The organism is Acinetobacter sp. YH12112 (assembly GCF_013418945.1).
Classification (GTDB): domain Bacteria; phylum Pseudomonadota; class Gammaproteobacteria; order Pseudomonadales; family Moraxellaceae; genus Acinetobacter; species Acinetobacter indicus.
Map to the genome: position 1 here is coordinate 1 of NZ_VPBA01000005.1, position 115343 is coordinate 115343.

114 protein-coding genes, 3 tRNA genes, 1 rRNA gene and 1 pseudogene (1 of these 119 running past the window's edge) are annotated in these 115343 nt (G+C 47.8%); 51 read left to right on the forward strand and 68 right to left on the reverse strand.

Translation table 11 applies throughout. The features are described 5' to 3' along the window. The 4 genes from FTU50_RS02765 to FTU50_RS02780 form a co-directional block, all read right to left on the reverse strand. Positions 1-119: ribosomal RNA gene (locus tag FTU50_RS02765) — 16S ribosomal RNA — on the reverse strand; the annotation flags it as partial. Between the two features lie 440 nt (positions 120-559). Next, on the reverse strand, positions 560-1648 hold the full coding sequence (locus tag FTU50_RS02770; RefSeq protein WP_005182214.1) for a DUF6670 family protein: 1089 nt from the start codon (positions 1646-1648) through the stop codon (positions 560-562). A 24-nt stretch (positions 1649-1672) separates the two neighbouring features. After that, positions 1673-2497: a CDP-diacylglycerol--serine O-phosphatidyltransferase gene (gene pssA, locus FTU50_RS02775; protein ID WP_075168287.1), complete on the reverse strand. Its 825-nt coding sequence runs from the start codon at positions 2495-2497 to the stop codon at positions 1673-1675. A gap of 46 nt (positions 2498-2543) precedes the next feature. Further along, the gene (locus FTU50_RS02780; protein WP_005182209.1) at positions 2544-3401 is read right to left on the reverse strand and encodes a 23S rRNA (adenine(2030)-N(6))-methyltransferase RlmJ; all 858 of its coding nucleotides are present in this window, start codon (positions 3399-3401) and stop codon (positions 2544-2546) included. A 116-nt stretch (positions 3402-3517) separates the two neighbouring features. On the opposite strand from FTU50_RS02780, the gene FTU50_RS02785 reads away from it, so the two are divergent. Further along, positions 3518-4120 carry a 2OG-Fe(II) oxygenase gene (locus FTU50_RS02785; protein ID WP_005182206.1) on the forward strand — a complete coding sequence of 201 codons (603 nt, stop codon included), beginning with the start codon at positions 3518-3520 and terminating at the stop codon, positions 4118-4120. 60 nt (positions 4121-4180) lie between these two features. Next, complete coding sequence (locus FTU50_RS02790; protein WP_005182203.1) at positions 4181-4708, forward strand: hypothetical protein; 528 nt, start codon at positions 4181-4183, stop codon at positions 4706-4708. Between the two features lie 94 nt (positions 4709-4802). On the opposite strand, the gene FTU50_RS02795 is transcribed toward FTU50_RS02790, so the two are convergent. The 6 genes from FTU50_RS02795 to FTU50_RS02820 form a co-directional block, all read right to left on the reverse strand. Then, on the reverse strand, positions 4803-5060 hold the full coding sequence (locus FTU50_RS02795) for a DUF2789 family protein (RefSeq protein ID WP_005182199.1): 258 nt from the start codon (positions 5058-5060) through the stop codon (positions 4803-4805). A 110-nt stretch (positions 5061-5170) separates the two neighbouring features. Next, entirely contained in the window at positions 5171-5431 is a 261-nt protein-coding gene (locus tag FTU50_RS02800) for a DUF2789 family protein (RefSeq protein ID WP_005182196.1), read from the reverse strand. Between the two features lie 145 nt (positions 5432-5576). Further along, positions 5577-5831 carry a DUF2789 family protein gene (locus tag FTU50_RS02805; protein ID WP_005182193.1) on the reverse strand — a complete coding sequence of 85 codons (255 nt, stop codon included), beginning with the start codon at positions 5829-5831 and terminating at the stop codon, positions 5577-5579. Positions 5832-6024: 193 nt separating this feature from the next. After that, the gene (locus FTU50_RS02810) at positions 6025-7011 is read right to left on the reverse strand and encodes a malate dehydrogenase (protein WP_005182191.1); all 987 of its coding nucleotides are present in this window, start codon (positions 7009-7011) and stop codon (positions 6025-6027) included. Positions 7012-7189: 178 nt separating this feature from the next. Beyond that, positions 7190-7843, reverse strand: coding sequence for a ribonuclease I (locus FTU50_RS02815; RefSeq protein WP_168408491.1), 654 nt, complete (start codon positions 7841-7843; stop codon positions 7190-7192). Positions 7844-7918: 75 nt separating this feature from the next. Further along, a complete protein-coding gene (locus FTU50_RS02820) occupies positions 7919-9895 on the reverse strand; it encodes a transglycosylase SLT domain-containing protein (RefSeq protein ID WP_373685464.1) in 1977 nt (658 codons plus the stop codon). A gap of 260 nt (positions 9896-10155) precedes the next feature. Here FTU50_RS02820 and miaB point away from each other — a divergent pair, with 260 nt between their 5' ends. The 4 genes and pseudogenes from miaB to FTU50_RS15490 all read left to right on the forward strand — a co-directional run bounded on the left by miaB (position 10156) and on the right by FTU50_RS15490 (position 13608). Beyond that, positions 10156-11610 (forward strand): tRNA (N6-isopentenyl adenosine(37)-C2)-methylthiotransferase MiaB, encoded by a 1455-nt coding sequence (gene miaB, locus FTU50_RS02825; protein ID WP_005182171.1) that lies wholly within the window; start codon positions 10156-10158, stop codon positions 11608-11610. Between the two features lie 41 nt (positions 11611-11651). Next, the gene (locus FTU50_RS02830) at positions 11652-12725 is read left to right on the forward strand and encodes a PhoH family protein (protein ID WP_016659561.1); all 1074 of its coding nucleotides are present in this window, start codon (positions 11652-11654) and stop codon (positions 12723-12725) included. A 19-nt stretch (positions 12726-12744) separates the two neighbouring features. Further along, entirely contained in the window at positions 12745-13227 is a 483-nt protein-coding gene (gene ybeY, locus FTU50_RS02835; RefSeq protein WP_005182166.1) for an rRNA maturation RNase YbeY, read from the forward strand. Positions 13228-13316: 89 nt separating this feature from the next. Then, a pseudogene (locus FTU50_RS15490) lies at positions 13317-13608 on the forward strand (antibiotic biosynthesis monooxygenase). Here FTU50_RS15490 and FTU50_RS02840 read toward each other — a convergent pair. After that, positions 13605-14483, reverse strand: coding sequence for an energy transducer TonB (locus tag FTU50_RS02840; protein WP_180046304.1), 879 nt, complete (start codon positions 14481-14483; stop codon positions 13605-13607). The pseudogene FTU50_RS15490 and the gene FTU50_RS02840 sit on opposite strands and share 4 nt — an antisense overlap. 240 nt (positions 14484-14723) lie before the next feature. Between FTU50_RS02840 and FTU50_RS02845 the strand changes: the two genes are divergently transcribed. The 4 genes from FTU50_RS02845 (at position 14724) to FTU50_RS02860 (ending at position 17535) form a co-directional block, all read left to right on the forward strand. Then, the gene (locus FTU50_RS02845) at positions 14724-15407 is read left to right on the forward strand and encodes a hypothetical protein (RefSeq protein ID WP_127799001.1); all 684 of its coding nucleotides are present in this window, start codon (positions 14724-14726) and stop codon (positions 15405-15407) included. 152 nt (positions 15408-15559) lie between these two features. Then, on the forward strand, positions 15560-16273 hold the full coding sequence (locus FTU50_RS02850; protein WP_045796415.1) for a DUF3108 domain-containing protein: 714 nt from the start codon (positions 15560-15562) through the stop codon (positions 16271-16273). A gap of 89 nt (positions 16274-16362) precedes the next feature. Beyond that, positions 16363-16938 (forward strand): xanthine phosphoribosyltransferase, encoded by a 576-nt coding sequence (locus FTU50_RS02855; protein ID WP_005182137.1) that lies wholly within the window; start codon positions 16363-16365, stop codon positions 16936-16938. A 216-nt stretch (positions 16939-17154) separates the two neighbouring features. Next, positions 17155-17535: a hypothetical protein gene (locus tag FTU50_RS02860; protein ID WP_005182135.1), complete on the forward strand. Its 381-nt coding sequence runs from the start codon at positions 17155-17157 to the stop codon at positions 17533-17535. A gap of 57 nt (positions 17536-17592) precedes the next feature. On the opposite strand, the gene FTU50_RS02865 is transcribed toward FTU50_RS02860, so the two are convergent. Next, positions 17593-17775 carry a hypothetical protein gene (locus tag FTU50_RS02865; protein WP_045796412.1) on the reverse strand — a complete coding sequence of 61 codons (183 nt, stop codon included), beginning with the start codon at positions 17773-17775 and terminating at the stop codon, positions 17593-17595. A gap of 302 nt (positions 17776-18077) precedes the next feature. Then, positions 18078-18674: an NAD(P)H:quinone oxidoreductase gene (gene wrbA / locus FTU50_RS02870; protein WP_075167263.1), complete on the reverse strand. Its 597-nt coding sequence runs from the start codon at positions 18672-18674 to the stop codon at positions 18078-18080. A gap of 111 nt (positions 18675-18785) precedes the next feature. Here wrbA and FTU50_RS02875 point away from each other — a divergent pair, with 111 nt between their 5' ends. Next, a complete protein-coding gene (locus tag FTU50_RS02875; RefSeq protein ID WP_005182132.1) occupies positions 18786-20033 on the forward strand; it encodes a YihY family inner membrane protein in 1248 nt (415 codons plus the stop codon). Positions 20034-20076: 43 nt separating this feature from the next. Here the strand turns inward: FTU50_RS02875 and yddG are convergent, their stop codons facing one another. The 7 genes from yddG to FTU50_RS02910 form a co-directional block, all read right to left on the reverse strand. Continuing rightward, complete coding sequence (yddG, locus tag FTU50_RS02880) at positions 20077-20967, reverse strand: aromatic amino acid DMT transporter YddG (protein WP_180046306.1); 891 nt, start codon at positions 20965-20967, stop codon at positions 20077-20079. Next, a complete protein-coding gene (locus FTU50_RS02885) occupies positions 20967-21881 on the reverse strand; it encodes a DMT family transporter (RefSeq protein WP_127799009.1) in 915 nt (304 codons plus the stop codon). Before FTU50_RS02885 ends, yddG begins: the two co-directional genes overlap by 1 nt. A 158-nt stretch (positions 21882-22039) precedes the next feature. Next, positions 22040-22444, reverse strand: coding sequence for a biopolymer transporter ExbD (locus FTU50_RS02890; protein ID WP_005182129.1), 405 nt, complete (start codon positions 22442-22444; stop codon positions 22040-22042). Continuing rightward, a complete protein-coding gene (locus FTU50_RS02895; protein WP_005182127.1) occupies positions 22444-23067 on the reverse strand; it encodes a MotA/TolQ/ExbB proton channel family protein in 624 nt (207 codons plus the stop codon). The genes FTU50_RS02890 and FTU50_RS02895 overlap by 1 nt, the downstream gene beginning before the upstream one ends. A gap of 20 nt (positions 23068-23087) precedes the next feature. Continuing rightward, positions 23088-23873: an energy transducer TonB gene (locus FTU50_RS02900; RefSeq protein WP_180046310.1), complete on the reverse strand. Its 786-nt coding sequence runs from the start codon at positions 23871-23873 to the stop codon at positions 23088-23090. Between the two features lie 206 nt (positions 23874-24079). Then, complete coding sequence (gene purU / locus FTU50_RS02905; RefSeq protein WP_005182122.1) at positions 24080-24946, reverse strand: formyltetrahydrofolate deformylase; 867 nt, start codon at positions 24944-24946, stop codon at positions 24080-24082. Positions 24947-25016: 70 nt separating this feature from the next. Continuing rightward, a complete protein-coding gene (locus FTU50_RS02910; protein ID WP_005182118.1) occupies positions 25017-25727 on the reverse strand; it encodes a TetR/AcrR family transcriptional regulator in 711 nt (236 codons plus the stop codon). A gap of 115 nt (positions 25728-25842) precedes the next feature. Between FTU50_RS02910 and FTU50_RS02915 the strand changes: the two genes are divergently transcribed. From FTU50_RS02915 to FTU50_RS02930, 4 genes are all read left to right on the forward strand, one after another. Then, on the forward strand, positions 25843-27306 hold the full coding sequence (locus FTU50_RS02915) for a coniferyl aldehyde dehydrogenase (protein ID WP_163169942.1): 1464 nt from the start codon (positions 25843-25845) through the stop codon (positions 27304-27306). Positions 27307-27470: 164 nt separating this feature from the next. Next, positions 27471-27707, forward strand: a complete 237-nt coding sequence (gene rpmB, locus FTU50_RS02920) for a 50S ribosomal protein L28 (RefSeq protein WP_000048256.1) — start codon at positions 27471-27473, stop codon at positions 27705-27707. 16 nt (positions 27708-27723) lie between these two features. Next, on the forward strand, positions 27724-27879 hold the full coding sequence (gene rpmG, locus FTU50_RS02925) for a 50S ribosomal protein L33 (protein ID WP_003654787.1): 156 nt from the start codon (positions 27724-27726) through the stop codon (positions 27877-27879). 147 nt (positions 27880-28026) lie between these two features. Next, the gene (locus FTU50_RS02930) at positions 28027-29745 is read left to right on the forward strand and encodes a cation:proton antiporter (protein ID WP_075167257.1); all 1719 of its coding nucleotides are present in this window, start codon (positions 28027-28029) and stop codon (positions 29743-29745) included. 60 nt (positions 29746-29805) lie between these two features. Here FTU50_RS02930 and FTU50_RS02935 read toward each other — a convergent pair whose 3' ends face one another. The 12 genes from FTU50_RS02935 to FTU50_RS02990 all read right to left on the reverse strand — a co-directional run bounded on the left by FTU50_RS02935 (position 29806) and on the right by FTU50_RS02990 (position 41211). Beyond that, the gene (locus tag FTU50_RS02935) at positions 29806-30084 is read right to left on the reverse strand and encodes a hypothetical protein (protein ID WP_005182110.1); all 279 of its coding nucleotides are present in this window, start codon (positions 30082-30084) and stop codon (positions 29806-29808) included. A 102-nt stretch (positions 30085-30186) separates the two neighbouring features. Beyond that, positions 30187-30690, reverse strand: a complete 504-nt coding sequence (locus FTU50_RS02940) for a DUF6586 family protein (RefSeq protein ID WP_180006785.1) — start codon at positions 30688-30690, stop codon at positions 30187-30189. A gap of 178 nt (positions 30691-30868) precedes the next feature. Next, positions 30869-31120, reverse strand: a complete 252-nt coding sequence (locus FTU50_RS02945; protein WP_005182105.1) for an RNA-binding protein — start codon at positions 31118-31120, stop codon at positions 30869-30871. 92 nt (positions 31121-31212) lie between these two features. After that, entirely contained in the window at positions 31213-33204 is a 1992-nt protein-coding gene (locus tag FTU50_RS02950; protein WP_163169941.1) for an ATP-dependent helicase, read from the reverse strand. Positions 33205-33435: 231 nt separating this feature from the next. Next, positions 33436-33624 (reverse strand): hypothetical protein, encoded by a 189-nt coding sequence (locus FTU50_RS15495; protein WP_228289027.1) that lies wholly within the window; start codon positions 33622-33624, stop codon positions 33436-33438. A gap of 51 nt (positions 33625-33675) precedes the next feature. Beyond that, a complete protein-coding gene (locus tag FTU50_RS02960) occupies positions 33676-34815 on the reverse strand; it encodes a glycerate kinase (RefSeq protein ID WP_168396959.1) in 1140 nt (379 codons plus the stop codon). 56 nt (positions 34816-34871) lie between these two features. Further along, the gene (locus FTU50_RS02965; protein WP_180046314.1) at positions 34872-35630 is read right to left on the reverse strand and encodes a hypothetical protein; all 759 of its coding nucleotides are present in this window, start codon (positions 35628-35630) and stop codon (positions 34872-34874) included. Between the two features lie 4 nt (positions 35631-35634). Further along, on the reverse strand, positions 35635-36438 hold the full coding sequence (locus FTU50_RS02970) for an NYN domain-containing protein (protein WP_163142891.1): 804 nt from the start codon (positions 36436-36438) through the stop codon (positions 35635-35637). Positions 36439-36531: 93 nt separating this feature from the next. Next, positions 36532-39168 (reverse strand): type I DNA topoisomerase, encoded by a 2637-nt coding sequence (gene topA / locus FTU50_RS02975; RefSeq protein WP_005182090.1) that lies wholly within the window; start codon positions 39166-39168, stop codon positions 36532-36534. 33 nt (positions 39169-39201) lie between these two features. Beyond that, positions 39202-39651 (reverse strand): ammonium transporter, encoded by a 450-nt coding sequence (locus FTU50_RS02980; RefSeq protein ID WP_180046316.1) that lies wholly within the window; start codon positions 39649-39651, stop codon positions 39202-39204. A gap of 70 nt (positions 39652-39721) precedes the next feature. Continuing rightward, positions 39722-40744: a hypothetical protein gene (locus tag FTU50_RS02985; protein WP_180046318.1), complete on the reverse strand. Its 1023-nt coding sequence runs from the start codon at positions 40742-40744 to the stop codon at positions 39722-39724. A 221-nt stretch (positions 40745-40965) separates the two neighbouring features. Then, positions 40966-41211 carry a SlyX family protein gene (locus tag FTU50_RS02990; RefSeq protein ID WP_005182087.1) on the reverse strand — a complete coding sequence of 82 codons (246 nt, stop codon included), beginning with the start codon at positions 41209-41211 and terminating at the stop codon, positions 40966-40968. Positions 41212-41246: 35 nt separating this feature from the next. Between FTU50_RS02990 and FTU50_RS02995 the strand changes: the two genes are divergently transcribed. Both FTU50_RS02995 and lpxL read left to right on the forward strand, forming a co-directional pair. Further along, on the forward strand, positions 41247-43157 hold the full coding sequence (locus FTU50_RS02995) for an ATP-binding cassette domain-containing protein (protein ID WP_104487702.1): 1911 nt from the start codon (positions 41247-41249) through the stop codon (positions 43155-43157). Between the two features lie 100 nt (positions 43158-43257). Next, positions 43258-44193, forward strand: coding sequence for an LpxL/LpxP family Kdo(2)-lipid IV(A) lauroyl/palmitoleoyl acyltransferase (lpxL, locus tag FTU50_RS03000; protein ID WP_016659582.1), 936 nt, complete (start codon positions 43258-43260; stop codon positions 44191-44193). Between the two features lie 321 nt (positions 44194-44514). Here lpxL and FTU50_RS03005 read toward each other — a convergent pair whose 3' ends face one another. After that, positions 44515-45642: an endonuclease/exonuclease/phosphatase family protein gene (locus tag FTU50_RS03005; protein WP_180046320.1), complete on the reverse strand. Its 1128-nt coding sequence runs from the start codon at positions 45640-45642 to the stop codon at positions 44515-44517. A gap of 194 nt (positions 45643-45836) precedes the next feature. Between FTU50_RS03005 and asd the strand changes: the two genes are divergently transcribed. The 5 genes from asd (at position 45837) to truA (ending at position 51824) form a co-directional block, all read left to right on the forward strand. Further along, positions 45837-46955: an aspartate-semialdehyde dehydrogenase gene (gene asd, locus FTU50_RS03010; RefSeq protein WP_005182074.1), complete on the forward strand. Its 1119-nt coding sequence runs from the start codon at positions 45837-45839 to the stop codon at positions 46953-46955. 125 nt (positions 46956-47080) lie between these two features. Next, positions 47081-48493, forward strand: coding sequence for a hypothetical protein (locus FTU50_RS03015; RefSeq protein WP_180046322.1), 1413 nt, complete (start codon positions 47081-47083; stop codon positions 48491-48493). A 66-nt stretch (positions 48494-48559) separates the two neighbouring features. Then, positions 48560-49993 (forward strand): fimbrial protein FimV, encoded by a 1434-nt coding sequence (locus FTU50_RS03020; protein ID WP_180046324.1) that lies wholly within the window; start codon positions 48560-48562, stop codon positions 49991-49993. Between the two features lie 46 nt (positions 49994-50039). Continuing rightward, on the forward strand, positions 50040-51008 hold the full coding sequence (locus tag FTU50_RS03025) for an asparaginase domain-containing protein (RefSeq protein WP_180046326.1): 969 nt from the start codon (positions 50040-50042) through the stop codon (positions 51006-51008). An 18-nt stretch (positions 51009-51026) separates the two neighbouring features. Continuing rightward, on the forward strand, positions 51027-51824 hold the full coding sequence (gene truA, locus FTU50_RS03030) for a tRNA pseudouridine(38-40) synthase TruA (protein WP_180046328.1): 798 nt from the start codon (positions 51027-51029) through the stop codon (positions 51822-51824). Between the two features lie 136 nt (positions 51825-51960). Here truA and FTU50_RS03035 read toward each other — a convergent pair whose 3' ends face one another. Beyond that, positions 51961-52968, reverse strand: a complete 1008-nt coding sequence (locus tag FTU50_RS03035) for an AraC family transcriptional regulator (protein ID WP_005182061.1) — start codon at positions 52966-52968, stop codon at positions 51961-51963. 230 nt (positions 52969-53198) lie between these two features. Between FTU50_RS03035 and infA the strand changes: the two genes are divergently transcribed. Together infA and FTU50_RS03045 are read left to right on the forward strand one after the other, a co-directional pair. Then, entirely contained in the window at positions 53199-53420 is a 222-nt protein-coding gene (infA, locus tag FTU50_RS03040; protein ID WP_001284370.1) for a translation initiation factor IF-1, read from the forward strand. 163 nt (positions 53421-53583) lie between these two features. Continuing rightward, positions 53584-53979: a hypothetical protein gene (locus FTU50_RS03045; RefSeq protein ID WP_180046330.1), complete on the forward strand. Its 396-nt coding sequence runs from the start codon at positions 53584-53586 to the stop codon at positions 53977-53979. 80 nt (positions 53980-54059) lie between these two features. Here the strand turns inward: FTU50_RS03045 and leuB are convergent, their stop codons facing one another. The 4 genes from leuB to leuC form a co-directional block, all read right to left on the reverse strand. Next, the gene (gene leuB / locus FTU50_RS03050) at positions 54060-55139 is read right to left on the reverse strand and encodes a 3-isopropylmalate dehydrogenase (protein ID WP_005182055.1); all 1080 of its coding nucleotides are present in this window, start codon (positions 55137-55139) and stop codon (positions 54060-54062) included. Positions 55140-55179: 40 nt separating this feature from the next. Continuing rightward, positions 55180-55743: a hypothetical protein gene (locus FTU50_RS03055; protein WP_016659592.1), complete on the reverse strand. Its 564-nt coding sequence runs from the start codon at positions 55741-55743 to the stop codon at positions 55180-55182. Positions 55744-55844: 101 nt separating this feature from the next. Then, entirely contained in the window at positions 55845-56495 is a 651-nt protein-coding gene (gene leuD, locus FTU50_RS03060) for a 3-isopropylmalate dehydratase small subunit (protein WP_005182049.1), read from the reverse strand. Positions 56496-56570: 75 nt separating this feature from the next. Continuing rightward, entirely contained in the window at positions 56571-58004 is a 1434-nt protein-coding gene (gene leuC / locus FTU50_RS03065; protein WP_005182046.1) for a 3-isopropylmalate dehydratase large subunit, read from the reverse strand. Between the two features lie 257 nt (positions 58005-58261). Here leuC and FTU50_RS03070 point away from each other — a divergent pair, with 257 nt between their 5' ends. From FTU50_RS03070 to ovoA, 3 genes are all read left to right on the forward strand, one after another. Beyond that, positions 58262-58498, forward strand: coding sequence for a DUF2061 domain-containing protein (locus FTU50_RS03070; RefSeq protein ID WP_005182043.1), 237 nt, complete (start codon positions 58262-58264; stop codon positions 58496-58498). Between the two features lie 205 nt (positions 58499-58703). Further along, positions 58704-59570 carry a LysR family transcriptional regulator gene (locus FTU50_RS03075; protein WP_005182039.1) on the forward strand — a complete coding sequence of 289 codons (867 nt, stop codon included), beginning with the start codon at positions 58704-58706 and terminating at the stop codon, positions 59568-59570. A 136-nt stretch (positions 59571-59706) separates the two neighbouring features. Then, positions 59707-61881 carry a 5-histidylcysteine sulfoxide synthase gene (ovoA, locus tag FTU50_RS03080; RefSeq protein ID WP_180069463.1) on the forward strand — a complete coding sequence of 725 codons (2175 nt, stop codon included), beginning with the start codon at positions 59707-59709 and terminating at the stop codon, positions 61879-61881. A 76-nt stretch (positions 61882-61957) separates the two neighbouring features. On the opposite strand, the gene FTU50_RS03085 is transcribed toward ovoA, so the two are convergent. Continuing rightward, positions 61958-62206: a DUF2789 family protein gene (locus FTU50_RS03085; protein ID WP_005182035.1), complete on the reverse strand. Its 249-nt coding sequence runs from the start codon at positions 62204-62206 to the stop codon at positions 61958-61960. A 183-nt stretch (positions 62207-62389) separates the two neighbouring features. After that, positions 62390-63049: an HAD family phosphatase gene (locus FTU50_RS03090; protein WP_005182034.1), complete on the reverse strand. Its 660-nt coding sequence runs from the start codon at positions 63047-63049 to the stop codon at positions 62390-62392. A gap of 183 nt (positions 63050-63232) precedes the next feature. Here FTU50_RS03090 and FTU50_RS03095 point away from each other — a divergent pair, with 183 nt between their 5' ends. Both FTU50_RS03095 and ptsP read left to right on the forward strand, forming a co-directional pair. Next, complete coding sequence (locus FTU50_RS03095) at positions 63233-63715, forward strand: RNA pyrophosphohydrolase (protein ID WP_005182032.1); 483 nt, start codon at positions 63233-63235, stop codon at positions 63713-63715. A gap of 85 nt (positions 63716-63800) precedes the next feature. Then, entirely contained in the window at positions 63801-66098 is a 2298-nt protein-coding gene (ptsP, locus tag FTU50_RS03100) for a phosphoenolpyruvate--protein phosphotransferase (protein ID WP_005182028.1), read from the forward strand. Positions 66099-66111: 13 nt separating this feature from the next. On the opposite strand, the gene FTU50_RS03105 is transcribed toward ptsP, so the two are convergent. Then, positions 66112-66291 carry a hypothetical protein gene (locus FTU50_RS03105; RefSeq protein WP_005182025.1) on the reverse strand — a complete coding sequence of 60 codons (180 nt, stop codon included), beginning with the start codon at positions 66289-66291 and terminating at the stop codon, positions 66112-66114. Between the two features lie 428 nt (positions 66292-66719). On the opposite strand from FTU50_RS03105, the gene FTU50_RS03110 reads away from it, so the two are divergent. Beyond that, entirely contained in the window at positions 66720-67211 is a 492-nt protein-coding gene (locus tag FTU50_RS03110) for a macro domain-containing protein (RefSeq protein WP_016659595.1), read from the forward strand. 151 nt (positions 67212-67362) lie between these two features. Here the strand turns inward: FTU50_RS03110 and FTU50_RS03115 are convergent, their stop codons facing one another. After that, positions 67363-69015, reverse strand: coding sequence for an acyl-CoA dehydrogenase family protein (locus FTU50_RS03115; protein ID WP_180046334.1), 1653 nt, complete (start codon positions 69013-69015; stop codon positions 67363-67365). A gap of 80 nt (positions 69016-69095) precedes the next feature. Between FTU50_RS03115 and FTU50_RS03120 the strand changes: the two genes are divergently transcribed. Continuing rightward, on the forward strand, positions 69096-69737 hold the full coding sequence (locus FTU50_RS03120; RefSeq protein WP_180046336.1) for a TetR/AcrR family transcriptional regulator: 642 nt from the start codon (positions 69096-69098) through the stop codon (positions 69735-69737). Between the two features lie 298 nt (positions 69738-70035). Further along, entirely contained in the window at positions 70036-71556 is a 1521-nt protein-coding gene (locus FTU50_RS03125; protein ID WP_180046338.1) for a catalase, read from the forward strand. A 69-nt stretch (positions 71557-71625) separates the two neighbouring features. Here the strand turns inward: FTU50_RS03125 and FTU50_RS03130 are convergent, their stop codons facing one another. The 8 genes from FTU50_RS03130 to hcaE form a co-directional block, all read right to left on the reverse strand. Next, positions 71626-72675 (reverse strand): MBL fold metallo-hydrolase, encoded by a 1050-nt coding sequence (locus FTU50_RS03130; protein ID WP_005182011.1) that lies wholly within the window; start codon positions 72673-72675, stop codon positions 71626-71628. Positions 72676-72858: 183 nt separating this feature from the next. Beyond that, complete coding sequence (locus tag FTU50_RS03135) at positions 72859-73767, reverse strand: DMT family transporter (RefSeq protein WP_016659599.1); 909 nt, start codon at positions 73765-73767, stop codon at positions 72859-72861. A 310-nt stretch (positions 73768-74077) separates the two neighbouring features. Next, positions 74078-75307: a 3-phenylpropionate/cinnamic acid dioxygenase ferredoxin--NAD(+) reductase subunit gene (gene hcaD / locus FTU50_RS03140; RefSeq protein WP_168396763.1), complete on the reverse strand. Its 1230-nt coding sequence runs from the start codon at positions 75305-75307 to the stop codon at positions 74078-74080. Between the two features lie 4 nt (positions 75308-75311). Next, positions 75312-76277, reverse strand: a complete 966-nt coding sequence (locus tag FTU50_RS03145; RefSeq protein WP_180069466.1) for a 3-carboxyethylcatechol 2,3-dioxygenase — start codon at positions 76275-76277, stop codon at positions 75312-75314. A gap of 67 nt (positions 76278-76344) precedes the next feature. Beyond that, positions 76345-77160 carry a 3-phenylpropionate-dihydrodiol/cinnamic acid-dihydrodiol dehydrogenase gene (hcaB, locus tag FTU50_RS03150; RefSeq protein WP_168408474.1) on the reverse strand — a complete coding sequence of 272 codons (816 nt, stop codon included), beginning with the start codon at positions 77158-77160 and terminating at the stop codon, positions 76345-76347. Positions 77161-77162: 2 nt separating this feature from the next. Next, a complete protein-coding gene (gene hcaC, locus FTU50_RS03155; protein WP_005181999.1) occupies positions 77163-77489 on the reverse strand; it encodes a 3-phenylpropionate/cinnamic acid dioxygenase ferredoxin subunit in 327 nt (108 codons plus the stop codon). Then, a complete protein-coding gene (gene hcaF / locus FTU50_RS03160; RefSeq protein WP_005181997.1) occupies positions 77489-78007 on the reverse strand; it encodes a 3-phenylpropionate/cinnamic acid dioxygenase subunit beta in 519 nt (172 codons plus the stop codon). The genes hcaC and hcaF overlap by 1 nt, the downstream gene beginning before the upstream one ends. Next, the gene (gene hcaE, locus FTU50_RS03165; RefSeq protein WP_180046342.1) at positions 78004-79371 is read right to left on the reverse strand and encodes a 3-phenylpropionate/cinnamic acid dioxygenase subunit alpha; all 1368 of its coding nucleotides are present in this window, start codon (positions 79369-79371) and stop codon (positions 78004-78006) included. Before hcaE ends, hcaF begins: the two co-directional genes overlap by 4 nt. A 281-nt stretch (positions 79372-79652) precedes the next feature. On the opposite strand from hcaE, the gene hcaR reads away from it, so the two are divergent. Both hcaR and FTU50_RS03175 read left to right on the forward strand, forming a co-directional pair. Then, positions 79653-80552: a DNA-binding transcriptional regulator HcaR gene (hcaR, locus tag FTU50_RS03170; RefSeq protein WP_180046344.1), complete on the forward strand. Its 900-nt coding sequence runs from the start codon at positions 79653-79655 to the stop codon at positions 80550-80552. A 306-nt stretch (positions 80553-80858) separates the two neighbouring features. Continuing rightward, a complete protein-coding gene (locus FTU50_RS03175) occupies positions 80859-81536 on the forward strand; it encodes a DUF1345 domain-containing protein (RefSeq protein ID WP_180046346.1) in 678 nt (225 codons plus the stop codon). A 75-nt stretch (positions 81537-81611) separates the two neighbouring features. Here FTU50_RS03175 and FTU50_RS03180 read toward each other — a convergent pair whose 3' ends face one another. The 7 genes from FTU50_RS03180 to FTU50_RS03210 form a co-directional block, all read right to left on the reverse strand. Continuing rightward, the gene (locus FTU50_RS03180; protein WP_005181976.1) at positions 81612-82472 is read right to left on the reverse strand and encodes an alpha/beta fold hydrolase; all 861 of its coding nucleotides are present in this window, start codon (positions 82470-82472) and stop codon (positions 81612-81614) included. Positions 82473-82754: 282 nt separating this feature from the next. Further along, positions 82755-84026 carry an OprD family outer membrane porin gene (locus tag FTU50_RS03185; protein WP_180046348.1) on the reverse strand — a complete coding sequence of 424 codons (1272 nt, stop codon included), beginning with the start codon at positions 84024-84026 and terminating at the stop codon, positions 82755-82757. A 590-nt stretch (positions 84027-84616) separates the two neighbouring features. Beyond that, positions 84617-85636, reverse strand: a complete 1020-nt coding sequence (gene dmpG, locus FTU50_RS03190) for a 4-hydroxy-2-oxovalerate aldolase (RefSeq protein ID WP_005181971.1) — start codon at positions 85634-85636, stop codon at positions 84617-84619. Positions 85637-85647: 11 nt separating this feature from the next. After that, a complete protein-coding gene (locus FTU50_RS03195; RefSeq protein ID WP_005181969.1) occupies positions 85648-86544 on the reverse strand; it encodes an acetaldehyde dehydrogenase (acetylating) in 897 nt (298 codons plus the stop codon). A 36-nt stretch (positions 86545-86580) separates the two neighbouring features. After that, entirely contained in the window at positions 86581-87378 is a 798-nt protein-coding gene (locus tag FTU50_RS03200) for a 2-keto-4-pentenoate hydratase (RefSeq protein WP_005181967.1), read from the reverse strand. A 537-nt stretch (positions 87379-87915) separates the two neighbouring features. Further along, the gene (locus FTU50_RS03205; RefSeq protein ID WP_104470673.1) at positions 87916-88584 is read right to left on the reverse strand and encodes an HAD-IA family hydrolase; all 669 of its coding nucleotides are present in this window, start codon (positions 88582-88584) and stop codon (positions 87916-87918) included. A 382-nt stretch (positions 88585-88966) separates the two neighbouring features. Beyond that, on the reverse strand, positions 88967-89935 hold the full coding sequence (locus tag FTU50_RS03210) for an RluA family pseudouridine synthase (protein WP_180069469.1): 969 nt from the start codon (positions 89933-89935) through the stop codon (positions 88967-88969). A gap of 753 nt (positions 89936-90688) precedes the next feature. Between FTU50_RS03210 and FTU50_RS03215 the strand changes: the two genes are divergently transcribed. The 5 genes from FTU50_RS03215 (at position 90689) to FTU50_RS03235 (ending at position 96551) form a co-directional block, all read left to right on the forward strand. Then, positions 90689-94087: an Rne/Rng family ribonuclease gene (locus FTU50_RS03215; RefSeq protein ID WP_180047360.1), complete on the forward strand. Its 3399-nt coding sequence runs from the start codon at positions 90689-90691 to the stop codon at positions 94085-94087. Positions 94088-94257: 170 nt separating this feature from the next. Continuing rightward, positions 94258-96099 carry a long-chain-acyl-CoA synthetase gene (locus FTU50_RS03220; RefSeq protein WP_171432327.1) on the forward strand — a complete coding sequence of 614 codons (1842 nt, stop codon included), beginning with the start codon at positions 94258-94260 and terminating at the stop codon, positions 96097-96099. 130 nt (positions 96100-96229) lie between these two features. Beyond that, positions 96230-96305: transfer RNA gene (locus FTU50_RS03225), tRNA-Lys, on the forward strand. Between the two features lie 20 nt (positions 96306-96325). Beyond that, positions 96326-96401 (forward strand) — tRNA-Lys (locus tag FTU50_RS03230). 74 nt (positions 96402-96475) lie between these two features. Beyond that, positions 96476-96551 (forward strand) — tRNA-Lys (locus FTU50_RS03235). 125 nt (positions 96552-96676) lie between these two features. On the opposite strand, the gene FTU50_RS03240 is transcribed toward FTU50_RS03235, so the two are convergent. Next, a complete protein-coding gene (locus FTU50_RS03240; protein ID WP_228151213.1) occupies positions 96677-97273 on the reverse strand; it encodes a hypothetical protein in 597 nt (198 codons plus the stop codon). Between the two features lie 288 nt (positions 97274-97561). On the opposite strand from FTU50_RS03240, the gene FTU50_RS03245 reads away from it, so the two are divergent. Further along, positions 97562-97828, forward strand: a complete 267-nt coding sequence (locus tag FTU50_RS03245; protein ID WP_005181954.1) for a PspC domain-containing protein — start codon at positions 97562-97564, stop codon at positions 97826-97828. Positions 97829-97896: 68 nt separating this feature from the next. Here the strand turns inward: FTU50_RS03245 and FTU50_RS03250 are convergent, their stop codons facing one another. Continuing rightward, complete coding sequence (locus tag FTU50_RS03250) at positions 97897-99027, reverse strand: HPP family protein (protein ID WP_005181952.1); 1131 nt, start codon at positions 99025-99027, stop codon at positions 97897-97899. A gap of 480 nt (positions 99028-99507) precedes the next feature. On the opposite strand from FTU50_RS03250, the gene glyQ reads away from it, so the two are divergent. The 7 genes from glyQ (at position 99508) to FTU50_RS03285 (ending at position 105500) form a co-directional block, all read left to right on the forward strand. Continuing rightward, positions 99508-100497, forward strand: coding sequence for a glycine--tRNA ligase subunit alpha (gene glyQ, locus FTU50_RS03255; RefSeq protein WP_127801778.1), 990 nt, complete (start codon positions 99508-99510; stop codon positions 100495-100497). Continuing rightward, complete coding sequence (gene glyS, locus FTU50_RS03260) at positions 100497-102566, forward strand: glycine--tRNA ligase subunit beta (protein ID WP_180069472.1); 2070 nt, start codon at positions 100497-100499, stop codon at positions 102564-102566. Before glyQ ends, glyS begins: the two co-directional genes overlap by 1 nt. Before the next feature lie 2 nt (positions 102567-102568). Further along, positions 102569-103162: a DUF6036 family nucleotidyltransferase gene (locus tag FTU50_RS03265; RefSeq protein WP_034598129.1), complete on the forward strand. Its 594-nt coding sequence runs from the start codon at positions 102569-102571 to the stop codon at positions 103160-103162. A gap of 4 nt (positions 103163-103166) precedes the next feature. Continuing rightward, the gene (locus FTU50_RS03270) at positions 103167-103556 is read left to right on the forward strand and encodes a hypothetical protein (RefSeq protein ID WP_005181943.1); all 390 of its coding nucleotides are present in this window, start codon (positions 103167-103169) and stop codon (positions 103554-103556) included. A 108-nt stretch (positions 103557-103664) separates the two neighbouring features. After that, complete coding sequence (locus tag FTU50_RS03275) at positions 103665-104054, forward strand: hypothetical protein (RefSeq protein WP_005181941.1); 390 nt, start codon at positions 103665-103667, stop codon at positions 104052-104054. A 291-nt stretch (positions 104055-104345) separates the two neighbouring features. Next, on the forward strand, positions 104346-104870 hold the full coding sequence (locus FTU50_RS03280) for a hypothetical protein (protein ID WP_180069474.1): 525 nt from the start codon (positions 104346-104348) through the stop codon (positions 104868-104870). A gap of 168 nt (positions 104871-105038) precedes the next feature. Next, on the forward strand, positions 105039-105500 hold the full coding sequence (locus tag FTU50_RS03285) for a hypothetical protein (protein WP_257223456.1): 462 nt from the start codon (positions 105039-105041) through the stop codon (positions 105498-105500). A 98-nt stretch (positions 105501-105598) separates the two neighbouring features. On the opposite strand, the gene FTU50_RS03290 is transcribed toward FTU50_RS03285, so the two are convergent. The 3 genes from FTU50_RS03290 to FTU50_RS03300 form a co-directional block, all read right to left on the reverse strand. Further along, complete coding sequence (locus FTU50_RS03290; RefSeq protein WP_177155296.1) at positions 105599-106555, reverse strand: 2-hydroxyacid dehydrogenase; 957 nt, start codon at positions 106553-106555, stop codon at positions 105599-105601. A gap of 100 nt (positions 106556-106655) precedes the next feature. Then, on the reverse strand, positions 106656-106853 hold the full coding sequence (locus FTU50_RS03295) for a hypothetical protein (protein WP_005181929.1): 198 nt from the start codon (positions 106851-106853) through the stop codon (positions 106656-106658). 100 nt (positions 106854-106953) lie between these two features. Then, on the reverse strand, positions 106954-108228 hold the full coding sequence (locus tag FTU50_RS03300) for a hypothetical protein (protein WP_016659613.1): 1275 nt from the start codon (positions 108226-108228) through the stop codon (positions 106954-106956). Between the two features lie 121 nt (positions 108229-108349). Between FTU50_RS03300 and FTU50_RS03305 the strand changes: the two genes are divergently transcribed. After that, positions 108350-109132 (forward strand): class I SAM-dependent methyltransferase, encoded by a 783-nt coding sequence (locus FTU50_RS03305; RefSeq protein WP_034598303.1) that lies wholly within the window; start codon positions 108350-108352, stop codon positions 109130-109132. Positions 109133-109145: 13 nt separating this feature from the next. After that, positions 109146-109694, forward strand: coding sequence for a hypothetical protein (locus tag FTU50_RS03310; protein WP_180069480.1), 549 nt, complete (start codon positions 109146-109148; stop codon positions 109692-109694). A gap of 63 nt (positions 109695-109757) precedes the next feature. On the opposite strand, the gene FTU50_RS03315 is transcribed toward FTU50_RS03310, so the two are convergent. Both FTU50_RS03315 and FTU50_RS03320 read right to left on the reverse strand, forming a co-directional pair. Beyond that, a complete protein-coding gene (locus FTU50_RS03315) occupies positions 109758-110960 on the reverse strand; it encodes a TIGR03862 family flavoprotein (RefSeq protein ID WP_180069483.1) in 1203 nt (400 codons plus the stop codon). Positions 110961-110962: 2 nt separating this feature from the next. After that, on the reverse strand, positions 110963-111613 hold the full coding sequence (locus tag FTU50_RS03320) for an SAM-dependent methyltransferase (RefSeq protein WP_171065136.1): 651 nt from the start codon (positions 111611-111613) through the stop codon (positions 110963-110965). A gap of 84 nt (positions 111614-111697) precedes the next feature. Here FTU50_RS03320 and FTU50_RS03325 point away from each other — a divergent pair, with 84 nt between their 5' ends. Both FTU50_RS03325 and FTU50_RS03330 read left to right on the forward strand, forming a co-directional pair. Continuing rightward, a complete protein-coding gene (locus tag FTU50_RS03325; RefSeq protein ID WP_005181919.1) occupies positions 111698-111871 on the forward strand; it encodes a DNA gyrase inhibitor YacG in 174 nt (57 codons plus the stop codon). Between the two features lie 181 nt (positions 111872-112052). Beyond that, a complete protein-coding gene (locus tag FTU50_RS03330) occupies positions 112053-112232 on the forward strand; it encodes a hypothetical protein (RefSeq protein WP_005181916.1) in 180 nt (59 codons plus the stop codon). Positions 112233-112301: 69 nt separating this feature from the next. Here the strand turns inward: FTU50_RS03330 and FTU50_RS03335 are convergent, their stop codons facing one another. The 4 genes from FTU50_RS03335 to murI all read right to left on the reverse strand — a co-directional run. Then, positions 112302-112946: an MBL fold metallo-hydrolase gene (locus FTU50_RS03335; protein WP_180046111.1), complete on the reverse strand. Its 645-nt coding sequence runs from the start codon at positions 112944-112946 to the stop codon at positions 112302-112304. Between the two features lie 3 nt (positions 112947-112949). Further along, positions 112950-113978: a ferrochelatase gene (gene hemH / locus FTU50_RS03340; protein WP_180046113.1), complete on the reverse strand. Its 1029-nt coding sequence runs from the start codon at positions 113976-113978 to the stop codon at positions 112950-112952. A 66-nt stretch (positions 113979-114044) separates the two neighbouring features. Next, positions 114045-115073: a DUF4062 domain-containing protein gene (locus FTU50_RS03345; protein WP_127801785.1), complete on the reverse strand. Its 1029-nt coding sequence runs from the start codon at positions 115071-115073 to the stop codon at positions 114045-114047. 112 nt (positions 115074-115185) lie between these two features. Beyond that, a protein-coding gene (murI, locus tag FTU50_RS03350) for a glutamate racemase (protein WP_127801786.1) crosses the window boundary here: on the reverse strand, positions 115186-115343 show its 3' end. The gene runs 712 nt beyond the window's last position; 158 of the gene's 870 nt are visible here — the last part of the coding sequence; its start codon lies off the right edge, out of view; the stop codon is at positions 115186-115188.

A 115343-nucleotide genomic window follows, 5' to 3' on the forward strand; every position in this document is an offset into this window, starting at 1 on the left:
AAGCATTACTCACCCGTCCGCCGCTAAGCTAAGGTGCAAGCACCCTCGCTCCGCTCGACTTGCATGTGTTAAGCCTGCCGCCAGCGTTCAATCTGAGCCATGATCAAACTCTTCAGTTAAAATCATTTTGTCACTTTATTCGAAGTGACCAAATCTGGCTCATCAATTTTCTGACTTAAATTTCGCTCAAATAAACTTCGAGTAATTTAAACCAATCAATCAATGATAATATTTCGATTAATCAATCAGTAAAAATCCACACAAGTTGTTCTTCATAATCTCTTAATGATCTTCTCGATGCTTCGTCAGCATCAAGCTAGGTCGGCTATATTACTCTCTATTTTTAGAAAGTCAACATGCAATGTTGATTTTATTTCTAAACTTACCACCTAAACCAGAACTCAACCATTTTAGCTAAATCCTTGTTTATCAACAAGTTTTTATCAACATCACCGCCGATGGATGTGCATTATAGAGCAAATAAAACCTGACGCAACCCCTATTTTTAATTATTTTGGGAAATACGACACAACTGTTTATTTATTCAACAAAAATACACTTATTTTTCTTTTTTCACTAAAAATGGGACCGGATTGGCCAAATGATCACCTAATTTTTCTGCCTGATTTTTTTCCTGCCATTTTAAGGCGCGACAATCAATATATTCACAATAGCCGCCTTCGCCCTGTTCTTCGACATCATTTATTTTGACCTGATAATGAAAACTGCCGACATAACCTGCAGCCAAGCCAAATTTAAAATCCCCGCGGCTTTGTGCCTGAATATGGATACGCGTGCCATCTGCACCGCTGTAACACCATTCAAATTCACGCGGCAGATACATGCTTTGCCGGTTTGGAGTCATCACCGCCGGATAAACCCGGTGCACTTTAAAATATACGCCTTCATCAAACAGCTGGCTTTGGCCACCGCTCAGGTCACGCAAATACATCCGCGACTGCAAAATCCGGTTAAAGCGGTCCCGCACTTGGGCCAGTAATAACTGCCGTTGCTGCTGCAGATTAATCACCTGATAGGTAAAAAAGGCTAAAGGTAGATAAGGAAAATTAATGGCTCGCGCATATTCAAAACTGCCGAGTTGCTGGATCTGATAATGTTGCTGTTTATATTGAAGCTGTCCACTGCATTCACACAGCAAAGACCAGTGATCGGCCAGCCCCATGCGTAGCTTGGCAAAATAGGAAATCACCGGGGTAGTACGAATCTTCAGATCAAAACTGAGTTCAGAATCCAGACGTTGGACCCGAAACTCCGGAAAATGTCCTTCCAGCTGCTCCCGACCACCAAACTGAAACAGTGCCGGCTTGAAATAACATTCTTTTTCCACTGAATAACTGCTGAGCTGCCCCACCATATGTGGACTGGAACTGACCAGTACCGTAGCAGTATCCAGCGGATGGGTTTGAATCGCGCTGTCATTACGCAGCATCGGGGCATTTGGCTGCCCAATCAGGCTCAGGAAATTAAGATAATGTAAGGGCGCGGGCAAATTGGGAATCATCAGCCCTTGATGAATGATTTTATATTTCTGGTTCGGGGCGTGAAAAGGCAGCTGCTCAAGCTTGAGTTGATGTGGAGCTTGATTCAGTTGTTTGGATCGATCGAGAAAATCTTGAAACATCTGCATAGCAAGCTCCTGGGTGTCATCTTGTTATGATTCGGCGGTTTTTCTCGCCATATAAGTGGTCACAAAACCTGATAATGCATAGATGATAGAAATCACCAGAATACCGACCGGAATATTATAGGTCATGGCCGCCAGTACAAAAACGGCAATTGGCAGCACAATAAACGGCACCCGCTTACGGTCCAATGTCTTAAAGGAATAATATTTAATATTGGAAATCATCAGCAAGCCAACCGCCACAATAATCACGGCGTTGATGATCTGAATACCAAAGTCCTGAATATTATAAATTTCAGGAAAATCGCGGCCGACCCAGACCAGCGACACCAGCATTAAAGCCGCCAATGGACTGGCCACGCCAATAAAATAGCGTTTATCAACCACGCCAATCTGCACATTAAAACGCGCCAGACGGAAAGCCGCACAGGCGGTATAAACAAAACAGCAGGCCAAGCCAATCCGGCCCAGATCATTCAGGCTCCAGCTATACATTAAAATTGCCGGGGCCACACCAAAGGCCAGCATATCGGACAAGGAGTCAAACTGCTCACCAAACGGACTTTGCGCACCAATGGCACGCGCAACACGACCATCTAAACCATCAAATAAGGCCGCCAGGAAAATGGCATAAATGGCCTGGCTATATTCGCCATTCATGCTGGCAATAATTGAATAAAAGCCCGACAGTAAAGCCGCGGTGGTAATGAGATTAGGCCACAGGTAGATGCCACGGCGTTTGACCTTTTGCCCCTCGCGGGTACGTTCCTCTTCCACCACTTCAAATGTGATTCCATCGTAATCATGTTCACGCGTCACGGAATCACCCTCGGGCTTCGGTGTGTTTATCATTATTTTATTCCTAACTCTAACCTAATCTCTGTTGTGACTGCTTGGCTTATTCGCCAACCAGCCAGCGTACTGCTGCATGTCCACCATTGTCCTGCATGCGTAAATGCGGGAATAACCATTGTAAGGCTTCATCTGCATCTTCAGAGAATTTCCAAGGTGGATTGATCACCAGTAAACCACAGCCATTCAAGCCAACCGGGGTATCATCTGGCCAGACACAGATTTCGCAAACCAGCTGACGGCGAATGCCCGATTTGTACATTTTCTTTTCAAAACGTTCAATCATGGCGCGGTCTTTAATTGGATACCACACCGCAAACACGCCTGTTGGCCATTTTTTATAGGCCGCGACCAGCAGTTCTACCAGCTGCGGGAAGTCTTTACGTTCCAGCTCATAAGGCGGGTCAATCATGACCAGACCGCGTTTTTCTTTCGGTGGAATCACCCCAAGCAGACCTTCGTAAGCATCACGTTCATGCAAGCCAGCACGACGGTCACGGATATTGCTGCGCAATTGCTGAAAAACATCACGCTGCATTTCAAACACCGTGGCTTTATCCATCTCACGCATGCCTTGTAAGGCAAACCATGGTGAACCCGGATAAGCACCCTTGCCATCCGTCTCGCGCATCTGCTCGACCAGATTCAGATACTGCTTCACGCCTTCCGGTGCATTGCGGATAATCGAGTCATCCAGTTTGACCAGACGGTGAATACCATTTAAGAACTCACCCGACTTCTGTGCAGGTGCTAAAGATAAGTCGTATTTGCCTGCACCGCCATGTGTATCAATATAGCGATAAGGTTTATCTTTGGCATTTAAACGTGTCAGTAACTGAAGCAAAAGCACATGCTTCATGACATCGGCAAAGTTGCCTGCATGGAAATGGTGACGGTAATTCATGTTTCTTTAATTCCTGAAATCAACCGGTATTTTAGCATGAAAAAAAGTTTCATTCAGAGGCTTATCTTGCTCTAAAATAGTTCCCCCGCTTTTTTATCCTTGTTCGAGTTTTGCCTATGCAAACACATTCTCTACCACCATCCTGGAATCTGGCACAGATATTCAATGATCTGGATCAATCCGGTTATGCCCTGATTGATGATGCCTATCCACAGGATTATGTACAAGCTTTGGTAGCAGAATGTACCGCACATTTGAATGAGTTTCGTAACGCAGCCATTCAAAACGGTGTGGTCAGCCAGATTCGCAGTGATCATATCTTATGGCTGGATTCAAGCCTGCCGGTTGCCGAGCAGCATACCCAAACCTTAATGGCGCTGGCCGAGCAATTAAATCGTGCCTTTTTTCTGGGCATTAAGGAAGTCGAAGCCCATTTTGCCTGTTATAACGCCGGCGAATTTTATGCCCTGCACCGCGATAATCCGCAAGGTAAAAATGGCCGGATGATTTCCTGCGTCTTTTATCTGCATGAACAGTGGCAGGCCGATTGGGGCGGTGAATTACGCTTGCAGGACAAACAGGGCGAATGGCAGATCATTGCGCCACAGCCCAACCGGATGGCCTTATTCCAAAGTGATTTGCTGCATGAAGTGCTGCTCTCCAAACAGCAGCGCCTTTCGATTACTGCCTGGCTGCGTAGTGATCCACAGTTGTGGTGATCCTTTAAATCCTGGCAAGTGGCCTCATATAAACCGTATTGTGAACTGAGGATTGTGCCGATGCGTGATACCACCCAACCGATTATTCAGCGTATCGGTGAAACTGACCAGCTCTATTTACAGGGCAACACCCCGGAACTGGCGCTGGAACGTGCTTCATTACGCCTAGAACTGGTGATGCTGAGTCAGGTCCGTCAGGAACAGACCTATTTCCTGCAAGAAGCGATTGTGCTGCTGGAGCAAGGCCGGGTTGAATTTGAGGAAATGCCGCTGTCCTTATATTTAAATCTGTCCTTAACCCTGGCCAAGGCCTATATGCTGTATTTTGAAATCAGTCAGGAAACCCGCTTTGCCTTAATTACCCAGCAGATTCTAAAACCGCTGACCAATTATAATCATGGCGATATTTACCTGTTCCTGGCCTATGCCAGCGCAGCGAAAAAAGAAAATGCACTGACTCAGCATTGGCTGACCAAATACCGTAAAACAGCCGAGTTTGATGCCGATGTACTACGTGAACATACTGCCTTTGAACACTGTCATGGTCAAAGCTGGTTTGTGCAGCTGATTCAGCCGCGTTTACACTAAAGCTCAGCACGAAAAAAATATTTAACAACAAAAATGCCTCATTGATTGAGGCATTTTTTATGGACTACAGAAACGCTTGAATCTTCAGGCAGGATTAAGCGGTTTGGGCTTTATAGGCATCCATATGTAATTGTTGATTCAATTCATCGACCCAGATCGCCCAGTCATCATCCTGGACCAGATGACTGATTAATAAAGCACGCTGGGATTTATTCCAGAACGGCGCATCATGCAAAGAAATATGGGAAGGCAGTTGATGGGTACGTACATAAAGTTCAATGGCCGCCGGACTATTGGCTAAACCAAGTTGAGAAAATAATAGAGCTAAGGATGGTGTGTTGTGATTGAGCATCTCGCCCTCCTTATATATCAGATAAATTGTAGTTATTTATCCATCTAACTTATAAGATAAAGCAAAAAAAACCTAGTCTTTGCGACCAGGTTTGTTGTTTCAATTTGTGATTAAAGTTCGCAAGAGCCGGAAAGCTTATGTTCGGTATGTAATTGCTCGTTTAAGACATCAATCACGATGGCCCATTCATCATCACTTTTCCAGTGACTGATAATGAAATCGTGCTGGGCCTTGCTCCAGAATGCGGCTTTATGTAGGGGAATATCGGAAGTTAATTGATGGCTTTCAATAAATTGATCAATGGCTTCTGAACTGGACTCTAGACCCAGCTGCTCAAATAACAGTTCTAATGTGGGTTGCTGATCAAACATGGCGCCCTCCTCAGCATTTTTTTACTGTATTGTAGCTTTACGTTATAAGAATTCTGCACAAAAGCACAGCCTTGTGACTGCGCTTGTTGTATTTTTTTGTACCAAAGCATGTAAGGCGGATGAGCCTGATTGAACTGGCTCCGGCTTATTGCGCCAGCTTGTCGCTTTCAACGTGTAGTAACTGGTTTAATTTGTCGATAATCACAATCCACTCATCATCCTGATGCCAGTGTTCGCGTAAAAAGGCGCTTTGTCCCTCACTCCAGAATCCAGCATCGGGCAAGGTCACTTCTGCCGGCAATTGATGGGCACGCACAAATTGCTCAATAGATGCTTCGTCTGCGGCTAAACCCAGTTGTTCAAATAATAATTCTAAGGTCGGCTGTTGTTCGAGTACCATGGAATGACTCCGTATTTTTCTAGGCGAAGTCCATAAACTAGCAAATCCGGAACAGCATTAGGGCTACAAGCCGATGTATTCTTGTTATGTTTTGTGAGGTTTGTCATGGCGCTGATCAATACAACAATCCATACAGCTGCATAAAAAAAGCACCCCAAATGGAGTGCTTTTTCTAACTTAGTTCAACACTAAATTATTTCACCATGTCAGCAATTGCTGCACGTTCTTCTTCAAGCTCGTTTAGCGTGAAGTTGATACGCTCACGGCTGAATTCGTCGATTTCAAGACCTTGAACGATCTTGTATTCGCCATTTTCGCAAGTTACAGGGAAACCGAACATTACGCCTTCAGGGATACCGTAAGAACCATCAGAAGGAATACCCATGGTTACCCATTCGCCGTTTGTGCCAAGCGCCCAGTCACGCATATGGTCGATTGCAGCGTTTGCAGCAGAAGCAGCAGAAGACAGACCACGCGCTTCGATGATTGCAGCACCACGTTTACCAACAGTTGGAAGGAATACGTCTTTGTTCCATTCAGCATCGTTGATTTTGTCTTTCAAGCTTTCGCCGTTTACGTTCGCAAAACGGTAGTCAGCATACATTGTTGGAGAGTGGTTACCCCAAACTGTCATGTTTTTGATGTCAGAAACTGCAACACCAGCTTTTTGAGCAAGTTGAGTCAACGCACGGTTGTGGTCAAGACGTAACATTGCTGTGAAGTTCTTCGCTGGAAGATCTGGAGCAGATTTCATTGCGATGTAAGCATTCGTGTTCGCAGGGTTACCTACAACAAGAACTTTAACGTCACGGCTCGCAACTTCGTTCAGCGCTTGACCTTGACCGATGAAGATTTCACCGTTGACTTTAAGAAGGTCAGCACGTTCCATACCTGGACCACGTGGACGTGAACCAACTAAAAGTGCATAGTCAGCATCTTTGAATGCAACTTTAGGATCATCAGTACCGATCATGCCAGCCAATAATGGGAAAGCACAGTCGTCAAGTTCCATCATTACGCCTTTCAGCGCTTGTTGAGCTTTCTCAACAGGAATTTCTAATAATTGAAGAATAACTGGTTGGTCTTTACCCAACATTTCACCGCTAGCGATACGGAATAATAGGCTGTAACCAATTTGACCAGCAGCGCCAGTAACGGCAACGCGAACAGGTTGCTTCATGTAATTATCTCCAGTTGAGAGGATAGTTAATGCGATTAAATAGCTGTTCTATCTAATCTTAATAATCATAAACGGCAAAGATTGTACTCCAATCCTTTGTCAGATGCATGTAAAAGGCTATGGATTTCAACAAAAGTCTGATAGGAAATATAAATAAAATGCCGAAAAACGTCGGGTTTTAGTATGAACCTTTAATAATAAAGGCCGATGGACACTGGGTTTCCACGCTACTGCTGCACTGTTTATAGCGCCCATTCGGGCTATAGCAGATTTTCAATTCGGTTAAATAACTTTTGGCCTGATGCGAGGTGCACTGAAAATGAATGCTCTTGGAATGCATGCCCGGATTCAGGCGAATAAACAGCCGGTTCAGTTCATTCTGCTGCACCACGGTAGTTTCCTGACCGGTCAGCACCGCCGGGACTTTCAGCCGGTCGGCATAGTTAATAATGGTACGAAAATACTGGCTGGCATTCATCGGTACGCAGCCACCAATACCCTGCCACAATTGCACCCGGGCATGTTCATCGGGCATGACCCGTGCCACCACTTTGGCCTGAATGGGAGACAGTTTGGCTGAAGAGCTGGTTTCGCAGTCACGACGGGAGGTTTCCGGATACAGCCCGGTAATATTCAGCGAGTAGCCTTGCAGGCATTTCCGCTGCTTGGCGCGGTTGCTGTCAAACATGCACACGGCGGGTGTCATTTGTACATCCATGACATAGCCCTGCACCGTGGCAGCACATGCAGCACTACTGAGCAATACCCCCGTCCCACCCGAAATCAGGATGAGGATTCCCGCTGGCTGCCCCCCGGCTGTCAATTTCTTCATTCTCAAACTTAGCACCTTCTCGTGTCGTTTTGAGTCCCATCCTCCAGCATCCATGCAGGAGACACCCCATCTTGTTTACTGCGTATTGCGCATTGGAATCTGCTGCATACGTTTACTGATTGATTGCGCGCCCTGACCCAGCAATAATCCATAGTGCGTGGCATTGGTCATAACGTGTTTAACGTAATCGCGTGTTTCCAGCAACGGAATGGATTCGGTATATTGATCCGCTGCCATGTTTTGAAATTCAGGCTGCCAGCGACGGGCACGGTTTGGCCCGGCATTATAGCCCGCAGTTGCTAAAACCGAGTTATTACTAAGCTGACCCTGGATGGTCGACAGATAAAACGTGCCATAACGAATATTGGTATTCATATCGGTGAGTGCCGCCGGATTATAGGTTTCTCCCATTTGACGGGCAATTAAACGCGCGGTATCCGGCATAATCTGCATTAAACCACCCGCCCCGACATGCGAACGCGCCGTAGTCACAAAACGGCTTTCCTGACGCATCAAGCCATAGGCCCAGGCCGGATCAATCCCGGCATTCTGGCTGTGGCTGACCACATAATTCTTGTACGGCATGGCATAACGGTACTGATAATTATGCTGCTTGGTGGTGCGGTCTGCCGCATAAATGGCCCGGTCATACCAACCCATATCGGTGGCGCGTTTGGCTGCAGCCAATAACAGACCATCATCATGTTTTAAATAGGCCTGACGCACAGCCCAGTTCCATTCACGGTTAATATAACTGGCCGGTGCATTAATCTGGCGCAAGGCAAAGGCGCGTCTAAAGTGAATATCCTGATTTAAACGCTGCATATCCTGCGAACTTGGCTCACGGCTCACAGGAATCGAAGAATAGCTGTATCCGAGCTGATCTTTGGCCAGCAAATTGTGGTAATCATCACCCTGAGCCAAACGTTTATAAATCGCGTCAGCACTGCGTTTTGAAGTGGCATCGCCACGCTGCTCAGAGGCACGCGCCAGCCAGTACTGCCAGCGGTCTTCCTGCTTTTGCGACACGCTCATGGCATCAATCGCGCGAATTACACTTTCCCAGGCACCAAAACGAATCGCCTGACGGGCATAAATTTCCGCTTCTTCCGGGCTAAATGGCAGTCCATAGCTGGCATCCAGCGCATTCAGTACTTCACGGTTAAAATTGTTCTTCATGACGGTGGTGCCGCCAATATAGCCCACAGCACGATACAAGGCGCGCTGCACCGACTGCGGGGTACCTTCTGCAGCACGTTTCACCGCAGATAGAGCCGAGTTCAGGTCGGTATCGGCCAGGCGGCCCAAGGCATAAATCAGATAAGCCTGATCTTCAGCACTGGCTTTTGGTGCAGACCATAAATAGTTAAGCGGATTGGCCTGAATGCTATTCAGCTGCGGCAGACTCAGGTTTAAACCTAGTCCCTGTGCAGTGGCAAGCGCCTGTCCGGATTGGCCGGCACGCAGCTGCACCCACAAACGCTGCTGTTTATCTTCCTGGGTCATCAGTGGGCTGGATAACATCATCCGGCCCAGACCGGTACAGGATTCCGGCTGCGAATTGGTGGTTAGCCAGACATCTTTAAATTCGGCAAAAACCAGCGGATCACCTGACTGGGCACGCACCTGCGCCACGGCACAGCTTTCGGCACGGTCGGCATTGGTCACATAGGGCAGCACTGATACAGCATTGCTAAAATCGGCCTGTTTGACTTTTTCTTCGACATAGTCAGCGGCCAGTTTTTCTGCCATGGCCGACTGTGGATAACGCTGGGCAAACTGCACAATCGAGGCGGGTGACTGAGTGGCCAGATTGGTATTTAAAATCCAGTATTCCGGATAATAGCCGAGCACATCATTTTGCATGGCACTTTGATATTGCTGCAATAAAGAGAGGTTACTGGCATTGGCTGCCCGCAGCGCATCATTAAACTGCTCTTCGGCTGCGTACAAGGTTGGGAAAATGCTCAGTGATGCCAAACCTAACACAAGCTTTTTGCAAAAAATTCTTTTCTTTTCAGTCCATGTGCGCATGTGCCTATTTTCAGTCATTACTTCGCCCCTCCTCTCTTACCGCAATATACTAAAACAGTTTCATTATTCTCAAACACCTCAATTGTTGTGTTATGTAACCTCATGATTAAACAATATTAATTTTCGAACAATTTTAATTGATAAATCAATCTTCTGCTTCCCTCATTTAGGGCTATAAGTTTATACCCAGTTCCTGTTAAAATACGCGTTTTTCTATCACCTCTGCCGTTCAAACATTTCAGAACGGACGATCTCGATTTTATCCTTCAGGAGCCTACATGACGGTTCAAACCTTCATTCCAAATGGTGCCAAAGCTGCCTCAGAAAACACTGTTACCCAGCCACAGCACACCCCAGCCGACGGTTCAGTGAAAAAGCTGTACATCGAAACGCAAGGGTGTCAGATGAATGAGTATGACAGTCATCGTATGGCAGACCTTTTAGGCGATTCTCACGGCTATGTGCTGACCAGCAATCCGGCCGATGCCGATATCCTGCTGATGAACACCTGTTCCATCCGCGAAAAGGCACAGGAAAAAGTGTTCTCGGAACTGGGCCGCTGGCGCAAACTGAAAGAAAAAAATCCGGATCTGGTGATTGGCGTGGGTGGCTGTGTTGCTTCTCAGGAAGGTGACAATATTCAAAAACGTGCGCCGTATGTCGACATGGTGTTTGGCCCACAAACCTTGCACCGTTTGCCACAAATGCTGGATCAGCATAATGATCAGGTTGAAAAACCGAAAAAAGAAAAAATCAAGCTGGTGGATATTTCCTTCCCGGACATTGAAAAATTCGACTTCCTGCCAGAACCGCGCGTCGAAGGTTTTAAAGCCTTTGTGTCGATTATGGAAGGCTGTTCCAAATACTGTTCTTTCTGCGTGGTGCCCTATACCCGTGGTGAAGAAGTTTCACGTCCACTCGATGACGTACTGGCGGAAATTGCCGGTTTAGCAGAAAAAGGTGTGCGTGAGATTTCACTGCTCGGTCAGAACGTGAATGGTTACCGCGGTGAAACTTTTGACGGCAACATCTGTACCTTTGCTGACCTGTTGCGTTTGGTCGCCGAAATTCCGGGGATTGGCCGTTTACGTTATACCACTTCGCATCCGCTAGAATTTAATGATGACCTGATTCAATGCTACCGCGACTTGCCACAAATGGTGTCGCATTTGCACTTGCCGGTACAAAGTGGCTCCAATGATGTATTACAGGCCATGAAACGTAACCACACCATTGATGTTTACATCGAAAAAATTGCCAAGTTACGTAAAGTACGTCCGGACATGCATTTGTCTTCCGACTTTATTATTGGCTTCCCGGGCGAAACCGACGAGAACTTTGAAGAAACCTATCAGTTTATTCAGGATATGGACTTCGACCATTCGTACAGCTTTGTCTATTCAAAACGTCCGGGCACGCCGGCGTCTGAACTGCCGGACAACACCCCGGAAGATGTCAAAAAAGAACGTCTGGCCAAAGTGCAGCAATGGATTAAACAGTCCAGTATTGACAAAACTGATGCCATGCTCGGCACCGTGCAACGTGTGTTAATTGAGAGCGTGTCGAACAAAGATCCGAATGTACTGGTCGGCACGGCGGACAATACACGTTTGGTAACATTTATTGGTGATCCGGCTTGGGTCGGACGCTTTGCGGAGATTGAGATTACCGAGATTAAAACTTTAAATTTAGTTTATGGTGAACTCTTGAATCTTGAACCAGACGTGGCGTAATGTAAGGGAACAATACGACTACTTCTGAATAAGGAATTCTCTTGACTGCAGCAATTCGACGTACAGTAAATTTTCCTGGCATTTCAATGGAACGTCTCAAAAGCATGCTCGGTGCTTATAACGGCCACTTGAAACAGATTGGACAGCGTCTAGATGTGCAAATTTCTCATCGAGGTGATGCCTTTTTTATTGATGGTGAAATAGATGCAGTTGAGAGAGCCGAGCTCTTGCTTCAGCGTTTATATGAAGAATCGGAAAATTCCAGCCAGATTAGTGCCGACACCTTACACATGATGATTCAGGGCAGCCAGACTGACCGTGAATTGCAGATTGATGAAGAGCAGGAACATACCGGTTTAGATGCGGTCTGGTTACAGACCCGCAAAGGCCGGATTAACCCGCGCGGTGCCAACCAGAAACGTTATGTGCAGCGTATTTTACAAAGCGATATTTCGTTCGGGATTGGCCCAGCAGGAACCGGTAAAACCTACCTGGCGGTAGCTGCAGCCGTCGATATGCTGGAGCGTAATGAAATCCAGCGGATTTTACTGGTTCGCCCTGCGGTTGAAGCCGGTGAAAAACTCGGTTTCCTGCCGGGTGATTTAACCCAGAAAATTGACCCGTATTTGCGCCCGCTGTATGACGCGTTATATGAAATGCTCGGCTTTGAAAAAGTCGCCAAGCTGATTGAACGTCAGGTGATTGAAGTCGCGCCGCTGGCCTATATGCGTGGTCGTACCCTGAACCATTCTTTTGTGATTCTGGATGAAGCGCAGAACACCACACCAGAACAGATGAAAATGTTCCTGACCCGTTTGGGCTTTGGCTCACGTGCCGTAATTACCGGTGACGTGACTCAGGTCGATTTACCGCGTGGTCAGCAGTCTGGTCTGGCGCATGCCCTGCGCGTGCTGGAGCACGTCAAGGAAATTCATATTACCCGTTTCCATTCACGTGATGTGGTGCGTCATCAACTGGTGCAGAAAATTGTTGAAGCCTACGAAGGCTGGGACAGTGAGCAACAACGTCTGAGTGCAGAAGCCCGTGCCGAACGCAAAGCCCGTCAGGAAGCGCTGATTGCAGAAAACGATGCCAAGGCCGATGCGCAGGACTAAACTGATCTAAGGATATATTTTGAAACTGAGTCTTTCTCTACAACAGGATGTTCAAGCCCCTGAACTGGTCTTGAAACGTGGCTATATCAAAAAAGTTGTAGAAACCACCTTGCGACATATTGGCACCCAAAGTGACTGTGAAATCGGGATCGCCTGTGTCGACAATGAAGAAAGCCATAAACTGAATCTGGAATATCGCCAGAAAGACAAACCGACCAACGTGCTGTCTTTCCCAAGTGAACTGCCCGATGAAATGGCCGAATTTCTTGATGCCTTCCCCATTGGGGATTTAGTGATCTGTATTCCGGTGGTGCTACGCGAAGCGAATGAGCAAGGCAAAGCACCGCTAACCCATTTCACCCATATGCTAGTGCATGGCACCTTGCATTTGATGGGTTATGACCATGAAACTTCAGATGAAGATGCTGAAGAAATGGAAGGCATTGAAATTGAAATTCTGGATAAGCTCGGTTTTGAAAACCCGTATCTAGAACGCGATTAAAGTTAAACAATGAAGAAGCGGGCTTAGGCTCGCTTTTTTTATAGGGTTTATTTTATGATGAGATGAATAAAAATAGATAAGCCACAATCATGAAATACGTTGTTATTTTTAAAGCGAAAATTAAAAAACTTGATCCTTCTGTATTTTGCCACAGCACAGCAGTTATGTCAGAAAGCCTTAAGCCAATTCCGCTGCATTCATTTTAAAACATTAACAGAAGGTTTATCTGAAATCGCCCTATCCTATTGGCATGATCTTTCAGATATACACGCTTGGCATTTAGATGCGGAACACCAAGTCGCACAACAACTCGGACATAACACTTGGTATAAAAATTTCAGTGTTGAAATTTGTGAAGTATTACGTCACTACAAACGCTAGCGCACCTCAAACTCCGCCTCAGCCGGGTCAAAACGCCAGGTCCGGATAATGCGTAGCTCGGAAATATCTTTCATCTTGGCATCAAAGGCACCAAAAGGAGCAGCTTTACGCACAGAAGCCTTGGCAGCTTCATCCAGCATGGCATGTCCCGAGCTTTCAATTAAACGAATCGCGCGAATCCCGCCGTTGGCATTTAAAATCACCATTAAACGTACTTCACCGGCCAGCTGTTGCTGCTTGGCCGCTTCCGGATAATAACGATTACCATAAAATTCGACTTTCTGACGGAATTTTTCCAGATAACCGGCCGCGACATCCTGCTTGGCCTGAACTCCATCTACGGTTTTAATTTTCTGCTGACGGCTAAAATTTTGCTGACGCTGTAAATACTGCGCTTCCAGACTGGCCACCATCGCCGCTTTGGCCTGAAACTGGCTGTTTAATTCTTCCAGCGCTTTTTTACGCTGGTTTTCCGCCGCCTGCTTTTGCCAGCTTAAGGTAGTCATTAGCACTTTTTCTTCAAAGCTCAGTTCACGCTGCTGCTGCAAACGCTCCAGACTTTCCAGCTGCTGATCACCGGCACTCTGTTCAATCATTGGTGCGGGCATATCGCTGGACATGCGGTGCGCTTCCCGGAAGGTGCCAGAACCCTGCTGGTCGGCCTGTGCTAAAAAGTCGGCATCCTTAATTTCGGTGGCACTTGGTCTTAAGCTGACTGCAATTTCCTTGACCGCGGCATCGCTTTGCTGTGGCATGACAAATTGCACCGTTAACACAGCCAGATGCGAAAGTGCTGCCAGCGTCAGTACGGTGCCAAATAGTGGATCTTTCCACCACTGCTGCGTCAAAGGTGCAAAATGAAATTTCTTTAACATCACATTAATCCGACAAAATCGCGGATTCCCCAAATCGTATAAAACGAGATAAAATAAGACTGGTTTTTACTTTTAAAAAAAAAGCGAGACACTCGTCAACATGTCGTGTCACGATAAATAAAATCTTGAAAATGGTGCAGTTTATTTTGCTAAACTGCAAGCTTCAATTGGCGTATTTTTAATACAATTCGACAAGATCTCTGCAAAGTTAATAAAGATTAACCCATTGGAATGCCCTGTATGTCCCCTCTTATTTCTCTCATTTCAAAACGTTTACGTCAGATGTATCAGAAGGCGGAAGGATTTATTGAAGATGAACGCGAATTTCCAATGTCTCAGGTTTTTCTGAATGCGACTTTTCAGCGCTTTGTCACCGACAATGTCAAAATGCTGAAAGACTTACATGCCGATTTACATGACGAGTGGCTGCGTCTGTACGCGACCCTGGATTATAACGGGCTGTATATTACCTTGTCGGTAGATTTGAAACTGGTGCAGATGGAACTGAATAAAAATGTCCAGCTGATTGTATTTGAACAGATTAGTGATACCCAGGTGATTGAAGCCAAATATCCAAGTATCCTGCATAAGCTGGGTGTTCGGTTTGCGCTGTTCTTCTATCAGAAAGTGCTGAACAAAGATCCACTCGGCATGATTCTGGAAAAACTGAATGTAATTAAAGTTAAAGATGATCTATTACATTTAGACCTGAACCGCTGGCTGGGTAAGAACCGCTCGATCATTGACACTCTGGGCAAAGTGCATGTCAATCATGCGGTGTTGCGTGAAGCCGAACTGGTGGTCATGGGCAATGTCAACCTAACCGCCCTATTTCGAAAAATTGCTGAAGATCGCGATCGTGAAGAAGCCGAAGAAGCACAAACGGCCACAGAAGTGACGCCCATCAAACAGAAAAAGAGCTAAAAGCTCAGGGAAAGAGATTGCAGATACCTATCAGGATTGCTACACAAGCTTTACATAAAGTGCATATTTGCAAATTTTCTCTTCATCATTCAAGCGCATAATAGAACAAAGCACAATGTGCGCTTATTTACAGCATAGGAAACAATTTACTTATGGCTAAACACGTATTGAAAACGATGGGCATGGCAGCGGGAGTTTCGACTGCACTGTTATTTGCAGGGTTCTCAAGCCAGACTTTTGCCATGAGTCCATTCCAGGCCAGTTATCAGTTCAGCTATAACGGCAAAAACCTTGGCTCTGCGACCCGAACCTTAAGCAAATCCGGCAATCAGTGGAACTATGTTTTTGCCGCCAAAGCCGGCGGGATTGCTTCGGCCACGGAAACCAGCCGCTTCACCTTTGAAAATGGCAAAATTGGTTCTTCCAGCTTTAGCCGCAGCAGCAAAATCCTGATTCATAACAACACCATGAGTATTCACTTTAATCCGGCTGCGAAAAAAATTAATACCAAAAAAGACAAAGAGTCGCGTTCATTTGCCTGGAAAGCCGGTGTACTCGATGAGCTAAATGCCGAATTGCAGATTCGTGAAGACTTAAAAAATGGTTCGCTCAAATCGACCTATTACCTGGCCGATGCCAAGGAGGTCGAAGCACGTAAATTTGTACGCCAAGGCAGTGAAAGCGTAAAAACCAATTATGGCACCTTTGACACCATTAAAGTGGCGATTAAGCATGACAAGCCGGGCCGTGAAACCATTTTCTGGTTAGCGCCAAAACTGGACTACTTACCGGTGAAAGTGACCCATCTGGACAAGAAGAACTCTTATGGCCTGCTGTTAACCGGCTATAAAGGCCCAACAAGTTAATCATTTTCTCGATTTTTGCTTGCATTTTTTCAGGTGCTTTTTAAAATACGCTTTTGCTTTAAAAAGCACCTGCTGTTGAGGATTCTCCCGTGCACGCACTAGAACAGAAAATCTTAGCTGAAGGTATCGTTCTGTCTGAAGAAGTTCTGAAAGTCGATTCTTTCCTAAACCATCAAATTGATCCGGTCATGATGCAGCAAATTGGTCAAGAATTTGCGCGTTTGTTTAAAGATGCCGGCATCACCAAAATTATTACCATTGAAGCGTCAGGTATTGCACCGGCAGTCATGGCAGGTTTAGAGCTGGGCGTTCCCGTGATTTTTGCACGTAAATATCAGTCTTTAACCCTAAAAGATGACCTGTATCGCTCTAAAGTGTTTTCATTCACTAAACAGGTCGAAAGCACCATTGCGATTTCAAACAAGCACATCAGCTCAAGCGACAAAGTACTGGTGATTGATGACTTCCTGGCCAATGGTCAGGCGGCTTTAGGTCTGGCTGACCTGATTCATCAGGCCCAAGCGGAAGTGGTCGGTATTGGTATTGTGATTGAAAAATCCTTCCAGCCAGGTCGTGACCTGCTCCTGGAAAAAGGCTACCGGGTTGAATCTCTGGCGCGTGTCAAGTCACTGGCCAATGGTACGGTTGAATTTGTTCGCGACTAAGACTTCGCCTGCAATTTATATCTAAAAGAGCACTCAGGTGCTCTTTTTTTATGGCGATGTGATTTACAAAATTCTCTACCACGCTCCAGACCGAATGGCTTAGCATAAGCCTAACGGCAAATTCTGAGCGTTTTGACCAAGGTCAGCTAACGCCTTTTGTCCTAAGCTATTGGCTCTTTGGATTGACCCAGCATTTTTAGAAGGCACTCTACACTCATGACACAAGACAATCCGTTGATGGAACACAGTATCGTCTGTCCGAAATGTGGCTCAAATCAGGTTGAAAAGCGCAACCATGAACAAAACTTACAAAAAATTGGCGGAGTATTGCTCGGGTCGGCCGGAACAGCAGCCGGAACTGTCGGCGGGGCCGCCTCCGGTGCCTCTTTAGGCGCTGCCATAGGCACCGTGGCCGGACCGTTAGGGGTGATTATGGGCGGCACCATTGGTACCTTTGTGGGTGCAATTAGTGTCGGCATTACCGGCGGTTTTCTGGGTCATCGCTTTGGTAAAAAAGCCGGGGTCATTGTGGACCAGAATATCTTCCTGGATTTTCAGTGCCTCAACTGCAAACACCGCTTTAAAGAAAAACTCTAACACCTTTGAGGTGAGGTCGATGGAGGGTGCGAGCTCACCAACGGAGCACCGCATACATTACTTCTGTGTCGGGGCGCCTTGTTCAGTCGCCGCTGGCTCTTTTGAGCTGGCCTGATCTTTGGCTTTGGTTTGTGCTTTTTCTTCAGGATAATCCGGATGATGCACCACGCTTGCTACTGCATTGGACAGCACCAGACTTAGACTCAGTACACTGAATCCCATAACGAACCACATTTTCATCTCGTATTCCTCAGTAGTTTGGATTTTTCTCAGTGTGCATGACGGCAAGGTGCTCTTTTCCTCCACAGGAAAGCACCCAACCGATCATGAATAGGGAGAGAACCGTCACAGCATAGGCTGTGTATAGAAAGACTATTAGATAGACGCCGAATTGGGGTGGTCGAAAATCACCAGAAGCAGTCATTTTCACATGAAATTCATTTAAATTAACAATCAAAAAACCAGCATCAACAGCAGAAAGCCATTAACGGATCTGAGCGCTATTTTGGCCTTGCTGCTGCTATTTTTTTTAAAGCTATTTTTTAAGCGCTGTGCAGTTTTTTCACCACGTCTGCTAAACGTAATCCTTGCGCTTCACAAAGTTTCTTTTCATCCTGACTTAAGCTCTGGTCATGACGCGGGCCGCTGACATGCGATGCACCATACGGTGTACCGCCGGTTTTGGTATTGGATAAAGCCGGATGAGCATTGCTGAGTCCCATAATCATCATGCCATGATGGAATAACGGCGGTAGCATGGTCAGCAAGGTACTTTCCTGGCCACCGTGCTGTGAACCGGAAGAAGTAAATACACAGGCCGGTTTATCATGCAAAGCGCCGCTTAGCCACAGACTGGTGGTCTGATCCCAGAAGAATTTCATTTCCGAGGCCATATTGCCAAAACGGGTCGGCGAACCAAGCGCAAGACCAGCGCAGTTGGCCAGGTCATCTAGGCTACAGTAAATATCGCCTTCGGCCGGAATACTCGGCTCGGCAGTTTTGACCACCGGGGCAATATTCGGTACTGTACGTATTTTTACCGCTACGCCTGCTGCTTCTACCCCGTTGGCAATCAGATGGGCCATTTCACGGGTGCTGCCATACTTGCTGTAATACAGAACTAAAACATAGGGTTGCATAATGTTATCTGTAGAGTAAAAAAGAAAACTATACGGTATTTTGCTGTATTTTTGGTTAAGCTGGCACAGGAAAACACAGAAAGATCACTAAAAAATCGAGACTTTAGCCGCATGATTGTTGAGTATTTAAAAAAGCTGCCCTTTTATGACCACCAGTGGTTTCAATTCGTGCTGTTTGTATTACGCCGTTTTGAAGCAGACCGCTGTCGTGAACAGGCCGGCTCGCTCACCTATACCACACTGTTTGCGGTGGTGCCAATGCTGACGGTTTTTCTGGTCATCATCTCCTCGATTAAAGCTTTAGAACCGGCGCGTCAGCAGTTACAGCAGCTGATTTACAGCAACTTTCTGCCCAAAACCACCATCGCCTTTGATAAGGCCCTGAATGCCTTTACCGATAAATCCAGCAATCTCACCATTATCGGGATTCTGTTCCTGTTCATTACCACTGTACTGATGCTGACCAGTATCGAAACTGCCTTTAACCGGATTTGGCGAGTGAAAGAAACCCGCGGCGGGATTATGGGTTTTATGCGCTACTGGACCATTATTTCGCTGGGGCCGATTTTACTTGGCAGCGCCTTTGTGCTGTCATCTACCGTTGCCTCGATGAATGTGCTGAGCAATAACTTTGCCGGTTATGAGGTCAACGGCGCTTTTATTCTGTGGATTATTTCCTTCTCCCTGACCATTGTCGGCTTTTTTATTCTGTACTGGACCATTCCCAACCGCAATGTACCAATTAAAGCCGCGCTGATTGCCGGCGTCTTTAGTGCGGTGGTATTTGAGGCATTAAAAAACCTGTTCGGCTTTATCATGTCGAATTTCACCAGTTATGAAATTGTCTATGGCGCCTTTGCTGCCGTGCCAATTTTCCTGCTGTGGATTTTTCTGTCGTGGAATATTATTTTGCTGGGCGTAGAAATTAGCTTTGCCCTCACCGCTTTTAATTCCGGCAAAGACCAGAAACGCCATCCGATGATTATGCTGCTGGACCTGCTGGAGCTGTTTTATCAAAAGCAGAAAAAAGGCGAAAGCGTGACCGAGCAGGAAGCACTGGAAGTATTGGGCCGCGATGAAATTGGCCGCTTACCAAATTATATCTGGATGCTGGAGCAGCAAAACCTGATTAAACGCACCGATAACGATGAACTGGTGCTGGTACGGAATTTATCGCAGGTCAATTTCTGGAGTTTTTATACCCAGCTGCCTTATCCGCTGCCGCAGCGCAAAGATGTCGGCAATATTCATCCGGATGATGAATGGATGCAGAAACTCGGACCGGCACTGATTGAAGCTGATGACTATTTGGCAGCCAAGCTGTCGATTCCATTGTCGAAAATTTTTGAAGAAAAATAGAGGTAGCACCTGCTGATCTTTAAGGCCGGGAAATAAGCGCCAGCTAAGCGGAAATTTCGCTGGTGCTTTTCCAGCAGATCAGCGCACCCAGACTGACCAGACTACAGCCGAGCCAGAACACCCAGCCAGGCTGTAGCTGCAACAGCCACATCGAGATCAATGAAGACAGCACCGGAATAAAATAGGTGGCCAGAATTAGCAGCTGAATACGGCCAAACTGAATACTCTGGTTCCAGTTATGATAGGCCATCCCAATCAGGGCACCGGCCAGCACAATCCATCCCCATAGCGAAAGGCTTGGCCATTGCCATGGCTCATCCAGTCCTACATGCAGCGCCCACAGCAAACCCGCAGTCACCACAAAAAACAGTGACACTGCATTGCTGCCTTGGGCATAGGCTCGGGTCAGCGCCCCGTAGCAGGGCCATAACAAGGCCGCTAAAAATGCCAGACTATAAGCCAACGGATTTTCCGTCAGTACGCTCCAGAGCTGGGCCAAGTTCCAGATCTCCGGATTGACCACCAGCATCAAGCCCAGTACGGCCAGCACAAAGCCTGGAATTACCGCCCAGTGATAACGTAGCTGTTTGGCTAGAATCGCCAGCACAATACTCAGCGGCGGCCATAGATAATTGATCATGGCAATCATCAGCACCTGTTCGCGCTGTGTCGATAAGGCAATCGACAGCAGGAACAGAATTTCATAGCTAACAAATAGCGCCCCACCACCCCAGAGATAGATTTTCGGCATCTGGCTAAGTTTAGGCCAGCCTTGATGTAACAGAATCACCAGCGCACTGACACTATAAATCAGTGCAAGTGCCAGCACCGGACTGAGCTGTTCACTGATCAGCTTGACCACACCCACCAGACTGGCCCAGATCAGCAGCGAGCTCAAGCCCAGCGCAGTAAAACGTTGTGATTGGCCCAGCATCAGGCCACGCGCCGCTTGAACCAGCCCTGTGCGCTGACCATGACCACGCCCAGCATCACCAGGATAGCCCCCATAATAAAGCTGTGTTCCAGTTGCTCACCCAGCAGCCACACGCCGAACAGCACCCCAAATAATGGGGTTAAAAAAGAAAATACCCCCAAGCGTGAGGCCAGATAGTTTTTCAGTAACCAGAACCAGATTAAATAACTGGCAAAAGAAATCAGAATGGCGTGAAACAACAGACTGCCAATCGCGACCGGACTCCAGTGCACCACCGCCTGTCCGGACCAGTAGGCCAAAGGGAATAGCACGATAAAACCGCCCAGCAGCTGATAGAACAAGGTTTGGGTGGCTGGTGCTTCGGCCAGCGGGGTTAAGCGCACCGCTATGGTAGTGGCCGCCCATAAAATACCGGCACATAAAGCCAGAAAGTCGCCATAGAGCATGGAACTGGTTGCGGCACTGAGCTGACTGTCACGCCCCAAAAAAGTCACTACAATGCCCAGAAAAGCCAGCAGAATACCGCTCCATTGCAGCAGGGAAAGCCGTTCACTGGGCAGCTTCCAGTGCAGGCCTAAAGCTACAAAAATTGGCGCGGTATACAGCAGCACCACGGTATGGGAGGCCGAGGTAAAGCGGATGGCTTCAGCCAGCATAAAAAATTCGGCGGCAAATAGCAGCCCGACCAGCAAGCCCGGATACAAATACGTCGGTGTCCATAAATGCACACCTTGAGCCAGCCGAATTAACGGCCAGACCAGCAGCGCAGAAATCCCGGAACGCAGCGCCATTTGCATTAGCGGTGAAATATCAGGCGCGGCAATTTTCAGCACCACCTGCTGCAGTCCCCAGAAAATACACAGCACAAACATTATGCTGGCTGCTCTGGCATCCAGTGCCTGTCGTTGTTTCACCAAAATTCCTTGAAAATTCTCGTTTTTCCCTAGCCTACCTTAATTGAATTGGCAGGCATTTAAAATATGTGCTGCACGCTTTTCCTGCAATTTGCACATAAACAGCTGCCATAAAAAAACGACCCGTGATGGGTCGTCCTGAGTCTGGCCTGTCACGTTTAGTTATCGCTGACAAAGGCAATATCACTGAGTCCGGCTTCACTCGCACGTGACATTACCTGGGCAACGGTATCATAACGGGCATCTTTGTCGGCACGTAATTGTACCGTTGGCTTACGTTCCTGCTCGCCTGCCGCATTTAAACGGTTTTCCAGCTCATCCAGACTGATGATCTGATCATCCCAGGCCACTTCACCCGAAGCATTAATGCTAACGGTAATCGCCTGTGGTGGTGGATCAATAATTTCTGCCGTGGTTTCTGGCAAGGTTAATGGTATTGATGGGTTGGCAACGGTCGCTGTCACCAGGAAGATGATCATCAAGACCAGCATAATGTCGATGAGCGGAATGAGGTTCATCTCATTCATGCCGCTATCGTTGTCTTCACCCAATTGAAATGCCATTAAGCCTGACCTCCCACTAAACCTTGCTGTGCAGTTTTCACTTCAGCCTGAGCGGTCGCAGAATCCTGCTGTAGCATGGTGTCAATTAACAGGTTGTGTGCATGATCTTGCAGCTCATGTGACAAGGTCCGGTTAAAACGGCTACAGATGTTATAGGCAATAACTGCTGGAATTGCGACAGCCAGACCAAAACCGGTCATGATCAGTGCTTCACCGACAGGCGTCGCCACTTGAGCAAGGCCAGCCTGACCGCTTTTACCCACCGCTACCAGCGCGTGGAAAATCCCCCATACGGTACCAAACAGACCGACAAACGGTGCCAGCGATGCAATAGTTCCGAGTACCGATACGCCTTTTTCTGCAGAGGCTTTTTCTGCCGAAATCTGGCGTAACAGCGCCTGCTCTGCCACGGCCTTGCGCTGTTCAAAACTTAAAGGCGCAAATTTGGCTTTCAGGCTGTTCAGCGCTTGAGCGAGTTGAGCATAGGCTTGCTGTTTAAGTTGGCGGGTGCCCATCAGACGCAGCACAAAAATTGTCCAGGTCGCAATCGACATTGCCAGTAACACGAAATACAGTGTTTTGCTGACTGCATCTGCATGTTGCCAATAAACTGAAAAGTTCATACTCGAACTCCTGATTAAAGTTAGCCGTTAGGATTCAATGTCAATTCAAAGGGTTGCTCGGCACGAATTGGATAAGCAACGCCATTTTCCTTGTACGGTTTGAATTTTGCACTACGCACAGCGCGTAAAATCTTTTCATCTAAAGCAGCAATGCCGCTTGAACGGGTAATCCGCGCACTGGTGATTGAGCCTTTTTCATTGGCTTCAATTAAGACCACCACGCTACGGGTTTCACCCTGTAAATCTCGGTTGGTATACGATGGTTTTGGTGAGCGGCTCCACTGCACGCCCGAACCCCCAATGGATACCGATTTGGTTGCTGGCACAGCCGGTGCAGGCGGCGCTACTGGCGCAGGCTGTACCACCGGTTGCGGTGCCGGTTTCACCACTTTGGTTTCAGAAACCGTGGTGGTAACCGTTGGGGTTGGCTGCGGCGTTGGCTCAACCGGTTTGACCACAGGTTTTGGCGCTTCGGCCTTTTTCACCTGCTGGACTTTTTCCACTTTTTTCGGTGGTGGTGGCAATGCTTTTTCAACCACTTTCACTTCTTTGACTTCTGGTGGCTTAGGCTGTGCCGGTTTTGGTTCTGCTTTTGGTTGTGGCGGTAAAGGTTTTGGTGGTTCCTGAATTTTGACAAAGCGGACTTTTAGCGGCTCCTTGTCAATCGGTTTCAGTTCCGGTGATTCCATCTGGCTAACCGCCCACAACACCCCGATATGGCCAATAACTACGGCCACCAGTGCAGACAGCACTTTCTTTTTCATGGGATGAGGAGATTGCATCATGGGAGTAGAAGATGGACTCATTAAACTCAGTTACCTTAAAGAGGTGATAGCCAGTTTCAGATTTGACCTATCAAGCTCATCGGTTAGCACAATTAAAGTACCGCAATGATAAATGAGAAGTGTTTTCATTTGCAACAATTAATTTGGCTATTTTAATGGCTTTTTCAAATAATCAATAAAAAAGGCATACTAAAAGTATGCCTTTAAATCTGGTGATTCACAACAACTTATTGGAATACCACTGTTTTATTGCCATCAACAATAATCCGGTCTTCCAGATGCCATTTCACTGCACGCGCCAGCACGTTACGCTCCACATCCTGACCCAGTTCACGCAGCTGCTCGACCGTAAAATCGTGGCTAACACGCTCCACATCCTGCTCGATAATCGGGCCCTGGTCTAAATCCGCGGTCACATAGTGCGCAGTTGCCCCAATCAGTTTCACGCCTTTGTCATAGGCTTGCTGATACGGGTTGGCGCCAACGAAAGCTGGCAGGAAGGAATGGTGAATATTGATCACTTTCATTTCCCATTTGCTGACAAATTCTTCATCCAGAATCTGCATATAACGTGCCAGCACCAGTACATCATTGCCCTGCATCAATTCATCAATTTTGGCATAGGCTTCGCGTTTATTTTCCTTGTTAACCGGCACCACTTCAAATGGAATACCAAAGTTCTCAACCGCTTCACGTAAAGTTTCGTGATTCGACACCACTTTGGTGATTTCACACGGCAGACCACCACGCGCATGACGCCATAACAGTTCCAGCAAGGCATGATCGACTTTAGACACTAAAATACCGACCTTTTTCACATCGGCCACCAAGGCCAGACGCCATTGCATTTCATAACGCTCGGCCACATTGCTGGCAAAGGTCTGGATCAGGCTTTCACGACGGCTTTGCAGATGATCCAGCTCGAATTCAACGCGCATGAAATAACGCCCGCCCTGAGCTTCAGTCGCGTATTGATCAAGTGCGGTAATATTTGCTCCCTGATGATACAAAAAGCTCGATACAGCCTGCACGATACCTGGCTTATCCTCACAAGTAATCAGTAAACGTGCAGTATTCGCAGTCGTCATATTCATGTTGGTTTATATCACTAATCAGTTAAATTGAAAAAATAAGCCGGCTATTCTAGCGCGTTTCCTTAACAGACTAAATAGGGGAATCAGTTTCTGTATTCTTGCTTGAAGATAAGCTGGCAAACAGTTCCGATGAACCCAGGGTCTGTAACAGGCCTTCATAGGTTTGACGGCTTTCACCACGCAAATACGCCCCTTCCAGGAATACCATCTGACGCAGCGCCTGCCAGACCCACTTCTCTTCCAGCGTATTCGAGTCGGTAATATGCCCCGACATATACAGGAAGTTGGTCCAGTTGGTCAGCACAATCCACAGGTTAATAATTAAGGCTTCAATTTCCGAGTCGGTCATTTCCATTAAACCGGCTTCTACGAAAGCTTTATAAATTTTTTGTCCCTGCTGCATCACCTGTCCGGCAAAACGCGGATACATTTTGCGGAAATCTTCGTTATTTTCCACCAGATGATAGACATCCCGATGCAAAAAGCGGTAGTTCCATAACTGGCTGCTAAGGACCTGAAAGTAATGAATCTTATCGTTGGCATCCAGCGGACGGTCATCTGGCAAGGCCAGCATGCTCAGGGTTTCGGCCTGATACTGCTCCATCAGCTCTTTAATAATTTCGTTTTTATTGCGGAAATGATAGTACAAATTACCCGGACTCATGCCCAATTCAGCTGCAATATGATTGGTCGTCACGACACGTTCGCCACGTTCATTAAAAAGTTGCAGGCTTAACTGCAAAATACGTTCTTTGGTTTTCACCGTTTTCGAGTGTGACATCCTAAAGTAACCATTCTTTCAAACTGTTAAGAAACTAACAGATAAAGTAACTTGACTATTTAGAGTAAATACTCTAAAAACTAAATTAATTGATTCAATCGAATGGTAACACGCCATGAACAGTCAAACAAAAACAACTTCGATGACCACTCCCGACAGCACGCCCCATAACCTTGATGCACAACGTTTACATGATGTTCTGGCCTTGCAGAAATACGCCTATCAGCGCTATCCGCTGCCAACTGCCAAAGAACGGATTGACCGCCTGGCACGGTTAAAACGGGTGCTGGTGAAATATCAGGATCAGTTTGCCGAAGCAATTAATGAAGACTATGGTAACCGTTCGATGGACGAGACCAAAATTGGCGAATTACTCACCTGCCTTGAACATATCAAATACTACAGCAAAAACCTTAGCGGCTGGATGAAACCGTCCAAGCGACACGTCGGAATTATTCATCAGCCGGCCAAAGCCTGGGTGCAATATCAGCCTTTGGGTGTGGTCGGCATTATTGCACCGTGGAATTATCCGCTGTTACTGTCGGTCGGTCCGTTAATCTGCGCTTTAGCAGCCGGCAACCATGCCATGATTAAAATTTCCAGTGCCTCGATGCATTTTGGCCGCGTGCTGGAAAATGCCATTGCCGAAGCCTTCCCGCAGGAACTGGTGGCGGTCATTACCGGTGGTGGTGCAATTTCCGATACCTTTAGTCATCTGGCCTTCGATAAAATGATTTTTACCGGTTCGACCAATGTCGGTAAAACCGTGATGGCGGCGGCAGCCGAAAATCTGGTGCCGGTGATTTTAGAGCTGGGCGGTAAATCGCCCGTGCTGGTGCATCCATCAAGTGATATGGCTGATGTTGCCGAGCGGATTGCGGTTGGTAAACTCTGGAATGCCGGACAGACCTGCGTGGCACCGGACTATATGTTCCTGCCTAAAGGCAAAACCGCCGAATTCCTGAATCATTATGAACAATATATTAAGCAGATGTATCCAAGTCTGCGCGACAATCAGGATTACACCTCCATTATTAATGACAAGCAGTACAACCGGCTGCAGGGCTATTTAGACAATGCCCGTGAACAGGGCGCCCAACTGATTGAAATCAATCCGCAAAATGAACTGCTGGACGATGTACGCAAAGTCGCTCCGACCGTACTGACCGGGGTCACCACCGAAATGCGCATCATGAAAGAGGAAATTTTCGGACCACTGCTGCCCATCATGGAATATGAACAAATTGATGATGTAATCGAGTTTATTAATAGCCGTCCGCGTCCACTTGCATTATACTACTTCGACTTTGATCAGGCGCGTGCCGACTATGTCGCACAGCGTACCCATTCAGGGCATTTCGGACAAAACATGGTACTGACCCATGTCGCACAGGATGACTTACCATTTGGTGGTGTCGGTGCGTCAGGGATGGGCAAATATCATGGTCCCGAAGGATTCTTCAGTTTGTCGCATGAACGCTCGGTGATGTCTAATCCGAAGCTGTATAGCTTGAAATACATCCTGCCGCCGTTCAATAAGCCGATTCACAGACTAATTTCAAAGATGCTTCTTCGCTAAATGATCAAGGCATGAGCTATTAGCATGGCTCATGCTGCGTTTTCCTGAAAATCGCTTGTCTTTTAAGCGCATTTTTGGTATAAAACGCCCCTTGAATGAATTCATCCGTTTATTTTTGACTGGCCATACAGATTTGCTGTTGGCTAAATCAATGGAGTTACACCATGTCTAAGGTTTGCCAAGTTACCGGCAAGCGTCCAGTCGTTGGTAACAACGTCTCACACGCCAACAACAAAACTAAGCGCCGGTTCGAGCCGAACCTGCACCACCACCGTTTCTGGTTAGAAAGCGAAAAACGTTTTGTACGTCTTCGTTTAACCACTAAAGGTATGCGTATTATCGACAAATTGGGCATTGAAAAGGTTGTTGCTGACCTACGTGCTCAAGGTCAAAAGATCTAAGTAAGGAGTCAGGACAATGCGTGATAAGATTCGCTTAGTTTCTACAGCTGGTACAGGTTATTTCTATACCACGACTAAAAACAAACGTACTATGCCGGAAAAAATGGAAATCAAAAAATTTGATCCAAAAATCCGTCAACACGTAATCTTCAAAGAAGCTAAAATCAAATAATTTTGGCTTTTTGAAAAAAACGACCTCTCTGCAGGTCGTTTTTTTTGCACTTTTTTTCTTCCAGTTGTTAAAATTTCCTGATCTTTTCAATCTGGCACTCTCTGTGCTTGTCTTTTTTACCCTTAACCTTGGCTTAAGGAGTTGTTAGTGCCGCATGATGTAGAACTTATTATCTTATTGGCTGTCGGCTTTGGACTGGCCTTACTGTTCGGCTATATTGCCGCCCGTTTACGTTTACCGCCCCTGATCGGTTATCTGGTGGCCGGTATCCTGATTAGTCCAAATACGCCCGGCGTGGTCGGTGATATTCACCTGGCCAACCAGCTGGCTGAACTGGGTGTGATGTTCCTGATGTTTGGCGTCGGGATGCATTTCTCGCTCAATGACCTGATGCAAGTCAAACGGATTGCCCTGCCCGGTGCCATCCTGCAGATTACTGTCGCCACTTTACTGGGGATTGGAGTCTCGATGATGTGGGGCTGGAGTTTCGGCTCTGCACTGGTGTTCGGTCTTAGCCTGTCCTGTGCCAGTACGGTAGTTCTACTCAAAGCACTGGGGGATCGCGGCCTGCTAGACTCGGTCAACGGCAAGATTGCCGTGGGCTGGCTGCTGGTCGAAGATCTGGTGATGGTACTGGTGCTGGTACTGTTACCGGCTACTGCGGTCCTGTTGGGTGGACAGGCACTTGCCGGTAGTGCAGCTGATGAAAACATCTGGCTGACACTGGGCATTACCCTGTTAAAAGTCACCGGCTTTATTGCCTTTATGCTGATTGTCGGAAAACGATTGGTACCCTGGATTATGCAGGTGGTGGCGCGTCTAGGTTCCCGTGAACTGTTTACCCTGACTGTGGTCGCGGCGGCCGTGTCAATTGCCTTTGGTGCCTATAAAGTCTTTGGTGTGTCGATGGCACTGGGCGCCTTCTTTGCCGGTATGGTGGTGAAAGAGTCTGACTTTAGCCATCGTGCTGAAGAAGAAACCCTGCCGCTACGGGAGATTTTCTCGATCCTGTTCTTCGTGTCGGTGGGGATGCTGTTTGACCCGCGGATTCTGCTGGAAGAACCGCTGCATGTGCTGGCAGTGGTCGGCATTATCATGATTGGTAAAACCATTGCCGCCATGGCCCTGGTCCTGTTCTTCCGCTACCCGATTAACACTGCATTAACGGTGGGTGCTTCACTGGCGCAGATTGGTGAATTCTCCTTTATTCTGGCCACGCTCGGCGTATCGTTACAGCTGCTGTCTCTAGAAGGTCAAAACCTGATTCTGGCCGGTGCCCTGATTTCCATTACCTTAAACACCTTCCTGTTTTCGGCGATTGAACCGGTACAGCGCTGGATTCGCGAGCGTTCACATCTGGCCCGTTTGCTGGAACGCAGTGGCGACCCGCTGGCGATGTTACCCGATGAAGTTTCACAAGATTATCTGCGGGATCAGGTGGTGATTATTGGCCATGGTGAAGTCGGCCGCCGTATTACCAAAAACCTGATGGCGGAAAATATCAAGGTGGTGATTGCCGAAGAAAACCGTGAGATTGTCGAAAACCTGCGGGAAAAAGGCATTGCTGCGGTATCCGGTGTGGCCACTGAGCCTGGAGTACTGATTCAGGCACATATTCAGCATGCCCGTTTACTGGTGATTTCACCGATGGACATTATTGATATTCATAAAATTGTTGATATTGCGACTACTTTGAATCCGCAAATTCAGGTGCTGATCTGCGCGGAAAGCAAAGAAGAAGCCGAAGTCATTCGCCGTGACAATATCGGTGAGGTGTACTTTGCCAAAGAAGAAATGGCCAAGAACATGAGCAATCATATTTTAAACCAGATTGAAATTGCCCATCATCAACCACCCTCACATTAAGCCTCAGGCACAAAAAAGCGCACCTTCAGGTGCGCTTTTGCATTCCAGAGCATGAGCCGACTAGCTCAGATACTTCGGCTGCTCATCAACCACTTCGGCCTGCCATTCATTGACCTGCTTTTCCAGCAGCCCGAATAATGCGGCCTGAATCATGTGCTGGGCGACAATTGGCGTCTGATCTCCCAGCAGGGCTTTGACTTCATCATTAAACTGGATTTTGACCAGAGGTTCCTGTTCTGAACCAGCATTACGCAATGCCAACTCACCACCTTCAAGCTGAACCAATTCCAAAATCGCGTCCTGATTTCCAAATAAGGCTTTTAACTGTTCTATAGACATAATTCCTCCATGTTCAACATGGTGGCAAAGATGGACTCTTTGCATCGCTTAGATAGTTAATATGATGTCAGGTTTTCAGAATTCAAGGGACACTGGTCGGGTTTAGAATTCCACCATTTCATTTCTGAAACCATCAATTAACTGCATCAGCTCACGATGCCATTCACGCAGGATTTTGGTATCTGGCAGCCATGCTTGCGGGGTTTGAGTGACTTTAATAATCAGGTTCGATGAAGTCTCATCTTCCGGTTCCGGTGCGCTTGGCTCCGGCGTATACTGACAAAGACGATAAGCGCGTTTTAATTCAGCAATAAAGCCTTCTTTGGCCAGTTTTTGCAGAATCACCACTTCAGGCGATACCTGACCTTTGGCCGCCATCGCTTCTTCAATTGATTTTAAAGTCGGCTGCAGCTCATTCAGGCGGTAGTAACGCATCAGTTCCTGCAAAAAGGCCAGTACAGCACCATGCAGATGAAACACCGCTGCTTCGCGATGTGCCTGCGCCTGCTGGATATGTTCGGTTTGTTCAGCTTGCTGACATGAAAGACGGGCAAAATACAGTTTTTGATTGGTACGGTCGGCATGAAAGCGAGCAACACGGGACATGAATAGCGTTCCTAAATTTTGGCTTTTATTTCAACATTAAGCTTAAACGCTCTGCGTCCAAATGCCCAATAAAAAATACATATGAGCGCTATCATCAGCACCGATATTTTCTACGATGGGTTTAAATAAAGAAAAATGCAGCGCTAAAAAAGGAGCCACTAAGGACTCCTGTTGATGTTCAAGCTTTCGGCTTGTCTTCCGCAGCTTTAACGCGAATGCCAGCACCTTTGACTTTCAGGGTATTCAGGCCCTTAATCGCTTTGACGGCTTCACGACCATGCGGCATTTCCACAAAGCCAAACCCTTTGGACTTGCCACTGTCAGCCTCTTTAACAATCACCGCAGATTCGACTGTGCCAAACGGCTGAAACAGCGCCAGCAGTTCAGCATCGGTGATAGAACGCTCTAAATTACGTACAAGAATTTTCATTTACTTTTTCCAAATAGGCCAAATCATCCAAAAGCATGCGCCTACTCTACTCTGGAGATTGTGCATCAAGCTGCACAACACATGGCTCTAGTTTAATCGAGATCAATCCCAAAATCTAAACGAATCTTCTGGCGTTCGATCAGTGCACTTTTAACAGTTTGTTCACGGGTTTTATAATGGGTTTCACTTTGACACAGGTTACGGGTCAAATCGTTCAGAAAATAGCTTTCTACAGTACGTCCCTGTTCATCGACCGTATCTCTGGCCCACCAGCTGATGTTCTGCTTGGTCAGAATCAGCTCGTTTTGCGCCCGGGTTAAAGCCACATACAGCACCCGGCGTTCTTCTTCAACTTCGTCAAAATTCCCTTGCGCCCGTGCATGTGGATACTGCCCGGCAGTGACATTGGCCACATAGCAGACCTTCTGCTCGGTGCCTTTGGCCGAGTGGATGGTAATGAGCGTGACCACATCATCATCTGACTGGCGCTCAATTTCACTAATCGAAATCGGATCGAGTACATATTCTTCCAGAAACTCGCTGAGCTGACCGTGTTTGCTGGCCAGCTGCTTGACCAGATCAAAATCTTTAAGCCGTTTTGACCAGTCTTTTTTGGCGTAATTCTGTTCCAGCTGCTCCACCAGTGCCTCAATCGCCAGACTGACACAGACGTCGACTTCCTGTTTCAGTACGGCCATTTGCTTCATAATCAAAATGGTTTTATCCGGAATCCGGCCAAATTTCTCCAGCTTTTCCGCAATCTGCTCCATTTCCGGATTCAACAATAACTGCTGTGCCAATTTACTGGCACCGACATCTCCAACGCCATTCCACAGGGTCAGAAAACGCATCCAGGCAATATCATCGGCCGGATTGGCAATGACCCGCAGCAGACTGAGCAAATCCTTAACGTGTGCCGATTCCAGTAATTTCATGCCGCCAATAAAACGATACGGAACATTGGCCGCAATAAAGGCCGCTTCAATATGCCGCGCGGCAAAGCTGGAACGCACCAGCACCATATGCTCCTGCCATGCTGCCCCCTGGATAAAGTGACGCTCTTTGATATCAATCGCAATCCATTTGGCTTCATCAAACTCATTCGGGAAAATATGCATGCGCGGTTTTAAGCCACTGCCACGATACGCCTCCAGCCGTTTGTCATAGCCGATCGGACTTTGCTCCAGCAACCAGTTCGACAGATCCAAAATTTCCTGGGTTGAACGATAATTACGCTCCAGCTTATAAATCTGGGCACCCGGAACACGTTCTTTAAAGTGATGAATGTTTTCAAAGTCTGCACCACGGAAACCGTAAATCGACTGCGCATCATCACCAACACAGAACAGCTGCACCCGCTCTTTTAACGGCTCTAGTAAGGCCCATTGCAAAGGATTGGTGTCCTGCATTTCATCGACCAGCATGTGCTGGCACAACGACGCGACATAATCGACCAGCCCCTCTGATTGGGCCAGCGCCGAAGCGACAATTGCCAGAATATCATCATAATCCAGAAAATGACGCGCCTGCTTGCGCGCTTCATATTCTTTCATGATCTCGGCAATCTGATCTTTATAATCCAGACATTCCGGCAGCTGCTTTTCCAGGGCAATACTCAGTTTTTGCCGGGTATTGCGGGCAAATGAATACAGGTCACATAGCTGCTGCGGCTTGGGCAAGGCATTTGGATTTTTCTTGTCATCTTTACCACGCAGTAAACGAAACATCATGATCTGGTCATCACGATCAATAATCGAGAACTGTTCCAGCCCAAAGGCTTTTGGAATCCGGCGCAGCAGATACATACAGAAGGTATGGAAGGTCGAAGCACGCAAGCCCTTGGCCTGCTCGCCCAGCGCCAGTTCGACCCGCGCTACAATTTCGGCAGCGGCACGGCGGGTAAAAGTCAGAATCTGAATCTGGTTGGCCGGAACGCCCTGATCAATCAGATACGCCGCACGCGCCACAATGGTTTTGGTTTTGCCACAGCCTGCCCCAGCCAAGACCAAACTGTGCTTTGCTTCAGTGGTGGCTGCATTTTTCTGTTGGGGATTTAACTCGTCGATGAGCTGTGCAAGTGACATACCAAATCATTTCTCGAAAATTCAAAGCGAGATCTTATCATAAGCATCCCATCAACATAAAAACTAGCCTATTTGTAAACCCGGATCGTTTTCGAATTGAGTACTTCGTATTGCAGCCCCAGCTGTCGGGTCGTTACGTCCAAAAATTCAAAAAAGTTCGAATTGCGTAAATGAAGGGGAAATTGATGATTCATGTCGACATCTGAATCCACAATCAGCGTGACCTTCTTTTCAATTGCCAGCAGATTTTAAAACACTCAGATGCACCTCATCAAAATGAAAAGACAGCACTCTCGGCTGTGAGTGCTGCTGCACAGGGTTTTTCTTGAGATAATTTTGCATATTTTCGCGGTAGGCCGGTTTTGCAAAACTGTGTACAGTGATGCAGCTTAATATCAAAACCAAGATGATCTTTTTCATCATTTCCCCATTTAGCATTTTATTTTTAAACCCTATTGGCATCTGGGTTTGTCACGCTTTCTTTAGTGATTGCATGACATTTTCGACGCTGTCGGTTAAATTGTTTTCTGCATTTCGAATCGCATCTTCCACTGAAATATCAGGTGGATTAATACCAATAATCTGTGTAAATCCCGCCTCCAGCAGTGGCTCAATATCTTCACCAATCATTCCTGCAAACGCATAGACCGGTTTATTCAAGCTTTTCGCAACCTGTGCCACGCCAAATGGGGTTTTGCCCATGAAGGTCTGCCGATCAATTTTCCCTTCGCCGGTCAGGACCACATCGGCCTGTGTAATTTTTTCAGTCAACCCGGTTTGCTGAATCAGCAGTTCAACACCTGACTGAATTTTTGCGCGTGCAAAAGCAAGCAAGCCAAAGCCCAGTCCACCCGCTGCACCGGCCCCGGCCTGATGTTGCACATTAACCCCGAGCGTTGTTTCAACCAGATTGGCAAAATAACCCAAGTTCTGATCGAGAATTTTGACCAGCTCCGGTGTGGCACCTTTTTGCGGTCCAAAAATGGCCGAGGCACCATATTCCCCACAGAGCGGATTATTGACATCGCTGGCAATCAGCATCTCGGTGGTTGCCAAACGGGCATCCAAAGCACTAAGGTCAATCTCGCAGATCTGCTTTAAATTGCCGCCACAAGGTTGCACCTCCAGGCCAGCCTGATCTAAAAATTTCACCCCCAACGCTTGCGCCATTCCACTGCCGGCATCATTGGTGACACTGCCGCCCAGTCCAATCACGATTTTAGACACGCCCAGATCCAGCGCCTGGCGGATCATCTCGCCAGTGCCATAAGTAGAAGTAAGCGCCGGATTGCGCTGCGCCAACGGAATAAGATGAATACCATTGGCCTTGGCCATTTCAATGACTGCAGTTTTGCCGTCGTCAATCAGGGCAAAGTAGCTTTCAACCTGTTGCTGCGGCAAAGGGCCGCGTACCCGACACGAAACTTTCTGCCCGGCACATGCATTTAACAGGGCATCGACGGTGCCTTCACCGCCATCGGCCAGCGGTACTAAGCGACAGATTGCATCCGGAAACTGCCGCAAGATTCCGCGCTGCATGGCCTGGGCGGCCTGTACTGCGCTCAGGCTTTCTTTAAAGGAATCTGGTGCAATCACAAAACGAAGTGGCATGTGGTTTATCCCCAGCGTGGGTGTCCATTGTGGATAAGTGTTGACTTATCCGCATATTAGCGTAGCCAGCCAATTTCCGCAGCGGTCAGGTCATTAATGACGGTGTATTGCAGGCTGTCCGGCATTTTGCTGGTGCTGCTACTTAGCGGAATATGCCCGCCCATTAACTCAGCTTTCTGCTGTGGATAGCGTGGCTGTTGCTGCGGGTTGGCATAACCCAGCGGATAAATCGGCAGTCCGGTGGCCAGATCATATTTATCACGGGCGCCAAAAGCATGCAGTAATTCATGTGCCAGTACCACATGATTCTGCTGGTTCTGACGCTCGGCGGCAAACAGGTTAACCGAACCAATCCGGCCTTTTTCCAGCGCGGTAGAATGTTTTAAAGCTTTTTGATGAGCTGGATCATAATAGTTTAAATACAGGGTCACATGCGGTGCGCCATCAACTGACTGATGCTGACGCCAGGCATAAAACCGGAACTTGAGACTCCAGATGATGCTATCGAGTAAAGAAGCCTGTTCCGGTACCTGTGGCGGCAACTGTTTCAGTTCCCGGCCAAGCTGCAGATAAAAATATACCGGTTGCTGGCGATACTGTGCTGCGGCCTGCTGCAAATACTGCTGCACCGTTTGAAAACTGCTGTTAGACAGCTGCTGGATATAAAGCTGCGTGCTGTCATGTCCATCAGCATTCACCGGATGCAAGAGCACCCGCACTGGTTTATTCCAGTCCTGATTCTGGTCACGATAGGCATTTACCGCCACAATGAAAAGAATCAGCAACAGGATCAGGATACGAATCTTTTTCCACATCGGCTTAAGCGCTCTGTTTTTTGAGTTTTCTCAGATACATCTGACTCATTTCAATTTTGGTTTCAAACAGATTCAGAGTTTTAATGAGTCCGGAAAGCTTGGCCCGGCCATAGTTTCTGGAATCAAAATCCGGTTTTACCGCGCTGATATATTGCCCGACCATGCCCAGATTGGCCCAGCCATTTTCATCGGCATTGTCTTTGACTGCTTTATAAATCAGATTCAGTGTGGCGCGATCCATCATCTCCGCAGCCGGGTTTTCTTTCGGCGCAGTGCTGGATTTTAGCTCGGAATTTTTTGCACTTTCTATGTTCTTTTTGTCCTGAACCGGGCTGATTTCATCTTCTTCGGCATTTTTCAGTTCATTTTCAGAGATCAGGTTTTCAATATAAATAAATTTATCACAGGCTTTTTTAAATGCTTCCGGGGTCGATTTTTTGCCAAAACCATAAACACTCAGGCCATTTTCACGAATCCGCGAGGCCAGCGGAGTAAAGTCACTGTCACTGGACACAATACAGAAACCATCCAGCGCTCCGGCATAGAGCAAATCCATGGCATCAATAATCAGGATCATGTCGGTGGCATCTTTGCCTTTGGTATAGGCAAACTGCTGTACCGGGGTAATGGCATGCGGCAACAGCACATCACGCCACTTTTTCAGGGTTTCACTGCTCCAGTCCCCATAGACCCGTTTCACGCTGGCAATGCCATATTTGGCGACTTCTTCAAGCACCGAAGCAATAGCGTGAATCGAAGAGTTATCGGCATCAATTAACACCGCAAATTTTTTTGTTTGGATATCCACCGGTTCCCCAAGCGCTTATTATTCAAATTTATTGTGGAGTTGATTTTGACATAAAAAATGCCGACTGATGTCGGCATTTTTTATTTTTAGCTTTTAGGCTTCAACCCATTTGCCATCCTGATATACCAGACTCCATTTGGTCTGCTTGCCTTCAGGGGTTTCAGAGCCAATATATTGCGCCTGATTTTTACGGCTGAATTTCACCAGAGTCGGGTTGCCTTCTGGGTCTACATCGGGTGCTTGCAAAATGAATTGATATTTTGGATCAAGCTGGTCAGCAACCGTACGCAGTTCCGCCACCTTCGGTGCACGGGTTTCACGCACTTTCGGGAACTTGCTGGCCGCCAGGAATAGACCGGCAGCGCCATCACGCAGGACAAAGAAGTCATCGTGCTTGGTCGAGCGTAAATGTTCCATCTTGATGGGGTCGACACGCGGCGGCGCAGGCTGACCGTTTTTCAAGACTTTACGGGTATTGTCACAGCTGGTGCAGGCAAAATACGGACCAAAACGGCCAGTTTTCAGCTGCATTTCGCCATCACATTTATCGCATGGAATGGTCGGGCCATCATAGCCTTTAATCTTGAACTCGCCTTCTTCCAGCTCAAAACCGGCACAGTCCGGGTTATTACCGCAAATATGCAATTTACGGCCACCATCAATCACGTAGCTATCCATGGCAGTTTCACAGATCGGGCAGCGTTTTTTCGACATCAGGTCGGCGGTTTCAGCACTGTCATCATCTGACAGGGCCGCCAGAGATTCAACTGGCGTTAAATTCAAAGTGCCTTTACAGCGTTCTTTTGGCGGCAGGTTATAACCGGAACAGCCCAGGAATACCCCGGTGGTACCGGTACGAATCTGCATTGGACGTTCGCATTCCGGACAATGCACGGCATCCACTTCCACCGGCAGATTACGGCGCATGCCCTGTTCGCCCTGTGCATTGGTCAAACGGGTTTTAAAATCGCCATAGAAGCTGTCGAGCAGATCTTTCCAGTTGCGTTCACCATCGGCCACTTTATCCAGCTGACCTTCTAAGTCCGCGGTAAAGTCGTAGTTCATCAGGTTGTTAAAGCTTTCATCCAAACGGTCGGTGACAATCTCACCCATCTTTTCCGCAAACAGACGACGGTTTTCCAGCTTGACATAACCACGGTCCTGAATGGTGGAAATAATCGCCGCATAGGTCGATGGACGGCCAATGCCACGTTTTTCCAGTTCTTTCACCAGCGAGGCTTCGGTAAAACGTGCCGGCGGCTTGGTAAAGTGTTGTGATGGGTCCAGCTTTTGCAGTTTCAGCACTTCGCCGACTTTCACTGCAGGCAGCAATACATCATCATCAGACTTGTTCTGACCACGCACTTTGGTAAAACCATCAAAGACCAGGGTACGGCCTTTGGCTTTCAGTTCTACCCCGTTAGCATTGACCAGAATGGTCGATGATAAATACTCGGCCGGAGTCATCTGACAGGCCACAAACTGACGCCAGATTAAATCGTATAAACGCTGGGCATCACGCTCGACACCGGCCAGGCTGTCGCCTTTCAGACCAACATTGGATGGACGAATCGCTTCGTGAGCCTCTTGCGCGCCGGCTTTGTTGCCGTAACGGTTTGGCTTGGCCGGTAAATATTTCTGGCCGTACTCAGATTCAATATGCGTACGCACCATATTCACGGCGTCATCACTCAGGAACGTCGAGTCGGTACGCATATAGGTAATAAAACCGGCTTCATACAGACGCTGTGCCAGCATCATGGTTTTCTTGACCGAGAAACCTAAGCGGGTACTGGCCGCCTGTTGCAGCGTTGAGGTGATATACGGCGCACTCGGATTCACCTTGGTCGGCTTGTCTTCACGTGCAGCCACCGTATAGTCTGCATCTTTAATCAGGTTCAGCAAGGCATCGGTTTCAGCCTTGTTACGCAGCTTTAGGGTCTTGCCATTTTGCTTGACTGCTTCCAGACGAATATCATCTTGTGCAGATTTGGTATCGGCAAATACCTGCCAGTATTCTTCCGGAATGAAGGCACGAATTTCACGTTCACGCTCTACCACCAGTTTGACGGCTACTGACTGGACACGACCGGCTGACAGACCACGGGCAATTTTTTCCCACAGCAATGGCGAAATCATAAAGCCAACCACACGGTCCAGGAAACGGCGCGCCTGCTGCGCATTGACTTTATTGGTGTCTAGACGTGCCGGATGCTTAAAGGCTTCCTGAATGGCATTTTTGGTAATTTCGTTAAATACCACACGCTGATAACGCGCATCATCACCGCCAATGACTTCTTTTAAATGCCAGGCAATGGCTTCCCCTTCACGGTCCAAATCCGTTGCCAGATAGACTTCATCGACCTGCGATGCCAGTTTTTTCAATTCAGCAACAACATTTTCCTTGCCCGGTAGCACTTCATACTGGGCTTTCCAGCCATGCTCCGGGTCTACCCCCATGCGGTTGACCAAGGCCTGCTGAGCTTTTTCTGCTTTTTGTGCTTCGGTCAGTTTGGCACGTGTGGTGGTTTTCTTTTCTGTACTTTTACTGGCGCCTGTAGGCAAATCACGCACGTGACCGACCGACGACTTTACAATGTAATTCGAACCGAGGTATTTGTTGATTGTTTTCGCTTTTGCAGGCGACTCCACAATCACCAAGGCACGTTTAGCGCCATCGGCAGATTTTGCTGTAGTGCTTTTCGATGTGGAGCGAGGAGCGTTCGCCATAGTTAACCGTAGTTCCTGTGAAAATGTTTTAAATTAAAGTTCAGCCAAAGAATGTAAATATGCCTTGATGTCATCCAGTTGGGTGGCTTTCAGGTCAGCTTCTTCATCCCAATAGAGTCCTACACAGTTTGCCTGCATATCAATAGCATAAATGCCCTTTAATGCAACGGGTGTATGATTAAATTTTTCCTCACCATGCACCAGCTCAAGCTTCTGATCGACCACCCGGGCGCGCATTAACGGCAGGCGAGCCTCTGGAATCAATACGCTATAATAGGCCACCATACTGGCACGGCTTTCTGTGGCCATCGGAATTTTGGTCCAGTCCGGCGCAGCCACCAGACGCGGATGCAGGCCCATCTTGCGGGCTTTTTCACGCATCAGGCCGAGGGCTTTTTCTCTTGGACTGACACGCAAACCAAAAATCGAGCCCAGCACAAAAATGATGATGGCCAGTGCCACCCAAATTCCAGTATTTTCCATAGCTCAACCTTTATGTTCTTTTATTAGAGTTGCATAAGCGCCATATAAAACGCAAGTTTGCACGATAAAATTAATTCAGGAACATTTCGTGGCTATAGACCACTTCATGCCCGTTCCAGTAGATATAGCCTTTTTCCAGCAGTTCCTTGAGCAATAACCGCACGTCGGACTGGGGAAACATCTGTTCTAACAGGTCACGCAAGGCATAAATATCTTTGGGTTTATCGGCTTTCAGTTCGCGCAGTTTACGCGCCACTTCCAGCTGTACCGGATCAATCTGGTCAAAGTTTTTAAACAGCGGCTGCTGCGCACTTTGAATCGGCACGGCGACAGAGTCCTGTTCAATAACAGGAGCAGCTCCGCTTTCTGTCGACTGTAACTGTTTTAAGGCCTGATCCAGACTGCTGGCCACCGGTGTTTTTTCAGCAGAGGCATTTAAATCCAGCTGAATCCACTGTTTCAGCACCTTCTTGCGAAAGGCAATTTGCTCATCATAACGCTTGATAATTTTCAGATTAATTAACAAACCGACCAGACGCTGGGCTTTTTCCGGCACCACCTGCAAAATATTGCTGATGGAGTTTTTCAGCTTCTCGACCGTATTCGGTTTACCGCTCATTTTTGCCAGAGCATCACAGTATTTTTTGACCAGTTGCAAATACGGTTTTTGCTGGATGGTGGCAATACTCGGCAAGCTGTATTTTGGCGTATGAAGTGGCTGCGCCGCATCTTCTGGCTGAATCAAAATCAGATGGGCACTGATATTCGAGGCCTGTAGCATCTGCACCAGAATATCGCTGCTGTCCTGGGCCGAAATAATTTCGACATGGCTATCTGGCTCAAGTAATGCCATTAACTGCCCGACCACCACGGCATATTCAAACTCTTTATGCGGTGCTTCTGGGGTGTCCAGTACCACCACCTGAGCGCTGTTCATCCAGCTGGCCAGTTCAGTCAGGTCATCCAGCGCGTACTCAAAGCGTCCGGCACAGTTAAACAGGTAGAGTGTCGAATAATGCTGCAGAATATCGCGCAGCAGTTGTGCCGTAGGCATATTCTGTTCAAGATCTAAAAGTACAACTTTCTGGGTCATGACAAAAAATAAAGGATCTGAGAGCCGAAAGTGGGCATTAGAGCCGGAAGTGAGATAAAGGTCAAATTTTTTTATTGCGGCGCTGTGATCGCTGCCTCAAAAGCGACTGGAGCTAAACCGCCCCACTAGCCCCCGCTTTATATAGATACCTCAACATAAAACCCGCATTCAGGCTGCGGGTGTATTCATAGATTGTGCGGGATGCTCTAGCAATTGACAGATTAATAATGCGGCGGAATATTGGTCAGCGGATCGAAGGGAGCAATGCCTTCTGACAGGTCAGCCGACTCAACCCGTTGATAAAGCAGCTGCATTTGTTTCTTGAGGTCGGCAATTTCCAGATTCTGTTTAGTCACCTGCTCATTCAGCTGTTCAACTAAATCATCTAAAAATGCAATTCGGACTTGCAAATCTTCAATGGGTGCGGAAAATGACGCCTGATCATTTAGATTTTGTTGTTTAGTCATTTTAAATCCTCATTTGAGATTTTTCAGGAAACACTATGGCCTATATTACCCTAAGGGATGTCCAACTCGCGTTTGGTGGACCCGCCCTGCTCGACGGCGCGAACTTTACTCTTGAACGTGGCGAACGAGTGTGTTTGATCGGCCGTAATGGTGAAGGTAAGTCTACCTTACTTAAACTGATTGAAGGAAGCTTACTGCCCGATGCCGGTGAAGTCTCGATTCAAAATGGCTTAACCGTGTCCATGCTCACCCAGGATGTCCCGATGGATTCGGGCAAGGTTGCCGATATTGTCGCCGATGGTGCCGGTGAAGCAGCAGAGGTCCTGCGTGCCTATCATGCCGCCAATGATGCCTGCGTACTGGGCGATATGGCCGCCTGCGAGCGCATGGGTGAACTGCAACACAAACTGGATCAGCTTGATGGCTGGGCACTGGAAAACAAGGTCAACTCTATTTTAAGCAAAATGGGGCTGGACCCGAATGCCGATCTGGCAGATCTTTCCGGTGGCCGTAAACGCCGCGTGCTGCTGGCCCGTGCCCTGCTGACCCAACCGGACATCCTGTTACTGGATGAGCCGACTAACCATTTAGATGTTGAAAGTATCGAATGGCTGGAAAAATTCCTGCTCGATCAGAACAACCTGACCTTATTGTTTATTTCGCACGACCGGACCTTTGTCGACAGTCTGGCAACCCGTATTGTCGAACTGGATCGCGGGATTCTGCGCAGTTATGAAGGCAACTATTCACGCTATCTGGATCTCAAAGCCCAGCAGCTGGAAGCAGAAGAAAAACAGAATGCCCTGTTTGAGAAAAAACTGGCCGAAGAAGAAGCCTGGATCCGTCAGGGTATTAAAGCGCGTCGTACCCGCAACGAAGGTCGTGTTCGTGCCCTGAAAGCCTTACGCGAAGAATCCAAAGCGCGTCGCTTCCAGCAAGGCAAAGTCAACATGGGCGTACAGGAAGCTGCGCGTTCAGGCAAACTGGTCTTTGATATTGAGCATCTGGGCGTCAGCTATGATGGCAAGCCGCTAATCAAAGACTTCTCGGCCATTGTCATGCGTGGCGACCGGATTGGTCTGGTCGGAGATAACGGGGTCGGTAAAACCACCCTGATTAAAGCCATTTTGGATGAAGTAGAACACAGCGGTACCGTTAAAATCGGCACCCAGCTGGAAATTGCCTATTTTGATCAGCTGCGTAACCAGCTCGATTTGGAAAAATCGGTCAAGGACAACGTTTCTGAAGGTTCCGACTTTGTTGATGTCAATGGACAGCGCCGTCATATCTACAGCTATCTGCAAGACTTCCTGTTTAACCCGGAACGTGCGCGTACCCCAGTCAAAGCCTTGTCCGGCGGTGAACGTAACCGCGTGCTACTGGCCAAACTCTTGCTGAAACCATCCAATTTAATTGTGATGGATGAGCCGACCAACGATCTGGATATGGTCACGCTGGAACTACTGGAAGAAATGCTGGCTGAATACAAAGGCACCTTGCTGCTGATTTCGCATGACCGTGCCTTTATGGACAACGTGGTCACCTCGACCTGGGTGTTTGATGGCAAAGGCCATATTGAAGAATATGTCGGCGGCTATCAGGACTATTTACAGCAGCGTCCGGATCAAACCGTGGTTGACCAGAAAATGGCGGTGAAAAAGGCCCAGGCCAAGGCAGAAGCAGCAAAAGTAGAAGCTGCTCCGGCGCCTGTGAAAAAGAAACTCAGCTATAAAGATCAGCGTGAACTGGACCAACTGCCGGCTGAAATTGAAGCGCTGGAAACAGAACAGGCTGCACTGTCAGAAAAACTGGCTGATGGTTCCTGGTTTGTATCCGATGCCGAAGCTGCAACCCAGGCTTCGCAGCGTCTGGCAGAAATTGAAGAAATCCTGCTGGAAAAACTGGAACGCTGGGATGAGCTGGAAAATATGAGCAAAGGCGGTTAATTCAACCGTTCCGCAGCATCTGCCGGACAGCGGCAGATGCTTTTTATCTTCAAAATCGTTCATGCTACACTGCATTTAACCTTCATTTTAAAACGTCACTATGCCGCAACCGCAAGATTATCAACCTGGTGAATTTCAATGGTCCTTTCTGCTACCGAAATACTGGAGCATCTGGATCGGTATTATCTTCCTGATGATTTTGGCAATCTTGCCGTGGGCCATTCAGTACCGTTTAGGCCAGTGGCTGGGCCAGCTGGCGTTTCGCTATCTGCATTCACGCCGTAAAACCACTGTCCGCAATCTGGAGCTTTGCTTTCCGGAATGGTCTGCGCAAGAGGTGCAGGACAACGCGCGCCAGGTTTTTGTTGACCAGATGATTGGCGTATTTGAAACCCTAAATGCCTGGTATAGCCCGAAATGGTTCCAGGGCCGGGTCAGTATTGAAGGTCTGGAATATATTCAGCAGGCGCAAGCGGAAGGCAAAGGCGTCTTGTTGCTGGGCACCCACTCGACCCTGCTTGATGCCGGTGGCTATTTATGTGCCCAGTATTTTGAACCCGATGTGGTCTATCGTCCGCAGAACAATCCGCTGTTAGATATGCTGATTTACCGCTGCCGGGCCACCATTTATGCCCATCAGATTGACCATGATGATATGCGTGGTCTGGTACGTAACCTGAAAAATGGCCATGCCATCTGGTACAGTCCGGATCAGGATTTTGGCCTGAAACAAGGTGTAATGGCGCCATTCTTTGGCGTGCCGGCAGCCACCGTGACTGCGCATCGTCGTTTACTGAAAATGACCAAAGCCGCCGCAATTCCGCTGTATTTCTACCGCCATGGCGATCTTAAAAATCCGAAATACCATGTCTTGATTGAACCACCGGTTGAGCGTTTACCAAGTGAAGATGAAGTCGATGACGCGACGCGTGTTAATTTGATTATTGAACGTCAGCTGCGCATCGCGCCGACTCAATATATGTGGTTCCATCGCCGTTTTAAGACCCGTCCACAAGGCTATGAGCAGCTGTATTAAGCCAATCTTTCTACAAGCCAAATACCATATACTGATTAAAATACCAGGACACGACAGCCCATAAAGTTAAACCCGAGTTCTGCATCCTGCAAAACTCGGGCTTATGAGGTTGTGCTTTCAAAACTTTTTTGTTGTTATCTCTGGCTTTCCATTCCTGCATCATCTCCATGATGACAATCCACCGGCTTCAACTTCCTTAACGGGACTCTCCTTTCCCAACTCCATCTGCCGATATGCTTAGAATACGCAGCTTGCTCGGTTTCAGCTATTGGCCATCGGCCTAAATCTGTGTAAGCCATTTCTTACACTTTTCCTCAAATTTCATGGCGTCTTGCTGCCCTGCTTATAATCCTGAGCCAAATCATCGGTCACGATTTTTTCTTCCCGCTCGGCTTTTTCAATACCCTCCTGAATCGCCTCCTGCGCTTCTTCTTCATCGGGTTCAGTCTGTTCCAGCTCTTCCTGAATGTGCTCAAACACCCGACCGGTCTGTAACACCACATAGACCGGAAAATGATCTGAGCCCATATGTGGCAAACGCTTCATCTCCACCAAGGCAAAATCGGTACTGTGAAACACATGGTCCAGCGACCAGCGCAATAAGGGATAATCTGCATGGAAAGTATTGACATAATGCCGGCCGACGCGCGGGTCCAGCAGGCCACTGATGCGCTGAAACAGACGTGTGGTGCGGGACCAGGCCACATCATTCAGGTCGCCCATCACAATACAGCTTTCATCCAGATCTTTAATCTGATCGCCGACAATTAATAGCTCGGCATCACGCAGGGTCGAATCTTTGGCTTCAGTCGGACTCGGCGGTTTCGGATGCAGACAGTACAGCTGCACCGGCTGGCCTGAACGCAGGATCACTGTGGTATGAATTGACGGAATTTCATCGCTAAGGATAAATTTCACTTCAGTCTCTTTTAAGGGCAGGCGGCTATAGAGATGCATGCCATATAAATTGTCCAGCGGCACCGGCACGCGATAAGGATAATCCGGTTCAATCACCGCCAGCTGCTGCTGCCAGACCGTATCGGTTTCCAGCGTCAGTACCAAATCGGGCTGGTATTTCCGGATTTCAGCAATGAGCAGATGATATTTCTGGTTGGTGGTCAATACATTGGAAACCATTAACGAAATTTGCTGATCGGGATTTAACTGCTCCGGCTTGACCTTTTTGACCTGCTTTTTCCAGATAAAGGTATAAGGCAGCACCATTTTCAGTTGGTACGCCAGGGCGGCAATCAGGCCGGTTAAAATCACATAGCGCAGCGTATCCCAGGCCGCATCCCACAGCAGCATCAGCACAAAGGCCACAATCCCCAGCATCAGAACCTGCAATCTGGGAAAATCGGCACCTCGAAACCACCATTCATCGCGCGGAATCAGCGACCAGAAGCTGATCCAGATGACGAAAATGGCCAGCATTTCCACCCAAATCATATGCACCTACTTAGAAAGTTCATTTTTCTCGTTTTTTTTAAATAGAAATCTAACGTTATCAATTTTGTATGTAACACAAACAAGTTATTTCACTCAATAATAATGATGTTTTGATTATGTAGAGCTTGCAGTTGTGTCCCCTTTTGATACACTCATACTCCTTTTTGTTTTTTTACGCACCGAGGCAAAGTGACATGAAAGTAGGTCTGGTCGGTTGGCGCGGGATGGTAGGTTCCGTCCTTATGCAACGTATGGTTGAAGAGAATGATTTTGCTCATTTTGAGCCATTTTATTTCTCTACCAGTAATGCCGGTGGTGAAGCACCAGCGTTTGGCGGTAAAACTGCCCCAGCACTTATGGATGCAACGGACATTAACAGTCTGAAGCAAATGGATGTCATTATTACCTGTCAAGGTGGCGACTATACCTCAGACGTGTTCCCGAAACTGAAAGCCGAAGGCTGGAACGGTTACTGGATTGATGCAGCATCTACCCTGCGTATGGATGATGAGGCAATTATCGTACTTGATCCGGTGAACATGAACGTGATTAAAGACGGTCTGGTGAAAGGCACCAAAACATTTGTGGGCGGTAACTGTACGGTTTCACTCATGTTGATGGGCTTAGGCGGTCTGTTCCAGAACAATCTGGTGGAATGGGCAACCTCGATGACTTATCAGGCTGCTTCTGGTGCAGGCGCGCAAAACATGCGTGAACTGATCACCGGTATGGGCTACCTGTATAACAACACCAAAGAACTGCTAGATGACCCACGTTCTCCAATTCTGGACATCGACTCTAAAATTGCTGAACTGCAACGTGGCGAAGGTTTCCCGTCAGCCAACTTTGGTGTACCGCTTGCTGGCTCTTTAATTCCATATATCGACAAACAGCTGGAAAATGGCCAGTCGAAAGAAGAATGGAAAGGTCAGTCTGAAACCAACAAGATTTTAGGCAACCAGCAAATCGTACCAATTGATGGTCACTGTGTCCGTATTGGTGCCATGCGTTGTCACTCTCAGGCCCTTACCCTGAAACTGCGTAAAGATGTACCTCTGGATGAAATCGAAGATATCATCGCCAGCGCCAATGACTGGTCGAAAGTGGTACCAAATACCCGTGAAGCCTCTATGACAGATTTAACCCCTGTTGCAGTAACCGGTACCTTAACTGTTCCTGTGGGCCGTTTACGCAAGCTGAACATGGGTAAAGAATACCTGGGCGCGTTCACCGTCGGTGACCAGTTGCTTTGGGGTGCGGCAGAACCATTACGCCGTATGCTACGCATCTTAATTGACTATAAAAACGCGTAAGCCTTTTAAGCAAAAGTAAATTACCAAAAGCCGATCTGAAAAGATCGGCTTTTTATGTAACTAGCCTGTAAATATTTTACAATCGACTTACAACTCGCTAATCTATTCTTTTCGCTATGCGATAAATGACCGAGCTAACGATTAAGATGACCGTATATAACAAATTAAAGATCGCGATTTTAGCTATTCTTGCCTCACAACATATTCATGCGATTAATGTCGATCCTGTTCAGATTCAGTCAGCACCTGGGGAATTGCTGTATGCTGAAATGAACTTCCGTCAGTCCAATGTCAATGCGCCGATTGAAGTCAGTCTGGCCTCGGCAGAAGACTTGATGGCCATTGGTGCCAGCCATCGTCCACCGGGTCATTTAAATTTCTTTACCCGACGTGATGGTGCCGGCAACGGGGTGATTACCATTACCTCTTCTCGGCCACTGACCGATACCGAACTGAATATTGTGGTCAAAATTCGTGAAGGCTCGGCCACGCGTTTACAGCATATTAAAACCTCACTAAAACGCAGTACCCTGGCAGAACAACGCGCGCAGTTGCAACCGAAAGAGCAGCCACTAACACCGGTCATGGTCGTGAATGAACGGGACATTGCCTTAAACTTGCCGACCAGTACCGCCTATACCACAGCCACGGCATCTGCCAGCACCACGCGCAGTGTAGAAGCACCCCTAGCGATTCAAGCCAGCCCGCCACCGGCTTTAAGTCCATCAACTACAGCAGCTGTCAGCGCAGCAGCACAGCCGGCTGCAAGCCCTGTGTCAGCGGTTACGCCATCAACTCCGGCGACATCAGCTCAACCGGCCTCTACACATAACGCGGGCAACACAGCTGCCGTAAATACATCTGCCTCGGTTTCAGCAGATCCACTGGTCAAGAAATATGCCGAGCAGTTAAAAGCGCAGCAACAGCAAGCACCGGCAAAGCCGGCACCGGTTACAGCACCCAAAGCACCTGCTCCATCTGCGCCAGCATCAACCACAGCACGGCATGTGGTGCAATCCAATGAATCGCTATGGGCCATTGCCTCACGTATCGCCGCAGAGAACCAGCAGCCGGTCGGCGAAGTGATGCAGCAGATTAAAGCCCACAATGAACATGCCTTTATTCAGGGCGATGCCAACCGTTTACGCCGCGGTGCAACCTTGAATTTACAGGCCGTCAGCAGCGGGCAAAAAGCCGCGAAAAAGACCGTGCCAATCCCGGCAACCCAGCCTTCACGCCAGTCTGGCAAGGCCAAATACCGGATCAGTCAGGCCGAAATGAGTCTGGTGGCAGAAAATCAGCAAGATTCTGCCCAAGGTTCTGCCAAAAAGAACACACAAAGCGCGCAAACCTCAGAAGAGTTGTCACTAAAAGTTATGACAGCGCGTGAGAAAACCGTTAAATTACAGAGAAACGTAACACAGTTAGAATTGGCATTAAGTCAGAAGGATCAAAGAATTCAATTACTCAATGCGCGTCTTGCTGAATTGCAACAACAGTTGAAAAAGCAACAAGCCGAAAATAAGCCAAAACTCTAACGTATTACTCAACATGATTTTTTTCAGGAGAGATGGTTTATCCCTCTCTGCCTAAGGGGTAGCAACATGCTGATTTATGTGATTCCATTTATTTTGTTACTGGTCATCGCGCTGGTGTTAAAAAAGCGTGAAGCCAATAAAGAATCCGAACCAGCAGCAAAAAAACCGGCTGCAGCCAGTAAAACCAAGGCCAAGAAAAGCACCACTACGAAGAAAACTACGGTCAAAACTGCCATAGTGGCCGAGCCTGTTGCCGAACCACAAGGAAGCACACCACTTCCGGCAGATTTACGCCAGACCATTGAGACCCAGATTCGTGACCGTAACTTTTTCTCGGCCGAAGCGCAGATTAATCAGGCGCTGAAACGTGACCCGTCGTTGCATGAACTGTATCTGCTGTTACTGGACGTGCATCTGACCCAAAAAGATGAATTTGCCACCCGCCAATTGCTGGATCATCTGAAGAATCTGGGATTGGAAGATATTCTGGCTCAGGCTGAAGCTAAAATCGAAGCACAGAAAGCTTCTCAAACCAAAGCAGAAACACCGGCCTCTGCAGCGCCAACTACTGCAGCATTTTCTGAAACACCAGTTAGCGCAAAAACACAACCCCCTGCGGATTTTGATGCACTGATTCAATCCAGCAGTTCAAGCACAGCCAGCACGTCATTTGACCAGTTACAACAGTCACTCAAAACCGAAACGCCAGTCGCAAAAACCGAAAGCGCTCCGGTACCAGATCTGGAATTTACCCCAAGTACCTCGGCTGCGCCTGTTAACACCCCTGCGCCAGCAAAAGCAGAAGAAGTTCAACCTCTTGAATTTAATCTGTCTTTTGACTCGGCTGCCGGCACACAAGCAGCTACACCGATCGAACCGGCTCCAGCAGCAGCGCAGGAACCTCAGGCATTAGATTTCTCGTTTGAGCTGGAACCAACACCAACCCAAGCTGCACCGGTAACACCGGTTGAGCCAGTGACTCCGGCTGCACAAGAACCTCAGGCACTGGATTTCTCGTTTGAGCTGGAAAAGACTGCAACTGAAGCCACACCTGCGACCACACCAGCTGTCACCACCCCACCTGCGGAAGAAAAATCAGAATTTAGTTTTGATTTCTCGATCAGTCCTACACCGGTGGCTGAACAGCCGGTAGAACCTGCGGTTACCGCACCAACAGACACTGCACCGCTGTTCCAGTTTGACCTAGATAGCGCACCAACCATTGAAGCGACACCAGCAACGCCTGAAGCACCAATGGTTGAAGAACCCGCTATGGCTGCCGTGGCGGCAACCGCGGTTGATCCGCATGATCCGCTGATTCAGTCCTTCCCTGAACTGGCCGAAGTCAATGAAATCCAGCTGAATCTGGAGCTAGCTCAGCAATATATTGAGCTGGGTGCCTATGATGCGGCCCGTGCCCTGCTGGCAGAAAAAGAAGCAAACTATTCTGCAGCACAGCAGCAACACGCCACGCAGTTACTCAATCAAATAGCTTCTTAAAGTAAATCTCACTAAGATAAAGCAGTCATCCTTGGCTGCTTTTTTTATGATGAAAAAAATTGCATTAATTTATATGGGCGGTACCTTTGGCTGTGTCGGTGAGCCACTCAGCCCCATGCCTGCAAAGCAGTTTCTTCCCCAGCTGCGTCATGTGCTACCGCTACATCTGTCGGTAGAATGTTTTGTGGCGCCGGTGATTCAGGACAGCAGCCGCTGTACCGCGACCGACTGGTTACGTCTGGTGCAGTTTATCCAGCAGCTGCAGTTACAACAGTTTCAGCATTTTGTCGTCATTCATGGCACCGATACTTTAAGCTATGCCAGTGCCGTGCTGGCACACTTTATCGCGCAGTCTGCACATGTAGTGCTGACTGGCAGCCAGTATCCACTGCTGACCATAGATGGACAGAACACCCGTGACTTCAGCGATGCGCTGGATAACCTGAATTTTGCCCTGGAATCGGTGCTGCAATTGCCGGTTGGCGTGTATCTGGCGTTTCATCATCAATGTTTCCATGGTCGCAGCGCCTTAAAATGCCACACCACCGAGCTGGATGCCTTTCAGGGTCAGGCCGCCAGCAGTGCTTTAAATCAAAAAGAACAAGCCGCCTACTTGGTACAGGCTGCAGATCTGGACAAAGCACAACACTTCAACTGCATGAGTGTGATGATGCAGCCGATTGGTTTAGAGCAGCAGCTCGCCAATTTGAAACTGATCGCCCAGCAGCCACCGCATTGCCTGATTTTACAAGGCTTTGGTACTGGTAATCTGGCTGTAAATGAAACACTCCTGACGTTGCTACAGTCCTTACAGACGCAAGATTGTGCCGTGATTCTGACCACCCAAGTGCCATTTGGCCCATTGGATCAGCGTTATGCGATCAGCAGCTGGATCCAGAACAGTAAAATTTTAGTCAATGATGGCTTTGGACATGCAGATCTGTATGCAAAAGCATTAAAAATGTATTTACAATACCCGCGCAGAGAACAATGGCAACAGCATTGGTATGACTAAGGCCAATTTGAGGTGAATATGCAACGTTTTGCGGTCGGGATTGAATTTTGTGGTATTCGCTACCGGGGCTGGCAAACCCAGCAACCAGGCGTCCCGAGCGTGCAGGAAACGCTGGAAAAGGTCCTCTCCAAAATTGCCAATGAACCGATTATCCTGCATGGCGCTGGCCGTACCGATGCAGGCGTGCATGCCACCAACATGGTGGCACATTTCGACACGGCAGCCATTCGCCCTGAACGCGGCTGGCTGATGGGAGCCAATAGCCAGCTACCCAAAGACATTGCCATTCAGTGGATTAAGGCTATGGACATGGATTTTCATGCCCGCTTTAAGGCCTGTGCGCGCCGCTACCGTTATGTGGTCTATAACCATCCACAGCGCCCGGCCCTGCTGCATAAACAGGTCACCCATGCCTACTATGCGCTGGATGTCGACAAGATGATTGCTGCCGCGCAAAAGTTTGAAGGCACGCATAATTTTGAAAGTTTTCGTGCCGCAGCCTGTCAGTCCAATCAGCCGGTCCGTACCGTCAGCCATTGCCGCCTGATCCGTCATGGGCATTATTTGGTGCTCGATATTCAGGCCGATGGTTTCCTGCATCATATGGTGCGGAATATCATGGGCTGTCTGCTGGAAATTGGCCAAGGTATGTATGATATTGACCATATTGATACAATTTTTGCCGCACAGGATCGTAAAGCGGCTGGCATTACCGCCCCACCCGATGGCCTGTACTTTATCCAGGCGCACTATCCAGAGCAGTTTGACTTGCCTCAAGTGCCTTTAGGTCCGCATTGGCTGAATATGCCGGAATAATTGTATTCCGCCCCCCCTTTTACTCAGGGAGTGGTTTCATTCTTGCCACTCCAAGCTTTAAAAACGAAAGTCACCCTTGCATCAAGCGGCAACTCTAAAAAAATCCCCCTTTAATCAAGGGGGACTGCGGAGATGCTTAACGCTGTTTACGTTTCCGGTACTCGACCGGTGTTTCATTGGTCCAGCGTTTAAAGGCCCGGTAAAAGGTACTCGGTTCAGAAAATCCGGTCAGATACACAATCCGTTCCACGCTTTCATTGGTATTGGCCAGCAGCTTTTTAGCCAGACGACAACGATAATCCGAGAGAATCTGCTGGAAACTGGTATTGGCCTCGCTCAGCTGGGTACGTAAACGACGCGGCGTGATATTCAGCTGCGCAGCCACGGTTTCCAATGTGGTTTCCCCGCTTTCCAGGGTCGAGCCAATCGCCCGGCGTACTTCACCGACCAGATCATAACGCGCCAGTTCCTGTAGTTTCTCCAGCGCCAGCTGCTCATGTAACTGTAATAGCTCCGGCTCGGCCTGCCACAGCGGGTATTCTAAAATGGAAGGATCGAAATACAACCGTGTTTCATTCTGCCCCAGACTGACCGGACACTCATAGACCCGGAAATATTCATCATCGGCAGCGCCCTGCTGGAAATTAAAGTCGATATATAGCGGCTGGAATTTGCCTTCGGTAATAAACTTGAAGAAACGTAAAATGCCCGACATGGCACATTCAGAAAAGTGACGATTGACAATATTGTCAGCCCACGGCTGTTGACCATTGGTTAAATAACAGCGGTCATCTTCAATCACCAGTTTGGCATCAAAGGCATCACTGATTAAACGCTGATAGGCCAGTGCCCGTTTTAAACCTTCACCAAAGTTTTCCGAAGAAATAAACAGATGCTCAATCACCTGCCCCCGATAGAGTGGCAAATGTTCACCCAGATGCAAACCAATATCCGGGTCACGGCTGACTTCTTCCGCCGCCACCCAAAACGCATACTGCGCGCCCAAAGGCGTACGATCATTGGCCTCAACCTGATTAAGTGCGACACCTGCTTTTGTTAATATTTCTTCGGTTGGCAAACCGGCACGACGAATCGCTTGGTAGCCTAATCGCAATACAACCGATGCATCAGTTAGCTGACCCACGCAAAGACCTTCCTTGTATGTTCTTCATTTATACTTAAAAAGATTGATTTTAGATTAACTGTGATTGACCAAACTGACAACCATCCACCACGTTTTTTTGTAGAAAAAATTTAAATGTTTTGTTCGCTTATTTTACTGACAGATGATTCATCTGCGGCGGGTTTCACCTTGATTTTTTCAAAAAAATTGACTATAATTTGCGCCTTTCCAATTTGATCATCAGGTAGGCTATGGCCAATAAAGAGGAACTCATCGAGTTCGAAGGCGTTGTCACCGAAACGCTTCCTAATACTATGTTCCGTGTACGTTTAGAAAACGGTCACGAGGTGATTGCCCATATTTCAGGTAAAATGCGCAAGCACTATATTCGCATTTTAACTGGCGACAGCGTGAAAGTTGAAATGACGCCTTATGACTTAACGAAAGGTCGTATTACCTATCGTGCACGCTAAGTTTTAGCGCAAGCAAAAAGCCACCTTCAACAGTGGCTTTTTTATTGGCTGCTGATGCTGTGTAACAGCCAAGAATGGCGTCGAGATCTGCCGCTTATCGAATATACACATATTTTTAGGCTGTCCTTGCCTAGAATGAAGTTTTATTCAATGGAGATCGCGCATGTTTGTCTCTCGCTCCGTTGCTTTGGCGCTCCTCGCGTTCAGTCTCTCCGCTTGTGTAACCACGCCGTCCAGTACCCGAGCTGAACGTGATGCCTATCTGGCCCAATTTGTCGGCCAGTCCAGCCAGCAGATTCGCCAGCAGCTCGATTTAAGCCTGCTCGGTTACGAACAGGTCAGTTCACCACAAATCAGCCCACAGGCGCTCACCTACACCGTTATACGCCCAATCAGCATTCCGATTCCTGTATCGAATGCCCCGGCCACCGGTCCAGCCCATATTCCAGCGCCCATTGGCCCAGCCAACAGCTATAATGTTAACCTGCACTGCCAGATTGTGTTCCGGCTGGAACAGAATATTGCCCACTCTGTACACTATACCGGTCGCACCTGTTAAGCGCTGAATCTAGACCTAGCTATTCAATAGCCATAAAAAAACGCAGCCTGCAGCTGCGTTTTTTGATTTGCTGTCGAGACTTAGCCCAATGCAGCAACCACAGCCTGACCCATTTCCTGAGTACCCACTTTATTCATGCCTTCAGACATGATGTCAGCCGTACGTAAACCTTGATCAAGCACATTGCCCACTGCATCTTCAATCGCTTTCGCGGCAGCTTCTTCACGGAAGGTATAACGCAGCATCATTGCCACAGACAAGATGGTCGCCAACGGGTTGGCAATGTTCTGGCCAGCGATGTCTGGTGCTGAACCATGACATGGCTCATACATACCTTTGCCATTTTCATCTAGCGACGCTGATGGCAACATACCGATAGAACCGGTTAGCATTGCTGCTTCATCAGACAGGATGTCACCAAACAGGTTACCGGTTACCAGTACGTCAAACTGTTTTGGTGCACGTACCAATTGCATTGCCGCATTGTCGACATACATGTGTGACAGGTTGATTTCTGGATATTGTTCAGCGTGTAACTGGGTCACGGTCTGTTTCCACAGCTCAGTTACTTCCAGCACGTTGGCTTTGTCCACCGAGCAGACTTTACCACCACGCAGTTTGGCCATTTCAAAAGCCACTTTGGCAATACGCTTGATTTCTGATTCAGCATAGACGTCGGTGTTAAAGCCCTGTTTCTCGCCATTTTCCAGCTCGCGAATACCACGTGGCTGACCAAAGTAAATCCCACCCGTCAGTTCACGTACAATCAGGATATCCAGACCCGATACAATTTCCGGCTTTAAGCTAGACGCATCAGCCAGTTGCGGATACAGAATCGCTGGACGCAGGTTAGCAAACAGGTTTAATTCGCTACGTAATTTTAACAGGCCACGTTCCGGGCGGATCGAACGCTCAATCGTATCCCATTTTGGACCACCAACTGCACCGAGCAATAAAGCATCGGCTTTTTTCGCCTGTTCAGACGTCACATCCGGATAAGGTGAACCATGCGCATCAATCGCGGCACCACCTAACAATCCCTGTTCCCACGTCAAGCCCAGATTGAACTTTTCATTAACACGCGTAAGCACCTGCTCCGCTGCTGTGACGATTTCTGGGCCAATACCGTCACCGGCAAGAATCAAAATATGTTTTGACATGAGTTTTTCCATTTCCTGTAGCAGTCAACGACTGTGGAGACTAAATTTTCTGTTCCACAAATTCCCCCAGTCCATGTAAGACATTATAAGGTTTGCAGAAACGTCGAATAATTTTCTGGTTTTGTAAAAGATCCACACACAGCGGCTCTGGCGCCGAAACATTCAGCAGACTGCCTTTATGCTTGCTGCGGTCACGGTACATTTTAAAAGTGTACGTTTGACGCGGCTTAAACTGATGAATGACGTGCAAGGTTTCGGCCTGATCACGGGAAATCGGATAGAACCGGATCACCACTTCATGCTGTTTGGCCGGAACCGACAGATATAGCGGATTAGGCTGTCGTAGTGAATCTGCCTGCAAGCGCACCAATCCCTGCTTGATGGCTTCACGACTCAGACGCTGACTTTCAGCATCCATGATCATGACCCGGTTCAAGCGCTCAAACTCGCAATGCTCGGTACCTGAACAATAAATACGTGCATTGGATTGGGATGCCTGTGTCTCTTTTACCTGTTTTAGACGTGCTGTATCCCAGGTTTGACATGCTGTTAACAGCGTAGCCACTCCCCCCAATACAGCAAGCCGACGAAAAACCTTCAACATAGCCCGAGCCCAACCTCATCAAAAAGCAGAATATTTAAATTATTATGCCTTGAATGTTAACAAGAGTTCGACGCCCGTGCTATGCCTATTTACGAAATAACTTAAGCTTGAATTTCCGCAAACACCCACGGACGCGCGGCTTTGGTTTTCTCCTCATACGCGCGAATATCATCGGCATCTTGCAAGGTCAAACCAATATCATCCAGACCGTTTAACAGGCAATGCTTGCGGAATGGATCAACTTCAAACTTGAATGCTTCACCGTTTGGCGTACGGACTTCCTGTGCTTCAAGGTCAATAGTTAACTGATAACCTTCATTGGCTGCACATTCCTTAAATAGCTGATCAACCTGCGCTTCGGTTAAAATCACCGGTAACATGCCGTTTTTAAAGCAGTTATTAAAGAAGATATCCGCAAAACTTGGGGCAATGACTGTACGCAAGCCGTATTCACTTAAAGCCCACGGCGCATGCTCACGGCTGGAACCGCAACCAAAGTTGGCACGTGAAATTAAAATGCTGGCGCCCTGATAACGCGGCTGGTTCAAGACGAAATCTGGGTTTTTAGGACGGGTTGAATTGTCCTGACCCGGATAGCCTTCATCTAAATAACGCAATTCATCAAACAGGTTGTCACCGAAACCGGTACGTTTGATTGATTTCAAGAACTGTTTTGGAATAATTAAATCGGTATCGACATTGGCACGATCTAAAGGTGCAACGATACCCTGTTCAACGGTATAAGCTTTCATATTTATGTTCCAATGAATCCGTAGTCTCTCTCACATCCGCTCCAGCAAGGAGCGGCCTGGGATGAGGGCTTAAACTTAGAATGAACGAACATCCACAAAGTGACCGGCAATTGCCGCTGCTGCTGCCATGGCCGGGCTGACCAGATGGGTACGACCACCATTGCCCTGACGACCTTCAAAGTTACGGTTTGAGGTCGATGCACAGTGCTCGCCTGGCTGTAACTTGTCGGCATTCATGGCCAGACACATCGAGCAGCCTGGTTCACGCCATTCAAAACCGGCTTCCAGGAAGACCTTGTCCAAACCTTCTGCTTCTGCCTGCTGTTTGACCAAACCAGAACCTGGTACCACCATCGCCTGTTTAATGCTTGGCGCTACTTTACGGCCTTTAATCACGTCTGCCGCAGCACGGATATCTTCAATACGCGAGTTGGTGCATGAACCAATAAAGACACGATCCAGCTGGATATCTGCCAAAGCCTGACCAGCAGTTAAGCCCATATATTGATAAGCACGGGTCCAGTCATTGCGCTGTACCTCATCTTTGGCCTGTTCCAAAGTTGGTACTGCCTGAGAAACCGGAATGACCATTTCAGGTGAAGTACCCCAAGACACTTGTGGTTCAATCTCTTCGCCCTGTAATACCACGACAGTATCAAAATGCGCATCGGCATCTGAATGCAAGGTATTCCAGTACGCCACAGCCTGATCCCATTGCTCGCCTTTTGGTGCATAAGGACGGTCTTTTACATATTCAATGGTTTTTTCATCAACCGCGACCATACCGACACGTGCACCGGCTTCAATTGCCATGTTACACACGGTCATACGGCCTTCAATCGACATATCACGGAACACCTGACCGCCAAATTCAATGGCATGGCCCGTACCACCTGCTGTACCAATTTTGGCAATAATCGCCAGCACCACGTCTTTCGGGGTCACGCCCTGACCCAACTGACCATCTACGCGTACCAGCATGTTTTTCATTTTCTTCTGAATTAAACATTGCGTGGCCAACACGTGCTCAACTTCTGAAGTTCCGATCCCGTGTGCCAGACAACCAAAGGCACCATGGGTCGCGGTATGCGAGTCGCCACATACCACCGTCATTCCCGGCAAGGTTAAACCCTGCTCTGGTCCAACCACGTGAGCAATCCCCTGACGGATATCGTTAATATCAAATTCAACGATATTAAAAGTCTTACAGTTATCGTCTAAGGTTTGCACCTGAATACGCGAAGTATCATCTTCAATACCGGCTACGCCCTGCTCACGCTCTTTTTTCGAGGTCGGTACATTATGGTCCGGAGTCGCAATATTGGCACTTAAACGCCATGGCTGACGGCCAGCCAGTTGCAAACCTTCAAAGGCCTGTGGAGAGGTAACTTCATGCAACAAATGACGGTCGATGTACAATAAAGCCGAACCATCATCACGCTGTTTTACCAAGTGGTCATCCCACAATTTGTCATATAATGTTTTTGCTTTTTGGGTTTCGCCTGCCATGTCGATGTGCTCCACTGGACTGGGTAATTCTGTCATTAATTTCGATTATAACCACACAATTACATAAATCTAATTTATCATTTTTATCAGTTAAAAAACTTTATGGAATAAATATAATTGATTTTTGCTCAGATTAACATCTGATTAAAAATTCAATTTTCCGATTGAATTTTACAAAATATTCGTTTTTACAAATTAATTCGTACTGACTATGATGATGTTATCAGCACTGAATTGTAGATACGAGGAACATCATCATGGCGCATATTCAAAACTTTGTCGCAAACAACCAGCGAATGTTTAAAAAGACTTTTAGCTACTATGTGATGCACATTACGGTGGCCATGCTTGTCGGCTATTTCGTTACCGGCAGTCTGTGGATGGCCATTACCTTAAGCTTATTGGAACCAACAGTACAGGCGGTGGCCTATTTTATTCATGAACGCATGTGGGAAAAGAAAGCACAAGACGGCACAGAGGAAATCACCGCCTAGCCTATTTTTCGCCCGGTGTTCCTCCCAAAAGATCATCTTCAGGATGATCTTTTTTATTTTAATATAACTTAAATTACTGTTTTTAAAATATTTATATTCAAGTTATGGTTGTTGAACTTCAATTTATAGAAAAATAATCTTTGATTAATTCTAAAAATTTCTAAATAATAATTTTAAGCATAAAAAATCTTTATAGGTGATTGCGATGAATCTTGCAGCATTTGAAGCTTTTGTAAAAGTCATGGAAACCGGTTCGATTTCTCTGGCCGCCGATCAGCTGTTTATTACCCAGCCCGCAGTCACCAAACGGATTCATAGCCTGGAAGAATATTTTGGGGTCAAGCTGTTTGAGTCGGCCGGCCGTGGCGTGCAGGCAACCCATGCTGCGCATTCGCTGTTACCCAAAGTCAAAAACTGGCTAAATGAACTGGGCGATATTCATCATACTTTAAGCCATGAACAGGGCCAGGTGCAGGGTCGCCTGAAAATTGGCACCAGTCATCATATTGGCCTGCATCATCTGCCCGATCATTTGCGTCGCTATGTCCAAGATTTCCCCGATGTCACCTTAGATGTGCATTTTGTCGATTCGGAACAGGCGCATGAACAGGTGCTGGCCGGTGATCTGGAACTGGCCTTTTTAACCCTGCCACCGCAAGGTGATGACCGGCTGCAATATGTCACCATCTGGAATGATCCGCTGGTGTTTGTGGCTGCGCCTTTTCATCCGCTGGCCCAGCAGAAAAGACTGAAACTGGAAGATTTAACCCAGTTCCCGAGCCTGCTACCAGCAGCACAGACCTATACCAGCCAGATTACCCTGGCCGAGTTTGAAAAACAGGGCGTGAAGCCGAAGATCACCATGAGCAATAACCCGCTGGAATCCATCCGCATGCTGGTGTCGATTGGACTGGGCTGGTCAGTGTTACCGAAAACCCTGATTAATCAGGACTTGCAACAGCTGGATATTAATCTGGAAATGAACCGCCAGCTGGGCATGGTCTGGCATCCGGGACGCACACAGTCCAAAGCGGCGCAGGCGCTGGTTAACTTTATGCAGCAGCCGGACTAGGTTCATCGACCGGTCGCATCCTTCTGTACAGTTACTGAACAAAACAGCACGCTGCTCCAAATTGGCGTAATTTGAAAAGACAAGGTGCCCGCACAAGACACCAGGATCTTTATAAAAATGATGCAGGAGCAGAGTGATGAACCAGACCACTTCCCCGCTTGCCTATTCCCCTTCGTTCAGTTCAGCCCAGGCGCTCCAGCAGCGCCTAGCCGGCAGTGCACCGCCTTTACAGCCCAGTCCACGGCTGGATGTCACGCAGGCCGATACGCTACGTGCCACCCTCAAGCAGTATTTTCTGCAAACCTTTGACTGTTATGAATCATTGTTTAGCTGCCTCAACGGCGATGAGGCCTTTTATCACAAGCCGATTGCGCTGCGCCATCCGCTGATTTTTTACTATGGCCATACCGCGACATTTTTCATCAACAAACTGCTGCTCAGCAAACTGATTGAACAGCGTATCAATCCACATTTTGAATCCATCTTTGCGGTGGGTGTGGATGAGATGAGCTGGGATGACCTGGATGACAGCCGTTATGACTGGCCGACACCCGCGCAGGTGAAACACTACCGCGATCAGGTGCGTGCCACGGTGCTGGAAATTATTGAACAGGCACCGCTCAGCACGCCAATTGACTGGCAACATCCGTGGTGGTCGATTCTGATGGGCATTGAACACGAGCGGATTCATCTGGAAACCTCCTCCGTGCTGATTCGCCAGCATGCCCTTGACTATGTCCAGACACAGCCACCATGGCGGCCAAATATCCTGACTAACACCGCACCAGAGAATGCGTTGCTTCCAGTGGCAGCCGGCCGGGTACAGCTCGGTAAGGAGCGGCACGACCCGGTTTACGGCTGGGACAATGAATATGGCCAATATCAGGCAGAGGTAGCGGCGTTTGCGGCCAGCCGCTATCTGGTCAGCAATCAGGAATTTCTGGCCTTTGTTGAAGATGCCGGCTATCAGAACGCAAACTATTGGGAAGATGAAGGCTGGCAATGGCGCAGCTTTGCCCAGGCCAAATATCCGACCTTCTGGCGTAAACACGGGCCGGACTGGTCACTCCGGCTGCTGACCGAAGAAGTACCAATGCCGTGGGACTGGCCGGCGGAGGTGAATTATCATGAGGCCAAAGCCTTTTGCCACTGGAAAGCGAAGCAAACTGGTCAGCCAGTACGACTGCCCACCGAAGAGGAATGGTATCGGCTGGTACAGCTGGCTGGCGTAAATGAGCCGTCTGCACCTGCCAATCTGGCGCTGGCCTATGGTGCTTCCTCCTGTCCGGTCAATACCTTCCCGCATGGCGATTTTTATGACCTGCGCGGCAATGTCTGGCAATGGACCGAAACCCCGATTTATCCATTTCCCGGTTTTGTGGTGTATCCGATTTATGATGATTTCAGCACCCCGACCTTTGATGGCCGGCATAATCTGCTCAAAGGCGGTTCCTGGATTTCTGCCGGCAATGAAGCCGAACTGGCCTCACGCTATGCCTTTCGCCGGCATTTTTTCCAGCATGCCGGTTTCCGTTATGTGGTTTCTGATCAGGAGCCGCTGGCGATTCAATCACAATATGAAACCGACCGGCTGGTGTCTGAATATCTGGAATTTCAGTATGGCCGTGAATATTTTGGCGTGGCCAATTTTGCCCAGACACTGGTGCAACTGGCCCTGACCCAGCTGGCCGACAGACCACGACGTAAAGCACTGGATATTGGCTGTGCTACCGGCCGCGCCAGCTTTGAACTGGCCCGTTATTTTGATGAAGTGGTCGGGATTGATTTTTCAGCGCGCTTTATCCAGAACGGCGTCAAACTGGCACAGGGCGAAACCCTGCATTACAGCATGTGCACCGAAGGTGAACTGGTGGATTATCATGCCTGTGATTTAGCCCAGCTTGGACTGGCGGAGGTCCGGGACAAAGTCCAGTTTTACCAGGGTGATGCCTGTAATCTTAAAGCGATTTTCAGAGGCTATGATTTTATTCTGGCAGCCAACTTAATTGACCGGCTGCATCATCCGGCGCAGTTTTTAAGCCAGATTCATACACGGCTGAATATGGGCGGCATTCTGATGCTCAGCTCACCCTATACCTGGATGGAAGAACACACTGTCCGCAGTGAATGGCTGGGTGGCTTTAAAAAAGATGGCGAAAACTGGAGCAGTCTGGATGGCTTAACAGCCTTGCTAGAGCCGCATTTCCGTTTAATGACTGAACCGCAGGACATCCCTTTTGTGATTCGGGAAACCCAGCGCAAGTTTCAGCATACCTATGCGCAGGTCAGCTTCTGGGAACGGATTGCCTAAATGGATAGAAAAGAAAGTGAGGGATCAGGCCAAATTCCGGATTTGGCCTGATGATCTGGAGATTTGAACGAACGATTTAACGGCGAGGCACAGAGTCTTCATGCAGCGCTTCATTCAGCTGGTCGACCGTAATGGCCCACTCCCCATCCGAGGCAATTTTTTCAGCTAAAAACTGACGTTGACCATCACTCCAGAATTCTGCATCCATAATATGAATTTCCGCCGCCAGTTGATGCTGGCCGATAAAATCTTGAATCGCCTGTTCGCTGGAGTCCAGGCCCAGTTGTTCAAACAGATTGGTCATTCTTGGTCGGGTTTGGCGCATGCGTGAATCTCCCTGTTGTTGTTCTTGTCTTCACCATAGCATATAAAACTGCAAATCCTAGTGCTGTTAAAAAAATTTCACCTTTTCATAAATTTGCAAGATAGATGACAACCAGCTCAGACAAAAAACAGGGCCAGTTATAGCGGCCCTGTCTGCTGATCTTGGTGTAGATGAACTGCGCTTTTATTCAGCAGCAATCGACCAGTCCTGAATCTCCCAGCCCTGCTCGACCGCCAAGGCCCGCAGACGATCATCCGGATTCACCGCAATGGCGTGGTCTGCATATTCTAGCAAGAAACGGTCATTGATTGAATCTGAATAAGCCCAGGATTCGGTCACCTCACGTCCGGCCAGCCACTGTTCCAGACGTACCAGTTTGCCCTGCTGATAACAGGCAGTATTGATGACCTTACCGGTATATTTGCCATCGACCACTTCGGCATTGGTGGCAATGATTTCGCTAATGCCAAATTCACGGAAAATTGGCGCAGTAATAAAATCCGAAGTCGCGGTAATGCCGACCAGTGCATGTCCGGCCTCACGATGACGCTGAATCGCCTTAAAACCTTCCGGGCGCATTTGTGGACGAATCACTTTTTGCATAAACAACTCATGCAGTTCGGTCAGGTAGTGTGACTCGTGCTGGGTCAGAAATTCAAACACAAATTCGTTATAGGCAATCGGGTCAAGCTGGCCGGCTTTGTAATCTTCATAAAATTTGTCATTCATGGCGCGGTGATGAACCGGATCGACCAGACCTTCATTGACTAAAAACTCACCCCAGGAATGATCCGAATCTGTATTTAACAAGGTGTGATCGAGATCAAATAGCGCCAATTTCATGAAAATACTCGTAAAAACTGAAATTTAAGAAAAAATTTGTAAATCTATCTCCGCTAGTCGATAGAAATTCGTTAAGATCATAGCAATTTTAACATTTTTAAACTTTGCTTTTTTTCGTGTTGGATACAGAAATAAAAATCCCCGGAAGCAAAGGCATAATTTACAGAATATTTAGGTAGCCAAATGATCGACTCAGAAGGTTTCCGACCCAATGTCGGGATCATTTTGGCAAACGACTTTGGACAGGTTTTATGGGCAAAACGCATTGGACACAATGCATGGCAATTTCCACAAGGAGGTATCCAGCATGGAGAAACCCCTGAGCAGGCACTTTATCGTGAGCTGAGAGAAGAAGTTGGCTTACTGCCCGAACACGTTCAAATTATCGCACAAACGAAAGGTTGGCTGCGTTACCGTTTGCCGCACCGTTACATCCGGCCCGATTCCGATCCGGTATGTATTGGTCAAAAACAGAAATGGTTTTTACTCAAACTCACGGCCTCGGCCCAGTTGATTCAGCTCAACCTGTCCGATCCGCCCGAGTTTGATCAATGGCAGTGGGTCAGTTACTGGTACCCACTGGGTCAGGTCGTGAATTTTAAACGCGATGTGTACCGCAAGGCGATGGTGGAATTATGTCATCAATTGCCATCTAAGAAAGCCTGAAAAAAGCTGTATGATCATGCAGATTTTTTAAACGACTCTTGCTATAAAGAGAACAGAACTGGAACGCTGATTTGGAGCAGACTTTATGTCGAATATGCAACTGGATACCCTAAGACGCATTGTGCAGGAAATTAATGCGTCCACCAGTTTGCATGAATCGCTCGACATTATGGTCAATCAGGTTGCTGAAGCCATGCATGTCGATGTCTGCTCTATTTACCTGCTTGATGAGCGCAACCAGCGTTATCTGCTGATGGCCTCTAAGGGTTTGAATCCGGAAGCGGTCGGCCACGTGTCCCTACATACCGGTGAAGGTCTGGTGGGGCTGGTCGGCCAGCGCGAAGAAATCGTCAACCTGGATGATGCACCCAAACATGAACGCTTCCTGTATTTACCGGAAACCGGCGAAGAAATTTATAATTCCTTCCTCGGCGTGCCGGTCATGTACCGTCGTAAGGTCATGGGCGTACTGGTGGTGCAGAACAAGGAATGTCAGGACTTTAGCGAAGCGGCTGAATCCTTTCTGGTCACGCTCTGCGCCCAGCTCTCTGGCGTGATTGCGCATGCGCATGCTGTTGGCAATATTGATGTCTTTCGTAAACCCAGCAATCTGCCGGCCTACAAAACCTTCCAGGGCGTTTCCGGCTCGGGCGGGATTGCGCTTGGCCGCGCGGTCATTCTCTATCCACCAGCAGATTTGGCCGCGGTACCCGACCGTGAAGCCGATGACATCAGCGAAGAACTGAAACTGCTCGACACTGCGCTGGATGCCGTGCGTCAGGAAATTCAGGCGCTGGATGACAAAATGCAGGATGCGCTGATGGCCGAAGAACGCGCCCTGTTTAGCGTGTTCCTGCGTATGCTGGATGAAAATGCCCTGCCGGCGGAAATTAAAGAACTGATTCGGGATGGCAATTGGGCACAAGGTGCGGTGCGGATTGTCATTGACAGCCACATTGCCCAGTTTGCCCAGATGGAAGATGACTACCTGCGTGAACGGGTTTCCGACTTAAAAGATCTCGGCCGGCGTATTCTGGCCTATTTGCAGGAAGCCGATGCCAGCCACCGCGAACTGACCGATGAAAGTATTCTGATTGGTGAAGAAATCTCGACCGCGGCACTGGTGGAATTACCGGTCGATAAAATTGCCGCAATTGTCACCACCGAAGGCGCCATGAACTCACATATGGTGATTGTCGCGCGCGCACTGGGTATTCCAACCGTGGTCGGGGTGACTGAACTGCCGATCAACACCCTCGATGACGTAGAAATGATTGTCGATGCGCATCAGGGCCGGGTGTTTATTAATCCGCCACGGCGTTTACGCACCCGCTATAAAGAAATTCAGAAAGAAGAAGAACTGATTGCCAAAGACCTGAAACAGTATGAAACCAAGGACGCCGTTACCCCAGACGGCGTGACGGTCAAACTGTATGTCAATACCGGTCTGATGATTGATGTGGTACGCGGGGTACAACGTGGTGCCAAAGGGGTCGGCCTATACCGCTCTGAAATTCCGTTTATGCTGCGGGATCGTTTCCCGGGCGAAGAAGAACAGCGTGCCATTTACCGCCAGCAGCTGAGCCACTTTGCCAATAAACCGGTGGTAATGCGTACCCTGGATATTGGCGCAGACAAAGACCTGCCGTATTTCTCGATTGAAGAAGAAAACTCGGCACTAGGCTGGCGCGGGATTCGCTTCACCCTCGATCATCCGGAAATTTTTTCTTCGCAAATTCGCGCCATGCTCAAAGCCAGCATTGGCTTGAACAATCTGCACATCCTGCTGCCAATGGTCACCAGCGTCAATGAAGTCGAAGAAGCGCTGTATCTGCTGGATCGTGACTGGCATGCGGTACAGGAAGAAGAACAGGTCAAGATCAACAAGCCGCGTATCGGGATTATGGTAGAAGTGCCCAGTGTGCTGCTACAGATTGATGAATTTGCCGAACTGGTCGATTTCTTCTCGGTCGGCTCCAATGACCTGACCCAGTATCTGCTGGCGGTAGACCGTAATAATCCACGCGTGGCCAACGTCTATTCGCATTTTCACCCGTCGGTGCTGCGCGCGCTGACCCGTCTGGTCAAGGAATGTCACAAGTACGATAAACCGGTCAGCATTTGTGGTGAAATGGCCGGTGATCCGCTATCTGCGGTGCTGTTGATGGCGATGGGCTTTAATACCCTGTCGATGAGTTCGAGTAACATTCTGCGCGTGCGTAAAGCGATTTGCCATGTGCCGATGAGCGAAGCACAGGAGCAGCTGGAACGGGTGCTGAAAATGAATAATTCGCTGATGGTGAAAAGCTGGATGGAATATTATTTTAAAACCCATGGTCTGGGCGATATGGTCAAGGCCTCTACCCGGATTGTTGGCGCTTAAGCCATATTTTGATTTAAATCAGACAGAATGAATAAGGGCGATAATCATCAGAATATCGCCCTTGTTTGTGTTTGCTATAGCCGCGTTTGGCATTCTTTTTCCGGTCGACAAAAACCTGGCTCTTGTTGACCTCATGCATATATTTGGCCACGAAGTTATGCTGAATCACTTCTGGCTGTTTTTTCTTTGCCATCACTTTATCCTTCCAGTTCATGATTTGAATGCAGGTGTTCCTGCGCTGTATTGATGGGTACATTTGCGCAAAATTCAAGCGCATTTTAGCCTTAAAACTGCGTTTTGCTTCCCGTCGACATCCCTTTGGAATGGGGAGTCAATCATACATTTTTTTGGACAATTCAGCAGCAATTTTGCGACAGTCATGTAACAATAAAAGAAACGGTATAGAAAAATTTTGCAGTGTTTTTCTGAACATTCTTCAGTCAAAAAATGAAAGTAGATTCAGCTGCTCCGCCCCTATAATTATACCACAAAATCTTATATTTTTTATTATTTTGCAAAGACTTAGCAGTTATATAGCACGCTAGAAAAAACTTCCTGATAGGCTAAGATGAAGCTAGAAGATCAATTCAAACAGCCTCTTCCAAAACAGGAGTTCACAGCATGATTTATGAAGTTTCTGGAGATATTTTATTGAGCCAAGCCCGTGCCATTGCCCACGGTGTTGCCCCAAATGATAACTTTGCCACCGGACTGGCTTTAAGTCTGCGCGAACACTGGCCGGCGCTGTATAAAGACTTCCGTAACTATTGCCATATTTACCATCCTAAAGCGGGTGAACAATGGACCTGGGTCAATGCCGAAGGTCAGCGCATCATTAATCTGATGACTCAGGAAGCGGCCTATGACAACGGTTCCAAGCCGGGTAAAGCATCGACAGAATACGTCAACCGCACCCTGAAAAATCTGAAACAGCTGGTTGAAGCCGAGAATATTGAAAGTCTGGCGCTGCCACGTCTGGCCACCGGTGTCGGCGGTCTGGATTGGGAAGAAGTCCGCCCGCTGATTTACAAGCATTTAGAAGACCTGAATATTCCGGTTTATATCTACACCCTGTACCAGAAAGGGGTGAAAGCAGACGAACCGGCGCATTAAGCCAAGCTCGTTTGATCGTTAGCGTGAGACTGATGCCGGGATCACACGGCTGCGCAACTGCAGACCGCCATGCATCCAGTCCGATTTCCCCGCTTGGCTGAAGTCAAGAGGGGAATTTTTCTATCAGGATACGCTCTATCACGCGTGATGTTTAAACCGCCAGCGCACGTTCTAACAGCCGGGCAACATCGACCTGGGCCGGGTCTAACATGCCCACCACCTGACCATGCAGGGTCTGATAACGGCTCTGGATAAAGGCCTGTGCCACAAAATCAGGTGCATGCTGGTTTAAGATGACCGCTTGTGCCAGCAGCACCAAACGGCTTACCAGCGTACGTGCCATAAACTGCAAGGCTTGTGGGTCTGTCTGCTGGAACAGCTGCATCAGCGCCTGTAATTCCTGCTGTAACAGCGGCTGCTGTTGCACACCGTCGGCCAGCGACTGCAACAGGACCTGCATGGAGGCCGGATCACGCTGTATCGCGCGTAGCACATCCAGACACATGACATTGCCCGACCCTTCCCAGATACTATTCACCGGAGCTTCTTTAAAAATACGCGCCATGATGCCAGTGTCGACATAGCCATTGCCGCCAAAGACCTCCATCATTTCGCCGCTCAGCTCGACAGTACGCTTACACACCCAGAACTTGGCAGCCGGGGTCATAATCCGCTTCCAGGCCTGCGCCAGCGGCGTATCCAACTGGTAGCACTGCGCCAGATAAAAGCCCAGCTGCACCGCGGCTTCGGTTTCCAGTGCCAGATCAGCCAGCACCGCCTGCATCAGCGGCTGTTCAGCCAGCGGCTTACCAAAGGCTTTACGCTGCCGGGTATAGGCAATACATTGCACCAGCGCCTGGCGCAACATGGCACTGCTGCCGACCACACAGGTCAGGCGGGTATAATTGGCCATTTCAATAATAGTGGGAATACCACGGCCAGCTTCGCCAATCATGATGCCCCAAGCCTCGTGAAACTCGACTTCCGAGCTGGAATTGCTGCGGTTGCCGACCTTATCTTTTAAACGCTGGATATGAATCGTGTTCTTGCGGCCATCTTCCAGCCAGCGCGGCACAAAGAAGCAGGCCAAGCCATCCTGTTCGGTTTTGGCCACCACCAAATGCGCATCACACATCGGCGCTGAGAAAAACCATTTATGCCCGGTCAGCAGATAAGGCTGGCCACGACCCGCTGCCCCCACCGGAGTGGCGATGGTTTCATTGGCGCGTACATCGGAGCCGCCCTGCTTTTCAGTCATGCCCATGCCCAGCCAGATTGATGTTTTCTGCGCCATTGGAATATCCCGCGCATCATATTCATTCGACAGCAGTTTATCGCCGAGCTGTTGCCACAGTTCAGGTTCACGCTGAATAAGCGGAATACTGCCCAGGGTCATGGAGGCAGGACACAGGTTGCCACATTCGACCTGACCACTCAGATAAAACCGCGCTGCCCAATCGAGCCAGCCAGATGCGGACTGAGGTTCAATAAAGGGATGGGCATGGGTCTGAAATTCCCGGTTCAGCGCCATCCAGTAATGCCAGGCCGGATGGAACTCGACCACATCCTGACGGCGGCCGCGAGCATCAAAGGCCTGTAACTGCGGGGTATGGCTATTGGCTAAATGGGCAGAATGATAAGCCTCTGCCGATCCGGCCTGCTGACCGAGTGCGCTAAGGCGTGCCTGATCCTGACTGCCATAGCGCTGCAAGATTTCCTGCAACACGCGGTCACTCGCAAACAGATTATAATCCTGACGTTCATCAAACTGATTCTGAATAGAATGGGTCATCCATGCCTGCATCGTTCATCGTTCCTGATTGATTATGATGATAGGCTTTCAGTATAAAGAATATTCACCCACAGCATGTTCGGTTTTCAGTCATGACCTCCCCCTCTGTACAGCTGCGGCGTAAGCCTCGCCAGTCCCGGGCCAAACAGACCCAGCAGGCCCTGCTGGACAGTGTTGTTCGGCTTTTGCAGCAGCAGTCACCCGCACAGCTGACCATCCGCGAGATTACCGAACTGGCCGGGGTCGGTCTGGGCACCTTTTATGAATACTTTGCCCAGAAAGAAGATTTGCTGGCCTGGGTAATCCACCAGCAGATTATCCAGCATGTCGAGGCGCTACGCAGTTATACCCAGCCACCGCTACAGTTATCCACAACTGGTGATATTTGCAGCGATATACAGGCCCTGCTGTGCTTTCAGCTCGACCGTATCCGCAGCGAACAGCGGCTGTGGGCCAGTGTGTTTTTACTTGAACGCAGCCTGTCGAGCGAACAGGCCTATCAAAAGCATTATCAGCTGATGCTGGACAGCTGGCAGCAGATTTTAAGCCGCTATATACCTGAAACCCACGAACGCTTGCGCTGTGCCGAAAACCTGCATCGCATCAGTTATGGCTTTATTTCACAAACCCTGTTAATCCAGCCCACATTTCAGGACTGGCCGCAACTGCAGGCCGATATTGAACTGGCCATCCAGCCATTTTTAGCCCGGCTCATCTCAACAAAATCCGACTAAAACACTCAGAAATCAAAACTTTAAGCTATCGATTATTCCTTTGAGCACTAATCGTTTTATCTATTTGAAAAAGTGTTATATTCGGTTTAAGTTAAATGAGAACCAAGTTGCATTTTTATGTTTTTTATCCATCGTCATTCTGCCCAGCCAGCTATTGCAAGGTAGATTTCAATGATAAGCTGGGTTTATTTTTTATATTGATGACTTTGATAACGGTTAATTTCATGGGATGTCACCTGCCTGGAGAATCCAGCCCGTGTCCAACGTCAGCACATGAATACAATAACGGAGAACGATAATGAGCCAAGACTTTAAAAAATGTCCGGTCACCCACCTCACCACCGATGCCGGTGCTCCGGTGGTCGATAACCAGAACAGTATGACCGCCGGTGCCCGCGGTCCATTACTTACCCAAGATTTATGGCTCAATGAAAAACTGGCGAACTTTGTTCGTGAAGTGATTCCTGAGCGTCGTATGCACGCCAAAGGTTCAGGTGCATTCGGAACCTTTACCGTGACTCACGACATTACCCAATATACCCGCGCCAAAATTTTCTCTGAAGTCGGCAAGAAAACCGAAATGTTTGCCCGCTTCTCGACGGTGGCCGGTGAGCGCGGTGCTGCCGATGCCGAACGTGATATTCGCGGTTTTGCACTAAAATTCTATACCGAAGAAGGCAACTGGGATTTAGTCGGTAACAACACACCGGTGTTCTTCTTCCGTGACCCGCGCCAGTTCCCAGACCTGAACAAAGCGGTAAAACGTGACCCGAAAACCAACGTCCGTTCCGCCAACAACAACTGGGATTTCTGGACCCTGTTACCAGAAGCGCTGCATCAGGTGACCATTGTCATGTCAGACCGCGGTATTCCAGATGGTTATCGTCATATGCATGGTTTTGGCAGCCACACCTACAGCTTCATTAATGCCAACAATGAACGTTTCTGGGTCAAATTCCATTTCCGTACCCAGCAGGGCATTAAAAACCTGACCGATGCCGAAGCCGCAGCACTGATTGGCCAGGACCGTGAAAGCAGCCAAAATGACCTGTTTAATGCAATTGAACGTGGCGATTTCCCGAAATGGACCCTATTCGTGCAGATCATGCCGGAAACCGAAGCGGAAACCGTGCCTTATCATCCGTTTGACCTGACCAAAGTCTGGCCAAAAGGTGATTATCCATTAATTGAAGTCGGTGAGTTTGAACTGAACCGTAACCCAGAAAACTATTTCCAGGATGTGGAACAGGCCGCTTTTGCACCAAGTACTCTGGTGCCGGGGATCAGCTATTCACCAGACCGTATGCTGCAAGCGCGTTTAATTAACTATGCCGATGCCGCACGTTATCGCGTGGGGGTAAACCATTCCCAGATTCCGGTAAACGCAGCCCGTTGTCCGGTCCACTCTAACCGCCGTGATGGTCAGGGCCGTATGGATGGCAACTATGGCGGCTTGCCACACTATGAGCCAAACAGCTTCCAGCAATGGCAGGAACAGCCACAGTACCGTGAACCACCACTGAAAATCCGTGGCGATGCCGATTTCTGGGATTATCGTCAAGATGACAGCGATTACTTTAGCCAGCCGCGTGCCCTGTTCAACCTGATGAATCCTGAACAGAAACAGGCGCTGTTTGACAATACTGCGCGTGCCATGGGCGATGCCTATGACTTTATCAAGTACCGTCATATCCGTAACTGCTTTATGTGTGACCCGGCCTACGGCGAAGGTGTAGCCCAAGCCTTGGGGATGACCGTGACAGATGCTCAGGCCGCTCGAGCCACCGACCCTGCGCTGGGTCAGCCAGGCGTGCTCTAAGCCTCTACACAGAGAGTTCAAGCCATAAAAAAACCACCTTCGGGTGGTTTTTTGTTGCAGGATTTAAACTTAAACAATCAGCTTCTTGCCTTCGCGAATGCAATAAAACGGATTCATCAGTTTTGAGGATTTACGCATGGCATTTTGCAAATCGACTTCCGGCTGTTCACGGCCTTCATCGGTGAGCTGGAAGGTACGGTAATGAATGGCCAGCGAACATTTGGAATGCAGGTCTTTATGCGCCTGAAAAGCATCTTCCGGATTCATGTGCATATAGCGCATCAGGTCCCGTGGCTCATAGGCACCAATCGGTAATAGTGCAATCCGCGGTGCGCCAATACGGGCATGGATTTCCTTAAAATGCGAGGAATAACCGGTATCTCCGGCAAAGAAGCAGTGATCTTCACCATGCAGAATCGAGAAGCCACCCCAGAGGGCACTGTTCTGGTCGCGCATACCACGGCCTGAACCATGCTGCGCCGGAATATAGACCAGTTTTAATTCATTAAATAGCGCCGATTGCCACCAGTCCATTTCCACCACATGAAAGTTTTTTGGCAAATACCAGCTGTTGCCCAGTCCGGTATAAATTGGCATGGCAAAACGGGCATGTAACCAGCGCAGGGTGGCCAGATCCATGTGGTCATAATGGTTATGGCTCAACAGCACCGCATGAATGGTCGGTAACTCTTCCAGGGCAATTCCAGCCGGGCAAATCCGTTTCGGACCTCTGCCCTGCTGCGGTCCGGCATATTCACACCAGACCGGATCGGTCAGGAAATTATAGGGGCCAATCTGAATCAGAACGGTAGCATGCCCTACAAACCAGATCTGCCAGTCATCCAGGCTGGCATTCGGACGTTCCTGCGGAATCGGACGCTTGCCTTCAGCGGGCTGCTCTGGTGTGTTTTCTGCGGTCCAGCTATTGCGTTTACGCTGTAACAGCCATTTCAGCAAATCACTGCGGCTACGCCCTTCGGGTGCCGGCACCGGATTGAAAAACTGGGCACCGTTATAATGCCGGGAAGGTAAAAACTGCAAAGCAGGCTGACGCCAGGCGTGTGACCAACATGTTTCGGTTGGTAGCTGAAAATGCTTAGGTTCCGCGTTTTGATTCATGTCAGTCCGATAAAAATTGAAGCACGTAGAGCAAATCCTGTGATTTATTAAGTCTTCATTACACAGGACAGCAAGTGCCGATGCAATATGCATAGTATCCAAAATTGTGGAATATTTTGTTTTATGTTTTTGTTGTTTTTAGCAAAAGCCAAAACAGCAGGAAGCGCATGGCTTCCTGTGCTGTCACCATTTAGAAAAATACTGACGCTGCCAGTCTTTCCAGAAATACATCACAATGCCCAGCATCACCACCGCAATCCCGGCCACCGCATGTGCACTGATATGCTCATGATTCAGGGTCGCTCCGAGTACCAGTGCAATAATCGGGGTCATCACATTGCTTAAAGAGACAGTGGACGCAGCCAGACGGCGAATCAGCCAGAAATAACACAGCATCGCCACAATCGAAGACATGATCATGGTAAACAAAAAGCCAATCATGGTTTGCATGCCCGGCCATTCGGTTGGCATATGTGACCAGATGAATGGCAACATCAGCATTGAACCCAGTGCCGAGACCAGCAAGGAACCGGTGGCCTGTGACATCGGACTCAGTGGTGCATTAATCTGCTTGACCCAGAAAATCGAGCTGATATACGACACCATGCTAATTAACATCAGCACAATCCCAATCGGGTTGATCTTGCTGTCTGCCGAGTCGGCAAAGACATAACTCAGCCCGGCCACCGCCACCGCCATGCCCAGCCATTGCAGGGCCACCAGTTTCTGGGTTTTTAAAATCACATGGCCAATTAAACCGGCAATAAGCGGGGAAAAACCAAAAATCAGCGCCATTAAACCCGAAGTCAGGTAATTGGCTGCCAGATAAATAAACAGCTGCGCACCAATCAGGTTCAGGCTGCCCGCCACATAACTTTTGAGTGAGGTTTCATCCAGCGGCAACGGATCACGCATCAGTTTCAGTAAAAACAGCGCAATCAGCGAAGCCCCGAAATAGCGGATAATCAGCACCCACATGGGATGGACTTCTTCCACACTCCACACAATCGCCAGCGGCGTGGTGGCCCAGATCAGCACCAGCAAGGCATAGATACTTGCGGTAACGATCATGGGAGATGAGTTTGAACTCATAGACAACTCAACTAAATTTGAAAACCATAAAATGAAAGCATCTTTATTCAAACCCATCTTGAAATAATGAGGATGACGACCTGAATGTCACCACGGAACGAAGAGACGCCCAAACAATGAAAAGAGTTTTGCCCTGCGAACTCAAAAATAAATTTTGAGGATTCTTATCAGCTTTAAAAAGTAAGACCTACCGACACAAAGTCATGTACAAATCACCATGCACATTGCGCTCATGTCTCAACAAGAAAATAAAACAGCCATAAAAAAGCAGACCAAAGTTACCCAAGGTCTGCCCTGCCGTATCGCCGGATTATTTTACCAGCTTACGAAGATCCTGACTCAGATCGAGATATTTGTCAGCCTCAAAAGCCGCCTGTTTGCTGATCAGCTTTTTCAGGTGACGCATGTCTTTGGCTGCATTCACGGTAATCCCGCCAACGATCACGCCATCGGTGACACCAAACAATACGAATGATGATTCAGCACGCAGTTCAGGTTTAATCTCGCCACGCACATGCCATTCAGCCGCTGCCATATCACCAACAAACTGATAGTTGATGTCCAGCTGATCGGTCCAGAACCAGGCCGGGTTTGCCGCTGGATGTTCAACGCCCATCACGTGACGCGCGAAGATACCGGCTTGCAGGTTGGCATTTTCCCAGGTTTCAACACGGCGGTGGTTACCACAGTCACGCAGTTGCGTGGCCACGTCACCCGCTGCATAAATATCCGGATTTGAAGTCTGGCAATTTTCATTGACCTTAACCGCAAAGTCCGCATCCAGACCGGCTTCAACGGCCAGCTGTGCATTCGGGATAATCCCGATGCCATAGACCACAGCATCTGCACGCAGCTCTTCACCGCCTTCCAGTGTTACCACAATTTCTTCGCCATCCAGCTTGCATTCTGCAATCTGGGTCGACAGGCGTACATCAACACCGGCCAGTTGTTGCTGCTGCAGCAGGAACTCGCTCAGGATGCGTGGTGATGAACGACCCATCACCATTGGACCCATTTCAATCACGGTCACTTCACATTCTTTAAAACGTGCGCTTGATGCAAGCTCCAGACCGATCACACCACCACCAATCAGGATGATACGGCGGCCCGGCTGTAATACCGGCACCAGCGCTTGTGAATCTTCCAGGTTACGCAGGGTGTACACGTGTTTACCCAGCGCATCGAAGTTGGGTAAACGACGCGCTGCACCACCGGTGGCCAGCAGTAACTTGTCATAAGCAACGACATCACCGTTTTGCAGTTCAACCGTTTTTGCCTCGGCATTGATTTTGGCCACACCGTTACCACGGATGGTTTCAACGCCCAGTTCCGCCAGTTTTTCTTCTGACAGAATTTCGATTTTGGTTTCGGCTGGTTTGAGAATCACATCTTTAGACAAAGGCGGACGCTCATACGGCAAATGGGTTTCATCCCCGATCAGGGTGATTTTACCTTCGTATTTGTTGCCACGAAGTTCTAAAATCGCGCTTGCACCTGCCTGGCCAGCACCTACAATTACGATGGTTTCGATGTTGCTCATGTCTTTAACCTTTTAACTCTGCAGATACGATGCCGAAGCCCGCAATCCATTCACTGATTTCTTCATAACAGTGCGTTGTCATTTCGTACTCGCCCATTTCGCTTAAAGCAGCAAATGCCGCCATCCACGAACGGACTTCCTGACCACCACGGCCACCATCACGGCGGATTTCAGCTTCAGTCATGGCTTCTAGTGCAGCGAAGTCGGCATTCTTGAATTTTTCAAGCAATGCGATATCCCAGTCACGGTTTAGTGGTACTGCAACAGAAGTATCCCCTGCTGCCAGTTTCTGGCCCACTGCAATAATTTTTGACTGACGCGCGTTACGTGCTTCAGGTGTCGGGTTACGACCTGCAATCAGGAACTCTTCCACTTCTGGTGGTACAGAACCCATTTGCGGAGTTGGTGGATCGTGTGACAGACCACCTGTACCTAGGACAAGTACACGCTCATTTTCAAGGTTCAGAGATTTGATGAACTGACCTACAGCACGGCCTAAAGCGATGGTACGCTTCGTAGTTGGCATCGGTGCTGCAGCGCCATTAATGAAAATTGGAATCGTTGGATAACGATCAAGTTTGCCGTCGCACAGGAAGTGCAATGGCTGAGTCACACCATGGTCAGCTTGCATACGGTAAGAATACGCAACGTCCACGCCCTCATCGAGTACACGACGCACTAAGCCCAGTGCTTTGTCTTCTGGTACATCAATGTGTGCATTGTCTTTACCATAGTCCCAGTCACCTGCAGCAGTCGCGCGAATGCCCACACAGAAGCTCGGCATCAGGTCATAGAAGAAACCATTGAAATGGTCAGGACCAAAGGTAATGATCAGGGTTGGATCGTAGGCTTTGACTTCCGCAGACAGTTTTTCAAACGCCTGACGAACAGCTTGTTCTTTGCGTTGTTCTTGCGGAGTGGCAAACTCCATTAAAGGACTGTGCGATGCACAAATAAGTTTAACGGCCATGTGTGACTCCTAAACGGAAGGCAGCCAAAAGGCTGCCGGGTTAGTCCATTATGTTTTAAGGCGTGAATTACTCGTCAAAGAAACCGGCACGTGGTTGACGTAAACCACGAATGCCCAATCCACATTCCGCGTTAATCAGCACGCCGGTCAGTGGACGGTTGTTTTGACGTGAAGCCAGCAGCACATATGAACCGGTCATATCTTCTGGTTCTGGCAAGAAGTTCAGTGGCATACCACGGGCAATTTTCTCAGGATCACGTGCATCGAGCAGGCCAACATTTTCCTGACCGAGTGATGCCGCACCTTTGATATTCACATTCATGGCAGACGGTGCCACGGCATTAACACGAACTTTTGGCGCTAATTCATAGGCCAGTTCTTTCATGATGCCTACACCAGCATGTTTGGATGCGGTATAAACAGGACCACCGCCCGATGAATACAGCGCAGAGTTCGATAAAGTGAAGATGATTGAACCTTCTGACTTGATCAGCTCGTCTAGCGCTGCTTTGGCACCCAGAATCAGCGACTTGGTATTAATGCCCATGATTTCATTAAAGGCTTTATCCAGTTGCTCACCCGAGGTGTTAACGATATCGGCATAGTGATCCCAGATACCGGCATTACCCACAAAACAGTCAAGCTTGCCAAAACGCTCAACGGTCGCTTGAACAGCACGGACATTGTCTTCATAGTTGGCAACATCACCAGCGATTGCAAGAATTCGGTCACCAAAGTGTTCCTGTAAAGCATCAACTTTAGACTGAGAACGCTGAAGAACGGCCACCTGTGCTCCTTCTTCCAAAAAACGCTCAACCAAAGCCCAGCCTAAACCTGAACCACCACCAGTGATGAGTGCAACTTCGCCTTTTAGCCAACCCATGATTACTCTCCTGCCATCTCTACGTATAACGCGCCATCTTCAACAATCACTGGGAATGTCTGGATTGGATCTGTTGCTGGCAAGCATAGTGCTTGACCAGTTTTCAAACAGAAACGTGCAGAGTGCAGCGGACATTCAACTGTACCGTCATCTTCCAGATAACCTTCAGACATCGATGCATTACCATGTGAACAGCGATCATTCATTGCGAAGAATTCACCGCCATTGTTGAATACTGCCAGCGCATCGATACCGTTTACGCCGCAGTCCACTTTCAATGCTTCGCCTTCGTCAAGCTCGTCAACTTGGCAAACAAAAATCTTATTCATTAGAAGAACACACTCAGGTTATGTGAGTTATAGGTAACTTGGTCAAGCGTGATCTTACGGTTGAAGATCTGGAAGCCTAAGCCGCCTTCAACTTTACGGATCTTGTCATGACGCTTACCACAGTAAATCGTAACGTCTTTCTCTTTTTGGGTACGGTACAGTAAATAAGTCACGTACACATCGTATTCGCCTTCTACTTCAGACGCTTCAACAATCACGTTAGACACCATGTGAGTCGTACGTGATGGAGGCTCTTCTGCCCAGGCCATACCGGTTTCAAGACGGGCAACACGACGTTCCAACAGATCTTTCGTATCGTTGAACACCCAAGTCGTCGGTGGTTCAACCGAACGACGACGGTCACGGGTTTGTGCGTTTGGTGTGGTACGTAGCGTATAAGAAATATCTTCAGCTAGCGTGTCTAACCACTCGCGGAATTTCCAGTCATCAAGAAGCTTGGCTTCTTGATACAGGAACTGACTGATCTGGTGATGAAGTTCTAAGCTGATTTGACTCATTTCATAAGCTCCTTCTCGTATTCGTCAGCCGCTTTTTCAACGTCTTCCCATTTTTCATGGATCAATAAATCTGCCCAGCGACGGTACATACCGCGTGCTGCAGTTTCAGAGAAAATGTAGTTGGTGATGCCCGGGATACCATCTTCACGTACTTTCTCGTTGCCTTTACCCATCTCAACGATCAATTTGTTTTGACGTGCTTTATAACCACGTAAAACTTTCTGAATCTCGATCCAGTTCTCAGAGTCATCTTGCTCCAGGAAGCCGGCAGGACCGAATGCACGCGTTGCAGAGCGTTCAAACGCTTCTTTCACTTCTTGAGACGCTTCAGCATCGGCAATACAGAATGCCCAAACTTCAGTTTTGTTTGGACCACGTGGGTGCCATACGCGAAGTGTTGCAGTACCGTTCAACCAAGACAGTGTCGGGAACATGGTGTTGTGACCTGCAAGACGCAGCGCACGTACTTCACCTAGACGCTCTTTTACTTCTTCATACGTTTCGCGGAAGTAGTTGGCCACTTCACCGTCAACCCAAACGTTTGCATCTGGTTTCTCTGTGAAGAAGAAGCCTGAACCGTGACCACGTGAACCGTATTGCAGTGCATCTTTTGCAGTTTCCCAAACTGGACGAGCCGTTTGAGCAGCACCTAATTTCTTGGTTGATTCGTCGTCTGGTTTCGCGCCAAGTACCTGAATCGCAGATGCGTGAGAGAACAGGGCGTGGTATTGGTCAGATGCAAACTGTTCAGCTGCAAATTTCCAGTTACACTCGATTTCCCACTTGTGTACACCACCCACAATCACAGTACCGCCTTCACGACGATCGACAACGCCGTCCAGGTACCAAGCGATATCGCCCATGTATTCTTCTAGATCTGGAGTCGTTTCATCCCAGCATCCGAAAATCAGGCCTTTGTATGATTTAACACGGTTAACTTCTACCAGACCCCATTGCTCTTTACATGCACCATGTGGGTAAGCACGATCTTCAAGCGGGATGTCTTTTAGAGAACCATCAATACCGTATGACCAGCCGTGGTATGGGCAAGTGAACGCACGTGTATTACCACAGTCTGCGAAGCTTACGCGCATAGAACGGTGACGGCATTGGTTTAAGAATGCTTTGATTGAGCCATCTTTTTGGCGTGCCACGATGATTGGATCTTCACCCATGTAGGTATTGAAGAAATCGCCAGCCTTAGGAATTTGGCTTTCATGGCAAAGGAATAACCATGTACGACCGAAGACACGTTCAAGTTCTAATTCGTAAATGTCAGGATCTGTATAGATAGATGGCGTGATACGTCCATTTTGTGCATCGACTAAAGCGTCGATTTCGCGCACATCAATTTTTCCACTCATGAAAAGCTCTCCTGTGACCAGTTATGGCACAAAGTAATAGACTCAACTTTGCATGGATAATGATTTTTTAGCGGGGTTTAGTGAAATATTTTTTTTGTTTTAATTAAGATATTTTATCAATTACTTATCGCTTATTTCTCTTTATTAAAGCATTAATAAAATTTGAAAGCCTATTTATTTCCTAAATGGCAGAATAATCTTCACCTAATAGTTGATTATAGATTATACTCTTAAGACATGATAGTTAGACATTTTTTGAATTAATCTTTTGGAATGGGTTTATGGAATTACGTCACCTTCGCTATTTCATTACCGTGGCTGAAGAACTGAACTTCAGTAAGGCTGCCTTGAAGCTCTACACAGCCCAGCCTTCTTTAAGTCAACAGATTAAAGACCTCGAAGAAGACGTTGGCGTAAAACTGTTACACCGGACCAAACGTAAGGTCGAACTGACAGAAGAAGGCGCAGTGTTTCTGGAACAGGCGCGCTTGACCCTGGCGCAGGCCGACAAAGCCGTGGCCATGGCGCGTCAGGTGTCCCAGGCCAAACAGCAGATGCTACGCATTGGCTTTGTACCGGTCGCGGAAATGAAGATTTTCCCGTATGTGTTGCCGAATCTGCGCGTACAGAACCCGGATCTGAAAATTGAATTGCTCAGTATGAACAACAATGATCAGATGAAAGCCATTAAAAAAGGTGAACTGGACATCACCTTTACCCGTCACAACTTTAACAGTGATGAAATTGAAAGCCAGTTCGTGCTGCGTGAACCGCTGATTTTCATTTTGCCGAAAGACCATCCGCTGGCAAAATACGAACGAATTCCAGTTAAAGCACTGAATGGTATAGATTTTATTATCCCATCAGCAGAGCAATCTCTTACCCTTCACAACACCATTTTAGATTTTGCCAAAGCTAATAATATTGAATTTAATATCGTGCAAAAAGCCGATAACATCTTGTTTAACATCAACTCTATTGGTATTGGTCTAGGTTGTACGATCCTTCCAGGCTATATTACACCACTGACCATGAACAACACCATCATCCGTCCGCTGGATATCGAACTGCCTTATCTGGACCTGTATGTCAGTTACCGCAAAAACAGCAACTCGCCATCGGTCGACAAGTTTATGGAACTGCTGACCCGGGTGTTTTACCTGGATATTAACCGCGATTAAGCCGCGCTTTGGCTGACTGCCTGTAAGCATCATTATTTCGAGACTAAATAATGGTGCTTTTTTTATGGCCAATTTGCTGGCTTTTTAATCAGATTAGACTTAAGTCGCAGGATTTTTTGCACCATTTTTTATCATTTTTGCACTTTTACGACTTTTTCTCTGCTAGCCGCGCAGATTTATTTTCAGCCGTAAACTACAACTTAAGTCTAATAAGCTAGACTACAGTGAAGTGCCGCTATGTTCTGCCCCTGAAGCAGGATGCTAGGCATGCTTTTATCTGTCATGGGCCAGATCAAAGGAATAAGAATGATAAAAACACCGTTTAGCCATATTAAAACCGGGATGCAGTCTCATCCTTATTTTTTTATCAGTTTTCTGATCACCACGGTGCTGTACGGTATTTTTCAGTGCTTGAGCCCGTGGACCTGGTCGACCTGCCTGCTCATCAGCTGGAATATTGCCGTGTCCGGCTATCTGCTCTTTACCCTGCTGAATTTCTGGCACAGTGATCATCAGCATATTCTGCAATGCGCCCAGCAGCAGGATGCCAGTAAATGGCTGATTCTGTTACTGCTGTTTCTAACCCTGGTGATGTGTTTTATTGCGATTATTGTCGAGATCAACTTATTTGCCCAAACCGACTTTGCACGCATGGGGCATTTTCTGCTGGCGATTACCACTATTTTATGTGCCTGGCTGTTTATGCATACCATTTTTGCGATTCACTATGCGCATGACTATTATCTGGCGCTGCAACAGCATCAGGCAGGTGGTCTGGAGTTTCCGAAAACCCCTTATCCGACCTATCCGGATTTTCTCTATTTTAGTTATGTGATTGGCACGTCGGCACAAACCGCCGATGTCACCATCAGCTCACGCGCGATGCGTATCCTGAATACGCTGCATATTGTGCTGGCCTATATGTTTAACACCACCATTCTGGCGATTTGTATTAATCTGGTGGCCAGCTTTATTCAACACTAAACCGGTTGAGCCAGAAATTCCGCCCATAAAAAAAGGATGGCCTGTCACCATCCTTTTTTCGCTTTTATCACCGACTTATTTTACGCCGTGCGCCGCCAGGTAGTTTTTAATAACTGTGTTGAACTCATCGGCTTTTTCAACTTGTGACCAGTGCCCACACTGGCTGAAGATGTGTGCATCTGCATTTGGCACCACATTCAGGATGTCCCAGGTACGGGATACTGGAATCACCACGTCTTGAGTACCATGAATCAGAAGTACAGGTACGGTGATGTCTTTCATTTTTTCGAAGTCTAACGGGAATTCGAAACGGTCACGGTCACGCGCACCCACCACATCCATTAAACGGTCAGATGCATAGTCATTTGCAGCCGAGTCAAAACGGACTTTCACCAGTTCGTCTGTAATCAGGTCTTTGTTCACCACGAACATAGACAGTGTCTTACGGATCCCTTCTTCAGTCAGTACTGGGTTCGCGTGCGCTTTCAGTGCCGCAGTTTGCTTGGCACCACCGGTACCCATAGACACGATACCCAGAACGCGCTCTGGATAATCCAGTGCCAATTGAAATGCCAACCAGCCACCTAAAGAGTTACCCACCAACCAGGTTTTCTCGATACCTAAAGCATCTAAGGTACGGATTGCGTGATCAACCCAGGCACGGATCCCGTATTGGGTACCCGGTGCAACAACGGTTTGACCATAACCAATGGTATCAATCGCGATACAACGTGCCTGTTCACCAATTTGTGGCAGGTTTAACCACCAGTTGGCCGCTGCAGATACACCCGTACCTGAACCGTGCAAGAACAGAATTGGCGTACCTTCACCAATTTCATGGTAATGGGTGAGTTCGCCTTCTGCGGTTTCAATCCATTTATCTTCTAAGCCAAAGAATGAATCTGTTGTATAGTCAGGGATTTGGACAGTGCTCATACTTACTCCTCATACAGTCTTTAGCTTGCGTTTCCCTCAATCTTGGAAGGTCTGGACGTCAAGTGACTCGTTGAACATGCGTTTTCTATAGGCTTATATTAACCGCTCCTGCGCTTTCAACTGATACAAAATTACGATTTTAAGCTACAAAAAAACGATTATTTAAGCCATTGTTTTTAAACATTTTAGTTAATTTTAAATCCTTATTTTTATTAGGACTTTCATCTGTTTTTATATAAAAAAGAGCAGCTGGAGGTGCAGCTGCTCTTTGATCTTGACCAATTAGAATGTATAGGTATAGGTCGTCGCGATACGGTGTTCTTCTAGATCGTTACCACCTGAGATATTGTCATAGTTGGTATCAATAAACATGTAGTTGAAACCTAAACCTTTTAGCTTACCTTCTGGTACCACATAGTTCACAATCAGGTTGTTTTCATTTTCTTTGCCACGCGGTTCGCCTGCACCATTATCGACATCCCAACCACGGAAATGACGTGCAGTTGCGGTTAAACCTGGTACACCCACATCAGCAAAGTTATAGGTATAACCCAAGCTCCATGATTTTTCATCTTTACGGATAAAGCTTGCCACCGACCAGTTGTCTAGATAAGGCTGTGGTACCCAACCACCCAATGTCGGGAACATTGGCGCTTTGTTACCATGCTCTCCAAACATTTGCTGGTAGCCTAATTGTACTGTGTGCATACCATGGTTGATTTTTGCACCTGCAGACACGGCCTGGCTGTCAATCTTGCCATACAGCTGGTCACCTGACTCGCTATTGTCAAAATAACGTACATGAGTGTCTAACTTGGTGTTTTCAGCCAAGGTGGTTTTATAGTTTACAGCGGCATAATGCTGTTGGTAGATGTTGGTGACATCTGCATACCAGTAACTACCCCCCACTTTTGGGGTGAATTGATGATCAATCCCGGCAATATACATACCGTCATCTGTACTGACTGCTGTCGCAAAGTTGTTTTGCGGAAATAAGCTCAGGTCATGATATTGATTTTCATAACGTGCATTAATGCCATCAATATAAGCCAGAGTTAACTTGGTATCTTTCAGGTCCTTAGACTCTAACCAGGCACCATTATAAGTAGTCAGTAATTGGCGAGATGGATCAAAGAATACCACTGGTGACATTGGTAATAGATCACCAACCTTCAACTCAGTTTCAGATACCTTAACTTTTAAGGTTGCACCAACTTTACCAAAATGATCTTTAGATTCTTTGCCATCGTGAGGTAACACCCAATCCGGATTTTGATCACGGCCGTTGAGTTTAACTGCATGTTGAACCAGTACATCTGCTCCAATTTGCACGCCACCACCAATATCATGATAACCCGACTTGGCATCCAAAGTTACCGCCTGTGACCATGAACCAAAGTTCAATTCTGGTTTATCTTGATACTGACGATCTAAATAGAAATTTTTAAATTTAAGTTGAACATTGCTGTCATCAATAAAATCTGCATATGTAGCAGAAGTTCCTAAAGTTGCTGTCGCAGCAAGCATTGCTATCCATAATTTTTGACGACGCATGGTAAATTTTCCCATTCAGCAGATAAAAACAATGCCGTCATCATGCGTAAGCATAATCAAATAGAAAATCCGACCACAGTATTAAACATTTATCGGTTTGGGCATTTTTTTGATTTCACAGCGCTTTTTTTATTTTTTTAAGATATTTCAGCAATCATTTCCCTGCTAAATACTCTCCACCCTAAAAATATAAACATCTGTTATTCATATTATTTTTCACTGTATTTTTTATTTATTTTGAGTTTTTAAGCTTTATTTATTGGTTTTAACATTAACACTTTAACTAATAGCTTTTAACTATCAGTATTATTTATAAAAAATTTAATATTTAAAATAATTCAGCTTTTCCTCGAATTTAAATTAATCGGTTTTCTACTCCCCCTTTTTCCATCCTTTTAAAATAAATCCCGGCTGATCATTTAACAGATTTTTTATATAAAAATAAGATGCGTTTTAAATACATTGATCTGTGTGATTTTAAATCCGGATTTATTTTTAAAGTGTGATATTAAGCAACTCAATCACACCAATAAAAAAAGCACCCCAAATATATTGGAGTGCTTTGCTTAAGCCAGTTTTAAAATTAAAACTTAAGCTTGCATTTCACGTGCTTTAGACATGGTCAACGCCAAGTCTTCAATCATGTCTTCCTGACCACCGACTGTACCACGGCGACCCAGTTCCATCAGGATTTCACGCGCAGACACGCCATATTTCGCTTCAGCGCGTTTTGCAAACAACAGGAATGAAGAGTAAACACCCGCATAACCTAAAGTTGCCGCATCACGGTCTGCACGAATTGGGTTGTGCATCATTGGAATCACAAGGTCTTCAGCAACGTCTTGTACTTTGAACAGGTCAACGCCTGTATCCATACCCATACGGTTCGCTACAGCAATGAACAATTCAAGTGGTGTGTTACCCGCACCCGCACCAAGACCTGCAGAGGCCAAGTCCACACGTACTGCACCTGCTTCAACCGCAGCAACCGTATTCGATACACCCATACCTAAGTTGTGGTGACCGTGGAAACCGAGTTCGATGCTTGGATCTAAGTGTTGACGTAAGTGACCTACACGATCTTTCACGTCTTGAGGAAGCATGTAACCTGCTGAGTCTGTGACATAAATACAGTTTGCACCGTAAGACACCATCTTCTGTGCTTCTTCTAAAAGACGCTCAGGAGAAGCCATGTGAGCCAGCATTAAGAAGCCCACGGTGTCCATGTCGAGTTTACGAGCAGCAGTGATGTGCTGTTCAGAACAGTCCGCTTCTGTACAGTGTGTTGCAACACGAATCGTCGATACACCAATTTCATGCGCCATTTTCAAATGGTCAACTGTACCGATACCAGGAAGAAGCAGTGCAGACACTTTCGCATTCTTCATACGTGGCACAACAGCAGACAGGTATTCTTCATCTGTTGCAGCAGCAAAACCGTAGTTCACTGATGAACCGCCCAGGCCGTCACCGTGGGTCACTTCAATTAAAGGTACGCCGGCATCATCTAGCGCTGTTGAAATGGCAATCATTTGCTCAACAGTGGTTTGATGGCGCTGCGGGTGCATACCATCACGTAAAGTCATATCATGAACAATAATCTTAGACATGAGGTTGCTCCTTAAGCTTCAGCAGTGTTGAAAACGTGTTCAGCAAACATTTCTGCAGTACGTGCAGCTGCTGCTGTCATGATGTCGAGGTTACCTGCATATTTCGGCAAGAAGTCACCTAAACCTTCGACTTCTAAGAAGATCGAAACACGGTTACCGTCAAAAATAGGACCATTTACCAGTTTGTAACCTGGTACATATTTTTGCACTTCTTTAATCATCGCATGCACAGATTCAGTAATCGCTGCTTGATCTGGCTCACCTTCAACGAGACAGTGAACAGTATCACGCATCATCAGTGGTGGCTCAGCTGGGTTAATGATGATGATCGCTTTACCTTGTTTCGCGCCGCCCACTTTTTCAATTGCACCCGCAGTGGTACGAGTAAATTCATCGATGTTTTTACGTGTACCCGGACCAACTGATTTCGTCGATACCGTTGCAATGATTTCGCCATATTCAACAGGTTGAACGCGAGAAACTGCAGCAACCATTGGAATGGTTGCCTGACCACCACACGTTACCATGTTAACGTTTGGTACTTCGCCAGCCGCAAGCAATGCTTCAAGATTCACTGGTGGTACACAGAATGGACCAATCGCCGCAGGTGTTAAGTCAATCATCAATACGCCAAGTTCATTGAGCTTGCGGCTGTTTTCTGCGTGTACGTATGCAGACGTTGCATCGAATGCAATTTTGATGTCATCTTCGATTACGTGAGGAAGAAGACCATCTACACCTTCAGCCGTGGTTTTTAAACCCATTTTCGCCGCACGCGCCAGACCTTCAGATGTAGGGTCAATACCCACCATCCATACTGGCTCTAACCATTCGCTACGTTGTAATTTGTAAAGCAAATCAGTACCGATGTTACCTGGACCGATCATTGCACATTTAATCTTTTTCATGAATGTACTCTCTTAAAATTCTGATCAGGTTGGGGCTTATTCAGCAGCGAATGCCGCTGTAACTGAACCAAAGCCTTCAATTTCAACTTTGAATTCATCGCCTGGTTGCGCCACAACCATTGGCCCTAATGCACCTGTTAAGATGATGTCGCCTTTTAACAATGGACGACCACGGCGTACCATTTCATCTGCCAGCCAGACTGCAGCATTCAGCGGGTTGGCTAAACAGGCTTTACCCACACCTTGAGAAACCACTTCTTCACCGCGGGTCATGACCATCTTGCAGTTCACAAGATCCAGGTTTTCCAGTTTTACCGGTTGAGAACCCAGTACAAACGCCGCTGAAGATGCGTTGTCTGCCACGGTGTCAATCAGGCTGATTTTCCAGTTTTCAATACGGCTATCCACCACTTCTACTGCTGGCAGTGCGTAGTCAGTTGCACTGATAATGTCAGCATAGGTGTGTTTTTCTTTGGTCAAATCTTCTTTAATGACCAGTGCAATTTCTGCTTCAACTTTCGGTTGAATCAGCAAACCTGCAGGAATGGCTTCACCATCACCATAGGCCATATCTGCAAACAACATACCGAAATCTGGCTGATCAACACCCAGTTGTGCCTGAACTACCTTCGAGGTCAAACCAATTTTGCGACCTACTAAACGGCGGCCTTCTTTCAACGCGCGTTCGGTATTTACTTCTTGAACTGCGTACGCGATATCTACATCAGCAGATTCACCGCCTAATTGTGGGCGAATCGGTGCAATCGCAGTTTGTGATAATTCAGCATCTCTTAACGCTTGAGCAACTGATGCAACAACAGCAGAATTCGACATCAATGTTTCCTTAAACTGCAAAAATTGGGCTTATGCTGTTGACTAGATTTTTCGGCATGCAGCTGAACATCGGCCGATATAGGGGGGACTGATCAGAGCGGCAACAGGCTGTTGCTGCCGATCTCTAGCAAACGCGCATAGATATAAACTGATTTAGAATCGGAAAAATGGACTTTTTATGCCAATACTTATTTTATTTTTTACAATAGCTAGAACCTATAACACAGCCACAACTCAACCGACACGAAGCCCCTGATAGCTATAGATTTCCGAGTATTTCTATCCACTTTTTGAGGAAATCTGGATGAGAAGTTTCAGCGCTTAAGGCTTCGGTATTAGACGATTTTATCAGCAGTTTTTAGAGGCAATAAGGCTGCACAGTGTTTATACAGCCTCTAGAACAGAAAAAGAAAGACGAAACTTTGCAATCACGCAACATGCCCAGGCAGAGATCAATATAAGAAGGAAGAAAATGAGCTCTTCAATAAAAGAAGAAGCGGCAAGAGGTTCACTTCTTCTGAAAAGATGCTCTCCCACCTAGATGGCCTGTTTCATTTGTACCTGCTGTAACAGGAACTGATGCAGGCTGCTGACATCCCCGGCAATTTTTAGCGGTTGAAACAGCTGTAACACTTCGACCGTATGTACCCCATAGCTGACACCCACACGCGGCATGGCAATAGCCTGCGCCATTTCCAGATCATAAGAGGTATCGCCGACCATAATTGCCTGCTCAGGGCGCACTCCGGTTTCTGCCAGAATTTCTTCTAACATTAAGGGATGCGGTTTAGAGCGGGTTTCACTGGCGGCACGGGTCGCAGCAAACATTCCCATACTTTGAGTTTGCTGCAGCACACGATCTAGACCCTTACGGCTTTTACCGGTAGCCACCGCGAGTTTTACCCCTGCGTCCTGTAAATCATTCAGCATTGCTGCCACACCGTCAAACCAGACATCAGTTTTGGAGTTGGCCACATAGTGTTCGGAATAGCACTGTAAAATCTCGCTATGCAATTCCGGTACCATCGGGAACAAACGCTGCGCCACTTCAGGCAGGCCCAAACCGATAATGCTTTTGGCGGCCTCATCGGTTAAGGGTTGCTGGAACTGCTGCGCAGCGAACTGTAAACTCGCCACAATTTGACCGACTGAATCAAACAAGGTGCCATCCCAGTCGAAAATGATGAGTTCTACAGCTGTGTTCATATATGGTTTCCTCGATTTGATTCGGTTTAAATCCACCCCGACCCTCCTTTAAAAAAGGAGGGAGAGCTTCATTAGAAAATAACTTTTATTGCAAGATCACAACAGATATTAATTACCCAACGGCGACATCCATGTCGCCTTTCGCACATTTCGGATGCAGATATCATTTACTATCGCAACGCTCCCTCTCCTGAACGAGTTTAAAGCACTGCTTTAAACGACGTGCAAGAAGGAGACTTGCGCAGCAGTGCTGCTCAGGGAGAGGATTTTTCCGAAATTTAATCTCCCCTTGCGGAACAATGTTCCTCATCTTTAATTTTAATAAAGAGGGAAGTTTCCCACTTAAATAAAGCAAGATGAACGAGAATTAAAAAGCCAAAGATTATTCGTCATCTTCCCCAAGTGTTACTACCTTATCTGCCTTTTGCGCACGGAGCTGTGCGACCAGACTCTGCATATCTTCAGGCAATGATGCTTCAATGGTTGGATAACCCGGAATCTCCAGACGCATGGCGTGCAAGCATAAACGGCGTGGTTTAGGCCCGCGATATTCGGTTTCATGACCGTATTTTTCATCGCCCACCAGCGGATGGCCAATACTCAGACCATGCACACGAATCTGATGGGTACGTCCAGACAGCGGCGATGCATAGACCAGTGTGGCATGCATAAAGCGTTCTTGCACATTCCACTGGGTTTTTGACTCTTTACCTTCTTTAGACACACGCACGCGACGTTCGCCATTGGCCAGCTCATAACGATGTAAAGGCGCATCAATCAGCTGTTTGTCCAGCGTCACCTGGCCTTTCACCACCGCAGCATAGGTTTTACGGATTTTGTGTTCGCGCAGCATGTCCTGCAAGGTTTTTAATACGCTGCGTTTTTTCGAAATCATCACCAGACCCGAAGTATCGCGGTCAATGCGGTGAATCAGCTCCAGATATTTTTTCCCGGTGGCGGCGCGCAAGCCTTCAATCAGGCCATAGGCCACACCACTGCCCCCATGCACGGCAATACCCGATGGCTTGTTGACCACCATCAGCCCTTCATCTTCATAGATGACCCGGTTCAGCAAGCCTTGAGCGACTTTGTCTGACACCGGCGCCGGGGTATCATCTTTCTGTTCAAAACGGATTGGAGCAACCCGGATCTGATCGCCAATATTCAGCTTGGTTTCGGCTTTGACCCGTTTTTTATTGACCCGCACCTGACCTTCACGAATCAGACGGTAAATCCGGCTTTTGGGCACACCTTTTAAACGGCTAAACAAAAAGTTGTCAATCCGTTGCCCCGCTTGATGCTCATCGACTTCAAACCAAGTGACACTTTGCCATTGTTGGGTAGAATTCATACAGTTACGACGACCTAAAAAAATACTAAAATTGATTAAAAACTGATCACTTAGGCTATGCTTTACACAAGAAACATAAGCTTAGCCCATAGGCAGATGATGCAAGGTTTGATATAGTCAGCGCACGGAAACCATCGTAAGTGGGTAAAAGTTGGGTCATTTCGGTTTTTACTGAAGTTGATTATTCAATCAAACACTCCACTAAACACGTAAAGGTCCCAAAAGAATTATGCCGACGCCGAAGGCTTATTATATCGGCAAAACTGCAAACTGTTGCGTTTAATTGTACTTAAGGTACATAAATCAGTTTGCCTGAAAAAATATGTCGCCAACCTCAAGTTGGTTTTTAAACGTAAACTGATACACATCAGACTAGTCGTTCCCTGATGTCGCATTCAGGCTACAGCGTTGATACATTGGATCTGCACAAATTGTAAAGATACGACGATAATTCCGTATCAAGACACTCGACTAAAAGAAGGGATGATCTTTGAGCAATGTGACAGTGAAAGTTACTCACATCCAATGTACCGCTCGTCCGCCAGTGAAACGACCAGGTGACTTTAATCGTTTAAAGATTGAAGCCGTATTGACATCATCAATACGTGAATCATCCACCGAAACCCGATTATCAGGCCGGTAGAGAAACGTTCAGACCGCTGTATTTGAGATCTGAACCATGATCCGTGATGTTTGATGCTCGCTACGTATAGAGCGATGTTTTGCTGTGTATCACTATAAGGTGTTACACCCATGAAACGTATGTTGATTAATGCAACACATGCTGAAGAAATTCGCGTTGCACTTGTCACTGGTCAGCGTCTTTACGATTTTGATTTAGAAAATCGTACCCGTGAACAAAAAAAATCAAATATCTATAAAGGTCATGTGACTCGCGTAGAGCCATCTTTAGAAGCTGTATTTGTTGAGTATGGTGCCGGTCGTCAAGGTTTCCTGTCGATGCGCGAAATTGCCAACTCTTACTACAAGGCCGATCCTCGTCAAACTTCAAATATTCGCGAACTGATTACTGAAGGCACCGAACTGCTGGTTCAGGTAGAAAAAGAAGAGCGCGGCAACAAAGGTGCTGCCCTGTCGACCTTTATTTCACTGGCGGGCCGTTACCTGGTCCTGATGCCAAACAACCCGAAAGGGGGTGGTATCAGCCGTCAGATTTCCGGTTCAGTGCGTGAAGAACTGAAAGAAATGCTGGCCTCTTTAAACGTGCCACGCGGTATGAGCGTGATTGTACGTACTGCCGGTATTGGTCGTTCTCAAGAAGAATTACAACTTGATTTACAGCATCTGCTAGATCTGTGGGCGCAAATTCAAAGCACCTCAAGTTCTGGTCCATCGCCAATGCTGGTGCATCAGGAAGCCGGTGTCGTCACGCGTGCCATTCGTGACTACCTGCGTGATGATGTGGCTGAAATCCTGATTGACTCAGAACAGGCCTATAACGAAGCTTATAACTTCGTAAAAGCGGTGATGCCACGTCAGCTCGACAAGTTAAAAACCTATACCCTAAATGAACCACTGTTCGCGCATTTCGGTATCGAAAGCCAGATTCAAACCGCCTATGAACGCGAAGTCAAACTGCCTTCAGGTGGTTCAATCGTGATTGACCAAACCGAAGCATTGGTGTCAATCGACATTAACTCGGCAAAATCAACTCGTGGTCAGGACGTTGAAGATACCGCACTAAACACCAACCTGGAAGCTGCTGAAGAAATTGCACGCCAGTTACGTTTACGTGACATCGGTGGTCTGGTAGTAATCGACTTTATCGACATGACCAAAGACCGTAACCAGCGTATGGTGGAAGCCAAGCTGCGTGAAGCAACGCAAAGCGACCGCGCGCGTATCCAGTTTGGTCAATTGTCACGCTTTGGTTTAATGGAGATGAGCCGTCAGCGCTTACGTCCATCTTTAGAAGAAGCGACCGGTTATGTTTGCCCACGTTGTCATGGTACCGGCATGGTACGTGACTTACGTTCTCTCTCACTGTCGATTATGCGTAAAGTGGAAGAGATTGCGCTACGTGAGCGTCATGGTGAAGTTCAGGTTGAAGTACCGGTTGAAATTGCAGCATTCTTATTGAATGAAAAGCGTCACAGCCTGGTTTACCTTGAACAAACCTCAAATGTACGTGTAACGGTATTGCCGCACCCGCATTTAGAAACCCCACATTACGAAATCTCTTACAATCCGGAAGGCTTTGCCCCAACCAGCTATGAACGCACAGCAGCCACCCGCTTAAGCGAACAGGAACTGGGTTATGAAGCCTCTGAATGGCATTTAGAAGAAGAACAGCACGCTCAGCATGCAGCTGCGCCTGCAGCACCGCAAAAGGAACAGAAGCGTCCAGCCAAAGCTCAAGCCGCTGCGCCTGCACAAGTGGCCCCTGCTGCCGCTGCACCAAGTGCTAGCCCATGTGCATGGTTAGAAAACCTGTTTGTGCAAAAACAGGCCAACACGGTTGATCAGTCACGTAGCGCCAACAATGCGGCTGCAGCGATTGAGCAAATGGTCAATAATGGCGCAGTTAGCCGTGGCCAGTTCGGTCAGATTGCAGCTGCGGCGCCTGTGGCTGCACCAGCAGCAACCAGCAATGCTTATCTTGCCCCATCAACTGTGGCCAAGCATGAGCGTGATCACGCTGAAAAACCGGCTGAACGTGAAGAAAAATCATCACGTCACAACAACAAAAAGCGCAGCAAGCACAAAGAGCCGCGCGAGCAAAACAGCCAGAATGACAACAGCCCAGCACAGCATCAGGTACACGAAGAAGTGGTGCAGCTGTCACGTCAGGAGCAACGTCAGGAAGCGCGTGAAAACAAACGCAACTCCCGCCGTCAGCACAACAACAATGAACAGACGCAAAACGAAGCGCAACAGCAAGATGCTGTGCCACGTCGTGACCGTCGTAACCAGCAACGTCCAGAGCGTCCAAATCGCCACCGCGATGCCAGCGTGCTGAATGACACGGCTGCACCGGCAGCAGCTACAGCAGCACCAGCCGCTGAAGCACAAGGCCTGAAAGTGGACCTGGTGGATGCACCACGTCAGGACGTGATGCCAACTGCTCTGGTGGTGAATGTTGATGCTGCACAAAGTGAAATTGTCGCGCTAAACCAGAACGCAGCCGCTGCACCTGCAGCAACTGCTGAACTTCCGGTTGCGACCAGCACTGAAGCAGTAGAAGAAGCACCAGTACCAAAAGAAGAAGTGGCACCTGCGGCAATTGTGGCTGAAGAGCACAAATCGCAACCGGTGAAACGCGCCAGCAACGATCCGCGTCAGCGTCGTCGCCAGCAACGTGAAGGTCGTGCGCAACAAAACCAGCCGCCAAAGCTGTCACCATCTCAGGTTCCAGCCTTGCAGCAGTACACGGTAGGCAGCCTGATCCGTCATGTGTATGGTGAAGATTGCTCGGTACTGATTGAGCAGTTTGGTTTAATCCCAACCTTTAACCGCGCCCTGCAAAAGTTCACTGAACAATATGCAGCCAGCCTGGTCGCTCAAGCACCTGCGGCAGAAAGCCAAAAGCAGCCTGTGACCCGTGATGTTGAAGTCAGCAAAGCTGAGCCAGAAGCAGAACCTGCTCCTGTGCTGGACCTGACTCCACCAGCGCCAGTCAAACGTGTGGCCAATGATCCGCGTGAGCGTCGTCGTTTAGCCAAACTTGCTGCCGAACAGGCGCTGGAACAGGCCAAACAGGCCCATGCCGACGAAGCAGAAAAAGCATCCGCTAACGATGCACCAGCAGAAACTGCGGCGGACGCTCAAGCAGCTGAAGCAACAGAAGCCACTGCTGCAAGCAGCACAGCAGCACCTGTAGAAGCGACTGCCGAGCCAGCAGCAACTGAAGCAGCACCAGCGGCTGAAACCACTGCGACTGAAACTGAAGTGGCGACTGAAGAAAGCGCTGCAGCCGAAGCACCGGCTAAAGAAACAGCGAAAGCTGAAGCAGCGCAACCAGTACAGGCTGAACTGCCAGTTGATGCAGCAGATGCCAGCGAAGCACCGGCAAATGCAGAAGCCGAAGCTCCAGAAGCCGCAGCAGACAAGGCCGAGAAAGAAAAACCGGCACGTCCGCGTCGTCCACGTGGCCGTCCACCAAAGAAAGCCAACACCTCAACTGAGTCATAATTTGCTTTTTTGCAGGTGAATAAAAAAATCCAGTCATTTCGGTGGCTGGATTTTTTTTGTTAATTTGTCAGATTAGGTTGATTACACTACAACGAAACGATTAAAACCTTAAAGTGCAATATTCATGCGCTAGAACTACAGATTGGATGTCGAGAATAAATAGGATTCATATGAGCCATACAACACAACATGATCTTATTGGTCTGGCCGATGTCGCCGCCAAAATTCCAAAGTTTATCGGCAAAGTCCCGAATCTTATTCAGGGTCTGAGTCAAGCCTATTTACGAACGCCATCCACCCCTGCCGGTCTGGGCATTGCCTTTGAAAAAGCGGTCAAACGTAATCCGCATGGTCTGGCTTTAATGTTTGAAGAGCAGCGCTTTAGCTACAAAGCCCTGAATGAATGGGCCAACCAGATTGCCCACTATTATCTGTCACAAGGCGCACGCAAAGGCGATGTGATTGCGGTAATGCTGGAAAACCGCCCGGAACTGATCGCGACTGTCATCGGTCTGGCCAAAATTGGCGTCACCATTGCACTGGTAAACACCTCACAGGTCGGCAAGGTGCTGACCCATAGCATCAATCTGGTCAAACCGGTCGCGCTAATTGTTGGCGAAGAATGCCGTGCTGCGGTAGAGGAGATTCGTCAGGCGCTGGATTTGCCGGCAGATCGTCTGGACTGGTTTGCCGATCAGGAAACCCAGCGCGATGCGGGCAAAGCTCCGAAAGGCTTTAACAATCTGGCCGAAAAGATCGACCATTTTCCGAAATTCAATCCGCCGACCACGCATTCCGTCCAGGGCAAAGATGGCCTGTTTTATATCTATACCTCGGGAACCACCGGCCTGCCGAAAGCCGTGGTGTTCACCCATAGCCGCTGGACCCTGGCCTATGGCACCTACGGCCATGTACTGAATCTGAATCCAAAAGATGTCATGTATGTGACCCTGCCGCTGTATCATGCCACTGGTATTGTGGTGTGCTGGTGCGGCGTAATTGCCGGTAGCGCAACCCTGGCAATTCGACGTAAATATTCCACCTCCAGCTTCTGGAAAGATGTACAGAAATTTAATGCCTCTGCCATTGGTTATGTCGGCGAGCTGTGCCGCTACCTGATGGATGCACCACCATCCGCGCTGGATCAGGGCCATCGTGTTACCAAAATGATTGGAAACGGCATGCGCCCGAACATTTGGAACAAGTTTAAGCAGCGCTTTGGCATTGAAGAAATTCTGGAGCTGTATGCCTCCAGTGAAGGCAATGTCGGCTTTAGCAATATCTTTAACTTTGACAATACCGTTGGTTTTTCTCCAACCCCCTATGCGATTGTGGCTTTCGATAAAGAAAAAAATGAACCGGTCCGGGATGCGCGTGGCTGGTGCCAGAAAGTCAAAAAAGGTGAAGTTGGTTTATTGATTGGCAAAATTACCCGCCGTTCGCCGTTTGATGGCTATACCGATCCGGAAAAAAACAAGGCGGTGATTTTAAAAGGCGTTTTCCAGCGTGGCGATCAATACTTTAATACCGGTGATCTGGTACGAAATATCGGCTTCCGTCATGCCCAGTTTGTTGACCGCCTCGGGGATACCTTCCGCTGGAAAGGCGAGAATGTCTCCACCACCGAAGTGGAAAATATACTCTGTGATTATGAGAAAATTGCCGAAGCGGTGGTCTACGGCGTAGAAATTCCAGAAACCAATGGTCGGGCCGGAATGGCGGCCATTACCTTAAATGCCGATGCAACACTGGATGAACATGACCTGCAGCAGATGGTGAGCCAGTTTAAACAGGCCCTGCCCGGCTATGCGGTTCCGGTATTTTTACGGATTCAGGCCCAGGTTGAAACCACCGGCACTTTTAAATATCAGAAAAACAAGCTCAAAGAACAGGCATTTAATCCGGCAGCTACCACGGATCGTTTGCTGGTGTTGCTGCCCGGTGCAGCGGCTTATACTGATCTAACCCCGGAAATTTTCGAGCAGATTCAAACCTATCAATACCGCTTCTAAGCCCAAAGTTGTCTATTTTTTGATTCCCTAGCATGGATTTGTTTCATTTATAATCAAACATAGACAACTTTTTTATTTTTTACTTGCGCTCAAACGAGATCTTGCTACAATACGCTCCATCAAATGATATGGGTCGTTAGCTCAGTTGGTAGAGCAGCGGACTTTTAATCCGTTGGTCCCGCGTTCGAGTCGCGGACGACCCACCACTCATTTGAAAGCCTAAGATGGGTCGTTAGCTCAGTTGGTAGAGCAGCGGACTTTTAATCCGTTGGTCCCGCGTTCGAGTCGCGGACGACCCACCATATTTCCTTAGGAACTCTGCAAAAACTCCAGTTCTTGCATCTTAAAAAATAAGCAGCTTATTTTTTATTCCTCAGGGTCGTTAGCTCAGTTGGTAGAGCAGCGGACTTTTAATCCGTTGGTCCCGCGTTCGAGTCGCGGACGACCCACCATTTATCTTCCAAAATAAATATCTTCGCTTCCCTACTCTGCATTGCACATTTATATGCTGGGCTGCATCGTATCTGCGCTACAACCTCAATATTAATGTGGATGAAAGAACGCTCAATCTGCTTTTTTAATCGGCCGACTTCTCCAGATAATAAGCATGTGCCGGTAAAGGATTACGGGAAAAATACTGCTGATTTACCGTCGATACTGTGGCAATTTTTTCTAAATCCATGCGTAGATTCTGCGTGTCATCAATATCATAAAAAATTTCCACCCCATTACTGCGATGCACAATAATCTGGTGTGCGGTTTCATCATACATCCAGTAATCCAGATGATAATTCATTTGTGCACCGGCCATGACCCGGCCCAGATAGACAATGGAACGATGTGCGGTGCCATCGGGCAATAAAGTCAGAATAAAATCGGCTGTACCGGTCTCGCATTTGACATAGGCATCTTCACAGCTAATTTTTACCTGATACCGGCCGACATAGGCCAAGGCCGCTTCCGGCACCACGGCTTTATCGGCATCTTCTGCAGATGGAAATACCGGCTGGCCAGCCACTTCACTCAGGCGCTTACTTGGCACATCTTCTGTCACCTGCAGGTCTGCCACGGGTGTAAACGGCTGTGCCTCCTCTCCTTCTTGACTGTTAAACGTCGGGTCACAAGCGGCCAAAGACAGGCAACAGATTCCCCATAACCATTTCGAACAATGCACAGCCAATATGGTGTCTCCCGGGTATCAATAAAAATAGCCACCGTATGCCTTTGCATCAGATTGATGGGCACACAGCGAAGCTATTGAAATTACATGAATTTTCACCCAAATCTACAGTTTTTGTAGACCTGTTTCAAGATTTTAAAGCGCAATATTTATACCGTGTCATTTTATTTACATAAATTAACGATTTATAGCGCATTGACCCTTTAAAAACGGAAATAGGTCGCCATTTTTATTTTATGAGTTGTTGATTGACTCACCATTTTATTTTTTAAGGAGACCTCAATGGCCAATGTTGGTTTATACCGCTCTAACCGCTCAAACATGATTGCAGGTGTAATGGGTGGTATTGCTGAACGTTTTGGTTGGAATGCAAATTTACTCCGCATTATTTTTGTGTTGGTATCCATTATGAGTGCCGCCTTCCCGGGTATTCTGGTGTACTTGGTACTGTGGCTGGTGATGCCGAAAAAGAAAGCTGAAATTGAACACGTGAATGGCTATCGCAATCCGGTACGTACCATTCATGAAGATCAGAACAGTTACCGTTAATCTTCATTTTTCTTGCACAGTTTAAAGCTACGGTGGACCCCTATTACCGTAGCTTCTTTTTTCTGGCTTTAACTTTCCGTAGTTTTGCTGCGTAGCCAGATCAGACGCTGGTTCATGGCGGCAATCATATCGGCGCGGCTAATAATCCCGACCAGCTGCTGCTGTTCCACCACTGGAATATAGTTAAACGAACGTTCCACAAAATACGGGACCAGATCGGCAATACTCTGATGTGGTTTTACCGTCACCACCTTGCGGTTCATAATGTGTTTGACCTGATGCTGCCATGACATCCGCACATCGGTAGCATGTTTAAACCATTCCACCACTTCATACAGTGCCAATGTGCCGACCAGTTGCTGCTCGGCATTTACCACCGGCAAGCTCATTAAATTGACCTGCTTGAACTTGTCTAGCGCGAGCTGGATATCATCATCCTGCTGCAAGGTAATCACATCATGAGTCATGATATCTTCACAGCGCCATTCCTGCACGTTTTCATCCTGCATACGCGCATTGGCCTGATATTGCGCTTCCAGAATAATTTTCTGCAAGTCATATTCACTAATGTCCAGCAGCTCGGTCTGATGCTCCAGCACATGATGAATATCTTGCGGCTGAATGGTGACTTTCTGGGTCGGGGTCGGGTCTTGCGAGCGCAGATTCAGCTGGGCCTTGTGTGGATATTGCTTGCCAGTCAGTCGGTTAAACATCATTGCCACCAACAGCAATAACAGCGAATTTAACAGCACCGGATAAAAGATAAATAAATAGCCCAGTTCACTGACCGCCTCACCGCCCAATACTGCGGTAATCGCCACAGCACCACTCGGTGGATGCAGCGAATCGGTCGACATCATTAAAATAATAGATAAGGCCACCGCCACACTAAAGGCTTCGGTCAGATTAGGAATATACAGCGCACAAGTCACACCAATAATGCCGGCAATAGTATTGCCAATCACCATATTCCACGGCTGTGCCAGCGGACTGGCCGGCACCGCAAACAACAATACTGACGACGCACCCATCGGCGCGATATACCAGGCATTAATATCGCCCAGAATCCATAAGCTGATCAGCGAAGATAGACTCAAGCCCAGCAAAGCACCCAATCCGCACAACAGACGTTCTTTCAGCGGCAGTAATTTGAAATTGGGTTTTAAGATTTCTAACCATTCAGATTGCGGATGAAACACGGGAATCCTTTGTGATTTTGGCGACGGCCGCCATTATAAAATGAAGCAGCTTATAAGATGTATTCATTCTATATCTTATAATTATGAATTTTTCTGTTGAGATGTATATCAGTATAGGCACACTGAATCATCCTCTTTTTAGAAAAAATTGATAAGCCCTTCATTTTAAAAACATCGTTTTTGCGTATACACCGTTCAGCGCAGATGATTGCGCTGTATACACCAGATGAAACCAATCTTTGAGAAAAATGACTGAAATGACAATGCTGGGTTTTCCCCGAATCCTACAGATCAAAATCCGTTTTTTGTGGATAGACAGATCAACCGAATGTCGGTTTCTCTACTAATTTTTCATGGCGATTTTTCGGTTAGGCTTCGCTTCCTGATCAAAGCGCCAGCATTGTATGGATAACCTTTGCTACCTCCCGCCAAAATCCTTATAATTGAGCACAATTTTTCTCTAATTTTAAGTGGATGACCATGAGTCGCGCCATATCGCATATTGATACTTTCCAAGGCTTAATTCTTGCCTTACAAAATTACTGGGCGGAGCAAGGCTGCGTCGTGTTGCAGCCTTACGACATGGAAATGGGTGCAGGAACATTCCACACTGCAACTTTCCTACGTGCATTAGGGCCTGAAACCTGGAATGCCGCTTATGTGCAACCTTCACGTCGTCCAAAAGATGGCCGTTATGGTGAAAACCCGAACCGTTTGCAACACTACTACCAGTTCCAGGTGGTATTAAAGCCAAACCCGGACAACATCCAGCAGCTGTATCTGGATTCTTTAAAAGCCATCGGGATTGATCCTTTGGTTCACGACATCCGTTTTGTCGAAGATAACTGGGAATCACCAACACTCGGTGCTTGGGGCTTAGGTTGGGAAGTTTGGCTGAATGGTATGGAAGTCACGCAATTCACTTATTTCCAGCAAGTCGGTGGTGTTGAATGTTATCCGGTCACGGGTGAAATCACTTACGGTTTAGAACGTCTGGCGATGTACCTGCAAGGTGTAGACTCGGTTTACGATTTGGTTTGGACCAAAGGTCAGTTCGGTACGGTCACGTATGGCGATGTGTTCCATCAAAACGAAGTAGAACAATCGACCTATAACTTTGAATATGCGCCAGTCGACAAACTGTTTGAACTGTTCGACTTCTATGAAGCAGAAGCCTCTCGTTTGATGGAAGCGAAACTGCCACTTCCTGCCTATGAGCAAGTGGTGAAAGCATCACACAGCTTTAACCTGCTTGATGCGCGTGGTGCGATTTCTGTGACTGAGCGTCAGCGTTATATTTTACGTGTCCGTACACTGGCGCGTGCCATTGCACAAAGCTACGTGGCCGCACGTGCAGAGCTTGGTTTCCCAATGGCGGAACCACACTTACGTGATGAAGTTCTGGCACAGTTAAAAGCACAGGTTGAGGCGGAAGCCGCACAAGCAGAAAAATCAGCGGAGAACAAATAATGTCTAAACATACTGTTTTATTTGAACTTGGCTGTGAAGAACTCCCACCAAAAAGCCTGAAAAAATTACGTGATGCATTACAGGCAGAAACGGTTAAAGGCTTAAAAGATGCAGGTCTGGCTTTCGATTCAATCGAAGCCTATGCTGCACCACGTCGTTTAGCACTTAAAATTGTCAATGTTGATGGCGCGCAAGCCGACACACAAAAACGTTTTGACGGCCCTGCTGTGCAAGCGGCGTATGATGCGGAAGGCAAACCAACCAAAGCTTTAGAAGGCTTTATGCGTGGTCAAGGCATTACGGTTGATCAAGTATCGACTTTCCAAGCAGGTAAAGTTGAAAAAGTTTGCTACTTAAAAGATGTCAAAGGTCAAAGCCTAGACGTACTTTTACCGCAAATTTTACAAGCGGCTTTGGATAATCTTCCAATCGCAAAACGCATGCGTTCTGCAGCAAGCCGTACTGAATTCGTACGTCCTGTAAAATGGGTGGTATTGCTGAAAGACAACGACGTTGTTGATGCAACCATTCAAGATCATAAAGCAGGTAACGTGACTTACGGTCACCGTTTCCATGCCCCTGAAGCAATCACTTTAGCGCATGCAGATGAATATCTTGCCAAGTTAAAAGCTGCGCACGTTGTGGCATCTTTTGAAGAGCGTCAAGCAATCATCGACCAACAAGTGAAAGCATTGGCTGATGAAGTGAATGCCATTGCGATTGTACCAAGCGACCTTCGTGATGAAGTAACTGCTCTTGTTGAATGGCCTGTTGCGCTTCGTGCAAGCTTTGAAGAACGCTTCCTTGCAGTTCCTCAAGAAGCACTCATCACAACCATGCAGGACAACCAAAAGTACTTCTGCTTGGTGAACAGCGATAATAAACTTCAACCGTACTTCATTACTGTGTCAAACATTGAGTCGAAAGACCCATCACAGATCATTGAAGGTAACGAGAAAGTGGTTCGTCCACGTTTGTCGGATGCTGAATTCTTCTTCCTGCAAGACCAAAAACAACCGCTTGCTTCTCGTAAGGAGAAACTGGCGAATATGGTATTCCAGGCAGAACTCGGTACGCTTTGGAACAAATCTGAACGTATTGCCAAACTTGCTGTTGCGCTTGCGCCAATTACAGGTGCAAATGCGGCTGATGCTGAAAAAGCGGCACTTCTTGCGAAATGCGACTTAACCTCTGAACTTGTGGGTGAATTCCCAGAACTTCAAGGCATCGCGGGTACTTACTACGCACGTCTTGAAGGCGAAAATGATGAAGTGGCTGAAGCACTTGGCGAGCAGTACTTGCCTAAATTCGCTGGTGATGTTTTACCGAAAACCAAAACTGGGACAACCATTGCGCTTGCAGACCGCTTAGATACGCTCACCGGTATTTTCGGTATTGGTCAAGCGCCTACAGGTTCGAAAGACCCGTTTGCCCTGCGTCGTTCTGCAATTGGTATCTTACGTCTAGTGACTGAAAACGAGCTTGATGTTTCAATCGAAGATTTGATCAAACTTGCTTTAGCTGCGTATGGCGATGTACTCAAAGATCACGATAAGACTTTAAACGATGCGGTTGCATTCCTTGAAGGTCGTTACCGTGCCAAATATGAAGACCAAGGTGTGGCTGTTGACGTGATTCAAGCCGTTCAAGCCTTGTCACCAAAATCACCGCTTGATTTTGACAAGCGTGTCAATGCGGTCAATCACTTCCGCGCATTGCCTGAAGCGGCTGCACTTGCTGCTGCGAATAAGCGTGTTGCCAATATTCTTGCCAAAGAAGCGGCACCAGCTGGTGAAGTGGTTGAAGCGAATCTGGTGGAAGATGCTGAAAAAGCATTGTTCGCTGAACTTGCAAAAATCACGCCTGTAGTTGAGCCATTATTCGCTGCCAAAGACTACACTGCTGCGCTCTCTGCACTTGCTGCACTGCGTGCGCCTGTAGATGCGTTCTTTGACGGTGTAATGGTGATGGCGGATGATGCTGAATTAAAAGCAAACCGTTTACGCTTGCTTGCTCAACTTCGCGCCTTATTTACCAAAGTGGCGGATATTTCGGTGCTTCAACACTAAAGATGAGTATTTATAACGACTCACCTATCACCCTTGCAATCCTCAAGCTCTTTCAAGAGCTTGAGGATTGGATTTCAATGAATCATCAATATCTTCCTCATGGTGCCGTTAAGGCATTTATTTTTGGTGGCTGTGCGTTTCACATCCACACCAATGCTCGAGGTAGCAATGATATTGATGCTGAAATCCAATCGATCAGCCAATTAAAAAAAGAAGATATTTTCTTATTTCTAGAAAATAATGATATTGAATATCTGGATCATAATAATCTTGAAACAAATTTAGAATTTGACAGTGGATTTAATACCAGCCTTGCCTCCATCGATCCTGATTACAGGGAACGAGTGATCCCCTTAACCGCTGAAAGTATCGTAGAGGTCTATCTCGTATCTGGCGTAGATTTGGCTGTTTCTAAATTGGCACGCTTGTCTGACAGAGACATCGAAGATATTCAAGCATTATATGCAAGAAACAAGTTTTCGCTTGAGCAGTTCAAAGAAATAGCAAATAATGCTAAAGACTATTACGTTACACCTGAGCAATTAGATTCTAATATTCAATATATGATTTCGCTTCTTTCAGACCTGGGAGATTGACACAATGAATCAGCTGGAATTTGAGCATGCTTTAAAAGCACTATTAAAGCAGCCATTGAATTCTGCAACATTCGAGCAGGTTAAACCCGTTGCTGAAGCATTATTATATTCAGAACTACTACCTGCTGTGAGTTCCAGTTTAAACCCCTTAGAAAAGCGCCGACTGTTTTTTCTATTAGAAAAATTCCGCAGATACTCATGCTCAAGTGTTTCTAGACGCCAACAACTTAAAGCCCTCTCCCAAGCCTTGAATGTCGTTCCATTGCCGAGCACTCATGATACAAGAAGATTAGTTGACCCTCTGGCAAAACGTGTAGGCCTCAATGAAGATTTAAATCATTTAAAACCTCAATTACTGACCTTACAAACACGCCACTACTCACTTTACAGTTAATTCTCTCCTCCTTCTCTTAAGTACTACTATTCTATAGGTCATACCTATAGGCTTTTCCTTCCATATTCCCTATACTCAAACTGAAAACACTCAACAAGAAAGAAGCTTATGAAACTTAAAACTTTAATTTTATCTGGTCTAACTTGCCTTTCTCTGGGTGCATGTACCTCTGCGCCAGTCATTCCACAACTACAAGCGGGGGTATTACAAGAAGTCCAAAATCTTGAGGTCTATCCAGACACCACGCATAACTCGGCCAAACTGACCAAGTTTATTGATAAATGCGTGATTGAATTTAGAGGGCAGCTCAAAGCCGGCCGCTCAATTGAACAATGGGCATTTAAAGGCAACACCCTCATTTCAGCCGGTTCAGCTACCTTTGCCCAAGATGGCACCAGCACCGCCCATAATTTTGACCTGCATGATGCCACGGTACAGAAAAACTTCCTGACCCTGCGCGATCATTTCCATAAAGATGCACTGGCGCAATGTAACTAAAAATTCAAGCATCATGCCTGCAAAAGGTATGGTGCTTTTCCACATTTTTCAGAAAAAATAAAAATAACCTGAAAAATAAATAGATTTTTCATCATGCAAAATTATATCTGCTATACCAACTGGTATAAGACTTCGCAGCCAATTCCCAGTTTACAAAAATGCCTGAATTGTTAAGCAGTTGTAGCAAGATTGTGGATGTTTTTGCATAAAGCATATCGGCGCATATTTTTCTCATTAAGATAGGCACCGCTCACAGCATTGCGTCTGTGGCACACATGCAAGGAAAATCCTATGAAGAAAACTCTCACAACAATATTCATGAGCAGCGCCCTACTCGCGACATCTTCACTGTATGCCGCGCCAGCACTTCAGGCCAATGTCAACGCATCGGCAGCTGTGCAGACGCCACAGGCTGGTGGACTTTTAAATAATGTAGTGCAAGGTACGCAGCAGACCTTACACAGCGCAGGCGAGCATGTCGGTCAAGGATTACATAGCGTAAAAACCACGACCCAGAACACCTGGCAAAACACCAAACAGTTCAGCAATGAAAAAGCCGAAGCCGGCAAAGAAAAAGCCGCAGATTTAAAACAGGCGGCCTATGAACGCTCAAGCGAACTGAAACAGTCTGCCGCCAAGAAAGCCGCAGCAGCCCGTGAACATGCCGCAGATCGTACGGAAAAAACCAAAAACAGCCTGAAACAGAAATCGGCACAGGTACAATTGCACAGCAATGCGCAGGTTGATGTCGATACGCCTGTGGCCAAAGCCAAAGTCAGCAGTACAACCCATACCGCGGTTGGCGCTGCACAATAATCAAAATGAGAGAACCAAGCCTGCAACCCTGCGGGCTTTTTTAATTTTGTGGTTGAGTTTCAAGACAATTCAGCAGATGCTCAACACAGTAACAGGAATCTTCATGATTTCTTCATGCCTTCAGTTTAGGCTTAGGCTTTCCATTCTCTTTTAGCAGGGGTCATGATTATGCATAAAATGAAATCCGTATTGGTTGTTGGCCTTATGCTCATGGGCACTGCAGTCTGGGCACAAACTCCACCAGCAGAAGCGAATAGCAGCACCAAGCTCCAAGCCCCGATTCAGCCGTATGCCGATAATCCGAATTTACTGCATGTCTGGGCCTATAAAGCACAGCAAGGTGTTTTAAACGCGGCAGATCGGGTTGGTGAAGTGGCAGAAAAAGGTGTGCAAAAAGTACGGCCTTCGGTGCATCAGGCCTGGGAAAATACCAAAACCTTAACCAGCAACACCACGCAACAGGCCAACCAGAAAATTCAGGACACCAAAGAAGCTTTAGGCGGCGCACCGCAACAGCCGGTACCAATTGTACAGGGCAGCTTGAGTCAGCCAGATACCGCTCAACCGGCGGCATCAGTACCTGCTGAAACCGGTTCAGGGGCCACCAGCTATGCCGTGACCGAACTTTAAGACGGGAGTGAGCGAGAGCCTCATCATCACTCGCCTTTTCATTCCACCCAAAAATACGGACCTGAATGCGTCCGTATTTTTTATTGCTTGATATCTGCTTAATTGACCTGACGGATCGGTTGGCCCTGCTGAAACGCGATCACGTTTTCTACCATTTGCTGCACAATCCGCTGCCGCGCATCTACACTGCCCCATGCACTATGCGGGGTTAAAATTAAATTGGGAATAGCTGGGTCTAACAGGATATTGCCCTGCTTGGGTGGCTCGACACTCAGCACATCCATCGCCGCACCGGCAATTTGTCCGGACTGTAAGGCTTCGGCCAGCGCCGCTTCATTGACAATACCGCCGCGGGCACAGTTAACTAAAAACGCGCTATGTTTCATGGCAGCAAACTCAGCCGGCCCGATTAAATCCCGGGTATCTTCGGTCAGTGGACAATGCAGGCTTAAAAAATCCACCTGCGGTAACAGCTCGGCAAAAGGCACCCGCGATGCAGATTGTAGCCGGTTGGCGAGAGCAGCAATTTTGACCTGCATGCCGAAGGCTTCGGCTAGCTTGGCCACTGCCTGCCCCAACTCACCATAACCGACAATGCCCAGCGTTTTTCCAGCCAGCTCGACAATTGGATAATCCAGCAGACAGAACTGGCTAGAACGCTGCCACTGGCCCTGTTGCACCGCCTGATGATAACGCACAAAAGAAGTAGCCAGATTTAACATCAGCATTAAGGTATGTTGCGCCACTGCGGCCGTGCCATAACCCTGGCAGTTACACACCACCACGCCCTGGCGGCGTGCCTGTTCCAAATCGACATTATTGGTGCCGGTGGCTGAAATCAGGATCAGTTTAAGCTGCGGGCATTGCTGTAATGTCGCGGCATCGAGCAGCACTTTATTGCTGATAATCACCTCGGCAGATTGCACCCGTGGCAGCAGCTCTGCAGGCGAAGTGGTTGGATACAGCGTTAACTGCTGCTGAAAGACAGCGTTTAAGTCTTCTAGCTGTAAATCATCCTGATCCAGCGAGGCAAAATCCAGAAATACGGCGTTCATGTGGTGCATCCTCTCATCATGGCGTGAAGAAATTAAAGCACACTTGTAGCGCTGCGCGTCAGTTCAAAAATGGGATGCCCACAAAAAAACGCCCATGAGTTCATGGGCGCTTGCTGTGATAATTGCGTAAAGAAAAGCGGATTTGCCGAATGACATAAATGGTTAAAGCCAATACCAATAACAGGCCACTGCCGAACACCATATAGGCTGAATAATGCACCGTTTGTGCCGAAGCAACGGACGGAACAGCCCAACCCAGCAGGCTCAGTACCACAACAGACAGAGGTCGAATGGTCATAACACTACCCTACTTTTATCCACTGGTTGTTTTACATCCATCCTCATCTTAGCCTGAATATAAAATAAAACAAGGACTTCGGGGTCAGTGCAGTTTTGGCTTACAGCACCACTTCGGGCTGGGTCACAAATTTGGCACTTTCCGGGCTATCATCGACAAATTCATTGCCGCCAAATTCATCACTACTTAAATTCAGCTGTTTATAACTCAGCACATAATAATCGCTGTATTTTTTAATCACGATGGGGTGCATACCGGCGCTGAGCTCATCCTGTTCCTGAAACAGTTTCATGACCTGACGATCATTCATGGCCACAATATAACGCTGGTCATTCAGCCAGATTTGTACCAGTCCATTGCCCTTGGCATAAATCGGAATCAGGAATTTATGGTTTAAGGCCACAGCACTGGCAGCATAGCTTTCGATCTTCTGGCTAATGACATTAAATACCAGCCCATGGCCAAAACAGTCCATCAGCTGGCGGCGGCTTTCCTGCGGCAGGTTAAACTGAATCCCGAGTTTATGCAGGTCATGCTGATCGACCTGTTTATTGCTGAGCAGCGAGCGAATCAGGTTCTGCTTGAGCTTGGCATCAAAAAAGCCGCTGTCCAGTTGCAGTTCGTTATTTTTCAGGATTTGCCCCAGCGCATGTTTGTGCCGTGGCAACAGGTTTTCAATCAGCTTGCGATAGTAGAACTTGCTGTTCTTTTTGACCTGACGCATCTTCTGGTAAAAATGTGCCGGATCAAAAGGATGGCTAAGAAAATCATTGAGCAAATCGGAACTGGCCAGCACCGCAATCGCATCATGTCCGGTAAACGGTAAATGCAGGGTCTGCAGCGAAGGCAGTACCGCCTGCAGTTTTAAATACTGGGCGCGGTCTTCGGCATAGTGCGGATCATAAATCACGATATATTCGCGCTCAGCCGAAACATCTTGGGGCTGAATACGCATGTCAGCATTGTGCTGCGGATGGAAGAACATATTGTAGCGCGTGTCCAGAATATCTTCCGGATCAATCGAATATTGCGGCACCAGTGCCACCACACGTTGCAAATCAAGCAGGTTGGAATATTTGATGGCCGCATAACCACCCATCGAACCGCCATAGCCAATACGCTGCTGAAACGGCGCAATGGTGGCGGCAATTTCATTCAGCATCGCGCGCATCGACTGTTCGGGAAACCAGGATTTCTCCTTTGGCATGATGCCAACCACATTATAGCCGTGTTTGCTCAATGACTTTTCAGCATTAATGGTCAGGCCTTTGGCGCGGGTAATTAAATCGCCAAAAGAAAAAATCAGCGCCTCTGAATGACCGGGCATCCAGATGACGCGGATATGATCGTCTTCAAAAATTATGTGTTTATCCATTCCCACACCAGAGCTGCACAGCCCTCTATCAAGATTCAAAATAACAAATAGACCGTATGCCGACGACTAAAAAGCGAATATGTTATTTTATAGATGCCCGGCAGATAAAAAAGCGCAAAATATGACACAATTCCTCCATCCTGCAGCAGAACAAGGCTTTTCCACAGCCGCCAAACTTTATCAACAGGTCCGACCAAGTTATCCACAAGCGCTGGTTGCATGGTTAAAAAACCAGCTCAAATCTGATGCCGCACCGGTCTGTGTCGACCTAGGTGCCGGTACCGGTAAATTCCTGCCGATTCTGCAACAGCTTAGCCCGCATGTGATTGCTGTTGAGCCGGTGGCCGAAATGCTGGCACAACTACAGCAACACTATCCTGATGTGCAAAGCATTCAAGCCTATAGTCATGCCCTGCCGCTGCCTGATGCCAGTGTCGATGCCGTCTGCTGCGCGCAGTCCTTTCACTGGTTTGCCAATCTTGAAACCCTGAACGAAATTTACCGGGTGCTGAAACCGGGTGGCCAGCTGTTGCTGATCTGGAATCAGCGTGACACCCGCATCGACTGGGTCAAGGCACTGGCCGAGCATATAGCACCGCTGGAAGGTGATACCCCGCGTTTTCATAGCGGCCAATGGCGACAGGTCTTTTCGGCTGCAACCGGCTTTAACGCTAACGCAGAAGCTACTTTTCAGCAATGGCAAAGCGGTACAGTTGAACAGGTGGTATCAAAACGCCTGCTTTCTACCAGTTTTATTGCCGCGCTGCCTGAACATCAGCAACAGCAGCTGAAACAGCAGTTCGAGCAGATGGTGCTACAATATACAGGCAAACAGCCGCAGCAACAAATTGACTTTCCCTACCTCACCCATGTGTATAGCTTTACAAAAATTACAGAACAATAAGGATGAACCTGTCATGTCCAATCTGATCAAACCTTTATCTCTGGCCTGTCTGCTTGGCAGTGCACTGCTGCTGAGTGCCTGCGAGCGCAATCCATCACCAGAACCGAAGCAGGAATTAAGCGCCGAAGATCAGGTGCTGCAGGAACTGAAAAGTGAGCCGGTACGCACTTTCCCAAAAACCGAGCAGGACTTGCATGACCTACAGCTACTAACCGACTATGAACAGCGCTTTGGCCAGATGAGTGAGGAAATGGAAGCCGAACTGATGCAGATGCAGCAGCAAGGCACGCTGGATGATGGCTTTGCACGAAGCCGGCAAGGTGACAATATCCAGTCGGCACTGAATATGCTGAAAGCGCTGGATTTAAAGACCGAACAAGGCCGCTATATTCAGGGCCTGATGTATGAATATTGGGATCATCAGGCCCAGCTGCATGCCCAGCAATCAGCTTCAGCTGCATCGGAGAGTGCGCCAGACAGCGTTAAAGGTCTGGGGAAATTTATTCATGCCCAAGAGCAATTAGAACACTGGCGCGACCAGTATCCACAGCTCGACCAATAAATAACATCTATCATTTCAGGGCCTAAATAGCCCTGATCTTTACAGGGAGAATGCCGGTGAGTTTTACTGCCCTGTAGCGAGATAGGCATGCACGCCTTCCCCAGCTGCCCGTCCGGTGGCAAAACAGGCCGTGAGCAAATAGCCGCCGGTGGGTGCATCCCAGTCCAGCATTTCACCGCAGCAAAATACCGCCGGATGATCCTTCAGCTGTAACTGCGGGCTGAAGGCACTGCGTTTGATTCCGCCGGCACAGCTAATCGCTTCTTCAATCGGGCGAAAACCTGTTAATTCAATCCGCAGCTGTTTCACCTGTGCCGCCAGCGCCTCCGGCTGATGCCATAAGCTTTTATCGACCAGTTCACGCAGCAGACTGCTTTTGGCTGCATCTAAACCGGCTTTACGCCAGACATTGCTAAGCGACTGCTTTTTACTGGGGTGTAATTTTTTGGCCAGCTGTGCTTGGGACTGCTCGGGCAGTAAATCCAGAGAGAGTACCATGCGCTGCTGCTGTTTCAGCTGTGCACGCAAGGCCCGGCCCTGCTTATAAATCAGGCCGCCTTCCAGTCCATAATGGGTCAGGACAATATCGCCGATACTGCGCGTATGCGGTTCTACCCAGGCCTCAACCCGTTTTAAAGGCTGACCAAACACCGGCTGCATAAAGCTGGACCACGGATATTCCACCCCGGCATTGCTGGCCTGAAATGGCTCAATCTGCTCTGGATGGAGCCAGTCCTGCCAGGCGCCATCACTGCCCAATTGCGACCACGACAGCGCACCACAAGCCAGCACAATCGCATCAAATGCTTCACTACGCAGTTGCCCATGTTTTAAGTCCAGAATCTGCAGCTGTTGCTGCTCAAGGCCTTTGACCTGCTGGCGGTAATGAAACTGCACCCCATTATCCGCCAGTCGTTTTAACCAGGCCCGTAATAGCGGTGCAGCTTTCATCTCCACCGGAAATATCCGCCCGGATGAACCGACATAAGAGCGAATGCCCAAGCCTGCCATCCAGTCCTGAATCCAGCCAGCATCCCAGCGCTGAATCCACGGCGCCAGCCAGTCGGCCTGATCATAACGCTGAATAAACTGCGGCACCGCTTCGGCATGGGAAATATTTAACCCGGTTTTGCCGGCCATTAAAAACTTGCGTGCTGCCGAAGGCTTCTGCTCATAGACATGCAGGCTATAGCCATACTGGCTGAGCACCTCAGCCGCCATCAAGCCGGCCGGGCCTGCCCCGATAATGGCAATCCGCTTGGACATGCTTATTCTTCCACTGCCTGCGCAGGCGACTGCCCCTGAAGCGGCTGAAAATCATCAAAACGGGTGCGATACCCTTCCGGTTTACGAATAATCAGTTGCTGGCATAATTCACCGCGCTGCAAATATTTAATTTCAAAATGGGTCCGGGCAGAATCGGCGGCAATCCGCTGTTTCTCAAACGGCAGTTTCCATAGCGCCAATAATTGTTGTTCAGCTTCGGCAATATATTCAGGGATATTACTGGCCAGGGTAATCTGTCCATTCGGTTGTAAACGCGACAGCAAAAACTCAAAAAATGGCATATTTAGCCAGCGCTGGGCCGGATTATGCGGCTCCGGATTCGGATATAAAATAAAGCACTGCTCGACTTGCGCCGGATATAGCGCATGTACAATCCACGGCAAGGCATCGGCATGGACCGGCTGCAGATTGGCACGCGGTTCTAATCCATGCTGCTTTTGCATGGCCAGAAACTTTTCCCGGGTGCGCTCAATCGCATACAGGGTTTGCTCAGGATGTTGCCCACTGAACAACAGCGCGTGCTTGCCTTTGCCCGCACCAATTTCGATACAGACAGGAGTATTGGCAATGGCTTGAAAGTCACGCGGAGCATGCATACGCTGGGCTTGAAATTGACGAATGGGCATAATCAGATCAAACTTATAAAAAACCGCACAAGTCTATCAAGTGCAGCTGTTTTTGCCTAATCTAATCCGGGATTTTATCAGGAGACCCGCATGCCACGTACATTCCCTTGCCCACGTTGTGGTGAACCTTCTGTCTGGGAAGGCAATGAATTTCGCCCTTTCTGTTCCGAGCGTTGCAAGCTGATTGATTTGGGCGCCTGGGCCAGTGATGAATATCGCCTGCCGACTCAGGATGCACCCTCGGTAGATAACCCGGAAGACTAAAATGAGTTACGCGGTTTTACAAAAAGCCGCTTTTACTGGAAAGGTGTAATAAAAATCCTACACATTTAAAACTTCTTTGCGCAAACAGCGCACACATTTAAAAATTTTACTGCAAAACGTTACCCTATTCGCATTCGGTTCTTTTTTAAATGGCCTCGAGATTCTAATTATCGAGCCCTGTATGCCCACGCTCCTGAAAATTCTTTTTTTCGCCTTTCTGCTTGCCGCAATCTTAATGCTGGCGGTCGGTTTATATAGTCAGGATACGCTGCTGATTGGGGTGGCGGTATTATTTGCCTTAATGGCCTGGCTGGTGGGCATGGAAGCGAAAAAACAGCTGAATGACCCGTTTCGCAAATAAATGGCAATCAAAACGGCGCAATAAAAAAGTCAGCACTGTGCTGACTTTGGTTAGGGTGAGATTTGCAGATTAACCGGCCTGCCCCGCCACAAAAGGATTGTGCTGTTTTTCAAAACCAATGGTACTGATCGGACCATGCCCTGAAATAAACTGGGTTTCATCCGGCAGGCTAAAACATTCACGCTGGATTGAATCCAGTAATTGCTGATGATTCCCACGCGGGAAATCTGTCCGGCCAATCGAGCCTTTAAACAGCACATCACCGGTCCAGAGCAAACCGTAATTGCCATTATAGAACATCACATGACCTGGGGTATGTCCCGGCGCAAAACGCACTTCAAACTGTTCATTGCCCAGCTGCAGCTGCTCACCACCTTCCAGCCACTGATCCACCTCGACCTTTTCAGGAATCGGGAAACCATAACGCGCCGATACTTCCTGAATCATATCCAGCCAGAACGCATCTTCCTTATGCGGACCAATGACCGGCACATTCCAGTGTTTTTTTAAAGCACCGACAGCACCAGCATGATCCAGATGACCATGAGTTAACCATAAGGCTTTCACAGTTAAGCCCAGTGCTTCGACTTCTGCCTGCAGCTTGTCCGGTTCACCGCCCGCATCAATCAAAATAGCCTCTTTACTTTCTGCATCCCAGACGATGGAACAGTTTTGGGCAAATGCCGTGACCGGCACAATTTTGACTTGTAACATGAGTTAAGCGTCCTGTTGAAAATGGGCAAAAGTCTGTTTTAGCGCATCCAGATTAGCCTGAAGCAAGGCATTCAGCAATTGTAAATGATCATCCCGCTGGTTCAGCGCCGGAATATAGGCATAGTGTTCCCCGCCCGCCTGCTGAAAAATCTCGGCATTTTGTATGGCCAGTTCTTCCAGGGTTTCCAGACAGTCGGCAGAAAATGCCGGACTCATGATCTGGACCGATTTGACTCCCTGCTTGCCCCATTCTTCGAGCAGTACATCGGTATAGGGCTTGACCCATTCCTGTTTGCCAAAACGTGACTGGAAGCTGATCGCCCATTGATCCTCATTTAAACCCAGCGCCTGCGCCACCAGTTGAGCGGTTGTGCGACTGCGCTCGGCATACGGGTCGCCTTTATCGGCATACGGCTGTGGAATACCATGAAACGACATCAGCAGTTTTTCCGCCGGACCATGCTTGGCCTGAAATTCGCGCACACTCTGCGCCAAAGCCTGAATATACAAAGGATGCTGATAATAATCGCGGATAATGCTCAGCCCCGGCAAATTGCGCTGCTGCGGAATCCATTTGGCTATAGCATCATACAGCGGCGCGGTAGAGGTTGCGGAATATTGTGGGAATAGCGGCAGGACAAGGAGATGATCTTGCGGCTGCTGGGCCAGCTTTGCCAGCAAAGCGTCGATACCCGGGTTGCCATAAGTCATGGCTGGCACAATATTCAGCTCAAATTCCGGGTAGAGCGGGCTTAAGGTCTGTCTGACGGCATCGACCTGCGCCTGCAAAATCTCGCGCATAGGCGAATCCTGATTCCAGACCATAGCATAGGCATGCGCCACGCGTTTGGGGCGAAACGGTAAAATAAACAGCCTTAAAATAATTTGCCACAGCAGTTTGGGAATTTCAATCACCCGCTGATCAGACAGGAACTGTTTCAGAAAACGTCGTACCGCGGGCACAGTCGGTGCATCCGGTGTACCCAAATTGGCCAGAATAATGGTGATTTTCGGTTTCGCAACAACAGACATCAGGCTCTCAGGAATCATTAGGGAACGCGTTTACTTTAACAGCTTTCCCGTCTGTTACTAAATGAATTAATACGTCGATTTATATTGAAAAACACGATCATTATCAAGCAGGTTACTGTCCAGCAACTTCTGCCCTTTGGCTGTAGTCTGCCATAGCATACGCTGGCGTTCATCCCGGCCGGCCTGCACAATCCAGTCATTCTGGCGCATCTGCATTTTAATGGTATGCAAGGCACGAATATTGATTTGCGCCCGTGCCACCGCATGCGCCCGCGGCATTTCACGCCGCGCATCAGTCAGGCCGGTATCATTTAAATATTCATTCATGCGTTTGGAAAAATATTCTTCCGGGGTCGGATGAATAAAAGTCGAGCCTAAAATACTGAACAGCTGCGCCCAGGTCAGCTGTTTTTGTACTTTCAGTTCTTTAAAATTACCATCCTGATAGGCATGCATCCGGTATTCAAACTGGAAAGCTTCATGCATGGATACTTTGGGCAGGCTTAAAAACGGATCGGCTTCGGTCTTGCCAAGTTCATTTTTTAACTGGGCCACTTTGGCCTGTAGCTGCTCGATTTCATCATGCAGGGCCTGGGTATTTTGCGGACGCACCCAGCCCACCACCGGATAACGCTCCAGCATTTGCGGCATATTGAAACGTACCGCCAGCTCCAGATCACGCAAGCTGCGATAGCAAAACACCTGATCAACTTCCTGCTGCAACAGGCGACGGAATTCTTTAAATTTTTCCCGCAGTTCAGGTTTGGCATCCTGCAAGCTGGCATCACGTGAATCCGGATCTTCGTGCATAAACACAATCATCGGTTTCTGCTTGGTGACCGCGTAAATATATTCCAGATGCATATAGCCCACACCCGATACCGACTGCTCGCCATACTGGCTGCCCAGTAACAGCACCACATAGTCGCAGTCATCAATCTGACGACGAGCAAATGCCGTACTCAATGGCGTACGCTGCTCCAAGCCCCAGGAAAAGAAGCCCATTCCCACCAAGGTCTGTGTCAATACCATGCGTTCCGGCTGCATCTCTGAACCGGACGTAGAGATAAATACCTGATAGCGTTTATCGAGCATTGGCTCTCCTTCCCTCAATAGCTGAAGCGCCCAATGGGCATCAGTATTGTTCCCCAATCAAAAAAATAAGTCATGCTGAAGCAATCATGTTGCTTTCTTTATGGAGCCTGGCTTAGCGAGGCAGATTGGAAATTTTCCAGCGGATCTGCTCAGGCATCAGACGCCCGACAATCGGTTGTAAATGTTCAGCATTTTGACCGCTGACATAACAATGAATCTGCACCTGATCGGCTCGGCTCTGTTCAAATAATAACTCATTTTTCGTTAAAA

Bases quoted from the DNA above. Each gene is read 5' to 3' on its own strand.
- FTU50_RS02840 (WP_180046304.1), bottom strand. From the start codon at position 14,483: ATGTTAAAGAAATTTCATTTTGCACCTTTGACGCAGCAGTGGTGGAAA.
- FTU50_RS02790 (WP_005182203.1), top strand. From the start codon at position 4,181: ATGCGTGATACCACCCAACCGATTATTCAGCGTATCGGTGAAACTGAC.
- FTU50_RS03215 (WP_180047360.1), top strand. From the start codon at position 90,689: ATGAAACGTATGTTGATTAATGCAACACATGCTGAAGAAATTCGCGTT.
- FTU50_RS03020 (WP_180046324.1), top strand. From the start codon at position 48,560: ATGCTGATTTATGTGATTCCATTTATTTTGTTACTGGTCATCGCGCTG.
- FTU50_RS03070 (WP_005182043.1), top strand. From the start codon at position 58,262: ATGGCGCATATTCAAAACTTTGTCGCAAACAACCAGCGAATGTTTAAA.
- FTU50_RS03265 (WP_034598129.1), top strand. From the start codon at position 102,569: ATGAGTATTTATAACGACTCACCTATCACCCTTGCAATCCTCAAGCTC.
- FTU50_RS02810 (WP_005182191.1), bottom strand. From the start codon at position 7,011: ATGAAGCAACCTGTTCGCGTTGCCGTTACTGGCGCTGCTGGTCAAATT.
- FTU50_RS03200 (WP_005181967.1), bottom strand. From the start codon at position 87,378: ATGTCGAATTCTGCTGTTGTTGCATCAGTTGCTCAAGCGTTAAGAGAT.
- miaB (WP_005182171.1), top strand. From the start codon at position 10,156: ATGACGGTTCAAACCTTCATTCCAAATGGTGCCAAAGCTGCCTCAGAA.
- FTU50_RS02850 (WP_045796415.1), top strand. From the start codon at position 15,560: ATGGCTAAACACGTATTGAAAACGATGGGCATGGCAGCGGGAGTTTCG.
- FTU50_RS02805 (WP_005182193.1), bottom strand. From the start codon at position 5,831: ATGGTACTCGAACAACAGCCGACCTTAGAATTATTATTTGAACAACTG.
- dmpG (WP_005181971.1), bottom strand. From the start codon at position 85,636: ATGTCTAAGATTATTGTTCATGATATGACTTTACGTGATGGTATGCAC.
- FTU50_RS02940 (WP_180006785.1), bottom strand. From the start codon at position 30,690: ATGTCCCGTGTTGCTCGCTTTCATGCCGACCGTACCAATCAAAAACTG.
- lpxL (WP_016659582.1), top strand. From the start codon at position 43,258: ATGCCGCAACCGCAAGATTATCAACCTGGTGAATTTCAATGGTCCTTT.
- FTU50_RS03130 (WP_005182011.1), bottom strand. From the start codon at position 72,675: ATGAATCAAAACGCGGAACCTAAGCATTTTCAGCTACCAACCGAAACA.
- leuC (WP_005182046.1), bottom strand. From the start codon at position 58,004: ATGGCAGGCGAAACCCAAAAAGCAAAAACATTATATGACAAATTGTGG.
- FTU50_RS03305 (WP_034598303.1), top strand. From the start codon at position 108,350: ATGACACAATTCCTCCATCCTGCAGCAGAACAAGGCTTTTCCACAGCC.
- rpmB (WP_000048256.1), top strand. From the start codon at position 27,471: ATGTCTAAGGTTTGCCAAGTTACCGGCAAGCGTCCAGTCGTTGGTAAC.
- FTU50_RS03275 (WP_005181941.1), top strand. From the start codon at position 103,665: ATGAAACTTAAAACTTTAATTTTATCTGGTCTAACTTGCCTTTCTCTG.
- FTU50_RS02965 (WP_180046314.1), bottom strand. From the start codon at position 35,630: ATGTGGAAAAAGATTCGTATCCTGATCCTGTTGCTGATTCTTTTCATT.
- FTU50_RS03090 (WP_005182034.1), bottom strand. From the start codon at position 63,049: ATGAAATTGGCGCTATTTGATCTCGATCACACCTTGTTAAATACAGAT.
- hcaE (WP_180046342.1), bottom strand. From the start codon at position 79,371: ATGAGTGGAAAAATTGATGTGCGCGAAATCGACGCTTTAGTCGATGCA.
- ovoA (WP_180069463.1), top strand. From the start codon at position 59,707: ATGAACCAGACCACTTCCCCGCTTGCCTATTCCCCTTCGTTCAGTTCA.
- FTU50_RS02785 (WP_005182206.1), top strand. From the start codon at position 3,518: ATGCAAACACATTCTCTACCACCATCCTGGAATCTGGCACAGATATTC.
- hcaC (WP_005181999.1), bottom strand. From the start codon at position 77,489: ATGAATAAGATTTTTGTTTGCCAAGTTGACGAGCTTGACGAAGGCGAA.
- FTU50_RS03075 (WP_005182039.1), top strand. From the start codon at position 58,704: ATGAATCTTGCAGCATTTGAAGCTTTTGTAAAAGTCATGGAAACCGGT.
- FTU50_RS02865 (WP_045796412.1), bottom strand. From the start codon at position 17,775: ATGAAAATGTGGTTCGTTATGGGATTCAGTGTACTGAGTCTAAGTCTG.
- ptsP (WP_005182028.1), top strand. From the start codon at position 63,801: ATGTCGAATATGCAACTGGATACCCTAAGACGCATTGTGCAGGAAATT.
- FTU50_RS02770 (WP_005182214.1), bottom strand. From the start codon at position 1,648: ATGCAGATGTTTCAAGATTTTCTCGATCGATCCAAACAACTGAATCAA.
- hcaR (WP_180046344.1), top strand. From the start codon at position 79,653: ATGGAATTACGTCACCTTCGCTATTTCATTACCGTGGCTGAAGAACTG.
- FTU50_RS02875 (WP_005182132.1), top strand. From the start codon at position 18,786: ATGATTGTTGAGTATTTAAAAAAGCTGCCCTTTTATGACCACCAGTGG.
- FTU50_RS02980 (WP_180046316.1), bottom strand. From the start codon at position 39,651: ATGGAAAATACTGGAATTTGGGTGGCACTGGCCATCATCATTTTTGTG.
- FTU50_RS03145 (WP_180069466.1), bottom strand. From the start codon at position 76,277: ATGGCCGTTAAACTTATTTGTGCATCGCACAGTCCTTTAATGGAGTTT.
- FTU50_RS02990 (WP_005182087.1), bottom strand. From the start codon at position 41,211: ATGACTAAACAACAAAATCTAAATGATCAGGCGTCATTTTCCGCACCC.
- pssA (WP_075168287.1), bottom strand. From the start codon at position 2,497: ATGATAAACACACCGAAGCCCGAGGGTGATTCCGTGACGCGTGAACAT.
- FTU50_RS03055 (WP_016659592.1), bottom strand. From the start codon at position 55,743: ATGTTGAAGGTTTTTCGTCGGCTTGCTGTATTGGGGGGAGTGGCTACG.
- hcaD (WP_168396763.1), bottom strand. From the start codon at position 75,307: ATGAGCAACATCGAAACCATCGTAATTGTAGGTGCTGGCCAGGCAGGT.
- FTU50_RS02945 (WP_005182105.1), bottom strand. From the start codon at position 31,120: ATGAAAATTCTTGTACGTAATTTAGAGCGTTCTATCACCGATGCTGAA.
- FTU50_RS02935 (WP_005182110.1), bottom strand. From the start codon at position 30,084: ATGTCTATAGAACAGTTAAAAGCCTTATTTGGAAATCAGGACGCGATT.
- FTU50_RS03315 (WP_180069483.1), bottom strand. From the start codon at position 110,960: ATGTCCAAGCGGATTGCCATTATCGGGGCAGGCCCGGCCGGCTTGATG.
- leuB (WP_005182055.1), bottom strand. From the start codon at position 55,139: ATGTCAAAACATATTTTGATTCTTGCCGGTGACGGTATTGGCCCAGAA.
- leuD (WP_005182049.1), bottom strand. From the start codon at position 56,495: ATGAAAGCTTATACCGTTGAACAGGGTATCGTTGCACCTTTAGATCGT.
- FTU50_RS02815 (WP_168408491.1), bottom strand. From the start codon at position 7,843: ATGAAGAAATTGACAGCCGGGGGGCAGCCAGCGGGAATCCTCATCCTG.
- FTU50_RS03280 (WP_180069474.1), top strand. From the start codon at position 104,346: ATGAAGAAAACTCTCACAACAATATTCATGAGCAGCGCCCTACTCGCG.
- FTU50_RS02860 (WP_005182135.1), top strand. From the start codon at position 17,155: ATGACACAAGACAATCCGTTGATGGAACACAGTATCGTCTGTCCGAAA.
- wrbA (WP_075167263.1), bottom strand. From the start codon at position 18,674: ATGCAACCCTATGTTTTAGTTCTGTATTACAGCAAGTATGGCAGCACC.
- FTU50_RS03285 (WP_257223456.1), top strand. From the start codon at position 105,039: ATGCATAAAATGAAATCCGTATTGGTTGTTGGCCTTATGCTCATGGGC.
- FTU50_RS02915 (WP_163169942.1), top strand. From the start codon at position 25,843: ATGAACAGTCAAACAAAAACAACTTCGATGACCACTCCCGACAGCACG.
- FTU50_RS02900 (WP_180046310.1), bottom strand. From the start codon at position 23,873: ATGAGTCCATCTTCTACTCCCATGATGCAATCTCCTCATCCCATGAAA.
- FTU50_RS03085 (WP_005182035.1), bottom strand. From the start codon at position 62,206: ATGCGCCAAACCCGACCAAGAATGACCAATCTGTTTGAACAACTGGGC.
- FTU50_RS02780 (WP_005182209.1), bottom strand. From the start codon at position 3,401: ATGAATTACCGTCACCATTTCCATGCAGGCAACTTTGCCGATGTCATG.
- FTU50_RS03180 (WP_005181976.1), bottom strand. From the start codon at position 82,472: ATGAGCACTGTCCAAATCCCTGACTATACAACAGATTCATTCTTTGGC.
- purU (WP_005182122.1), bottom strand. From the start codon at position 24,946: ATGAATATGACGACTGCGAATACTGCACGTTTACTGATTACTTGTGAG.
- FTU50_RS15495 (WP_228289027.1), bottom strand. From the start codon at position 33,624: ATGAAAAAGATCATCTTGGTTTTGATATTAAGCTGCATCACTGTACAC.
- FTU50_RS03210 (WP_180069469.1), bottom strand. From the start codon at position 89,935: ATGAATTCTACCCAACAATGGCAAAGTGTCACTTGGTTTGAAGTCGAT.
- truA (WP_180046328.1), top strand. From the start codon at position 51,027: ATGCAACGTTTTGCGGTCGGGATTGAATTTTGTGGTATTCGCTACCGG.
- yddG (WP_180046306.1), bottom strand. From the start codon at position 20,967: ATGCTGGGCCAATCACAACGTTTTACTGCGCTGGGCTTGAGCTCGCTG.
- FTU50_RS02960 (WP_168396959.1), bottom strand. From the start codon at position 34,815: ATGCCACTTCGTTTTGTGATTGCACCAGATTCCTTTAAAGAAAGCCTG.
- glyQ (WP_127801778.1), top strand. From the start codon at position 99,508: ATGAGTCGCGCCATATCGCATATTGATACTTTCCAAGGCTTAATTCTT.
- hcaB (WP_168408474.1), bottom strand. From the start codon at position 77,160: ATGGGTTGGCTAAAAGGCGAAGTTGCACTCATCACTGGTGGTGGTTCA.
- topA (WP_005182090.1), bottom strand. From the start codon at position 39,168: ATGGCGAACGCTCCTCGCTCCACATCGAAAAGCACTACAGCAAAATCT.
- FTU50_RS03330 (WP_005181916.1), top strand. From the start codon at position 112,053: ATGCCCACGCTCCTGAAAATTCTTTTTTTCGCCTTTCTGCTTGCCGCA.
- FTU50_RS03335 (WP_180046111.1), bottom strand. From the start codon at position 112,946: ATGTTACAAGTCAAAATTGTGCCGGTCACGGCATTTGCCCAAAACTGT.
- FTU50_RS03185 (WP_180046348.1), bottom strand. From the start codon at position 84,026: ATGCGTCGTCAAAAATTATGGATAGCAATGCTTGCTGCGACAGCAACT.
- FTU50_RS03325 (WP_005181919.1), top strand. From the start codon at position 111,698: ATGCCACGTACATTCCCTTGCCCACGTTGTGGTGAACCTTCTGTCTGG.
- FTU50_RS03015 (WP_180046322.1), top strand. From the start codon at position 47,081: ATGACCGAGCTAACGATTAAGATGACCGTATATAACAAATTAAAGATC.
- FTU50_RS02910 (WP_005182118.1), bottom strand. From the start codon at position 25,727: ATGTCACACTCGAAAACGGTGAAAACCAAAGAACGTATTTTGCAGTTA.
- glyS (WP_180069472.1), top strand. From the start codon at position 100,497: ATGTCTAAACATACTGTTTTATTTGAACTTGGCTGTGAAGAACTCCCA.
- FTU50_RS03195 (WP_005181969.1), bottom strand. From the start codon at position 86,544: ATGAAAAAGATTAAATGTGCAATGATCGGTCCAGGTAACATCGGTACT.
- FTU50_RS03245 (WP_005181954.1), top strand. From the start codon at position 97,562: ATGGCCAATGTTGGTTTATACCGCTCTAACCGCTCAAACATGATTGCA.
- FTU50_RS03175 (WP_180046346.1), top strand. From the start codon at position 80,859: ATGATAAAAACACCGTTTAGCCATATTAAAACCGGGATGCAGTCTCAT.
- FTU50_RS02795 (WP_005182199.1), bottom strand. From the start codon at position 5,060: ATGCTCAATCACAACACACCATCCTTAGCTCTATTATTTTCTCAACTT.
- FTU50_RS02895 (WP_005182127.1), bottom strand. From the start codon at position 23,067: ATGAACTTTTCAGTTTATTGGCAACATGCAGATGCAGTCAGCAAAACA.
- FTU50_RS02820 (WP_373685464.1), bottom strand. From the start codon at position 9,895: ATGACTGAAAATAGGCACATGCGCACATGGACTGAAAAGAAAAGAATT.
- FTU50_RS03110 (WP_016659595.1), top strand. From the start codon at position 66,720: ATGATTTATGAAGTTTCTGGAGATATTTTATTGAGCCAAGCCCGTGCC.
- FTU50_RS02985 (WP_180046318.1), bottom strand. From the start codon at position 40,744: ATGACCCAGAAAGTTGTACTTTTAGATCTTGAACAGAATATGCCTACG.
- FTU50_RS03115 (WP_180046334.1), bottom strand. From the start codon at position 69,015: ATGCAGGCATGGATGACCCATTCTATTCAGAATCAGTTTGATGAACGT.
- infA (WP_001284370.1), top strand. From the start codon at position 53,199: ATGGCCAATAAAGAGGAACTCATCGAGTTCGAAGGCGTTGTCACCGAA.
- FTU50_RS02950 (WP_163169941.1), bottom strand. From the start codon at position 33,204: ATGTCACTTGCACAGCTCATCGACGAGTTAAATCCCCAACAGAAAAAT.
- FTU50_RS03120 (WP_180046336.1), top strand. From the start codon at position 69,096: ATGACCTCCCCCTCTGTACAGCTGCGGCGTAAGCCTCGCCAGTCCCGG.
- FTU50_RS02890 (WP_005182129.1), bottom strand. From the start codon at position 22,444: ATGGCATTTCAATTGGGTGAAGACAACGATAGCGGCATGAATGAGATG.
- FTU50_RS03300 (WP_016659613.1), bottom strand. From the start codon at position 108,228: ATGGATAAACACATAATTTTTGAAGACGATCATATCCGCGTCATCTGG.
- FTU50_RS03205 (WP_104470673.1), bottom strand. From the start codon at position 88,584: ATGAACACAGCTGTAGAACTCATCATTTTCGACTGGGATGGCACCTTG.
- rpmG (WP_003654787.1), top strand. From the start codon at position 27,724: ATGCGTGATAAGATTCGCTTAGTTTCTACAGCTGGTACAGGTTATTTC.
- FTU50_RS02845 (WP_127799001.1), top strand. From the start codon at position 14,724: ATGTCCCCTCTTATTTCTCTCATTTCAAAACGTTTACGTCAGATGTAT.
- FTU50_RS03045 (WP_180046330.1), top strand. From the start codon at position 53,584: ATGTTTGTCTCTCGCTCCGTTGCTTTGGCGCTCCTCGCGTTCAGTCTC.
- FTU50_RS03105 (WP_005182025.1), bottom strand. From the start codon at position 66,291: ATGGCAAAGAAAAAACAGCCAGAAGTGATTCAGCATAACTTCGTGGCC.
- FTU50_RS03005 (WP_180046320.1), bottom strand. From the start codon at position 45,642: ATGATTTGGGTGGAAATGCTGGCCATTTTCGTCATCTGGATCAGCTTC.
- hcaF (WP_005181997.1), bottom strand. From the start codon at position 78,007: ATGAGTCAAATCAGCTTAGAACTTCATCACCAGATCAGTCAGTTCCTG.
- FTU50_RS02800 (WP_005182196.1), bottom strand. From the start codon at position 5,431: ATGTTTGATCAGCAACCCACATTAGAACTGTTATTTGAGCAGCTGGGT.
- FTU50_RS03345 (WP_127801785.1), bottom strand. From the start codon at position 115,073: ATGCTCGATAAACGCTATCAGGTATTTATCTCTACGTCCGGTTCAGAG.
- FTU50_RS03135 (WP_016659599.1), bottom strand. From the start codon at position 73,767: ATGAGTTCAAACTCATCTCCCATGATCGTTACCGCAAGTATCTATGCC.
- FTU50_RS02995 (WP_104487702.1), top strand. From the start codon at position 41,247: ATGGCCTATATTACCCTAAGGGATGTCCAACTCGCGTTTGGTGGACCC.
- FTU50_RS03125 (WP_180046338.1), top strand. From the start codon at position 70,036: ATGAGCCAAGACTTTAAAAAATGTCCGGTCACCCACCTCACCACCGAT.
- FTU50_RS03220 (WP_171432327.1), top strand. From the start codon at position 94,258: ATGAGCCATACAACACAACATGATCTTATTGGTCTGGCCGATGTCGCC.
- asd (WP_005182074.1), top strand. From the start codon at position 45,837: ATGAAAGTAGGTCTGGTCGGTTGGCGCGGGATGGTAGGTTCCGTCCTT.
- hemH (WP_180046113.1), bottom strand. From the start codon at position 113,978: ATGTCTGTTGTTGCGAAACCGAAAATCACCATTATTCTGGCCAATTTG.
- FTU50_RS03310 (WP_180069480.1), top strand. From the start codon at position 109,146: ATGTCCAATCTGATCAAACCTTTATCTCTGGCCTGTCTGCTTGGCAGT.
- FTU50_RS03295 (WP_005181929.1), bottom strand. From the start codon at position 106,853: ATGACCATTCGACCTCTGTCTGTTGTGGTACTGAGCCTGCTGGGTTGG.
- FTU50_RS03270 (WP_005181943.1), top strand. From the start codon at position 103,167: ATGAATCAGCTGGAATTTGAGCATGCTTTAAAAGCACTATTAAAGCAG.
- FTU50_RS03025 (WP_180046326.1), top strand. From the start codon at position 50,040: ATGATGAAAAAAATTGCATTAATTTATATGGGCGGTACCTTTGGCTGT.
- FTU50_RS03095 (WP_005182032.1), top strand. From the start codon at position 63,233: ATGATCGACTCAGAAGGTTTCCGACCCAATGTCGGGATCATTTTGGCA.
- FTU50_RS03290 (WP_177155296.1), bottom strand. From the start codon at position 106,555: ATGAACGCCGTATTTCTGGATTTTGCCTCGCTGGATCAGGATGATTTA.